We start from the raw sequence: 111,121 nt of genomic DNA, 5'->3' as shown, positions 1-111,121 counted from the left end.
CCCGTCGATGACCGCCACCCTGCCCAGCGCCCCCGGCGCACCCGCAACCGACAACACGACCAAGAGCAAGAGCACGCGCACGACCAAGGCCAAGCGCCTGGACGGCCCGCCTCGTCCCAAGGCCATCGCCGCCACCGCCCTGCTCTGGGTCTTCATCATCGCCTTCGGCTTCCCGGTCCTCTGGTTCGTGCTGAGCGCCTTCAAGCCCGGCGGCGAGCTGTTCTCGTACCCGCTGACCCTGCTGCCGAAGAACTGGTCGGTCAGCGGCTTCACCGAGGCGTGGGCGAGTTACGACTTCGCCCGCTACTTCGGCAACACCGTCATCGTCGCGCTGGTCACCACCGTGCTCACCGTGCTGGCGAGCGCCGCCACCGGCTACGCCCTGGCGAAGTACGACAACAAGTGGCTCAAGGTCTTCTTCGTCTGCATCCTGGCGACGACGATGCTGCCGACCGAGGTCATCCTCGCGCCGACGTTCATCGTGATCCGCGACCTCGGCATGTACGACTCGTTGGCCGGCATCATCGTGCCGTCGGTCATCACCGCGACCGGCATCTTCATGTTCCGGCAGTTCTTCATCACGGTGCCCGACGACCTGGTCGAGGCCGCGCGCATCGACGGTGCGAGCGAGTTCGGGATCTTCTGGCGGATCATGCTGCCGATCTCCCGGCCGATCATGCTGACGCTCGCGATCTTCTCGTTCCAGTGGCGGTGGAACGACTACATCTGGCCGCTGCTGGTGCTCAACGACCCGCACCAGTTCACGATCCAGATCGCGCTGCAGAGCATCGTCGGGGCCGAGAACGTCAACTGGACCGTCCTGCTCGGCGCCTCGGTGATCTCGATCATCCCGCTCGTGCTCATCTACCTGGTGTTCCAGAAGTACGTGAACGGCGCGGACCTCAACGCGGGACTGAAGGACTGATGGGCTTCCTCGACGCGGTCGGCCCGGCCGCGGACGCCGCCGTCGCGCGCCTCCGGCTCACCGACGACGATCCGGCTGCGCTGCAGCACCGGGAACTGATGGCGCGTGCCCTCACCCTGGTCGGGGCGTGGGTCCGGAACGAGCGGACGGGAGGCCCCGATCGCCTTCCCGACGACGACCTCGCCACCGCGCACGGCTGGGTCCGGCACCTCGCGGCCCGGCAGTCCCCCGGCGGCACGTTCGTCGGCGGCGACAACGTGCTCTCCCCGCCGGACTCGGCGTTCACCGTGAACGACGTCTGCGACGCCCTCGAGCTGCTCGCGCCGTACCGGGCGTCGGTCCCGGCGGCCGCGGTGCTCGCCGACGACCTCGACCGGATCGTGCACCGTGCGACGCCGGCGCTGCTCACCGGTGGCGTGCACACGCCGAACCACCGGTGGGAGGTCTCGGCCGCGCTCGCCCGGATCCACCGACTGCACCCGGCACCAGCGCTGGTCGCGCGGATCGAGGAGTGGCTCGCCGAGGGCGCGGACATCGACGCCGACGGGCTGTGGTCCGAGCGCAGCCCGAACTACGCGGCGGCCGTCTCGTGCCCGTCGTTCCTCGTCCTCGCCTCGGTGCTCGACCGCCCGGAGCTGCTCGACCCCGTCCGCCGGTCCCTCGACGCCACCCTCGCGCTCCTGCTGCCCGACGACACCGTCGAGACCGTCCAGTCCCGCCGCCAGGACCAGTCGCAGGCGTTCGGCATCGGCGCGTTCGCTCCCCTGCTCTGGCACCTGGCCGTGCTCGACGACCGCGCAGACCTCGCCGCCGTCGCTGCTCGGGCCGCCGTCGCGGACATGTGGCAGCCTGGTGCGGTCGCCGCCCGCGCGATGACGGATCCGCTGCTCGCCCGGCCGCTGCCCGTCGGTGCGCCGCTCGAACCGGCCGTGCACTCCTTCGCCGACGCCCGGCTCGTGCACGTCCGAGAACAGGACCGCAGCGTCGTCCTGTTCGCCGGCTCGGACGTGCCGTCGCAGGGCCACGTCCGATCGGGCCTGGCGAACAGCCCCACGTGCCTGCGCGTGTTCGCCGGTGCCGGCGCGGTCGTGCTGTCCGACGTCCGGCTGTCGCGGGAGTTCTTCGGGCTGGGGCCGTTCCGTCCGACCTCGCTGGAGTCCCTCGGCGACGGGCGGTACCGACTCGTCGAGACCATGTCCGCCGGCTACCACCAGCCCCTGCCCGCCGCGGCTCGACGCACCGACGGCGCGTACGCGCTCGGTGACGAGGGCCGGTTCTCGGCGTCGATGTCCTTCGGCTCGCGAGCGGCGGACACCGTCTCCCTCACCACGACGGTCGACGTCACCACCACGCCGGACGCCGTCTCGATCGACGTGACGACCGAGGGCGCCGACGTGCCGTGGTCGCTCCAGCTGACGTTCCGCGGCGGGGGTACGTTCACGGGTGTGAGCACCGACGCCGCGACCGGGGAGACCGTCCTCGCCGACGGGACCGGCACCTACCGTGTCGGCGACGACGCCGTGTCCTTCGGGGCCGGCAACGGCAGCGGCCCGACCCAGCCAGCGTTCTACGCGCCCGGACAGGACTACGCGTTCCTCGGCGGCACCGACCGACCGGACGGCGAGCACGTCCACGTCACCGGGCGCTCCCCCGGCACGACGCGCATCGTGATCGGCACCGCTCGATGACCCTCCCCGGCGTGGTGCTCGTCGGTGCGCGTGGGTACGGCCTGCACCACCGGGCGAACATCGACCGGCTCGTCGCCGCGGGGGTCTGCACGCTGACCGCCGTCGTCGACCCCACGCTGGGCACCAGCACCGACGACGGGGCGGTCGTCGTGGCCGACGTCGTGGCAGCGCGCGACCACGGCCCGGTCGACGTCGTCGTCATCGCTGCCCCGATCGCCGCGCACCTGCCGCTGGCGCTCGCTGCCCTCGAGGCCGGTGCCGACGTCCTGCTCGAGAAGCCCCCGGTGACCACCCGCGACGCGCTCGACACCCTGGTCGACGCCGAGCAGCGCACCGGCCGCGTCGTGCAGGTCGGGTTCCAGAGCCTCGGGTCCGAGGCGCTGCCGGCGTTCCGTGACGGGTCGCTCGTCGGTCCGGTCCGCTCCGCCGCGGCCGTCGGCACGTGGACCCGGAACCAGGCGTACTGGGACCGCTCCGCCTGGGCCGGACGGCGTCGGGTCCAGGGCGTCGACGTCCTCGACGGCGTGGTCACGAACCCGCTCGCCCACGCGGTCGCGACGGCCCTGGCGCTCGTCGGCTGCCGTCGGGCGTCCGACGTCAGGCGCGTCGAGGTCGAGCTGTTCCGGGCGAACGACATCGAGGGCGACGACACCTCGGCCGTCCGGGTCACGACCAGCGCCGGGCTCGAAGCCACCGCGGCTCTGACCCTGTGCGCTCCGTCCGAGGTCCTGCCGACCGTTCGGGTCCGCGGCACCGCCGGGAGCGCCGTGCTGCACTACACGGCCGACGAGGTCACCGTCGGCGACACCACCCAGACGCTCGGCCGGACGGACCTGCTCGAGAACCTGCTCGCCCACCGGTCCCGCGGCGACGATCTGCTCGTCCCCCTGGTCTCCACGGGTGCGTTCGTCGAGGTGCTCGAGGCCGTCCGTGCCGCCGAGCCCGTCCGCATCGACCACCCCTGGGTGACGTGGGAGGGCGAGGGGCCTGCCCGTCGTCCGCTCGTCGCCGACGTCGAGGCGATCGTCGACCGCGCCGCCGACGCACGAGCGTTGTTCTCCGAGGTCGGCGCGCCCTGGGCCCACACCGCCCGCGACGAGGTGCTGCAGGTCCTGCGCGTCAGCGGGGCCGCGGTGGCCACGGAACTCGACGGCTCCGGGACCATCGCGACGTCGTCCCCGCGTCCGTACCTGCACCCCGTGCGGACCCTCGGCGGCACCGTCCTGAGCGCCCACCACCCGGCCGACCACGACTGGCACTGCGGTGTCGGGGTCGCGATCCCCGACGTCGACAGCGTGAACTGCTGGGGCGGCCGCACCTACGTGCACGGTCCGGGCTACGTGTGGCGCGACGACCACGGCCGCGTCGACGTCGTGCGTGCCGAGCAGCACCCAGCCCCGCACGGCGGCGGCACGGTCCAGGAACTCGTCTGGCGCGGCCCCGACCACACGGTCGTCCTGCACGAGGACCGCACCCTCGCCTGGCGCGCCGTCGACTCCGGGTGGGAGCTGACCTGGTCGTCCTCGTTCCGAACCCCCGGCGACGCCGTCGTGCACCTCGGCGGTCCGGGCAGCAACGGCCGGGTCGGCGCCGGGTACGGCGGGTTCTTCTGGCGCTTCGCCGACTGCACCGACGTGGCCGTCCGGACCGCTGACGCGCAGGGCGAGGCGGCGGTGCACGGCTCGGTCTCGCCCTGGGTGGAGTGGTCGGCGGTGTTCGAGGGAGCGCCTGCGACGATCCGGCTCGAAGCGCTCGACCACCGCGATCCCTGGTTCGTCCGGGTCGCCGAGTACCCGGCGATCGGTTCGGCCCTCGCCTGGCGTGCGCCGGCGCTCGTGCACCCCGGTGTCCCGCTCGTCCGGTCCTACCGCGCCACGATCACCGACGGCGCGACGTTCGCCGACGGTGCGACGCCGGGCGGCAATACGCTGGACCGATGAGCACCGCAGACTGGGAGGCCCGCGTCGCCGCACTCTGGGCCGATGACACGATCGACGACCAGCAGCGCATCGACCGCATGCGCGAACTCGCCGACGCTGCGCCGCACCCGGCCCTCGGCGCGTTCGAGCTCGGCGGCGCGAACGACTCCGGCGGCCACGAGGCCGAGGCCGACGTCCACTACGCAGCCGCCACCGCCGCGGGACTCGCGCACGTCGATCCTGCCCGGGCTGCGCAGATGGTCGTGCAGCACGCCTCGACCCTGCGGAACCTCGACCGTGTCGACGAGGCCATCGCGATGCTCCGCGACGCCCCGGAACACCCGTCCACCGGTGCCGCGCCGAAGGTGTTCCTCGCGCTCGCCCTGCACAGTGCGGGCCGTCACGACGAGGCGCTCCGTGTCGCGATCGAGGCCGTCGAACCGACACTCCCCCGCTACCACCGCTCGGTCCGCGCCTACGCGGCGGCCCTCACCGAATGAATTGCACGAGCCGGGCGGCGGTGACGACCCGGCTCGCGGGGACGAGGACGTCCCTCCCGTCCGGTCGCGACACCCGAATCGCGGCGGGACGAGCTGCGGGGCAGGACAGGAAGGAAGCGTCGACGCTCGACTGAGGCCCAGAGAGGCGCTCCCTCCCCACGGGTCGATCGTGCTTCGACCACTTGCGGATTCGGGTTCCGTTACCTCGCACAGCATGCGCCTGCGCGGTCTGAACCGATAGGGGCAGTGCCCGATCAGCCGGGATCGGCGGTCAGGCGTTCCGTCGCTGCAGCGCTTCTGCAGCCTTGCCGAGCAGCCAGTTGACGGCCCAGCCCAGCACGCCGATGACCGGCAGTGCGAGGATCACGAGCGTCCAGAGGACCTTGACCACGAGCGTGCGCCGACGGTCACGCCAGACCTGCACGATCGCGAGGACCTCGAGGGCCAGCATCAGCAGGAGCACGAACACGTGCGACTCGGACAGGTCCATGAACACAGTGCGATCCCTCCGTGGCGGCCGCTGCCGCGCAACGAACCGACAGTAGGGCCGACGCCGCCGCCCACGCCACCTCCCGTCCAGGTGTCACCGCGCCACCGTTCCCGCACCCGCAATGCCCCCCCCGCTCCCGCGAACGGGCGAAATACCCCGGCCGGCCGGCTCCTCACCCCGGCATTTCGCCCGCTCGCGCGAACGGGCACTCGTATTCCACCGGATGCATGCGAGTTGCGGCATGCGACCGCGAGCGGGCGAAATGCCCGGGTCGCGGGGCGCGCAACCCCGGTATTTCGCCCGCTCGGCGTCCAGCGCGCGCCGATCGGGCGAGCGGGCAGCCCGGCGGGAGGCGCGCGCCGAACGGGCAGGCCGCCCGCGGGCGGGACCGACGCACGAGGCGCGACCGTAGGGCGGACGGGAGGCGCGGGGCGGGCCCGCACCGGGCCTCCCGTCCGTCAGCGGCGACCGCCTAGGGCCGCGCGCCCTCCTGCGGGACCGCCTGCGCGACCGGCAGGGAGTCGCTCGTCGTGCGGAGCGACTCCTGCCGGATCTCGAGCTGCGTGACGGCGAGGGCGGCCAGGTCGTGCAGGTTGGCGAGGTCGGCCTCGGTCGCCTGCCGCGGCTTCGTGTCGAGCACCGCGAGGGTGCCGATCGGAACACCGTCGTGCCGCACGAGCGGCACGCTCACGTAGAACCGGATGCCGAGCGCGCCGGTGACGAGCGGGCTGTGCTGCATGTCCGGGTGGATCGACCCGTCCGGGATGACGACGGGGACCGCGACGGGCGCGAAGCCGTTGCCGAAGTTGATGTTGCGCGCTGCTTCGTCGACGCCCTCGGCGATGTACGACTGCGACCAGGCGCGGTCCTCGTCGAGCACCTCGACCAGGGCGATGGGCGCGTCGAACAGGCGGGCGGCCATCGCGGTGGTGCGGTGCAGGGCCTCGTCGGGCAGGGTGTCGAGCGTCGCCGGGCGGGCCGAGTCGGCGTCGGCTCGCGGCGCACCGGCAGCGGCGGTCGGAGCCGCGGCCGTGGTGTCCACGACGTGGTCGGTGCCGGCGGTCTCGGTCATGACGACGTCGCGCAGCATCGTGACCAGCTCGGCGCCGGCGGGGCGCGCGGCCGGGTCCTGCGCGGTCATCGCACGCAGCAGCTGCTTCCAGTGCTCGGGCAGTGGCTCGGGCACGACCGGGTCGCGGGACAGGCGGGCGACCGCGGACTCGACGAGCGAGCCGGGGAACTCGCGGCGGCGGGTGAAGCACTGCAGCAGCACGAGGCCGAGCGAGTAGACGTCGCTCGGGCTTCCGACGTCGCCGCCGCGGGCCTGCTCGGGGCTGAGGTAGGCGGCGGTGCCGGTGGTGACGCCGTCGGCGGTCATGCGTTCGACGCCCGCGGCGAGCGCGATGCCGAAGTCGGTGAGCCGCGCGCGGGCACGGTCGGAGTCGTGGCCGTAGTCGACGAGCAGGATGTTCGACGGCTTGATGTCGCGGTGCACGACGCCGTGGCTGTGGATGTAGTGCAGCGCCTCGGCCATGTCGTAGCCGATCTCGGCGATGTGCCGGGAGGCGAGGGGGCCGACGGCGAGGCGTTCCTCGAGGTCCTGACCGACGACCAGCGCCATCACGAGGTACCGCTGGTGGGTGCCGTCGTGGCCGGTGACGACGCCGGTGTCGAGCAGGCTGACGAGGTTGTGGTGCTCGAGCGAGGCGAGCACGCCGAGTTCGGCCTCTTGCCGGGCGATGTCGACCGTGCCGGCGTGGAACACCTTGACGGCGACGGGGCGGTGCAGGCTCTCGTCGATGCCGCGGTACACGACGGACATGCCGCCCTGGCCGATGGCGTGTTCGAGTCGGTAGCGCCCGTCGAGCAGTGGGGCCGCGGACTGGGTGTCCTCGGTCGGACTCATCGAACCTCGTTCTCGGTGCGGGCAGGCGTCGGTGCATCCTCCCATCCCGACGGGGATCGTGGGGGCCCGCGGCGTTCTCCGGCTGAACGGCGCCGACGCGTCAGCCCGTCGGCCCGCTCTCGAACAGCACCCGCATCGCGTCGGCCCGGATCCAGCGCTCGCTCACCAGGAGCGGCCGCCCGGTGCCGGCGTCGACGGTGCAGCTCTCGATGAACCACCCGAGGGTGACCTCGTCGAGGTCCAGGTGCCGGGCGACCTCGTCGGTGACCACGTCTGCACCGGCGCGCACCCACCGGCGGACGGGCTCGGCGCCGGCGGCCTCGCGCAGCACGTCGTAGAGCGAGTTCCGCACCCGCAGCGCCTGCCCGAGTTCGGGGACGACCGTGCGGGGCACCCACTCGACGCCCCACGCGGCGGGCAGTCCGTCGACGAGTGAGCGCCGGGTCAGCCGGTGGCACGGCGCTCCGGGTTCGAGCCCGAGGTGCGGGGCGACGGATGCGGGTACCGGTGCGAGGGCGCAGGACAGCGTGACGCTCGAGGGTTCTCCCCCGGCGTCGCGCACGGTGCGGCTCCACGACGGCGCGGCGTCGGAGCCGATCCGGTAGTCGATGCGCCGTGCGACGAAGCTGCCGACGCCCTTGACCCGGCGGATCCGGTTGCGGCGCTGCAGGTGCTGCAGGGCAGCGCGGGCGGCCGACCGGCCGACGCCGAAGCGTGCGGCGAGTTCGGCCTCGCTGGCGACCCGGGTGCCGACGACGGTGTCGGCGAGCTCGGCTTCGAGCTCCGCCGCGATCTCGAGGTAACGCGTTTCCGGCACGCTGCGGACTGTAACCGAGGTGGCGGGCCCGTCGCACACCTGTCCGGACAGGAGCGTTGCAGGCTCCCGGCGCTGTTCACCTGCCGGACACCTGCGGACCGGATGGTGGTCATCGGTTCCTCGGACGCTGTGGGCAGCCCCGCTCTCGCGGGAGACAGCCCGCACCCGCGGGTGACCGGACCACAGGAGCCCCATGATCTCGCTCGTCTGCCTCGACATGGCAGGGACCACCGTGCACGACGGCGGTGTCGTCGTCGATGCCTTCCGCACCGCCCTCACCGACGTCGGCCTCGAGCCCGGCACGGCCGCGCACGACCACGCCGTGCAGTACGCGCTCGACACCATGGGGCAGTCGAAGATCGCCGTGTTCACGGCCCTGTTCGACGGTGACACGGTGCGTGCCGAGGCGGCGAACGCCGCTTTCGAGCGCGCCTACGCGGCGACGGTGGGGCGCGGCGTCCGGCCCGTCGACGGTGCGGTGGACGTCCTGGAGGCCCTGCGCGCGTCCGGCACGAAGGTCGCGTTGACGACGGGGTTCAGCCCAGTGACCCGCGACGCCGTCCTCGACGCGCTCGGCTGGCAGGACCGGGTCGACCTCGCGCTGTCGCCGGCCGACGCCGGTCGTGGCCGTCCGTTCCCGGACATGGTCCTGACCGCCGTGCTGCGCACGCAGACCGACGACGTGCGCCAGGTCGCCGTCGTCGGTGACACCGTGGCCGATCTGCTGACGGGCACCCGTGCCGGGGCGTCGGTCGTCGCCGGTGTCCGGACCGGGACCCACCAGGACGCCGACTTCGCCACCGCGCCGCACACGCACGTGCTCGACTCCGTCGCCGACCTGCCCGCACTGCTCGCCGGACTCGACGCGGCCGCGCTCGGGACCGACGTCCCGCACGCCGACGAGCCGCGCGCCGACGAGTTCAGCGCCGTGGCGCGGTGACCGACGTCGACGCCCGGTACGCGCTCTGGCACGGCATCGGGCACCCGGTCACGGTCGAGGAGCACGCCGGTGCGCTTCCGATGCCCGACGGGTCCGTCCTGGTCGCGATCGAGGCGGCGACGGTGTGCGGCAGCGATCTGCACACGGCCCTCGGGCACCGCGCCGGACCAGCGCCGAGCGTCCTCGGGCACGAGCAGGTCGGCCACGTCGTCGCGATCGCCCCGGGGTCGGTGCCGACCACCGTCGCCGGCGTCCCCGTCGCCCTCGGTGACCGGATCGTCTGGTCGGTCGCGGCGTCGTGCGGCACGTGCGACCGGTGCCGTGCCGGGCTGCCGCAGAAGTGCCGGTCCCTGCGGAAGTACGGTCACGAGGCGTCGACCGCCGACTGGCTCCTCAACGGCGGGTTCGCGACGCACTGCGTCCTGTTGCCCGGCACCGCGATCGCCGTCGTGCCCGAGCACCTGCCGGCCGTGGTCGCCGCCCCGGCCGCGTGCGCCACGGCCACCGTCGCCGCTGCACTGGACGCGGTGGACCGGCCGCTCGCCGGGGCTCGGGTCCTCGTGACGGGTGCGGGCATGCTCGGGGTCACGGCGGTCGCGATGGCCGTCGCCGCCGGGGCCACCGTCGTCGTCTCGGACCCCAATGCCCGGCGACGTGCCCTGGCCGTGTGCTTCGGCGCGGATGCTGCGGTGTCGCCGGGCGAGCCGGTGGGTGCCGTCGACGTCGCGATCGAGCTGTCCGGCTACCCGGACGCCGTCGAGACCGCGGTGGACGCCCTGGACGTCGGCGGCACGGCCGTCCTCGTCGGCGCGGTGTCGTCGAGTCGCCCGGTGTCGCTCGACCCCGAGCGCATCGTGCGGGGGCTGCTCCGGATCGTCGGCGTGCACAACTACGCACCCCGGCACCTCGCCACCGCGGTGGACTTCCTGGCGTCGACCGACCTCCCGTTCGCCGACCTCGTCGAACCCGCCGTCGGACTCGAAGGTGTCGACCACGCCGTCGTGACCCCGCCGTCGGCCGGGTACCTGCGCCGCGCGGTCGTGCCGTCCAGCATGCTGGTCGGATGACGACGTACCGCGCCGCCCGAGTCCATCTCGGCGCGGGCACCGACGACACCGTCCTGCACGTACGGGACGGTGTCGTCGTCGCATCGCAGTCCGACGACGACGTGGTCGACCTCGGCGACGTCGGACTGCTGCCCGGGTTCGTCGACGTGCACGCCGACTCCCTCGCCCGGTTCGAGCAGCCGCGCCCCGGCGTCGGCGTCCCGCTGCCGCACGCCCTCGACGCCTTCGCGGCGGACGCGCTGCTCGCCGGCGTGACCACGGCGTTCCTGTGCTGCTCGATCGAGCCCGACACCGTGCCGACCCGGAGCGCGGAGCACGCGGCCGCCGTGCTCGACGCCCTCGCGACCACGCCGCTGCCGATCGACGTCCGCGTGCACCTGCGCGTCGACGTGACGGACGACGGCACCGTGGACGCGCTCGAGCGGCTCGTCGCCGGTGCCCCGGCGCGCGTCGGACTCGTCTCGTACATGGACCACACGCCGGGCCGCGGGCAGTACCCGGACGAGGCAGGGTGGCGTCGCGCCTACCGGGCGCTGGACCGACTCGGCGACGACGAACTCGACGCACGCCTCGACCGGTTCCGCCGCGGAGCCGCCGGGGTCCCGGGCCGCCGCGAGCGCATCGCCGCGGTCGCTCGCGCAGCCGGTGTCGTGCTCGCCGCGCACGACGACGACTCGGTCGAGGCCGTGCAGACCGCGGCGCGCCTGGGCGCCGGCATCTCGGAGTTCCCGGTGACGACGGACGCGGCGCAGACGGCCACCACGGCAGGGCTCGGCGTCGTGGTCGGTGCGCCGAACCTGTGGCGCGGTGGCTCGCACGGGTCCGGACCCTCGGCCCGGTCGGCACTCGTCGCCGGGCACGCCGACGTCGTCACGTCCGACTACCACCTCGGCTCGCTGCTCCCCGGGCTGCGTGCCGCTGCGGCCGCCGGGGTCGCGCCCTTCGACGACCTCGTCCGCACCGTCACCGCGGCACCGGCGCGGCACACCGGTCTCGACGACCGCGGCTCCCTGACACCCGGACACCGTGCGGACCTCGTCGCGGTCCGTGGCGAGCGTGTCGTCGGGGTGTGGGTCGCCGGTCAGCGGGTGCTGGCGCGCACCTGATCCTGGTGCTGCCCGGGCACGGCGTCGAGGACCGACGGTGCCAGGCCGAGTCCGGTGGTCATGCCGATCCCCGTGGTGACGGTCACGACGTCGACGCCCGGCAGCGGGTGCTCGACGAGGAACTCCTGCCGGGGTGAGGACGCGTAGACGCCCTGCCACCGGTCGAGCACCCGGAGCGGCGCACCGAACAGCCGCTCGGTCTCGGCGACGAGCAGCCGGAAGCCGTCCTCGTCCTGGAACGGTGGAGCGTCGACCTCACGCTCGTGGGTGTCCCCGACGATGACGCTGCCGTCCGGCGGCGACGTGTACATCTGGTTGAGGTCCCAGCGGATGCCGTCGGGCAGCGACGCCGCCAGGGCGGACCGGAGTGCCTCGGCACTCGGCATCGCCGCGAACCCGGAGTACCGGAGCAGCGACCACCCGGTGAGCAGCGGCGTCGCGAGCGGGAAGGCCAGCGGGATCGCAGCGCGGAGCATGTGGAGCCGACACCGGACGACCCCGGCCGCCTCGGCGAGGGCCGGGAACAGCTGGTCGACGTCGTGGTTCGTGCAGACGACGATGCGGTCGGCCTCGATGGTGCCGCGCGCCGTGCGGACCGCACCGGTCTCGATCCCGAGCGCAGCGGTGCGCCAGTGGAACCGGACCCCCTGGGTGGCGAGCCAGGCGGCGATGGCGGGTGCGGCCTCCCGGGGGTCGACCTGCAGGTCCTGCGCGAGGTGCGCTCCCCCGCTGGCCGTGGCGTGGTCGACCGGCACGGCGGCCGCGATCGCGGACCCGTCGAGCAGGCGGACGTCCGCGCCCGTGGCGCGGTACTCCTCGAGCACCGCGAGCTCTTCCGGACGGCGCGCGACGACGTGCGCCCCGCGCTCTCGAGCCGTGAACCCGGCGAGCGGAGCCAGCGTGAGCCACCGGTGGCGGGCCTCCTGGGCGTACCCGGCGGCCTCGCCCGTCTGCGGGGTGATGCAGGCGTGCCCGAAGTTGCGGACGCTCGCACCGACGACGCCGGCGGCGCGGTCGACGACGGCGACCCGTGCGCCGCGGAGCGTCGCCTCGTAGGCGACGCCGAGGCCGACGATGCCGGCGCCGACGACGAGGACGTCGACCCGCTCGGTGCCGGCCGTCGTGACCGTCGTTGTCGTCGTACTCACCGGAAGACCCTCCGCATCCACATGGCGATGCCCTCGACCACGAGCACCGTGACCAGGATCATCAGCACGATCCCGGTGACCGAGGCGTAGTTCGAGCCCTGCGCGGCGTTGAGCAGGTAGTACCCGATCCCACCACCACCGACGATGCCGAGGATGGTCGCCGCGCGGATGTTGGTGTCGACGAGGTAGAACGTGTGACCGATCATCGCCCGGATGCCCTGGGGCACCGTCGCGCCGGCGTACCGCTGGAACCGGGTCGCGCCGGTGGCGGTGAGGGCGCGCTCCGGGCCGGGCTGGACCTCTTCCAGCGAGTCGGCGACGAGCTTGCCGAGCAGGCCGACGCCGCCGAACGCGAGTGCGAGGGTGCCGGCCTGGGCGCCGAGGCCGGTGATGACGATGAGCACCACCGCCAGGATCGTCTCCGGGATGCCGCGCACGACGACGAGCAGGAACCGGGCGCCGGTCCGGACGCCGCGGGTCGGTGCGACGTTGCGGGCCGCGAACGAGCCGATCACCATCGAGAACACGAGCGCGAGCAGGGTGGCCGCGAGTGCGATGGCGACGGTGTCGAACATCGCGGAGAACATCACGCCGGCGCCGTAGCTGCCGAAGGACGGCGGCCAGAACTGGGCGGCGACCGGCGGGATCTTCCCCCACACGGTGGCGAGGTCGCCCCAGGCGATGTCGCACACCACGACGCTGCCGATGACGACCAGGACCGCGGCCCAGGACCACACGGTGGTGCGGACGCGCGCGGCGGTCCACGGGCGGCGGAGGGCGTCGTCGGGGGTGGCGAAGCGTGCGGCGGCGGCGGCGCGGGGCTCGGCCGTGGCGCTGTTGCGCTGGCGCCGCTCGCCGCTGGCCTGCCGGCGGCGCATGCCCGCACGGATGGCGCTCGCGCCGATCCCCCGGCCGGCCGGAGCGACGCCGAGCATGGCGGCCCGGACCGAGCTCGACACGATCTCCATGAGCACGCAGAGCGCGAAGATGACGATCGCGTACCCGATGCCGAGCGAGTAGTCGAGGGACTTGAACGCGAACGACATCTCGCGGCCCAGGCCGACGATGCCGACGTACCCGAGGATCACCGAGCCCCGCAGGTTGATGTCGTTGCGGTGCAGGATCGTCGCGACCCACGACGGCAGCACCTGCGGCAGCACGCCGGCCGTGAACTGCTGCAGGCGGTTGCCCCCGGTGGCGCGGATCGCGGTGCGGGGCCCTTCGTCGATCTGCTCGATGGTGTCGGCGAAGAGCTTCGAGATCATGCCGATCGAGTGGATGCCGATGGCGAGGATGCCGGGCAGCGGGCCGATCGTGAACATCAGCACGAACACCATCGCGAGGACGACGTCCGGGATCGCGCGGGTCAGGACGCTCACGAACCGCGCGGCGGCGATCCACCCGCGGCCCGGGCTGGTGTTGCCCGCCGCGAGGTAGGCGACGGGGACGCTCAGCACCGCGGCGAGCAGGGTGCCGAGCAGCACGAGCCCCACGGTGAGCGCGGTCTGCTGCAACAGCGTCGCGGCTTCCGGGAACCGGACCGTGCCGACGCGCTGGAAGAAGTGCTCCGCGTTCGACCACGACGCGATCATGTTCGGCACCGAGATGTCGATCCGGGCCAGGGCGACGCACGCCAGCACGGCCAGGGCGACGAGTGTCAGGCCGGCGGCGACGCGCTCGGGCGAGACGCGTCGGCGCGGTGCTGCGGCGACGGCCTGCTCGGGCGAACGGTGGGTGCGGACGACGGGCCGCTCGGTGACGGCGGTCACGCCGGTAGCCCGCTCGTGGCGTCCAGGGTGTCGTGCAGCGCCTCGACGGCCGCGAACTCGTCGGTCGACGTCGCGACCTGGCCGTAGATCTCCATGACCTGCGCCTTGCCGAGCCCCTCGGTGCGGGTGTCGAGGACGACCTCGCCGTGCCGGAGTCCGATGATCCGGTCGGCCCAGGACAGTGCGAGGTCGACCTGGTGCAGGCTGCACAGGACCGTCAGGCCCCGCTCGGCGGCGATCTCGCGGATGAGCCCCATCACCTGGCCGCTCGACTCCGGGTCGAGCGACGCGACGGGCTCGTCGGCGAGCAGGACCGACGGGTCCTGCATGAGCGCCCGGGCGATCGCGACGCGCTGCTGCTGCCCGCCCGACAGGGTGTCAGCCCGCTGGTAGGCACGATCGAGCAGCCCGACGCGGTCCAGGTGCACGAGCGCTCGGTGCCGCAGCCGACGGGGGTAGGACCACAGCCCGAGCCGCGGGCCGCGCAGGGTGGCGAGCGCCCCGGTCAGGACGTTCTCGAGCACGGTCAGCGCGGGCACGAGCTCGAACTGCTGGAACACGAACCCGACCTGTCGGCGCAGCTCGCGGAGTCTCCGGCCGGACAGGTCGTGCACGGCCGTCCCACCGACCCGGACGGTGCCGGAGGTGGGCAGTTCGAGGGCGTCCACGTGCCGGAGCAGCGTGGACTTGCCGGACCCGGACAGCCCGAGGAGGACGACGACCTCGCCCGGTCGGACGGTCAGGGACACGTCCCGGAGCGCGGTCGTGTCACCGAAGCGCTTCGTGAGGGCGGTGATCTCCACCGCGGGGTCGTCGTGCGTCATGCGTGCTTCTCCTCGCGCTGTCCGGGCTCCGGGGGTGCCGGGGTCAGGCCTGGCAGGTGGTCGACTTCGTGGTCTTGCAGATGTCGCGGATCAGGTCGTAGTACCCGTCGTCGACCGGCTTCGTGCCGTAGAACACGCTGCGGAAGCCGGGGCTGTCGGCACTCGTCACGCCGGCGGCGATGATGTCGTCGATCGTGACGTCGGCGAGCGCCTTCGTCAGGGTGTCCTTCTCGGCCTGCGGCAGGGTGTCGGAGACGACGATCGGGGCGCCGGGCACCATGGTCTTCGCGATGACCGTGACGTCCTTGTTCTTCTCGACCTCGCTGTCCTCGGCGAAGCCGGCCTCGCACTCGGTGCCGGCCGCGACCTTCTGGACGCTGACGTCGTGCTTGCCGGCGAAGACCGGGGTGACGTCCTTGGTGGGGTCGATGTCGGCCTTCAGCAGGTTGTAGCTCGGGAACAGGTAGCCGGAGGTCGAGGACGGGTCGACGAAGCAGACCTTCTTGCCCTTGAACCCGTCGAGCGAGGTGATGTCACTGCCCTTCGGCACGATCGCCTCGGAGTAGTAGCCGGGCTTCTGCCCCTCGGCCGTGATGATCGACGACACGGGCGTGATCTTCGCGCCGTTGTTCTTCGCCGTCACGTAGGTGAAGCCGGAGAACGACGCGACGTCGATCTTGCCGGCGACCGACGCCTCGATGAGCGCGGCGTAGTCGGTCGACTCGTGGTACTCGACCTTCTTGCCGGACTCCTTCGCGATGTAGTCCATCAGCGGCTGGTAGTTGGTCTCGGTGTCCACCGAGTCGGGCACGACGCCGAACACGATCGTGTTCTCGTCCGCGGCGTACTTCGTCGCGGTCGACGTCTCGTCGCTGCCGGCGGCGGCCGTGGAACCCGCCGAGCAGGAGCTGAGCGTCGCGGCGAGCACGAGGGCGCCGGCCAGGGCGGCCAGCGGCTTGAGGGCGGTGATGGGCATGATGACCTTTCGGGCGGCGGGGCGAGGATCCGCAGCGGGGCGGGGTCCGCCGTCCGCTCGGGACGCCGCAACTGTGGCATCCGACAGGTTGCGCGCCGTGCCCAACCGGTGCACCGAGGGTGACCGGCAGGTGAACACGACAGGCACCTGTCCGGACAGGTCTCCCCTGCCGGCGCGGGACGGTCCGCCCTCAGACCGCCAGCAGGGCGATCCCGGCGAGCACGACGACCGACGCCGCGATCCGTGTCCCGGCCCGCCCCTCGCGCAGCACCACGACGCCGAACACGCTCACGAGCACCACGCTGACCTCGCGCATCGGGGCCACGAGCGCGACCGGTGCGATCGTGATCGCGACGAGCACCAGGATGTACGACAGCGGCGAGAGCACCCCGAACGCCAGCACCCGGCCCCAGTGCGCACGGAGGACCGGCAGGACCTCGCGCCGACGCGGGCCGAGGGCTGCGCCGAACAGCACGATCTCGACCGCCGTGCAGCCCACCATGAAGGCGACCGGTGCGACACCGCCGCGCACCAGGTGCGCGTCCCAGATCGTGTACGCAGCGATGGCCACACCGGTGAGCAGCCCGGCGACGATGCCGGGGTCGAGCCGACGGCGCGGCAGGGCGCGGGGTGCGGTCGCCGTCCCGCGGTCCGCGAGCCCGACCGCCACGACCCCGACGAGCACCAGCAGGCCGCCCGCCAACGCCCACCACGACGGTCGCTCCCCGAGGAGGGTGATCGCGAGGACGACGCTGATCGTCGGACCGGTCCCCCGTGCGGTCGCGTACACCGTGGACAGCTGCCCGACCCGGTACCCGCGCTGCAGCACGAGCATGTACGCCACGTGCAGCAGCCCGGACACGACGATGCCGACCAGGAAGCCGGACAGGCTCCCCGTGCCGAGTCCGCCGGTGAACGGCACCACCCCGATCCACACGACGACGCTCGACACGGCGCCGAGCCACAGGAACGGCAGCCCGATCCGGCTCACGCCGTGGGCGATGACGTTCCAGGCGGCGTGCGCGACGGCGGCGGAGAGGACGAGGAGGACGGCGAACGGAGTCACGGGCAGGACCTTCCGCTCGACGCGCGGCGCGACGAGCGAGGTCCTCCAGGCTTTTGTCCGTTCAGATGACGGTCCGCGTTCGGTGGCGAGCCGTGGCGCCGCTCGGACCAGTCGGACGGGAGTCCCGGAACCCTAGGCGCTGTCGACAGGACCGTAGCACGGGCGGCGAACGACGTTCCAGCCTGTCCGGACAGGTGCGTCTGCGGTTCACCACGCGTTCGTCCCCACGCTCCCGGGTCGCACGCCCAAGGCCACGCTGCGCCGATGGGCTGGCCACTCCACCGACCTCGAGAAGGGCCTCGACCGTGCGCATCCCCAGGACCATCCCCATCGCCGCGACCGCGATCGCACTGGCGGCGAGCGGCCTCGCCACCGGCATCGCCGCAGCACCCGCCGCCACCGCAGCGACCTCGGCCGCCGCTGCCGCGGCCAACAGCAACCACGTCGTCGTCATCGGCATCGACGGCGCGTTGTTCGACCGCATCGCCGCGGCGGACGCCCCCAACCTCGACGCGATGATCGCGTCCGGGTACTCGTCGAAGACCTGGCTGTACGCCGCCCCGATGGCGCAGACACTGTCCGGCCCCGGCTGGGCGACGAACCTGACCGGCGTCTGGCCGGACAAGCACAAGGTGCTCAGCAACACGTGGGGCACCACGAGCGACATCACGGAGTACCCCGACTTCCTGACCCGGCTCGAACGTGCGAACAGCGCCCTCACCACGTACGCCGATGCCAGCTGGAACCCGATCGTCGACGGTTCGGTCGGCACGCCGCTCATCGGTACGGTGGACAAGCGGTACGCCGCCACGAGCGACGCCGACGCGGCCGCCGACGCCGTGTCGACCCTCCGGTCGACCGGCCCGAACGCCTCGTTCGTGCACTTCGACGACGTCGACCACGCCGGCCACTCGTACGGTGCCGCGTCGCAGCAGTACCTCGACGCCATCAGCGAGGTCGACGGGTACGTCGGGCGGCTGCAGGCAGCGGTGCAGGCCCGCTCGACGTACTGGTCGGAGCAGTGGTCGTTCATCGTGACCGCCGACCACGGGCACACCGACGCCGGCGGCCACAGCGGCAGCACCCCGGCCGAGCGCTCGGCGTTCATCATCAAGACCGGCCCCGGCATCACGAAGCAGACCCCGGCGATCCGCCCGAAGAACGTCGACATCGCCGCCGACGTCCTCGCCACCTTCGGCGTCGCCCGCCCCGCCGAGCTCGACGGCCGCCCCCTCGCGACCGCGTCGACCGACCCGTTCGACACGATGGTCGGCGCGCTGAAGCCCCGCGTCGACGAGTCCGGGATCCCGGCCTCGACGCTCGGCTGGACGAAGAGCATGCCGACCGGCTGGAGCGTCGACAACACGGGCATGGGCACCGGTGGCGTCACCGAGTGGGCCGGCTGGACCCTGACCGACGACGACTTCTGGACGCAGTCACAGCGCGACCAGACCCGCGAGGCCAACGTCCGCGAACGCGGTGTCTTCGCCGTCGCCGACTCCGACGAGTGGGCCGACAAGACCCACACCGGCACGTTCTCGAGCCGCATCACCTCGCAGCCGTACTCGGTCGCCGGCAAGGCCAGCGCGACCGTGTCGTTCGGCAACCACTACCGCCAGGAGGGCACGCAGCAGGCCACCGTCCTCGTCTCCTTCGACGGCGGCGCGTTCCGGCAGGTCGCGTCGTACACGACCGACCAGATCGCGCAGGTCGCGTCGGTCCCCGTCACGGTGCCGTCCGGTGCGAAGCAGGTCCGCGTCCAGTGGGCGCTCACGAACGCCGACAACGACTGGTACTGGGCGATCGACGAGCCGCAGGTGCGCTGAGCAGGACTGTCGCTGAACAAGACTGTCGCCTGAGCGGCGAGGACGGAACGACGGGAGGCACGGTGCCAGCTGGCACCGTGCCTCCCGTGCTTCTCCGGTCACCCACTCGAGCCGCACCCGCGTTGCGCACGCGACCACGCGTCCGTCACTGCCGGTGCGTCGCCACCGTGCTCACCCGCAGGTCCTCGAACGTGCTCGTGAACCCGGCACCGCCGAGCGAGATGAGCCCGATCCTCGGGGCGCTCCCGAGGTCCGCCGTCCAGGTCCCGCCCCGGACGAAGTGCCGCCCGTCGACGCTCGTCGACGCCGTGTACCGGTGCTCCCCGCCGACGACCCGGTGCACGATCCGGAGCGTGGTGGTGTCCCCGACCGGTCCGACGACCGTGTTGCCGTAGCTCGGCGCCCCAGCCGGTTGCCCGGACACCTGCTTGCCGAACTCCGTCTGCCGGGTGTTGAAGATCGAGTTCGACGTCAGCCGGACGTAGTTCCCGTCGTCGCCCCACACGATCAGTCCGCCCTGCACGTAGTTCACGCCGTCGCCGGTGGCGGGGGTGTCCACCGCGACGGTGGTCTGCAGCACGTAGTCGCCTCGCGGCGCCGGTTCGGACAGGACCGAGGCGAGTGGCGTCGCCGGCGGGTGGATGTCGGCGTCCTGTGTCTGCCAGCGGAACGCGCCGCCGCCGACGGTCCAGGTCGAGCGGTCGGGTTCGCGGGTCCAGCGGAGCGACGTGGGGAGCGTGGTCCCGTCGAACGAGGTCGACAACGCGCGGATGGTCCGTCCGGGAACGTCGACCGGAGCGGTGGTCGCCCGGTAGGTCGCACGTTGCCCCGGCTGTGCGACCGGCCCCGGCTGCACCGTGTCGGACGGCCCCGCTCCGCCCCGCACGACGGGCCAGCCGTTCCGCCAGTCGAGCGGGTCGATGAGCGCCGGCCGCTTCGTGTACGTCGGCTGCCCGGCGTAGTACGGGTCGCCACGGTCGACCGCGTGGTAGATGATCCAGTCCTGGCCGGCGAGGTCGGTGACCACCGTGTTGTGCCCGGTGCCGACCCAGCGGTTGCCGTTCTGCGCGAGGAGGGGTGTCCCGCCGACCCGGGTGCTCGTGATCGCCACCCCGTCCTGGTCGGTGAAGGGTCCGAGGGGGCTGCGCGACCGGGCGACGAAGACGCCGTACCCGGTCAGGGCGCCGTTGCAGCAGTTCGTGGCGGAGCCCGTGAAGTACCACCAGCCGTCGTGGCGCATCAAGTACGCGCCCTCGTACCGGTTGTCGATCGCGATCTGCCGTTCGCTCGCGGGGTCGGAGCGGAGACCGTCGGCGCTGAGCGTGCGGACGTTGACGCCGCCGAAGTAGCTGCCGAAGTACAGGTACGTGGTGCCCTTGTCGGTGATGACCTCGGGGTCGAACGCCCAGCGCGCCCCGGCGCCGTTCGCGGCGGTCTGCGGTGCCACGGCCGGGCCGCCGGAGTCCGTCCACGGACCGGTCGGACTCGAGCTCGTCGCGACGCCGACCGCGGATCCCCCGCCGGTCGGTGCCGATGCCGAGGGCGTGTCGGACGCGGCGTAGTACAGGTACCAGGTGCCCGCGCGACCGCGGTCGCCCGCGCGGTACACGACGTCCGGCGCCCAGATCCCGTTGGCGGACCCCACCCACGCCGGTCGCGTCGGGAACGCGTCGTTCACGTACGTCCAGTGCGTCAGGTCGGTCGACCGGTAGGTCGGCACACCGTGCTGCACGAGCGACCCGTCGGCGTTCTGCTCCGTCGCCGTCAACGCGTCGGTCGTGCAGTACAGGTACCAGTTGCGGTCGCGCCCGACGCCGCGGATCGCGGTCGGGTCGGCGCAGCTCGCCGCCGTCTCGCCGTCGGGCAGGCTGAGCGCGACCGGGTTCCGGTGGGTCGGCGCAGCCGCGCCGTGTCCCGAACCGCTGTGTCCGGTGGTCCGGTCCGCGACGGGCGTGGACGCTGCGGCGGGGCCGACCGGGAGGCCCGTGGCCGCGACCGCCGTGAGCGTCGCGACGGCGAGGATGGTTGCGACTGTTCGGCGCACGGGGTCCTGCTCTCATCGTCGAGGAAGGGCTGCGTGCGCGAGCGTACGCTCGCGGGCAGCGGACCGGGCCGGTTCCGCCCGGTTCCGCGCGACGAAGGAGTCAGCGATGCCCGCGAGGTTCGTGTACTGGATGAACGTGTCGATCGACGGCTTCGTCGAGCGCGACGAGGGCGAACTCGGCGACGTCGAGGGACCCGAGTGGATGCGGATCGACGAGCCGCTGCACCGCGAGTTCAACGCCCGCGCCGCGGCGATGACCCTGTCCGTCGAGGGGCGGGTCGTCCGTGACATGATGGACCCGTTCTGGCCGGACGCCCGCACCGACGAGTCGATGCGGGCGTTCATGCGCGAGTACGGCGAGGTCTGGACCGACCAGCCGAAGGTCCTGGTCTCGCGCACCCGGACCAGCGCCGACCACAACACCCGGATCATCGGGGGCGACGACGCGATCGCGCAGCTCGCCGTCCTGCGCGAGGAGTCCGAGGGTGACATCGGGGTCGGCGGCCCGAACCTCGCGACGCAGTTGCTCGACGCGGGGCTGCTCGACGAGCTGTTGCTCTACACGCACCCCGCGGTGCTCGGCGCCGGTCGGCCGCTGTTCGACCCGCCGGCGACGGGCGTGCGACCGCCGGTGCTGCTGGACCTGCTCGAGCAGCGGGAGTACCACAACGGGGTCACGCTGCACCGCTACCAGGTGCTGCGGTAGTCACTCCCCCGAGGGCCCTGGACCGAAGATGACGAGTCGCCAGGCGCTCGGCCGGTCGCTGTCGAAGTCGTTGAACGCGACGCTGTCGACGTCCTTGCTCGATGACAGTTCGATCTGGTGCGGGCTGTCGCGGCAGTCCATCGGATCGAGTTCGATGCTCTGCGATCCGCCCGGCAGCACCGTCCGCACGATGCCACGCATGTGCCCGTTGCCGTAGCAGGAGAACTCGAGGTGGTCGATCGTCCGGGAGTCCGGGAACTGCACGCGGACGCCGGGCTCGAGATGGGCGGGGTCCTCGTCGCCGGGGGTCGTGTCGGCGCTCAGCACGCCGAGGACCGCGTCCTCGGTCTCGGTCCTCGCCTCCTGCTGCGTCTTCCACTTGGCGAGCGCTTGCTCGTCGACGGGCGGCGCCGAGGTGCAGCCGGCGAGCAGGGCCACGACGGCGAGCGCCGGCAGGACCAGGGCGGGGAGGTGTCGCACGCCGTGAGCCTAGCGACGCCGCGGGGCCATTCGTCGCACGGGCAGTCGATGCGTGTGCAACGTGCGACGTCCCACCTGTCGATCGACAGGTGGGACGTCGCAGAACGCGTGCGCAGTCGGTCGGGTCAGACGTCGCGTCGACGTGCGACCGTCAGCGCGAGTGCACCCACGACGAGCACCTCGGCCGCCAGGACACCGAAGCCGCCCCAGCCGTTCAGGACCACGCCGCTCGTCGGTCCCGCGTCCGCACCGGTGTACGGGTACGCGAACAGCTGGCTGCCGGCCTGGTCGGGCAGGAACTTGAACACGTCGCCGATCCACTCGGCGTTCAGCAGCCCGGACACGAGCGACAGGATCACCGGCAACACGAGCAGGATGCCGAGCGTGATCGCGATGCCACCGGCGCTGGACCGGACGAACAGCCCGATGCCGTAGGCGAGCAGCGCGAGGAGCGTCACGTACACCGACGAGCCGAGGATCGGCATGAACACCGACGGGTCGCCGATCTGCGGGCTCGTGCCGTCGGAGGCCAGGAGCAGCGCCGACAGCACCACGCCGATCCAGGTCGACACCACGCTCACGACGAAGGTCGTCAGCGCGAGGACGGTCGCCTTCGCGAGGATCACGCCCGTGCGACGGGGGTCAGCGGTGAAGGTCGAGCGGACCTGACCGGTGCCGTACTCGCCGGTGATGATGAGCACGCCGAGCACACCGACGACGAGCGCACTGAGCGAGACGCCCGTGGTGTTGATGCTCACGAAGCTGCCGTTCGCGACGTCCTGCGGGGAGTTCGCGGGCAGGTCGACGAAGGCGCCGAGCAGCCCGGCCATGCCGATCGTCAACACGGCCAGGATCGCGAAGCACCAGATCGTCGACCGGATGCTGCGGAGCTTGATCCACTCGCTGCGGACCAGGTGCGGGAACGACAGGCGGAGCGAGTCCGGCACGGAAGCCGAGTGTGTCCGGGTGACGGGCGGGGTGGTGGCGCTCATCGGGTGCCCTCCGATCGGTACTCGACGTCGTCGCGGGTGAGGGCCATGTAGGCCTCCTCAAGGCTCGCGCCGGTCGGGGTGAGTTCGTGCAGTGCGACGCCGGCCTGGGCGGCGATGTTGCCGACCGTCGGTGCGTCGGGACCGACGACCAGGAAGGTGCCGTCCTCGCGCGGGGTGACGGTCGCGTTCGGGCCGATGGCTTGGAACAGCTGCTCGGGCGACGGCGTCCGGACGATGACCCGGCTGCCACCGCCCGCGGCGCCGGGAGCGACTCCCCCGCCGGCGACGAACTCGGCGATCGGGGCGTCGGCGAGGACCTTGCCGCGGCCGAGCACGACCACGCGGTCGGCGGTCTGCGCCATCTCGCTCATCAGGTGGCTGGACAGGAACACGGTGCGACCGTCGGCGGCCATGCGTCGGGCGAGCTGCCTGACCCACAGCACGCCGTCGGGGTCGAGACCGTTGACGGGCTCGTCGAGGATCAGGGTCTTCGGGTCGCCGAGCAGTGCGGCAGCGATTCCCAGGCGCTGCCCCATGCCGAGCGAGAACCCACCGACGCGCTTCTTCGCGACCGACTCGAGGCCGGTCATGTCGATGACCTCGTGCACGCGGGCCTTCGGGATGCCGTGGGTCGCCGCGAGCGAGAGGAGGTGGTTGTAGGCGCTGCGGCCCGAGTGGACCGCCTTCGCCTCGAGCAACGCACCGACCTGCCGGAGCGGGTCGCGGAACGTCGTGTACGGCTGGCCGTTCACCGTCGCGCTCCCCGCGGTGGGCCGGTCGAGGCCCATGATCATGCGCATCGTGGTGGACTTCCCGGCGCCGTTCGGCCCCAGGAAGCCGGTCACACTGCCGGGTCGGACGACGAACGAGACGTCGTCCACGGCGGTCTTCGGACCGTACTGTTTGGTGAGGTGGCTGACTTCGATCACGGCGGCCACGCTATTGCAGCGGTGTCCGGCGGCGCGTCCGTCGGAAGGGGGATATGTCAGGTGCGCGGGGTGCTCGGCGTAGCCTGTCGCCGTGAAGCAGGCACAGGACGACGGACCGTTCTTCCACGGCACCAAGGCCGACCTCGAGCCGGGCGACGTGCTCACCGCGGGCTTCCGGTCGAACTACCGCCCCGAGGTGGTCATGAACCACGTCTACTTCACGGCGGTCTCCGACGGCGCCGGGCTCGCGGCCGAGCTCGCCGCCGGTGACGCCGAACCGCGGGTCTACGAGGTCGCGCCGACCGGTCCGTACGAGGACGACCCCAACGTCACCGACAAGAAGTTCCCCGGCAACCCGACCCGGTCCTACCGCAGCACTGAACCGGTGCGGATCGTCCGCGAGGTCACCGACTGGCCCCGACTCACGCCCGACGCGCTGCGCCTCTGGCACGAGCGCGTGGCCGCACTGCGCGCGGACGAGCGCGGCGAGATCATCAACTGAGCCGGCTGGCGGACGGGAGGCGCGGGGCGGGGCCGCCACGGGCCTCCCGTCCGCTTCGCCCTGGTCTCAGTGCCCCGAACGCGCCCTGCGGACGTCAGCGGCTCAGCGCGTCGCTCGTCGTGACGGTCGCGAAGCTGCCGTCGAGCGCCGCCATGAAGGCGGCGTGGACGCTCGCGCCCGGGACGGTGACGCCCCCGGAGGTCAGGTCCGGCGCGGCGCACGCGTCGGCGACGACCGTCGCGGTGAAGCCGAGTTCGTGCGCGGCCCGGGTCGTCGAGTCGATGCACATGCTGCTCATCATCCCGACGATCGTGACCTCGTCGACTCCGGCGTCGGTCAGCAGTTCCTGCAGGCCGGTGCCGATGAAGCTGTTCGGCTCGTGCTTCTCGAGGACCGGCTCGCCGTCGACGGGCGCGACCGACGGGTGGAAGTCGAGGCCCGGCGTGCCCGGCACGAAGAACGTGGCGTCGGGGTCGGTGGACACGTGGAAGACGTGCACCACGAGGTCGCCGGCGGCGCGGAAGGAGTCGAGCACGGTGCGGGCCGCGGCGGCAGCGGCCTCGGGTTCGACGAGGGGGAAGGCCCCGCCCGGGAAGTAGTCCAGCTGGATGTCGACGAGGAGCAGCGCGCGGGTCATCGGTTCAGTATGGCGGGCGGCGGGTCATGGTTTCGCGCCGTTGCCGAACGAACCGTGCAGGGTCGCGTCCGCAAAGGCCGTCGTGTCGACCACGGCGCGGACGCGGTCGAGGACGCCCTGGTCCTCCGAGTCCACGCCGATGACGAGCGAGCCGTAGTCGACGCGCATCGTGTACGGGATCGAGGCCTCGAGCCCGGTCACGTGCGGGGTCGTGGCGAGGGTCGCCAGTCCCTGCGCCACCGCAGTGGACGTCGAGAGCGGGATCTGCTGGTCGAACGTGCCGTCGTAGTGGACGGTGCTGGCGATGTGCCCCTCGTCCGCCGGCACGGTCAGCGTCAGGGAGACGCCGGTCCACGCCAGTTCGGTGGCCATCGTCGTCGGGACGGCTCCGGCCTGAGCCGGGGTCGCGTCGGGGTCCATCGTGACCGTGAACCGCGACGCGAAGTGGTTCGACGTGACCCACCGGGTCGAGCAGGTCGGGTCCGGGGCGGAACTGGGGGTGTTCGTGGTCGTCTGCGTCGCCTCGGCGACGGCCGGGAGCGCACGGACCTGTCGGAGGGCGGTGCGCACCTGGCTCGCGACGGCGGGGTCGAGCGTCGGCGCCGGGGTCGGGTCCGGTGTCGCATTCGCTGCGTCCGGCGCCGGCGCCTCCGAGCTCGGGCAAACCGCCGTCTCGGTGCCGCTCCATCCGCCAGACGACCCCAGTGCGTTCCGAGCCAGGCCCTCCGCGGCCGAGCACGCCGTGAGCGGCACGGTGCAGGCGAGGACGACGAGGAGTCCGATGACGAGACGAGAGCGCACCGACCCAGTCTCGCTGCCGCGTGCTGCACGCTGGAGCCGAATCCGTGCGCTGTGTCCCGGGTGCTACCCGGTCGCCCTCCTCAGTTCGACTGGTCGTCCAGGTCGAGCGACGTGGTCAGTTCCGGGAACGCCCGCGCCTGCTCGATGAGCTGCTGCGCCTTCCGCACGACCCCTTCGACGCTGTCCGCACCGGCGACGAGGCGCAGCGGCGGTTCGGACATCTCGGTCAGGGCCAGGAGCGTGCGGGCGAGCTTCGCCGGATCGCCGCTCTGCTTGCCCTCCATGCCGCGGAAGAACTCCTTGGTCTGGTCCGACGAGGACCGGTAGTCGTCGAGGTGGACGTCGCCCCAGAAGGTGGAGCTGCCCTCCGCGAGCAGGTCGGTCCGGAAGAAGCCGGGCTCGACGACCGTGGTGTGGATGCCGAACGGCAGGACCTCGTCGTGCAACGCTTCCATCCACCCCTCGAGCGCGAACTTCGACGCGGCGTACGCGCTCCCACCGGCACCCGCGACGATGCCGGCGGTCGAGCTGATGCTGATGACCCGGCCGGAGCCCTGTGCCCGCATGACGGGGAGCACCGCGCGGGTGACGTTCATCGCTCCGAAGAAGTTCGTCTCCATCTGCCCGCGGAACTGCTCCGCGGAGACCTCTTCGAAGAACCCGCCCTGGAAGCTCCCGGCGTTGTTCACCAGGACGTCGATGCGGCCGAACCGTTCGATCGCTGCGTCGACCGCGCTCCGGACGGTGCGCTCGTCCGTGACGTCCAGCGCGACGGCGAGCATCTCGTCGTGCTGGCCGACCGCTGCGGCGACGCGTTCCGGGTCCCGCCCGGTCGCGACGACGTGGTGTCCGGCATCCAGGGCGGCGCGCGCGAACTCGGTGCCCATGCCGCGGCTGGTCCCGGTGATGAAGAAGGTCTGGGGTTCGGTCATGCCCCCAGCGAAGACCACTTCCGCGCAACGAGTGAGGCTCTGCCGAAACGGGGTCGAGCAGAACCTCCCTCCCGACGCTCGAGCCGCCCTACCGTCAGGGACATGGACCCCCTCGTGACCACGACCCCGTCGACTCCGTCGACCACTCCGGTTGCCGACGACCGGCTGCCGTGGTTCCCGCTCGCACTGCTCGCGGCGATCGGGTTCGTGCTCGTCGCCATGGAGACCATGCCCGCGGGCCTCCTGCCGGTCATCGCGGACGGCATGGGGACGTCCGAGGGCACGGTCGGACTGTTCGTCAGCGCCTACGCGATCGGCACGGTCATCGCCACGGTGCCGGCGATCGCACTCACGCGGAGCCTGCGCCGCAAGCCGTTGCTCATGACGGCCATCGCCGTGCTGATCATCGCGAACACCCTCACCGCGTTCGCCCCGAACGTGACGGTCGCGCTCGTCACGCGGTTCGTCGCCGGCGCGGCGTCCGGGATCATCTGGGGCATGTTCGCCACCTACGCGCGGCGCATCAGTCCCGCGCGGTTCGCGGGCGTCTCCCTCGCTATCGTCTCCACGGGCGCGCCCGTCGGCTTCGCGCTCGGCACGCCGCTCGGGTCGTTCACCGGCACCGCCCTGGACTGGCGCTGGTCGCTCATCGGCCTCAGCCTCGTCGGGGTCGTCATCCTCGGGTTGATCGCCGTGTTCGTGCCGGACGCACCCGGCCAGACCGGCACTGCGAAGGTCTCCGTGGTCAAGGTGTTCCGCATCCGCGGCATCGCGATCATCCTCGCCGTCATCGCCACGTGGATGGTCGCGCACAACACGATCTACACCTACATCTCCCCGTACCTGCGGGTGACCGGCACCGACCTCAGCGCCGGTCTCGTCCTCCTCGTCTACGGCATCGCGGCGATCCTCGGCGTCGTGATCACGGGCGCGCTCCTCGACCGGCATCCCCGGCCCCTGCTGCACCTGAGCGTCGGACTGTTCGTCGTCACCGGGGTCGTCCTGCTCGTCGGCCACTCGTCGCCGGTCGCCGTCCTCGTCGCCGCCGTCCTGTGGGGTGTCAGCTTCGGAGGCGCCTCGACGCAGCTGCAGGCGGCGCTCACCACGGCAGGTGGGGAGAACGCCGACGTCGCCAGCGCGTTCCTGCCCGTCGCGTTCAACATCGCGATCTTCGTCGCCGGGATCTTCGGAGCCGCGCTGTTGACCGTGTTCGACGGACTGGTCCTGGCCGTGGTGATGATCGTGTTCGGGGCGATCGCGGCGGTGCTCACGCTGGTCGGTCGGCGCTCGGCGTTCCCCGCTCGGCTCTAGCGGACGGCCGACGGACGAGACGGCCGCCACGGTTCAACCGTTGACGAGGTCCCCGCCCCACGTCAGGTCGCTGTCCTCGTCGACCGCGAACGCCTCGAACCGGTCGTCGGCCAAGACCGCGTCGACCAGGGCAAGTGACCCGGCGACGATCGTCGAGTCCCAGTCGATCTCCGACGCGAGCACCCAGGAGTGGTCTTCCGGCCAGAGCATCTGCGGGGTGTGGGCGAGGTCGACGACCGTCCCGATCCGAGCGCGGTCGAGCCACGTCGGGTCGGCGAGCTGCGGCAGGGTCACCGAGAGGAGGAAGCACTCGCGGTGCGGCCACGGGAAGAGCTCGACGGCGAGGGCGGCGCGGATCGCCGCCTGATCTCCGTCGTGCACTGCTTGCTGCTCGACGACGTACCGCTGCATCGACTCGATCTCCTCCGCAGTCGGCTCGTCCGGACCCTGCCAACCGACGGCGAGCGTCGAACCGCCGCTCAGTTCGCCCCACCCGTCCCAGACCGCTGCGACCAGGTCGTCCGGCGTCGACGTGGCCTCGGCCAGGTGCTCGGTGAGCGCAGCGAGCAGGCTCGGCTCGAACCAGCCTTCCTCGGGCGGGTGGACGCGCCATCCGTCCTCGAACACCAGGTCGGACTCGTCGGTCCGGCCGGTCAGGCTCCGCCACTGGACGAGTGGGTGCGCGATGCCGCCCGTTCGCGACGCGACGTCGGACCACCGCCACCGGGCGGACTCGAGGACGGAGTGGTCGTCCCATTCGTCCACGATCGAACGGTCCCCTCGGTCCGCCGACACCGGGTGGAGGATGCGCGCGTAGGCGTCGAAGCCGGTTCCGACTGTCCCGCCCACGGTGGCGAATACACCCGCCCGGGCGAGTAGCCAGGTGCCGCGGGAGACGTCGGTGATCAGTTCCACGTGCAGAGCCTAGACACCCACGCGATCGTGGGTCGACTGACGACTCGAGTTGCGGGACAAGGGTGAAGCACGCCAAACTCGTACGCAGTATTTGATAGTTGAAACTTCAGGAGATCAATGTCTGTTCGGCTGAAAACGAAGTCTGCCCTCGGGGTAGTGATCGGCGTCGCGCTCACAGTGTCAGGGCTGGGCGCCACTGGTCCGGCGACCGCGGCGGAGAAACCGGGCGCACAGGACGCTCGAGCAGCGTGGGGCAGCTACCACAAGATCATCAGCAAGACGTCGACTGGAAGCCACGTAGGCTCCCAGAAACTCGCATCGTGTGGATCACGAACCGCCGCGATGGACTGCTCACTCACTCGCGGAAGGACGGCCAACCGCACGATCGGACTCGACTTGGGCGCCTCTCGCGGCTGGGCTGCTGGCCAGTTGAAGATCAGCGCCTCGACCACCCAGAGCGTCTCGGTGACCTGCAGCAAGCGGAAGGTCCCCAAGGGCAAGCAACTCGTCGCGTACCCGGTCGGCGTTCGCTACAAGTACAAGATCCAGAAGCACATCACCGGCGCTGGCAAGGACTACGTGTCGGGCACGTCGAAGTGGCTGTACGCGTTCAATCCTGGCAGCGCACGCGTCTCCTGCGACATCAGGAGCTTCTAGCTAAAGGAGGACGCATGCGCATCACTCTCGTTTCCGTTGCGATCGTGACCACACTGCTCGGGTTGTCAGGGTGCACTTCCGCTCCTGACGTCGCGACCACCGATCTCATCGGCAAGAGCGTCGCGCTGGCCACCGAGCAGGTCCCCTCGGGTCGGTCGTACGCATGGTACGACCTCACAGAGCAGATCCTCCACCGGGAAGGCGACTTGATCGGAGGGGCCGAACCGGATGGCGAAGGCGGCGTGATCGTCGCCGTGTGCGCGGACGCTGAGGCCATCGGACGCACCTCGAGCATCACCACTGGCGCCATCCCTGCCGGCGATTACCACGGACGGATCAAGCGCGAAGCCGAGGCGGGAGCCTTTGACGCACTCCTTCCGGAGTGTCAGCGTCAAGGCTGATCCCGTGCGACTCCGGCCGTCAGGGCCAACCCGGCAGTCAGGCCTCCATCGACGGCCTGGCTGGACGGCCAACGCGCAGCTCGGGAAACTGCTCGTCGCGCCACTCACCGTCGATCGGCGTGCCACTTGCGGCCGCACGCTCCTCGCGCTCCCGCAGCTCCACGCGCCGGATCTTGCCCGAGATGGTCTTCGGCAGCTCCGCGAACTCGACCCGACGCACGCGTGCGTACGCCGGGAGTGCGGTCCGCGCGTACGCGAGCACCTGTTCGGCGGTTTCCGCCGTCGCGTCGAACCCGGCGGCGAGCGTCACGTACGCCTTGACGACGTTGAGCCGGGCGTCGTCCGGCGCGGGTACGACGGCGCTCTCGGCCACGGCGGGGTGCTGCAGCAGGGCACTCTCGACCTCGAACGGTGACACCTTGTAGTCGGACGACTTGAACACGTCGTCGGTCCGGCCGATGAAGGTCAGTTCCCCCTCGGCGTCCCGGACCGCGATGTCGCCGGTGTGGAAGAAGCCGTCGCGCATCGATGCCGCGGTGCGGTCGGGGTCGCCGAGGTACTCGGCCATCAGGTTGACCGGTCGCTCGTCGAGGTCGAGGCAGACCTCGCCCTCGTCGCCGGGCTGCCCGGTGACGGGGTCCAGCAGCGTCACGGTGACACCGGGCAACGCACGGCCCATCGCCCCCGGGGTGACGGTGGTGCCGGGGGCGTTGCCGATGATCGCGGTGGTCTCGGTCTGCCCGTAGCCGTCGCGGATGGTCAGACCCCACGCGCGTTCGACCCGGTCGATGACCTCGGGGTTCAGCGGTTCTCCGGCCGACACGACCTCGCGCAGTGCCCGAGGGCGCGCACCGAGATCGGACTGGAGCATCATCCGCCAGGCGGTGGGCGGTGCGCAGAACGTGCTCACCTCGGCGGACTCCAGCTGGGCGAGGAGCGCGGCCGGATCGAACCGCGGGGTGTCGTGGACGAAGACGGTCGCCTCGGCGATCCACGGCGCGAAGAAGCAGCTCCATGCGTGCTTCCCCCAGCCGGGCGAGCTGATCGCCAGGTGCACGTCCCCGGGCCGCAGGCCGAGCCAGTGCATCGTGCTGAGGTGCCCGACCGGGTACGACGTCTGGGTGTGCACGACCATCTTCGGCTTCGAGGTCGTGCCCGACGTGAAGTAGACGAGGCAGGGATCGGAGGTCTTGGTGACCACGATCGGTCGCGACTCCCCCGCGGGCACTGGTTCTCCGAGGTCCGACGGGTAGTCCGTCCAGCCGTCCGCCGTGCCGCCGATGACCACACGCGAGAAGTCCCCGCGGACGTCGTCGTACTTCGCGGTCTCGCTGCGGTTCGTGACGACGTGCGCCACGCCTCCGCGGTCGACGCGGTCCTGCAGGTCGGCGGTGTCGAGCATCGTCGACGTCGGCAGGATCACCGCCCCGAGCTTGATCACCGCGAGCATCGTCTCCCACAGCTCGAGCTGGTTGCCGAGCATGACGAGCACGTGGTCGCCCTTCCGGACGCCGTGCTCGTGCAGGCGAACGGCCAAACGGTCGGACCGGGCGGCCATCTCCGCGTAGCTGAGCCGCTGTTCCGAGCCATCCGCGTCGACGATCCAGAGCGCGATGCGGTCGTTGCCAGCAGCGATGACGTCGAACCAGTCGTCCGCCCAGTTGAAGGTGTCGCCGAGGTCCGGCCACCGGAAGGCGGCGCGGGCGGCATCGGCGGACTCTGCGGAGAGCAACTGGTCACGGGCAGCGCGGTACGCGGCGGTCACGTTCGGGTTGGGCACGGACCGATCATGCCGCATCCGTCTGGTCGCCGATCCCGAACAGCCGACGTGCGTTCCCCGACGTGAACGCCTCGCGGGCCGCGTCCGAGGGGAACTCCTGCAGGAACGTGTCGATCTCGGCGGCGGAGGGTCGCTGGAACGGGTGGTCGGTGGAGAACAGCAGCCGATCGGGCGTCGTGACGTCCAGCGCGTGCCGGAGCAGCGTGGGGCTGAGCATCCCCGAGCTGGTGATGTGGAGGTTCGAGCGGACGGTGTCGGACACCGTCCGCTCGAGTCCGGCGACCCGCGACAGGCTGTCCGCACGGTCGAGCCAGAACAGCAGCAGCTCGCCCCAGTGGCCGAGCACGACCTGCAGGTCCGGGTGCCGGTCGAAGGTGCCGCCGACGATCAGGCGCAGTGCCGCACGTGCCGCCTCGAGGTGCCACCCCCACCCGAAGGTCGCCAATCCGAGCTCGACCATCGGGTCGAACCCCTCGTACGCCGCCTCGCGCAGGCGCTTCGACGGGATCTGCGGGTGGATGAAGACCGGCTGCCCGAGCGACGCCGCGACGGCGAAGAGGCCGTCGTACCGGCGGTCGTCGAGCGGCACCTCGCCCGTCCGCCCGTAGACCATCGCCCCCACGCAACCAAGGCCGGCAGTGCGCTCCAGTTCGGCGACGGCAGCGTCCGGGTCGGCCATCGGCAGGGTCGCGAACGCGCGGAACCGGTCCGGGTGGTCCGCGACCGCGGCGATCGCGATGTCGTTCGCCTGCTGACTCAGCGGGATCGCGTCCGCGGCATCGAGCGGCTGCGCTCCGGGCGGCGCGAGGGACAGCACCTGGACGTCGATCCCCTGCTCGTCCATCGCTGCGAGCCGGGCGTCACCGAGGTCACGGAGCAGCGCGCCGTTGTCGCCGAGTTCGTCCAGCGCCGTGCTCGGGTCGCGGCGGTCCTCGGGCAGGGCGTTGACGGCGTCCGTCAGGGCGGGGTGGCTCCAGTGCTCTTCGATCGCGATCAGGGTCATCGGGGTTCCTCCGTCAGGTCTCGCACCGGTGCGTTCGCTCATCGGCGTTGAGTGAACCGTACTCCTCGCTCAACGCCGTAGAGTCAGACGCATGGCCGAGACCTCACGCGACGCGAAACGCGCACAGACCGCCGAGCGCATCCGCGCAGCCGCTCGGCAGCAGTTCGGTGCGAACGGGTACGAGGGCACGACGATCCGGAGCATCGCCGCATCAGCGGGGATCGATCCGTCGCTCGTCATGCAGCACTTCGGGTCGAAGGCAGCGCTGTTCGCGACCGCCGTGCAGCTGCCGGCCACGTCGGACGGTGGGAGCGAGCGTGCGGCGGCCGACCACCTGCTCGACGTCCTGGGGATCCGGTTCGACGCGCTCCCCGCCGAGACGGCCGCGCTCGTCCGGTCGATGCTGACGGTGCCCGAGGCGGCGGACACCATGCGTGGCTACCTCGACGAGCGGGTCGAGAACCTGGCGCGCTCACTCGACGGCGACGACGCCCGGCTGCGGGCGTTGATGACCGTGAGCGGCATCCTCGGCATCACGATCACGCAGCACTTCCTGCGCCTCAGCGCGTTCGAAGGCGCGTCACGTGACGACCTGCTCCGCGCGGCGCAGGGGTGGGTCGAGTCGCTCACCACGGAGGCCGGGTCACCCACTCGCTGAGCCGGGTCCGCCCAGACTGTTCAGCCACCCCTCGAGCCACGGCACGACGTCCGACAGGTCCGCCGTGTCGATCGCGGTCGATGCTGCCGCCCTGGCCGCTCCGGTCGCATTGAGAGCCAGCGCCGCGGGGACCACCTCGAAGAGTGGGATGTCCGACCGACTGTCCCCGATCGCACAGCACCGCTCGATCGGCACGCCACGGGCCAGCGCGTACCGGAGCGCACGGTCTCGCTTGTCGAACTCGTCGAAGTGCTCCGCCACCGCCCCGTCGTAGGTGCCACCCGTGACCCCGACCCGCGGTCCGCCGTGCGCGACGAACCCGAACCGCCGCGCGAGCGACCGAGTGACCGGCTGCCACGCGAGCGACGCCAACACGGGGACGACCTGGTGCGTGCGGCACCACGCCACCACGAGCTCCACACCGGGGAGCACCGGTAGGTCGTCGAGCCAGCGGTCCACGGTCGTCGTCGATGCGCCGCGCCAGCCCGCGGCATCGATCTCGCTCACCTGTCGATTCGTGAGCGAGCCGTCGGCGTACCGACGCTCAGCCTCGTCCAGCGCGTCCCGGTGCCCGAATCGCTCCGCGAGATGACTGCTGCTCGAACCGGTCGACATGAGCGTCCCGTCGACGTCGAAGAAGACGATGCCGCGCACCGGCTCCGTCACTGCCCCCGATCCTCCGGCATCGCGGCGCGGATCGCTGCGATCGTGTCCGCAGTCTCGACGTGCAGGTGCGCCCGGATCCCCATCGCCCGCGCAGCCTCGATGTTCTCCGGTACGTCGTCGATGAACAGGACATCCGCGGGTGCGGCGTCGAGCCGGTCGAGTGCGATCCGGAACGCCTCGGGTTCCGGCTTCGTGACGCCGATCTCGTGGCTGTAGCAGATCGGGTCGAACACGGCCGCGAACCCGAACCGTCGCTCCTCTTCCTGACGGGCGCCGTCACCAGAATTGGACAGGATTGCGAGCCCGACCGTCCCGCGCAGACCGGCGACGAAGTCGAAGAGCGGCTCGTTCAAGGAGCCGCAGTACGCGTCCCAGAAGTCGGCTCGCATCGACGCGAGCACCTCGGCCGAGGCGCCGAGTGCGGCGCCGATCTTCCCCCAGTACTCGTCGTCGACCCCGGTCCTCCGCGCGGCATCGGGCAGGTCGGCGTCCGACAACCGCGTCGAGAACTCCTCGTCCGTCAGTCCGAACGCAGCCGCCCACCGCGTGCGGAACTGCCCGGGCCATGCCGCGTCGTCGACCATCTCGAGCACTCCACCGACGTCGAGCAGCAGCCACCGCACCCCACCGCCGGTCATGCCGAGGCCCCGTCGAGTCGACGGATCATCTCGAGCTCCCGCTCGTCGGGCGCGAGGACGTACGGCTCGCTCGCCCCGGTCGGCTCGTACCCGCGTCGCGCGTAGAAGGCCTGAGCCCGGAGGTTGCGCTCGTGCACGTGGAGACGGAGCGTGGAACCGTGGCCGGCTGCCCACGCCTCGATCGCGTCGAGCAGTGCATCGGTCACGCCGGCCGCACGGCCGCGGTGTGACGGCGCGACGTACACCCCGACCAGCAACGGTCCGGTCGCGGCGTCGGGTATGAACACCCCCATCGCACCGACCCAGCGGCCGTCGGTGTCGATCGCCACGAGCGAGGTGCCCCCGGTGTCCTGACCTCGGCGGCCCCGCGCACGCCACTCGGTCTCGTCGAGCTGCTCGGCGTCCGCCAGGTGCTCCGCGTAGGCCATCGGGGTGTCCCGGAGCATCTCCAGGCGGAGCGCTCGGACGGCCTCCCAATCGGCTTCGGTCGTCGGTCGGATGGTGATCCCCTGCATGGACCGAGCCTAGGACAGCGGGCGGTCGGCGAAACTCGTCCGAACTGGTTCCAATCGACTTCGGGCAGGGCACCGAATCACCTGCACAGACCGGGAACCACCCGGAGCGCTCACCAGCCGCACATTGCTGGTTCTCCACCCTGCACCAGGGTGTGTTCGGCGCGCACACAGCAGCCGCGCCGAGCGCGACACCTCAGCAAAGGAAACGATCACCATGCGCAAGAGCCTGAAGACCTCCATCACCCTCGCCACGACCGGCGCCCTCGTGCTCGGCGGTGCCGCGTTCGGCATCTCCTCCGCCCAGGCCTCGACCCCGGCGATCCACACGGTCTCGTCGTCGTCGTCGAAGATCCCCGCACCGGTCGCCTCGGTCCCCGAGGTCCTCGGCGGTTCCACCGCCGTGAAGCTCGACTCCGGCTTCACCGACGCCCTCACCGCCCTCAAGCTCACCCCCGGCGTCTCGGGAGATGCGACCCTGGCTGACGGGTCGGTGTCGTTCCCGATCACCGCCGGTTCGGTCACGTACTGGTCGCCGGACGGCAACTACAAGCCCTACGTGCAGGGCCTGCTCAACCACGACGACTCCGGCCTGACGCTGAAGGCCGGCGACACCACCGTCACGCTCGAGAACTTCGTCGTGAACCCGGGCTCCTCGAAGCTCTACGGTGACGTCCTGGTCAACGGCAAGGTCGCCGCGTCCAACGCGTTCCTGTTCGAGCTCTGGGGCGGTTCCCTCAAGCCCCTCCAGCTCGAGGGCGACAACGCCATCCTGACCGGCACCACCGTCCACGTCTCCGAAGACGCCGCCGGCCTGCTGAACAAGACCTTCGGCACCGACGCCGTCAAGCGCGGCCTCCTCGTCGGCACCGCCACCATCACCGCACAGATCAAGTAACACCCCACGTACTCCGGCTGTGCATGGCAGACCGGAACGGCCAACGCCCCGTCGCTCGCGACGGGGCGTTGCTCGTGCGTGGAGACACCGGGTCAGCGAGCCCGTGCCCGGTACGCTCCCGGCGCAGTCCCGCAGGCACGGGTGAAGTGCGCGTAGAAGCTCGACTGCGACCCGAAGCCCGCGGCGTGCGCGATCTCCGAGGTCGTCATCGACGTCGTCGCGAGCAACCGCTGCGCCTCGGCCACCCGGCACCGTGACAGGTACTCGACGATCGTGGTGCCGACGTCCTGTCGGAACACCGACATCGCGTAGTGCGGGTGCAGGTGTGCGGCCGCTGCGACGTCAGCGACCTCGATCGGTTCGCGGAACCGGTCGACCACGAACCGCACCATGTCGATCACCCGGTGCATGGCATCCGCGGTGCCGTGCCCGCCGCCGGGCCGCAGGTCCACGGCGTCGCGGTGGTGCCGGAGCAGGCGACGCACGAGCGCCTGCGCCTCGAGGTTGGCGATGATCTCCGCACCGTCGTCCGCGAAGTCCCGCTGCCACGATCCGAGCATCGACTCGACGTCACGGCCGGCAGCTGCGGTCGGCACGACGACCGGGCGGTTCAGGAGCATCGCTCCGAGGTCGTGGTCGGGTAGTCCCCACGCCAGCACCTCGGCCAGGGGGATGTGCACCCAGCGGAACTCGCCGGTACCGGTGCCGTCGCCCACGAGCTGGTGCGGGGTCCAGCCCCAGAACAGTGCGATCTCGCCCGCGTGCACACTGACCGGCGCCCCGCCGAACCGGTAGTCCAGGTGCCCGTCGAGCACCAGGTTCATCTCGAGGTCGTCGTGCCGGTGGGAGGACGCCATGAGCGGGGCCGGGCCGCGGTGGCTCCAGTACGCCGCTTCCATCGTCTCCACGTCGAGCACGTTGCTGAGCCTACGTCAGCGAGCAACCTCCCCACACAGGACCTCCGTCAGGGGGTCGCTTCACGAGACCAGTAGTCGGCCCTGATGATCAGCAGTTCTCCGTCCACTTCTGCGCTCAGGTTGACGGTCCGCGGGTCCCACAGTGTCCCGCGCTGACGAGCTTGCGGAGTCATCCCCAAGCTCGTTGCGAGATCCTGCGGACTCACTCCCTCGGGCGGTCGGACCGAGAGCACGGCCCAGCACCCACCTGAAGCGCACTCCTTCTCCTCCGCGATCAGCTCGCTGCCCGCGGGTAGCGAGACCGAGGAAGCGGGTGGCACATCCCCCTCGGTTGCGAACGCGAACAGGGACACGAGGCGAACACCGGCGAGCAACGCGACGACCGCGAGCGTCACCACGACCGTCACCACGACCGATCGCTTCCGTCTCCCTGTGGCCGTCACGAGCGCCACCCTACGGCTTCGGCGCAGCAGCCTGTCCTGGTACTCACTCGACGGTGTGGAGCACTTCGATGCTGACGGGCACGTTCCCAGAGCACGTCGTACTCCTCACGACTTGCCACAGGCTCCGCCGCCTACTTGTCCCACGCCGTCACGGACGCGAGACCTCGGGCGGCACGTTCCTCATCGAGGAGCTGCTGCACCACCCGGCTCTTCGCGGCCGTGTACGCACGACCATCCGACGATCGCGCTGCTCGGGTCTTGACCTCCCGGTACCGCGCAACGGCGGTGGGGTCGCGCAGCAGTTTGTCCCGGAAGAGCCGTTGGTTGCACTCGTCCCACTGGTCCGAGGCGAAGGCGTGGAGGATGTGGGTCCTCGCCCCGTCTCGCTCTCGGGTGTACACCCCGTGGTTCTTCGGACCGGAACGGTGCTGCGTGTAGCCCGTCGCCGCGAGCAACGGGCCGAGCGCCAACGGATCCGTGTCGACTGCGACCCGGACCGCGATGTCGATGACCGGCTTCGCTTCGAGGCCCGGGATGGCCGTGCTGCCGATGTGTTCGACCGCGAGCACGCGGTCTCCGAGCGCGGCGACGAGCCGTGACGCCTCACGCTGGTAGTCCGTCTCCCAGGAGTCGCGGTGTGCTTCCAGCTGCACCGCGGCAGGCGCGCCCCCGGACCGGATCGTGGCCATCGCCGCTGGCCACAGCGCGTCCAACCGCGGTCCCCACGGATCCGCCATCACGCCGCTCTGACGGAGTTCGACCACCTCGGACGCGGGGAGCCACTTCCAGGCCATCACCTCGGCCGGAGCTGGCCGCACGGTCGAGCCGGCAGGTTCCCGGACGATGAAGAGATCCACCAGCGCAGAGTCCTCGGTGAAGCGACCGACCCACTGCAGCGCGTCGGGCGCGACCTCGAGGGCGGTCTCCTCGCGCAGTTCACGGCAGGCCGCCGCTGTCCCCGACTCGCCGGCGAGCGCGCTGCCACCGGGGAACTCCCACCCGTACGCGAACTCCTTCGTCGGAGCTCGCTGCGTGACGAGGACGGTCCCGTCGGCGCGGTGGACGCAGACCGTGACCACGAGGTGGAAGGACCCGACGGGCCAACCGCTGTCGCCTCGCCGGAACGTCGTGCCCGTCGCTCCACCGCCCGCATCGACCACGTCCCACCACTCGTCCACGACCGCCAGCGTACGACGACCGTCGCGACCCGGGTCGTGCCACCGCACGAGTCGTGATCGTCGAGACCCCAGACGGCTAGGGGCGCGCAGCGACGACGGCGACCAGACCGCGCCAGTCGGGGTGGTAGTCCTCGTCGACGGCCGCACGGCTCTCCGAGTAGAAGGAGGCGACGCGCAACGCGAGGGACGGACTCAGCGCTCCGGACAGAGCCGTCAGGCTCTCGGCCGCGGCGAGGTCCGTGGCGGAGCCGAACCGGTGGTGCACCGTCCCCTCCCGCTGGTCGGCGAGGACCATGCTGTGCACGAGCGCCCCGCGGACCACCCCGAGCACGAGGTGCAGCCCGATGACGTCCGCTCCGCGTCCGAGCCGCGTGGCGGCCAACGCGAGGTCGAACCGCTGACTGTTGTCCGGAGGCTCCGGAGGAAGCTCGAGCGTCGCGCCTCGCGTCGCGAGGTCCACGCGGCGGCCGTCCGCGAGCACTGTCCGAACGTGCTGCACACCGTCGTCGAGGGTGCTCTGCCACGCCCACGGCTCACCTCCGAGGAGTGTCCGCGCGTCGACGTCCGCAACGAGATCGAGCTCGACGTCGAGGTCGCTCCACCGGTCCAGCTCGTCGGGCGTGAGGACGGAGCCGTACGGACGGACCGCGCCGACCGCCGGTGCCGTGCGGAGCCGCTCGAGGAGTGACTGCTGCCAGCGCATCACCGAACCCTCCGAGCGTCGGCGACCGCGAGGTGACGGACCAGGTCGGCCGGATCAGTGCACATGGCCTCGAACAGTCGGTAGAGCGTCTCCGAACGGTCAGCCGGCCCCACGGCGTAGCAGGACTTGTCGAGACCGTAGGCGATCCCGGTCTCGATGTGCGCCGCTGCTCCGGCAGGGAGGACGAGCACGAACCGGTCGGCGGAACGGAGCGCTGCGAGGTCCTGTTCGAAGAGACTCCGGATGCCAGGTTCACCGAGCCGTGCTGCGTCAGCGCCACCGGGCACTGCGAAGGCCAACGCCTCGTCGTCGTACTGCGCTCGAACGAAGCTGTAGCACTGCGCGCCTGCACCTTCGAGCGCATCCACGACCTCGGCGACCGCGTCCCGGTTCCGCCAACTCCCTGCGACGAAGAAGTCCATCAGGCGAAAGTACTCGTCGGTAGCGTGGTGGGATGGTGTACACCCCGCACGAGCCGTACCGGACGAGCATGATCGCCGTGGACGGTGGGGCATCCATCTCCTGCGAGGAATCGGGCACCGCGGACGGCGTTCCCGCGCTCTGGCTCCACGGCGGGCCCGGAGGATCACTCGGCAGTGGCTGGTACCGCACGCACTTCGACCCCGCCCGCTACCGACTCGTGGGGATCGATCAGCGCGGAGCCGGGCGCAGCCGCATCCCGGAGGACGACCTCGCCGAGGCGCTGGTCCGGCAGACCACGCAGCAGCTCATCGACGACATCGAGGCGGTCCGCACCGCGCTCGGGATCGACACCTGGGTCGTCGCGGGCATCTCGTGGGGAACCACACTCGCCCTCGCGTACGCGCAACGGCACCCCGAACGTGTTCGCGCGCTCACGCTCGTGGCCGTCACCACGACCAGTCGCAGCGAGGTCGACTGGATCACGGAGGGCATCGGCCGCCTGTTCCCCGCGGAGTGGGACGAGTTCGAACGCGGGAGCAACCGCCTCCCCGGCGAGCGCGTCGTGGACGCGTACGCCCGGCAACTCGCATCGCCGGACGCCCGGGTCCGCGAAGCCGCGGCGGCGGCTTGGGACCGTTGGGAGAACGTGCACGTCTCGATGGACCATCCCGAGCTCCGTGGCCACGGACACGTCGGACCGGCGCGACGCGAGGCGTTCGCACGGCTGGTGACGCACTACTGGAGCAACGATGCCTTCCTGCCCGGCGGCCAAGCGGTCCTGGCACGCCTCGACCGGATCCGTCACATCCCCACCACGCTCGTGCACGGACGGCGCGACGTCAGCGGTCCTGCCGTGACGGCCTGGCGTCTCCACGCTGGCCTCCCGGAGAGCACGCTGACGATCGTGGAAGACGAAGGACACGGCGGTCCGGAGCAGAGCGACGTGCTCAGCCGAGCGCTCGACCAGCACGCCGACAGGACCTGGACCGCTCCGGAGGCGTCCGCCGTGATCTGACGACCGATCCGAGGATCCTGGAACCCCACCGTCCGAAGCCGGAGGACCGCACACCCCCGCGCTTCCTACCGTCGACACATGACCAAGATCACCATCATCGGCGCCGGCGGCTTCGTCTTCCCCTTCCGCCTCATCGGCGACCTCGTCTCCTTCCCCGCCCTGCAGGACGCGACGTTGCACCTCATGGACCTCGACGCGGGCCGGGTCGCCCGCACCGCGACGGCCGCCCGCGAGCTCGTCGCCCACCACGGCCTCGGTGTCGAGGTCCTCGAGACCACGGACCGCCGTGCGGCCCTGGCGGGTGCGGACGTCGTCATCATCACGTTCCAGGTCGGCGGCGTCGAGTCGTACAAGTGGGATGTCGAGATCCCGCGCAAGTACGGCATCGACCAGGCGGTCGGCGACACCGTCGGCCCGGGCGGCGTCTTCCGCTTCCTGCGGTCGGTCCGCGCGTACGAGGACATCGCCCGCGACGCCCTCGAGCTCTGCCCGGACGCCCAGTTCATCAACTACGCGAACCCGATGGCGATGGCCACGGCGTTCCTCAACGCGAAGGGGCTCCGGACGGTGGGGCTCTGCCACAGCGTGCAGGGCACGACCCGCATGCTGGCGCGCACGCTCGGCGTGCCGTACGACGAGGTCGAGTTCGTCAGCGCCGGCATCAACCACCAGGCGTGGATCCTCGAGTTCACGCGTCGCAACGGCGAAGACCTCTACCCGCGTCTGCGCGAGGTGATGACGGCGAAGCACCAGCGGGGCGTCTCGGCGTCCGACCTGCACGACGACGACGGCGACCACAGCGAAGCGGCTGCCGCGGCGAGCAACTACGAGGGCGGCAACGAGCAGGTCCGCACCCAGCTGATGCGCTCGTTCGGGTACTTCGAGACCGAGTCGAGCCACCACGCCAGCGAGTACGTGCCGTACTTCCGCAAGGACCCGGAGACGGTGCTCGAGTACATCCCGGAGCGCTGGGACTACTACGAGATCTGCCTGGCGCACGACGAGCAGGGCGACGTGGACACGCAGCTCGAGAAGCTCAAGGCCGACCTGACGCCGAGCGTCGAGTACGGCGCGAGCATCGTGAACGCGATCGTGACGGGTGTGCCGGCGGTGGTCTACGGCAACGTGCCGAACGCCACGGGCGTCATCCAGAACCTGCCGTCCGACGCCTGCGTCGAGGTCGCGTGCCTGGTCGACGGCAAGGGGGTGCAGCCGACGTCGTTCGGTGAGCTCCCGCCGCAGCTCGCCGCGATCAACCGCACGAACACGAACGTGCAGACCCTGGCGGTGCGCGCTGCACTCACGGGCAACGTCGAGCACGTCCACCACGCGGTGGCTCTGGACCCGCTGACGGCGGCGCACCTGACGCTCGACCGCATCGCCGAGATGACCGACGAGCTCCTGCACGCCCACGCGGCGCTCCTCCCCGAGTCGCTGCGTCCGGCGGACGCGGTCACCGCGGCACCGGTGGCCGACCGGGAGGCCCGCCCCGCGCTCGTCTGAACCGTCGCGCCCGACGTGGGGTCGGGTCCAGGACGCGACCCCACGTCGGACGCGCGGCGCCCCGTGTGCGCACCCCGCGCCTCCCGGCCGACCTGAACGGCACCACGACCTCAAAGGAGAGGACCATGCCGACCCGACCATCCCCCCAGCTCGCCAGACGGGGGTTCCTCGCCCTCGCCGGCATCTCGCTGACCGGCGCGCTGGCAGCGTGCGCCGGCGGCGGCACGACCGGCCGCGGCGGGACGAAGCACATCCGCCTGTCCACCTGGAACATCCCGACGGACATCACGAGCTACCAGGCGATCGCCGACGAGTTCGTCGCGGCGCACCCCGGCACGAGCGTCGCCGTCGAGGTGACCACCGGGCAGTTCCACCAGTGGTTCATCACCCGGCTCGCCGCCGACCTGGCGCCGGACGTCATCCGGATCACCCCGCAGCAGATCGGCCGGTACGCCGCGAACGGCAGCCTGGTCGACATCTCGGGGTCCATCCCGGCGGACTACCGGCAGGACTACAGCGACCCGTTCTGGGCGATCGGCGCGCGGGACGACGGCGTGTACGGCGTCTTCCAGCACACCGACAACTTCATCACCTACTACAACCGCGACGTCATGGAGCAGATCGGCGTCACTCCACCGCAGGCGCTGGCCGACGCGTGGACGTGGGACGAGTTCCTCGACGTCGCGAAGGAGGTCAAGCAGGTCACCGGCAAGTACGCGTTCGGGTACGGGTGGTCGTCGCCCGAGACGGCGTACCGGTGGCTGCCGCTGGTCCACCAGAACGGCGGCGCGTTCCTCGGCGAGGACGGTGCCACCCCGTCGATGGACACCCCGGAGGCGATCGACGCCCTGGCCTTCGGCCGGAAGTGGTACGCCGACGGACTCGCGACCACGGGCAACCTCAGCAAGAGCGGCGGCGGCGACGTCTCGCGGAACCTGTTCCTGACCGGGCAGATCGGCATGATGCTCAACAACCCGGAGTCCATCGCGCAGCTCGACACCGACATGCCGGACAACTGGGGCACGGCCCCGATGATCCGGAACGTCGGCGAGGCGAGCGACCTGGGCGGCAACGCCCTGGCCGTCACGAAGTCGAGCAAGCACCCGGAGCTCGCGGCCGAGCTCGTGGCGATGATCACGTCGCGGTCGAAGATGCAGCAGTTCTGCCACGACGGCAACTGGCTGCCCGCCCGGAAGTCCCTCGACGCGAAGGACATCGGGTACGCCGCGAACACCGACACGATGCAGCGGTTCATCGACCAGGGGACGACGATCCCGCTCTCGATGGTGAAGGCCGAGAGCGGCGAGTACTTCAGCTCGCTCAACGCGGTGTTCGCCGACTACCTCGACCTCTGTCTGCTCGGGCAACTGAGCCCGAAAGAGGCCTCGAATCAGATGATGGAGGCGATGCGCAGTGTCACTGCGAACTGAGACCGCGCCGGTCCGCACGACGGCGTCCACCGCTCCACCGACCGGCGGACCCTCTGCGGGCGGCGGCGCCCGCCGGAGCCGGGGCCGCTTCGTCCCGTACGTGTTCATCGGCCCCGCGGCGCTGCTGTTCCTCGGCTTCTCGCTCATCCCGATCATCACGGCGATCGCGCTGAGCTTCCAGGACTCCAGCACCTCGCTCGGCGACGGCACCTGGGTCGGCGGGAAGAACTTCGTCGACATGGGCTCTGACCCGCTCATCGGCACGGCGCTGCGGAACACGCTCGTGTTCACGCTCGGCACCGTGCCCACCTCGATGGCGATCGGGCTCGCCCTGGCGGTCGCCCTGAACCGGCCGCTGCCCGGGCGCTCGGTGTTCCGCGCCCTGTTCTTCGTGCCGATGGTCGCGGCCGGCGTCGTGGTGGGCGTCATCATGTCGTGGATCTTCAACGGCGACTACGGCGTCGTGAACAACCTGCTCGAAGCGCTCGGCATGGGGCGCGTGCCCTGGCTGACCGCTCCGGGGTGGGCGATGGCGACCCTGGTGGTCGTCGTGGTCTGGACCCGGATCGGCTTCTGCATGGTGATCTACCTCGGCGCGCTGCAGTCCGTACCCGCCGAGCTCAAGGAGGCCGCCGCGATCGACGGCGCGTCGCGCTGGGTGCGGTTCCGGACCATCACCTGGCCGCTGCTCCGCCCGACGACGTCGATCCTGCTCATCCTGAACGTCGTGTTCTCGTTGCAGGCCTTCGACGTCATCTACGTGATGACCGGCGGTGGCCCCGGCTTCTCGACGACCGTGCTGATCCAGTACGTGTTCCGGTCCGCGTTCATCGATGCCCGGATGGGCTACGCCGCGGCGCTCGGACTGGTGCTCGTCGCGATCCTGCTCGTGTTCACGCTGCTCCGGCAGCGCGCCAACCGCAAGGCGGAGGAGATGCTCTGATGGCCGTACTCGATGTCCGCGGTCCCCGCCGCCGTCCCGCTGGAGCCCGCTCCCGGCGCCGGCCTGGTCGCTGGGTGCTCGTCGCCGGGCTCACCGCCCTGGCCATCCTGATGGTGTTCCCGCTGTACTGGATGGTCGTCTCGGCGCTCACCCCCGGCGGGCAGTCGCAGAGCGGCACGTTCTCGCTGTTCCCGACGCGGCCGACGTTCGAGAACTACACGCAGGTGTTCAGCACGCAGCCGGTCTGGCGGTGGCTCGGCAACTCGGCGCTCATCACCAGCGTCGGCACCGCGTTGAGCGTCGTCGTGTCGCTGATGGCCGGGTACGCCCTCGCCAAGTTCCGGTTCATGGGCCGAGGGCTGCTGTACTCGGCGTTCCTCGTCACGATCATGATCCCGATCCAGGTCACCCTGGTGCCGAGTTTCCTGGTCGTCGCGAAGATCGGCCTGGTCGACTCCCCCTGGGCGGTGATCCTGCCGACCGTGTTCGACGTCGTCGGGATCTTCATCGCCCGGCAGTTCATGCTCGGGGTGCCGGACGCCCTGATGGAGGCCGCTCGGCTCGACGGTGCCGGCGAGTTCCAGACGTTCTTCCGGGTGGTGCTGCCCTCGTGCGGTCCCCTGGTCGGGGTGCTCGTGATCCTCGGCTTCATGACCCGGTGGAACGACTTCCTCTGGCCGCTCGTCGTGCTGCAGGGCAACGAGAACCTGACCGTGCCGGTGGCCCTGTCGACGCTGACGAACAACCCGGCGTTCAGTTCGCCGTGGGGTGCCGTGATGGCCATCGCGACCGTGACCGTGCTGCCGCTGCTCGTGGTGTTCCTGGCGTTCCAGCGGCAGTTCGTGCAGGGCATCGCCTCGACCGGCATCAAGTAGCCCGCCGGGCGGCGGGGCGGCGGGCGGGCGGCGTACCGAGCCGAATCGGGCGTACCTGCCCATTTCTTTCGACCAGGTACGCCCGATTCCGCATACCAGCGCAGTGGAGATGGGAAAGAACGACGGGAGGCACGGTGCCAGCTGGCACCGTGCCTCCCGTCCGTCGTCCGCGTCAGCGGATGATCGAGATGTTGTCCGCCTGCGGGCCCTTCTTGCCGGGGCCCACGTCGTACTGCACGTGGTCGTTCTCCTCGAGCGACCGGTAGCCGGTCGTCGCGACGATGCTGGAGAAGTGGGCGAACAGGTCCTCGGACCCGTCGTCGGGGTGGATGAAGCCGTACCCCTTGGCGTGGTCGAACCACTTCACAGTGCCGGTCGGCATGGTCGACAGCACGGCGTCAGTGGATGCGCAGTTGCGCGACCATCGGGCAGGCGAACGGGTCGCGGGCAGCGAGCCCGACCCGGTTCAGGTACCGGACGACGATGCCGTAGGAGCGCAGCAGGGTGGTCTCGGTGTAGGGCACCTCGAGCGTGTCGCAGTGGTCGCGGACGAGCAGGCGGGCCTGCTTCAGCGCCGGACGGGGCATCGACGGGAACAGGTGGTGCTCGACCTGGTAGTTCAGGCCGCCCATCAGGAACGAGACCCACCAGCCGCCACGGATGTTGCGCGACGTGCGGACCTGGCGCGAGAAGAAGTCGACCTTGGCGTCGTGCGCGATGGTCGGCATGCCCTTGTGGTTCGGGGCGAACGAGGCGCCCATCATCACGCCGAAGACGGCGAGCTGCACACCGAGGAACGCGCAGGCCATGCCGAACGGCAGGAACCAGAACACGACCGTCAGGTAGATGCCGAAGCGGGCGACGAGCAGGGCGGCCTCGAGCCAGCGGTGCTTGACGTCGGCCTTGGTGCCGTTGCCGGTGACGATGCTCTGCACGGCGTACCGGTGCAGGTTCAGGCCCTCGAGCGTCAGCAGGGGGAAGAACAGCCAGCCCTGGAACCGCATGAACGTCGTCATGAGCGGACCCTTGACCGCGGCGGCGTCCTCCGGCAGGAACCGGATGCCGTCGGGTGCGATGTCGGGGTCCTTGCCGACGGTGTTCGGGTTGCCGTGGTGGCGGGTGTGCTTGTTCATCCACCACGAGTAGCTGAGGCCGACCAGGAACGTGCCGAGCCAGCGGCCAGCGTGGTCGTTCCACTTCTGCGAGGCGAAGACCTGGCGGTGCGCGGCTTCGTGCGACAGGAACGCGAACTGCGTGAAGATCACGCCGAGCGCGCCGGCGACGATGAGCTGGAACCAGGTGTCGCCGAGGAATGCGAACGCGACCCACGCGAGGGCGAAGGTGACGATGAGTGTGCCGAACAGCGACCAGTAGAACCCGGTGCGGCGGCGGAGGAGTCCGTTCTCCTTGACCTGCGCGAGCAGAGCGGAGTAGGTCGAGGTGCCCTTGGGGCTTCCTGTTCCTGGACGAGTGCGTGTGTAGCCCGGAGCGAGCGGAGTGGTGGTCAAGATGGACCGACCTTCCGGTGCGGACCGGCCCTTCGACCGGTTCGTGGTAGTTCACGCGATTGCGCTTGGTGCGACCCTAGGGCCTGAAGGTGCGATTCCACCTGACAATCCGCCTGCCCCACTACGGTGATCGGATGGGCAAGGTCACGCTGCAGGACGTCGCCGTGCACGCCGGCGTCTCGATGAAGACCGTGTCCAACGTCGTGCGTGGCTACCAGCACGTCAGTCCGCCGATGCGCGACCGGGTGCAGGCCGCGATCGACGAGCTCGGGTACCGCCCGAACGTCTCCGGACGGTCGCTCGCCACCGGCCGGTCGAACATGCTCGCGTTCGCGTTCCCCGACCTCCGGCGGCCGTACTTCGCCGAGCTCGCGCACGTGTTCTCCCGCGTCTGCGCGCAACGCGGATACCAACTGCTGCTCGAGGAGACCCTCGGCGAGGCCGACGGCGAGCGCTCCGCCGTCCGCGGTCGCGAGGCCGGGGTGGTCGACGGCGTCGTCATCCACCCCCAGGTCCTGACCCCCGAGGCGATCGACCGGATCCGCGGGGACACCGCCGTGGTGTTCCTCGGCGAGGACGTCCGCCCCCAGTACTCCGACCAGGTGGTCATCGACAACGCGGCCGCGGCGGCACAGGCCGTCGCGCACCTGGTCGCGCTCGGTCGCCGGCGCATCGGCTTCTTCGGGCACGAGACCGGGCCGGAGTCCAGCACCTCCGGCCTGCGGCTCGACGGCTACCGGGCCGGGCTCGCAGCCGCCGGCCTGCCCGTCGACGACGCGCTCCTGGTCCCCCGCGAGGTCGGTGACGCCGCAGGTGCCGAGACCGCGTTCGGTCGGGCGCTCGACGCCGGGCTCCGGGTCGACGCGCTGCTCTGTCGCGACGACCTCGCCGCCCTCGGGGTCCTGCGCGCGATGCGGTTGCGCGGGCTCGACGCTCCGCGGGACATCGCGGTCGTGGGGTGGGACGCGATGGGACTCGGGTCGAGCCTGGTACCGAGCCTGACGTCGGTCGCGCCGGACACCGTCGCGCTGGCGGACACCGCCCTCGACCTGCTGCTCGAGCGGATGGACGGCTCTGAAGTACCCGGCAGGCTGGTCACGGTCGGGCACCGGCTGCTGGTGGGCGAGAGCGCGCCGTTCCCGGACGGCTCGGTCGACCGCGGGCCGGTGCCGGGCCAGGGCCGAGTCTCGGCCTGAGCGACACTCCTCGTGGCGATCCGCCCGAGGAGTGTCGCCCAGCGCGAGTCTCGACGCAGCATCAGCGCTCGCCCGGGTGCACACTCCCCAGCAGCTCGACGACGACGGCACGCAGCGCCTCGGGCAGGTCGACGGTCCCGAGCTCGACGATCCGGTCGGCACGCGGCAGGTCCTTGGACACGATCTCCCACGCGGCGAGCTTCTCGGCGTTGCCGGCCTGCGCGCGTTCGAGGGCGCGCCGGACGGCCTCACGGGCGTCGACGCCGACCACCGGCGGCCCGGCCAACGTGACCGCTCCGCCCGCAATCGACTCCACGGTCAGGTCGACCGAGAACCGGTCCTCGCCACGGGCGGACACGACCTGCCCGTCGGCGGGGGCGGCGAGGAACGTGACCCGCCAGTCGCGACGGGCCGGGACGACGTCGACCGCGCCCGTGGTGGCGTGCACGCGGAACTCGGCGAGCGCCGCGTCCCACGTCAGGCGGGTCCCGGCACTGCGGCCGGTGTCGCCGGCGGGGTCCTCTTGGTCCTCGACCAGGGTGAACGAGCCGGAGGCACCGGGAGCGACGAGGACCTCGAACGCGGTCGGGTTCGCGGTGGCGTCGAGTTGGTCCTCGGCGGCGAGGGGCAGCAACCCGCCCTCGCGCAGCAGCACGGGCACGGTGTCGAGGGTGCGGTGCAGGTCGGCGAACCGGTCGCCGGCGTACACGGTGCCGGTGAACACGTCGGTCCAGGTCCCCGGCGGCAACCAGGCTCGTGCGGTCCCGTGCAGGGTGACGGGGTCACACGATTGGACGATCGGGGCGACGAGCAGTTCGGACCCGAAGGCGTACGTGTTCGGCACCCGGTACGCCTCGTCGCGCCGTGGCTCCAGGTGGTACAGCGGGCGGACGAGCGCGGTGCCCTCGGCGGTCCGGTGGTTCATGGTGTGCAGGTACGGCACCAGGCGGTGCCGGAAGCGCAAGGCCTCCCCCATCGCGGTGCGCGCCTCGGCGGGGAACACCCACGGTTCCTTGCGGATGAACGGGTTGTTGGCGGAGTGCAGGCGCATGATCGGTGAGAACACCCCGAACTGCACCCAGCGCGTGGCGAGCTCGTCGTCGCGGACCCCGCGGGTGTGGCCACCGATGTCGTGACTCCACCAGGGGTAGCCGATGTTCGCGGCGCTGGCGGTGAACTCGGGTTGGAACGCCAGCGACGCCCAGGACACGACGGCGTCGCCGGAGAAGCCGACGGCGTACCGCTGGCTGCCGGGGCCGGCGTAGCGCGAGAAGGTCATGCCCTGGTCCCCCGAGCGCGCCGAGTCGAGCAGGTGGAAGTGGTTGAGCAGCCAGAGCGGGTCGACGCCGGGCAGCCCGCTCTCGCTGCCCTGCTGCCAGTCGATCCACCAGAAGTCGACGCCCTGCGCTTCGAGCGGTCGGTGCAGCTGGTCGAAGTACGCCTGCAGGAACCGCCGGTCGGTCGGGTCGAACGGGATCGGCTGCTCGGTCGCCGGGTCGATCCCCATCGCCTCGGCCACCGCGGGGTAGGCGTCCTCGAACGCCCGGACGCCGTCGGCGGGGTGCAGGTTGAGCGTCGTGCGCATCCCCCGCCGGTGCAGCTCCGCCAGGAAGGCCTGCGGGTCGGGGAAGAGCGACGGCTCCCACGAGTAGCCGGTCCAGCCGTCACCGAACTGCGGCGGGACGGAGTCGACGCGGTGCCAGTCCATGTCGATGACCGCGACCGAGAACGGCAGGCGTTCCGCGGCGAACCGGTCCACGAGCTCCAGGTACGAGGTGTCGCTGTACGGGTGGTAGCGGCTCCACCAGTTGCCGAGGGCCCACCGGGGCAGGCGCGTGGGGGCGCCGGACACCTGGTGGAAGGCGCGGAGGGCTGCCGTGAAGTCGCGGCCGTGGGCGAACACCGTGACGTCGCGGCGACCGGGCACGCGCGTGCCGATCCAGCCGTCGTCCTCGAACAGGAACGACTCGCTGTCGTCCAGCGCGGTGATCCCGTCGCGGGCCAGGATGCCGGGTTCGAGCGGCATCCGGCCGTCGACGTCGTCGAGGGTGCGGCCGGTGCCGCCGAGGTCACGGGGCTCCTGCCCCCAGCGCCAGCGGTTCGCGTCCGGGCCGATGGTCTCGACGACCAGGCCGCTCGGGCTGAACGGACGGCCGTCGTAGCGGAGCCGGGCGCGTTCGGTGGTGACGACGACGCCACCAGCGACGGCGCCGCCAGCGCCGACCCTGTCGTCACCTTCGCCGACGCGCTCCACGGTGAACGCCGGCACCGGCATCCGCCGCCGGATCGCGAACGTCGAGGCGCGGTCCTCGAACCCGCCGTCGTCGCTCCACTCGATGCGGAACGTGCCGGCGTCCAGCACCGTGATCCGCCAGTGCTCGCCCGTGACGACGGCGGCCGGGTCGGCGACCGGGTCGGATCCGGGGAACGGCCGGATGGTCGGAAGTGCGGTCGTGGTCATGGTCACGTCGTACCCCTCAGCTCTTGACCGCGCCCTGCGTCACGCCGCTGATGACCCAGCGTTGCGCGAACAGGTAGACGATGATCGTCGGCGCCATGGCCATCAGGTACGAGGCGAAGGCGACGTTGTAGTTCGTGCCGAACTGGCTCTGGAAGATGTTCTGCACCACGGGCAGGGTCTGCAGGGTCGGGTCGGCGGTGATGAGCGACGGCATCATGAAGTCGTTCCACGACGCCAGGAACGCGAAGATCCCGACGGTGGCGTTCATCGGTCCGAGCAGCGGCAGGATGATCCGCCAGAAGATCTGCCACGTCGAGGCGCCGTCGATGCGGGCACTCTCCTCGAGCTCGACCGGGATCGACCGCAGGTACGCCGAGTAGAGCAGCACGCTGAACGACAGTTGGAACATGGCGTGCAGGATGCCGACGCCGATCGGGTTGTCGAGGCCCATCTGGGCGGTGAGCTTGATCTGCGGCAGTGCGACGACCGGGAACGGCAGGAACATCGCCGCCAGCAGGTAGACGAACGACCACCGGAAGAACCGCTTGTGCCAGTTCCGGACGATCGCGTACGAGGCGAACGAGCTGAGCAGCAGGGTCGCGACGACGGTGAGCGCTGCGACACCGAGCGACACCGAGAACGAGACGGGGAAGCGCGTGAGCTCCCAGGCCGACGCGAACGAGCCGGGGTTGAACGGGAACGGCAGCGACAGGGCGTTGCCGTCGACGGACTGCTCGCTCGTCTTGAACGCCATGGCGACGGTGACGTACAGCGGGACGAGGACGGTCAGCGCCGCGAGTCCGAGCACGACGGTCAGGGTCCAGTTCGTGCCGCCGAGGCGCCGGCGGTGCCCGCGGCCCGGTCGTCGTGCGTCGCCGGTGGTCACCGCGCGGGTGTCGGTGGGTGGGCGGGTGTCGGTGGCGGTCATGCGAGTCGCAGGTTCCTTCCGCGGGTCGCCGCGAGCTGCAGCACGGAGATGAGGACGGTGATGATGAAGAACACGGTCGCGTTCGCCATCTGGTAGGCGTAGTCGCCGCCGGTGAAGCCGCCGAAGATGGTCATGGCGACGCTGCTCGTCGCGCTGCCCGGGCCGCCGTTCGTCAGGCCGACGATGACGTCGTAGGCGCCGAGGTAGCCCTTCACGCCGAGCACGGTGTTGATGACGATGAAGCCGCCGAGCAGCGGGAGCGTGATCGCGCGCAGCTGCTTCCAGCCGGTGGCGCCGTCGAGCGAGCTCGCTTCGTACAGCTCCTCGGGGATCGAGGTGAGCCCGGCGGTGTAGATGAGGAGGGCGCCGGGCACGGTCTGCCAGGCGGACACGATCACGATCGCGACCCACGCCAGGTTCGGGTCGCCGAGGATGCTCTGCTCCAGCGGTCCGAACCCGACGCTCGTGGCCAGGGCCGGCACGGTGTTCGAGAACAGGAAGTTGAACACGTAGGCGACGATGATCCCGGAGATCACCATCGGGATCACGAAGATCGACCGGAGGCCCGCGGCGAACCGGATCTTCTTCGCCAGTGCGATCGCCAGTGCCAGCGCGATGACCTGCGTGACGATCACGGTGACGACGGCGAACCCGAGGGTGAAGCCGTACGACGCGAGGATCGCCGGGTCGGACACGAGCGCCCGGTAGTTCTCGAGCCCGAGGAAGTCCCACTGCCCGAAGCCGAGGTAGTCGGTGAAGCTGTAGAAGATGCCGACGCAGGCGGGTGCGACGACGAAGGCGGTGAACGCGATGAGGGCGGGCACGAGGAACAGGTAGTACATGCCCTCCGTCCGGCGGAGGGAGCCCGGGCGACGCGAACCGGCGGCGCGGTGCGTGCGGGCGGCCGCGGTGGCCGGCCCGGACGTCGCCGGGTCGGTGTCGTGGGAGAGCGGGGTCTGCATGGTCATGGTGGCTCCTGGAGTCCTGGTCCGGCTCAGACCGTCGCCGAACGGCCGGCGAGACGCCGCCAGTCCGAGTCGAGCCGCTGCAGCATCGAGGTGAAGTCCCCGCTCCGGATCGCCGACTGCAGGTAGTTGCCGAGCGGGATCGAGGTGGGGATGAAGGTGCCGGCGCCCTGGTAGAACGCGGCGTCGTCGACGTACTGCTGCAGGCCGGCGAGCCGCTCGTCCTGCTGCGGCGGCGCGTCCTTCGTCGGCGAGTAGGCCAAGTTGTCGCGGTTGTAGGCGTCGATGACCTCGGGCTGCATGAGGAACTCGACGAGCTCCTTCGCCTCGTCCGGGTGCTGCGACGCGGTCGGGATCCACAGGCCGAGGTCGATGTTCACCCGGGCCCGCCGGTCGCCGGGGTCGTTCGACACGGGCAGCGCGAACGTGCCGACCTCGAGGTCCTTGTCGACCAGCGCGATCTGTCCGAGCGCCCACGGCCCCTGCAGGTACATCGCGGCCTCGCCTTTGCCGAACGCCAGGTTGCCGTCGGCGTAGGCACGCGTGGCGTGGTCGGGGTTGAAGAACGTCGAGATGGTCTTCGCACGCTCCATCGGCACCGCGAAGTCCTTCTCGAACGACACCGCGGAGTCCGGGCCGACGTCGGTGCCGAGTGCCTTCATCTTCGTGAAGAACGACCCGGTGTCGACCAGGCTGCCCACCGAGTAGTCGAACAGCCCCTGCCACAGTGTCCAGGTGTCGCGGTCCGTCGCGTAGATCGGGGTGATGTCGGCCTTCTGGAGCGTCCGGCACACCTCGACGAACTCGTCCCACGTCGTCGGCACGGGCAGGCCGTGGTCGGCGAAGATCCGCTTGTTGTAGATGACCCCGGCGGCGGCGAGCGAGTACGGCAGCACGCTCGTGCGGTCCTCGAACGTCGCGTACTGGTTCGTCAGGGTGTCGATGTCCGGTCGGACCCGTGCCGCCGACGGCAGGTCTCCGAGGTCGCTCAGCACGCCGCGGGAGATGTAGCGCGCGAGTTCGAGGTTGTCGTTGAAGCAGCCGACGTCGGCCGGCTCACCGCGGACGAACTGTGGCGCGATCGCCGCCGTGCTGTCGTGCACCACGGACAGCCCGGGGTGCCCCTTCTCGAAGCGCCGCAGGAGCGCGTCGAAGTAGGCGATGACCTCCTGCTTCTGCTCGTAGAAGCGCAGCGTGGTCGCACCCCCTGCCGCTGCGCGCGGTGCCGCGCACCCCGCGAGCGCCATCGTGCCGAGCGCGATCCCGCCGGCTGCTCCGGCGAGGAACCCCCGCCGGCTCACGGCCGCGCTGATCGTTCCGGTCCTGCTTCCCACCATCGGGCAACTCCCTCGTGCGCGTCGTCGCGCACGTCTTGTTTACAGCGCTGTAAACGGGAAGTCAACGTTGTAATCGCACCTGACGGGGTAGGCGCGCCCACAAGCGGACGGGAGGCGCGGGTCGCCCCCGCCCCGCGCCTCCCGGCCGCCGCGCAGCGCGTCCACGGCCGCGCGCCGCCGCCCGCCGGACGGACACCGCACGGAGCTGACAGGATCGTCCGATGGCGCAGGACGAACGGGACATCGCACTCCGAGTGGGGCACGAAGAGCTCCGCATCCGCGGGGTCTACGAGACCATCAGCATCATCAACGACGTGATGGTGGCGCTCTGGTTCATCGTCGGCAGCATCCTCTTCTTCTCCGAGAGCACCACGACGGCCGGCACGTGGCTGTTCCTGATCGGGAGCATCCAGCTGCTCATCCGCCCCGTCATCCGGCTGTCGCGGAGACTCCACCTCGGACGGATCGGCCGAGGGAACCCCACGGAGTCCGCGCGCGATTTCTGACGGCGACACGCCTGGGCGAACACACAGGAACGCGAGCAGGCACCATGGAGAGCATGGCAAGCACCACCTCCGCTCCCCCGCCCGGCCCCGTCGAGACGACGTCGAAGGTGCGGCGGTGGGTGTTCTGGCCCGCCGCCGTCCTCGTGCTCGGCTTCGTGGCGTTCACGTTGATCTCGCCGTCGAGCGCCGAGGCGATGTTCGTCGGACTGCAGGACGGCATCGTCAAGAACTTCAGCTGGTACTACGTCCTCGTCGCCGCGTTCTTCGTCGGCTTCTCGCTGTTCGTCGGCTTCAGCAAGTTCGGCGACATCAAGCTCGGGAAGGACCAGGACGAGCCCGAGTTCTCGACCGGGTCGTGGTTCGCGCTGCTCTTCGCCGCCGGCATGGGCATCGGCCTCGTGTTCTACGGCGTCTCGGAACCGCTCAGCCACTTCGCCTCACCGCGCCCCGGCGTCACCGGCACCGAGAACGAGCTCGCGCAGCAGGCCCTCACCCAGACGTTCCTGCACTGGGGACTCCACGCGTGGGCGATCTACGTCGTGCTCGGCCTCGCCCTGGCCTACGCCATCCACCGCCGCGGCCGCCCCGTGTCGATCCGGTGGGCGCTCGAGCCGCTGCTCGGCAACCGGGTGCGCGGCGGGTGGGGCAACCTCATCGACGTCATCGCGCTCGTCGGCACCCTGTTCGGTGTCGCGACCTCGCTCGGCCTCGGGGTCATCCAGATCGGCGCCGGGCTCGAGAGCGCTGGCATCGCCGACAGCAGCATCGTCAGCCAGATCGCCATCATCGCCGTGATCACCGCGGTCACCATCGTGTCGCTCGTGACCGGTGTCACCAAGGGCATGAAGATCCTGTCGAACTTCAACCTGCTGCTCGCCGCCGCACTGCTGCTGTTCGTGCTCATCGTCGGGCCGACCCAGTTCCTGCTCCGCGACTTCGTGCAGTCCATCGGCGCGTACCTGCAGAACATCGTCGGTCTGTCGTTCAACGTCACTGCACAGCAGGGCGCCGAGGGCGTCGCCTGGCAGGGCGCGTGGACCACCTTCTACTGGGGCTGGTGGATGTCGTGGGCGCCGTTCGTCGGTGTCTTCATCGCGCGCATCTCCAAGGGCCGCACGGTTCGCCAGTTCGTGTTCGGTGTCCTGCTCGTGCCGACCGTGCTCACGTTCCTGTGGTTCGCGGTCCTCGGCGGTGCGGCGATCCACCGCGAGACCGACGGCGCCGGCGGCCTGGTCGGCTCGGACGGCTCGGTGGACCTCGAAGGCTCGCTCTTCGCCCTGCTCGGCGACCTGCCCGCCGGAGCGGTGCTGACCTTCGGCGCGATCCTGCTCATCGGCGTGTTCTTCGTGACCTCGTCGGACTCCGGGTCGCTCGTGATGGCGATGATCGCGTCCGGCGGCGACATCGAGCCGAAGAACTGGCTACGCGTCTTCTTCGCCACCGTCTCGGCACTGCTCGCCGTTGCCCTGCTGCTGAGTGGCGGGCTGAACGCTCTCAAGACGGCGGCGATCACCACGGCGCTGCCCTTCAGCGTCGTGCTGCTGCTCACCTGTTGGTCGACGATCATCGCCTTCACCCGCGAGCGGCGGGCATACGACAAGGCCGAGCGCGAGGTCCTGCTCGAGCACGTCGGCGCGTACTACGGGCTCGAGGTCGAGGGGCCGTCGGAGCGCGCGCCGCGATCGGCGTTCGGTCGGCCGTGGGCAGCCGTCAAGAGGCGGGTGCGCGGTGGGTCAGTGGCGCACCCGACCGCGACCGCCCTCGACGACTTCCCGATCCGGACGCAGACGGTGTCACCCGACCCGGCGGTCGACGCGAGCCTGGACGTCGGGCCGGCTGCGGAGAGCGCTCCGCGCCCGACGGACGGATGACGGAGAGGCGCGGACCGCTCCGCGGTGACGCGCCAGCGGCACGTGGGCCGCGCCGACCGAGCTTGCGAGGGAGGCGTGGCGGGGCCGCCACGGGCCTCCACTCCGTCAGCGGTCGCGACCAGGGCGTCGCGCCGGCCCGGACACGAAGGGCTCAGAGGCGCTTCTCCATGCAGTAGCTCGTCGGGTCGTCGGTGTACGGCCCGAACCGCGGGACCTGGCGGTAGCCGAGCTTCTCGTACAGGGCGATCGCCGCGACCTGTGGCAAGCCCGTCTCCAGTTGCAGCGTCTCGATGCCCAAGTCGTGCGCGTGCGCCTCGAGTGCCTGGAGCAGGGCTCGGCCGACCCCGAGTCCTCGAGCGTGGTCAGTGACGAACATGCGCTTGACCTCGCCGGATCCGTCGCGCCGATCAACCAGCGCCGCCGTACCGACGGCCACGTCACCCTCGCGAGCGACGAACAGCGAGACCCCGTCGGCTTCCAGGGCGTCGACGTCGAGGCCGTAGTAGTTCTCGGCCGGGTACAGGGCCAGGGCGAAGGCGTCCCCCTGGTGGAGCAGGCTGAGGACGCCGTCGCTGCGAGGGCTCTCGATCTGGATGGAAGGCACGGCCGATTGTACGAGTTCAGTCGACCACTGGGCGTCGTCCCGCCGAGGACTGGAACCGCACCAGGTACCCGTCCGGGTCCTGCACGAGGAACTGGTCCACGCCGGCCTGCTCGTTCCCGACGTCGTACCACTTCGTCTCGGGCTGCATGAAGAGTTCGGTGCCGGCACGGAGCAGGGTCGCGGCCAGTGCGCGGCTGTCGGGCACGGTGATCTGGAAGTTCACGCCTCGGCCGAGCGGGCGATCGAGCGGGCCGGTGATCCAGTTCCGACCGACGCCGGCCTGTTCGAGCATCAGGTGTGCGGTGCCGAGGGCGATGTACGCGAAGCGCTCCTCCGGCCGGGAGTAGCGGCTCTCGAAGCCGCACAGACCGCACCAGAACGCGAGGCTCCGGTCCAGGTCGGCGACGAGGAGCTCGGGGACGAGTGCGGGCTCGGGGGGCATGCTCACCGGAACAGGTCGAGGTGCGGTGTTGCACCGGGATCGGCCATCTGCGCTTCGGTCTCGCGTACCAGCTCGTCCACGCGAGCTCCCCACTTGCGCATGAAGACCACGCGGACGATGCCGATGACGGCCCACAACGCTGCGACGACCCCGCGCCCGAAGCCCGCCGGGTCTCCCTGCAGAACGTCCGGCACGGCGAGCGCGGCCCACAGGATGCCCAGGCTGATCCAGACCCACCCGGTGACCGCGCCCTGCGACGTCTGGCGGCGCAGGAAGCGCCTCCGGATCACGACCGGGACACCGGTCGGGTCGGCTCCACCGCGCAGCCACCGGTTCATCGCTCGGTACGAGGCGTAGCCGCCGAAGCGCGACCAGCTGCCCAGGATGAGCGCGAAGCCACCTGCGGCGAGGACGGCCACGACGACGAGGACGACCGTCTGGGACATCTCCGGGAAGTGGAGGCCGACCAGCATGAGCCAAAGCCCCACGAAGAGGGCGGGGACGCCGAGGAGCTGTGCCCACCCGATGGCGTCGAGTTGTCTGATGCTCACCATTGCACTCTACGCACGCCCACCGCCGCCGTCAGATGCCGGAACAGGAATACGACGATGCGGCGTCGAGGATTCGTCGACCACATCGACGAAGGGCTCGATCATGACCACCGCGCGCACGTTCCACCTGATCAGCACGCTGCTGCTGGCCGTCGGGTTCCTCGGGGTCGGCGCGCTGATGGCCGACGTCTACTACGGACCGGAGGGTGGGGGTGCCAACATCGGCCTCGGGCTCGTGATGCCACTGTGCCTCGGCTCCGGCGTCGTCGGCATCGCGATGGGCGTCGCAGCCCTCGTGACGACGTGGCGGACCACCCGCGCCGCTCGCTCGCGACAGCCCGTCCGGTAACGGAGGGTCGTGAGCCGTCCGCTCACTTCGACGCCCCGGTACCGGGCAGGCTGAGGATGTTGTCGGTGCCCTGCGGCACGACGATGAGCGAGCCGTTGTCGCCGGCGCTCTTGAGGGCCTCGATCTCACGCTGCTTGAGCGCCGCCGCCGAGAGCGGGTGCTCGTTGAGGACCTCGTTCGCGTCCGCCTGCCCCTGCGCCTCGGCGACCTGCTGCTGCGCCTGCACCTTCTTCGCGTCGAGCAGCGCGCGCTCCTTCGTGACCTGGATCTGTGCCTGCTGGGCCGTGGCGTAGGCCTCGGTGACGGACTTCGGCGGGGTGATCTCCTGCAGTGCGAAGTTGTCGACGTGCACGCCGGAGCCCTTCCACCGGGTCTCGAGGGCCTGGATCATCGACTTCTCCACTGTGCCGCGCTTGGTGATCAGCTCGATGGTGGTGAAGTCGTTCGGGACCTGCCGGACGACGCTGCGCACCGAGTTGCCGATGAACTGCGTCTTGAAGTTCTCCTCGGTCTTGTAGGACCGGTAGATGTCGGTGACCGACTTGGCGTCGATGCTGTACTGCAGGTTCAGGCTGACGTTCGACGAGACGCCGTCCTGGTCCTGGACGGTGACGTAGGGGCCGGATCGCACGTTCCCGTTGTTGTCGGAGTCGGAGCCGTTCACCGCGTTGATGTAGGTGACGGTCTGGTTCCGGATGTTGAACGTGTGGAGCGTGGCCCACGGCGCTTTGAAGTGGAACCCGGAGTCCGTGGTCTGCCCGACGATGTTGCCGGAGATGTCCACCTGCACTTTCGACTCGCCCGTGTCCTGCGCGTACAGGGTGCTCCCGAGTGCCAAGCCGACGAAGACCAGGCCGGCTCCGGCTGCTGTCCACATGGCGATGCGGTTCGGGCGGCGGGTGGGAACGGCTGGCCGGGCCTCGCGACCGGGGGTGGCCGGTCGCTCCGCGGTGGTGTAGGTCCGTTTCCGGAACGGGAGCGCGACGAGCGCGATGACGAGGAAGACGATGGCGGCAACGAACATGACGAACACTCCTGGATGGTTGTCCGTGCAGTCTGCCGTATTCGGAGGCCCGAACAGCCTGGTGCGAGGTTGCACGCATGGTGCGGCCCTGATGCCTCGCACCATGCGGTCAACCTCGCACCGAGCGGGCTCCCACCGCGGTGCGAGGTTGCACGCATGGTGCGGCCCTGATGCCTCGCACCATGCGGTCAACCTCGCACCGAGCGGGCTCCCACCGCGATCAGCGGGCAGCCAGGCCTCCGCTCACCACCCCGGCACGGCCACCCGCACCGCGCTGATCCGCCCCGCACGGGTCTGCGCCGTCGTCGCCGGGTCGTAGCTGTCCGCCGTCGCCAGGTACAGCGTGCGGCCGTCCTCGCCCCCGAGCGCGCAGTCGATCGCGCACAGCCCCGGCGCGTCGATCCGGTCCGTGACCTCGCCGCCCTCGAGGACCCGGAGGAACTCCCCCGTGTCGACGGAGCAGACCCAGACGGCGCCGTCGCGGTCGACCGTGCTGCCGTCCGGCGTGACGCCACCGGGAAGCGCTGCCCACTCGCGTCGGCCGGTCAGCGACCCGTCGGGCTCGATGTCGAACGCGGTGAGCCGGCCGCCCCACGTCTCGCTCACCACGAGGGTGCGGGTGCCGGGCAGGACGTTCGCGCTGTTCGGGAACACCAGCCCCTCGGCGGCGAGGCGGAACGAGCCGTCCTGCTCGATCACGTACAGCGGGCCGGGGCGGAGCTCCTCGCCGCCGTACAGGTCGTAGCCGAAGGCCCCGATGTAGGTCCGGCCGGTCGCCTCGTCGACGACCAGGTCGTTCAGGAGCGACGACTCCTCGCCGGACAGGTCGGCGAACACCGACGCCTCGCCACGGTCGTCGACGGCGACGACCGTGCGGGACTCCATCGAGCTGACGACGAGTCGCCCGTCGGCGAGCCATCCAAGTCCGGACGACTGGCCCTCCACCGTGGCCTCCAGGCGCGGAGCCGCGGTCGAGGTCGGGTCCATCGAGAAGACCTCGCCGGTGTGCATGTCCGAGTACCAGAGCCGCCCGTCGTGCCAGCGGTTGCCCTCGGGGAAGCGGATTTCGGTGACGACGTCGGTCGCGGAGTCCAGAGTGATGTGCACCGATCCACCCTGCCAGCCGGACCCCCGCGCCACCCGGTGGTCTGGCACGATCGAGGCATGCCCCTCGACGGAACTCCCCTGGAACGGCTCGGCTTCCTGACGATCGGGTCGTTCGACCCCGCCCGACCGTCCGAGGGCCACGAGGACACGCTCCGGGTCATCGAGCGCGCGGAGGCGCTCGGCTTCGACAGCGCGTGGCTGCGCCACCGGCACCTGCAGCACGGCATATCCTCCCCCGTCGCGGTGCTGGCCGCGGCGTCGCAGCGGACCTCGCGGATCGAGCTCGGCACCGCCGTCACGCCGATCGGCGCCGAGAACCCGTTCCGGCTCGCCGAGGACCTCGGCACCGTCGACGTGCTGCTGGGCGGGCGGCTGAACCCCGGCTTCTCGGTCGGCACCCCGATGAACTTCGACCTGTACCGCGACGCGATCTACCCCGACACCGCCGAGCACGAGAACCTCGGCAACGACCGGCTCCTGCGCTTCCGTGCCCTCGTGCGCGGAGAAGCGGTGACCGGAACCGGAACCGCGACCGGCACCGTCGAACGCCGAGGGATCGAGGAGTTCGCGAGCACCGTCCAGCCCCACAGCGACGGCCTCGCCGACCGCATCTGGTACGGCACCGGCAGCACGAAGTCGGCGGTCTGGGCCGGCGAGAACGGCTTCCACCTGCTCACCTCGAGCGTCACGCGCAGCGAGGTCGGCACGGACTTCGCCACCAACCAGCGCGCGCAGATCGAGGCCTACCTCGACGTCCACCCCGATCCCAGCACCGCTCGGGTCTCCCAGGGCCTGGTCGTCATCCCGACCGACACGGCGAGCCGCGAGCAGGAGGCCCGCTACCGCGCCTACGTCGAGAGCCGCTCGGGCCGCGTCGGCGTGCCGATGGGGCCGGCGGGGATGCTCTTCGCCGCCGACCTCGTCGGGACCTCGGCCGAGATCGCGGACCGGCTGCGCGCCGACGCCGGCTACCAGGCGGTCACCGAGGTCGCCTTCGCGCTGCCGTTCTCGTTCGAGCCGGACGACTACGCGCAGATCACCACGGACATCGCCGAGCACCTGGGCCCGCAACTCGGCTGGGCGCCGCGACCGGCGGCCTGAGAACGGCGCCAGACCGCCGGACGGGAGGCACGTGGCCAGCTCGCGCCGTGCCTCCCGTCCGCTTTCGGGTTGCGCCCAGGGCGCGTGATCAGTCCTGCTGGTCCGCCTCCACCGCATCCTGCAACCGCTCGAGCACGTCCGGCACCGCCGAGCGCACCCGGCTCCAGCTCGGGATGAACGGCTTGTCGTCCGGGCGCGCGCTGAAGGCGCCGCCGGCGTCGAGGATCGCCTTGGTGAAGAGCTCGACCGCGGCTTCCTCGGCGTGCTGGTCGAAGCCGAGGCCGCTCATCTCCGCTTCGTGCCGGTAGACCTCGACGATGTCGAGGGCGTTCCGGTAGTACGTCGCCTTGAGCACCCGGAACGAGTCCGAGGTGAGCGGGACGCCCATCGTCGCGAGCTTCCGCAGCAGCGACTGCACGATGTCGTTCCCCATGCGGGCGAGTCCGCCGGTGCCGTCGGCCTCGGCGAGGGGCTGGTGCTTGTGGTCGTAGGCATCGGCGATCTCCACCTGGCACACCTGCCGGGTCGCGTAGTCGCGGTACACCTCGGACAGCATGCCGATCTCGAGGCCCCAGTCCCCCGGGATCTTCAACCCGTTCAGCACGTGCGCGCGCATCGCGAACTCGCCGGACAGCGGGTAGCGGAAGCTGCTGAGGTACTCCAGGTACTCGGACTCCCCGTAGACCTGGCGGAGCGACCGGAGCAGCGGGCCGACGAGCAGCCGCCCCACGCGACCGTTGATCCGGCCGTCGGCGACGCGGGCGTAGTAGCCCTTCGAGAACTCGTAGTCGAACGCCGGGTTCGCCACCGGGTAGAACAGCCGCGCGAGCATGCCCCGCTCGTACGTGGTGATGTCGCAGTCGTGCAGCGCGATGCACTCCGCCCGCTCCGACGCGAGCGCGTAACCCGTGCAGTACCAGACGTTCCGGCCCTTGCCCGGCTCCCCCGGTGCCAGCCCCTCGCGCTCCAGCTCGGCGTCGAGTTCCCGCAGGCGCGGCCCGTCGTTCCACAGGATGCGGTGCCGCTGCGGCAGCCGAGCGAAGAACTCCCGCGCGTGTTCGAACTGCGAGCGGTCGGCACGGTCCAGCCCGATCACGATCTCGCTGAGCCAGTCGGCCTCGGCCAGCTCGTCGACGATCCGCGAGAGCGCCGGGCGTTCGAGCTCCGAGTACAGCGCCGGCAGGATCAGGCTCATCGGCCGCTTCTCGGCGAATCCCCGCAGGTCGTCCTCGATGCTCGCGGTGCTGCGGCGGCCGAGGTCGTGGAACGTCGTGATGACGCCGTTCTGGTGGAAGTCGCTCATCGGTGGCTCCTGACGGACGGGGTGGTGAATCGGGAGACGCCCTCGGCCCAGCCCTGCGGGCCGGGGGCGGTTGTGCGGTGGACGCGCTCGGGTCGGTCGTCGGCGAGGGGACCGGGTTCCGGGCCGTGGCCGCGGACGACGACCGCCAGGTCGACGGCGTCGAGCAGCGCGGTGTCGTTCGGCCCGTCGCCGAGCCCGATCGTGCGCGGAGCGGTGCCGGTGCGGCGTGCGTGGTCGGCGACGAGCAGGCGGACCGCGGTGCCCTTGTCGCGCCCGGTGGGCAGGACGTGCCAGAAGCGGCCGCCGCGAACGAGGTCGAGGCCGGCCGCGGCGAGCGACTCGCGGAACGCGCCCGCGCGGTCGTCGTCCTCGGCGTGCCAGAGCAGGACCTCGGAGGCCTCGCGTCGGCGTGCATCACCGGCCGTTTCGAGGTCGAGTCCGGTCCAGGTGGCGACGACCTCGTCGGTCACGCCGCCGAAGGTCGCGAAGTGCAGGTCCAGGTCCGCTCGGGTGTGGTCGAGGGCTGCGCGGAGACGCGCGAGACCGGCGTTCGCGGGGCCCGCGCCAGCTCCGGTGATCGCCTTGCCGTCGGGTCCGACGACGATCGCGCCGTTCTCCGCGACGAACGCCTGCCCGTCGAGACCGGTCCGCTGCTGCAGGGCGGTGATCTCGGCCCGGGTCTTGCTGCTGCAGAACACCACCGGCACGTCGTCCGCGCGAAGCTGCTCGAGCATCGGCAGGGCAGCGTCGAACGAGTAGTCGTGGTGGTCGAGGAACGTCCCGTCGAGGTCCGTGACGACCATCAGGTCCTGTGGTGGCATCGTGCTCCGCTCGCGGCTTGGTGGGCTGCGGGCGACGGTGCCCCGGACCACCCTGCCATGCGTGGGAGTCCGGTTGGTGAACAGGGGCGACTTGCCGTCAGCGCAGTACGGCTGCGACCGCCAACCGCAGCGATGCCCGCTCGAAGGCGGTCCGCGCAGGCGCCCCGGGAAGGGCACGCTCGAGTGCGAGGCCGTTCACGACCGTGAGCAGGAACCGCGCGTGTTCCTCGGGACTGCCGTCCTGCAGGACCCCCTCCTGCCGCAGCACCGACAGCCACCGCTCGACCCGATCGACGGCGAGCCGTTCCATCGCGAGGAACGTGTGCTCGGCATCACCGGCGACCGGCACGGCGACGTAGGCATCGTGCAGCGCCGCCCAGTTCTGCCGAGCGGACGCACCGCTCCCGATGCTCGCGAGGAGCAGGTGCAGGCACCCCTCGAGTCGCTCGGCGGGCTCCTTGGAGTGGTCCGCGATCGGGTCTTCCGGGAGGTCGAGGGTCTGGAGACCTTCGACGACCGTGTCGATGAGCTCCCGCTGCGTCGGGAAGAAGTGCCGGAGCGACCCCGTGCTGACGCCGGCGCGGGCAGCCACCCCACGCACGCTCAGGCGAGCCGTCGGGTCCTCTCCGATCATCGTCGCCGCAGCGATCAGGATCTTCGACCGGGTGTCCGGAGCGGTTGAGTCGACCACGCTGCACCATCCTCTCCACAGGACTAGCACGGTGTGCTAGCTTCTCGATGTGTTGTCACACTGTACTAGAGAGGACGAGTCGATGGATGCGAACCGGAGAGCGCGACGGTGGACCAGCCGGGCGAAACCCGGCGACGGAACGAGCCTGAAGCCCTTCCGCTGGTGGCAGACGACGCGGCGCTCACTGATGTCGATCACCCTGACGCGCAACGGCGTCCCGGTCCACCACACGATCGACGTCCGCCACGGCGGGGACGCGACCGACGGGGTCGTACGTGCTCGCCTCTACGTCGACGGCACCTTGACCCTCGTCTCGCGGGTCCCTGCACGATTCCCGGTCACCGGCGGGCACATCGAGGTCCGTGTCAGCGAGTCGGGCCTGCGCCGCTGCCACTTCGTCGCCGAGGACGGCACCCAGCGGCAGCTCGTTCCCGACCCTCGCTCGGCCGAAGGGCGCCGCCTGCGGTTCGCGCAGCGCCACCCTGCTGCGAGCAGGATCGTCGGAGCCGTGTCGGTCGTCGTGCTGCTCGTCGGTGTCGGTCTCAACGTCCTGCAGGTGCTCGAGCCGATCTCGGAGATCCCGCCGATCGCGGACACGGTCGGCACGTTCGAGTCGCCTGTGCACCTGACCCCGTGGGCCAACGTCGCGCTCGGCTTCGCGGCAGCCCTGGGAGCGGTCGAGCGAGCGACGCGGCTGCGCTACCACTGGCTGCTCGACGGCGGAGCAGCCTCGTGACGCCGCCGGTCGGCCGCAGCGTGGTGCGAGGCTCGGGCCAGATCGTCCGACGGGAGTCCCGCGCGTACCTCGTCCTGAACCTCTCGGCGTACGGGCTGGTCGTGCTGGGCTTCGCGATCGGCCTCGTGTTCCCCGGACTCACCGACGCCCGGATGTCCGCGATGGAAGCCGACGGCACCGCCGGACTCGTCACCCGACTCGTGAGCTCGCCGGCGCTCTTCGCACTGACGATCCTCGCCGTCAACGTCCTCCGGCTGAGCCTGCTCACGCTCGTCCTGCCGTCACTGGTCGTCCCGTTCGCTGGGCTCGCGATCTTCGGCGCTTGGGCGGTGCAGACCGGGATCACCCTCGTGCCGTCGACCGGAGAAGGCTGGGTGGCGTTGATCCCGCACTCCGTCACGCTCCTCATCGAGCTGCAGGCCTACGTCCTCCTGCTGCTGGGCTCGTTCCTGGTGGGCAAGTACTGGCTCCGCCCCGGGGCCGCCGGGGTGGAGCGTCATCGGGACGGGTACCGACGTGGACTCCAGCAGCTCGGCACCCTCGCCGTCCCCGCCCTCGCCCTCCTCGTGATCGGTGCCGCGTGGGAGGCGGCCTCGCTGCGGTACCTGGTCCACCCGCTGAGCCAGTGGCTCCTCGCGCCGTGACGCAGCTCGCTACGAGGTGAGGTCGGGGGTCTCGACCCGGCCAGGCACTGCGGCATGTGCACGCGCGGTCCGCACCGTCAACGTCAGGACACCGCCGAGCACCATGAACCCCGCGGTGATCCACAGCGCGATCGTCGCCGAGTCCGTGGCGTCCTTCGCCGCGCCGATGGCGTACGGCGCCGCGAACCCCGCCAGGTTCCCCGTGGAGTTGATGAGCGCGATGCCACCGGCGAGCGCGGTGCCACTGAGCATCGACGTCTGGAAGCTCCAGAAGACGGCTGGGATCGAGAGGGCGCCGGCGTTGGCGAGCATCAGTCCGATGATCCCGAGCACCGCCTGGTCGCCGGCGAGGATGCAGATGACGAACCCGACGGCGCTGAGCGCGAAGGCCGCTGCGATGTGCTTCTTCCGTTCGCCGTGTCGGTCGGAGCTGCGGCCGAAGATCACCATGGACACGATCGCGGCGAGGCTCGGGAGTGCCGACACGAGACCGACCGTGACGTCGCCGTCGATCCCGAGGTCACGGATGAGGTTCGGCAGCCAGAAGCTGATGCCGTAGAGCGCGAAGTTGTACGAGAAGTAGATGCCGGTGAGCATCCAGATCATCGGGCTCCGGAAGACCTCCCGGAGCTTCGTGTGTCCGGCGGGTGGGGCTTCGGCGTCGAGGAGCGCGCCCAGCCGGCTGCGTTCGGGTTCGGTCAACCAGCGCACGGTGCGGTGGTCCTCCTGCAGGTACCGGAGGACGACGAAGCCCAACACGATCGTCGGGATCGCCTCGATGATGAAGAGCCACTGCCATCCGTCGAGCCCCGCGACGTCGCGCATGCCGTCGAGGATGAAGCCGGACACCGGCCCGCCGACGACCCCCGAGGCGGCGAGGGCGATGTAGAAGATGCCCCATGCTCGGCCGCGACGGCTGGCGGGGAACCACTGGGACATGTAGAAGAGCACGCCGGGGATGAAGCCGGCCTCGGCGACACCGAGCAGGAACCGCAGCACGTAGAACGTGGTCTCGGAGTCGACGAGGAACATGCACCCGGAGATGAGGCCCCACGTGATCATGATCCGGGCGATCCACTTCCGCGCACCGACCTTGGCGAGGATCAGGTTGGACGGGATCTCGAAGATGAAGTACCCGACGAAGAACAGGCCGGCGCCGAGTCCGTAGACGGCGTAGGAGAAGCCGAGGTCGGTGCTCAGTTGTTCCTGCGCGAATCCGATGTTCACGCGGTCGAGGTAGGACAGGAAGAAGCCGATCATCGCGAGCGGGAGCACGCGGGTCGACACCTTCCGGAAGAGTGCGTCGTCGTTGACGGTGGTCATCGGGTTCCTTCGTTCGGTGTCGGGTCAGCCGACGGTGTCGGCGAGCGGGATGCGGTAGACGCGAGCGGCGGTGCCGTGGAAGAGGGCGTCGAGCTGGTCCGGGGTGGACCCGGCGGCCCCGGTGAGGATCGTGTCCATCACCTCGTCGAAGTCGGGTGCCGTGAGCGTCGCGACGGGCAGGTTCGAGGCGAACATCGACCGGTCGTGACCGAAGACCGCGAGGGTCTCGCGGACCACCGCTTCGTTGCTCGGACGGTCCCAGCGGTTCCCGGGCAGGCCGAGCTCGGAGACCTTGACGACCGTGTTCGGCAGGGCGGCGAGTCGTTCCATGCCGTGGCGCCAGATCGCGAGTCCGTCGTCGCTGCGGTCCAGGGGCAGGCCGCAGTGGTTGATCACGACGGTGGTGTCCGGGATGTCCTGGACGACGTCGGCCGCTTCCGCGAGGTGGTGGTACGGCACGCGGAGGTCCCAGCTGAAGTCGTACGCCGCCAGTCGGTGCAGACCGGCGATCCAGGCTGGGTCCTGCATGGACCCGGGGACCCCGCGTACGGTCGGCCCCGGGTGCGCGGAGGTCATGGGCTTCGACCGGATGCCGCGGACGAGGGGGTGTTCCGCGTGCCCGGCGAGCACGTCGTCGAGGTCGGGCTGAGTGAAGAACACGTGTCCGACGGCCGCCATCGGGAACCGTGGGTCCGCATCGTGGAGCCCGCTGAGCCATGCCGATTCCTCGACCTGCTCGGTACGCGACCGTTCGGCCTCGCAGTGCACCGTGCCGATGACGTCCCATCCCGCGGTCGCGCGGAGGTAGTCCTCGGGCATGAAGGTGTGGCGCATCGCGGCGTAGTCGCCGAGGAAGAAGTCGGGGTTGACATCCGTCTGGATCCAGGGCCAGTGCCCCTCGCTCTGCAGGTCCCAGAAGTGGTGGTGGGCGTCGAGGATCCTCGGACGGTGGCCGTTCGCGATGGTCATGGTCGGTGCTCCCTACGAAGCGCTGGCGGGCTGGTGGATGCGGGCAGGTCGGTAGACACGGGCAGCGGTGTCGTGGAACACGGCGCGCTGCTCGGCCGCCGGGAGGTCGGCGAGGATGTCCCGGAAGCCGTCGAGCATCGCCGCGTAGGTGGTGAACATGCCGTCCACGGGGAAGTTGCTGCCGAACATCACCCGGTCGGCGCCGTAGAGGCCGACGAGTGTCAGGACGACTTCGCGGTTCACGAACTGGTCCCAGCCGTCGGCCTCGGTGCACAGCCCGGATGCCTTCACGACGACGTTCGGCAGGTCCGCGAGCTCGGCGAGTGCTGCACGCCACCCGCGCATGGTCCGTGCGCCGTGGTCGAGGAGCACGCCGGCGTGGTTCACGACGATCAGCGTCTCGGGGTGGTCGACGGCCAGCTCAGCCGCTTCGTGGAGGTTCCACCACGGGGTCTGCAGTTCGAAGTGGAGTCCGTGGTCGGCGAGCAGCGCGTAGCCGGCGCGCCAGGTCTGGTCGCTCATGCGCGTCCGACCGGACCCGACCTGCTCGAGCCGAGCCGGGCCTCCAGGCTTGTGCCGGATGCTGCGGACGGACGGGTGCGACGCCTGTGCGGCGAGCACCTCGGCGACGTCGTCGGCGTCCAGCCGCGCCTGCGCGGCCATCGCGCCGGGCACGCCGGTGGTCGCGGCGACCCGCGCCAGGGACCGGGTCTCACCGACGGGGTCGGCCGGGTCCCACTCGGCTTCCATCGAGACGGTCGCGACGACCCCCTGACCAGCGGTGTCGCGGAGCAGGTCGGCGGCGGTGTAGTCGTGCTTGATCGCCGAGTAGTCGCCGTAGCGGTGCGGGACGAGGACGCCGGGCCGCAGCCACGGGTACCGGTCATCGGCGAGCTGCCACAGGTGGTGGTGCGCGTCGATGACCGGGCCGCGGTAGCCGGCCTCAGGCACGAGCGGGCTCCGTCCGCGTGGTGCCGGCGAAGTTGATCGAGAGCGAACCGACCAGGTAGACGGCTGCCGCGATCGCGAGGAACACGAGGACCGCCGTGTACCCGCCGGTGAGGTCGAGGAGCACCCCGGCCGCGATCGGGACGACGATGCCGGCGGCGGTGCCGGCGAAGTTCATCACGCCGCCGACGATGCCGACGTTGCTCGGCTTCGCGAGCATCGACGGGATGGTCCAGTAGAGCCCGCCGAACAGGTTGAAGAACACCCCGATGCACAGCAGCGCGACGGCGACGGCGGTGTCGGTGACGAACGGCAGGGCGACGAGCGCCACCAGGCTGAGTGCGCCCGAGCCGCCGAACAGCATCTTGAACGCCACGTTCCGGCGGAACCGGCGCTGGAGACGGTCAGCGAGGAAGCCGCTCAGGATCTCGCCCACCGCGCCGCAGGAGAAGATCAGGAACGTCGCGAACCCGAGCGCGGAGAGGTCGAGTCCACGGGCGGCGGAGAGGTAGCTCGGCCCCCACGTGACCAGGCCCCAGAACACCATCGCCCACGCCAGACGTCCGACCACCATCGCGATGACGTTCGCGCGGCTGACCCCGGGGCGGTCGGACTGCTCGTCTTCGGCCTGTTCGATGAGGGCGACCTCGGCGGCGTTCACCGACCGGTGCTCGGAGGGACGGTTCCGCAGGTACAACCACGCGCCGATGCCGAACAGCACCGTGCACACGCCGATGATGACGAACGAGACGCGCCACGAACCGGTCGTACCGATCAGCCATGCCACGACCAACCCGCCGACCGCGGCGCCGAGCGGAGCACCGGAATCGATCAACGTGACGCCGCTTGCTCGCTTGCGCGGCGGCATCCACTTCGACACGAGCGACGACGCCGCCGGCATGAACGGCGCCTCGAACGCGCCGAGGCCGATGCGGGAGAGCACGAGCATCACGGCGTTCGCGGCAAATCCGGCGAGGGCCATGAACGAACCCCAGATGACGGACGCGATGCCGATGACGGTGCGCGGCCCGAACTTGTCGACCGTCAGACCGCCGGGGATCTGGAGCAGGCAGTACGACCAGAAGAACGCGCTGAGGATGATCCCCTGCACGGTGCCGGAGATGTGGAAGTCGTCCCCGATGAAGGGCAGGGCCACGCTGAGCGCGCTGCGGTCGACGCTGTTGATCGTGTAGAAGACGAACAGCAGGATGACGATCGCCCAGCGGATCCTGGTCGGGCGGGCGACACTGGGGTCGCTGTCCGGCTCGAGGCGGGTGGAGGCGGTCATGATGCTCCTTTGCACGGGGTGGGTGCGGCGAGCGCCGCGTCGGGGGCGGCGAGCGCCGCGTCGGGTGCAGCGCAGGCTGCGTCGGGTCAGACGACGAGGGAGAGCAGCAGCACGCCGACCAGGCCGATCACCGACTGGAGGGAGAGCATGAGCGTCCAAGTGCGGAACGTCTGCTTGACGGACAGCTGGAAGTACTCCTTGAACAGCCAGAACCCGGAGTCGTTGACGTGCGAGAGCATCACCGAGCCCGACGCCGTGGCGAGCACGAGCAGCTCAGGCGAGATCGACGGGGCGGCCGCAGCGAGCGGAGCGATGATCCCGGCTGCCGTCACGGTGGCCACGGTCGCCGACCCGAGTGCGATGCGCAGCAGGGCAGCGATCACCCAGGCCAGGATGAGTGCCGGCACGTGCCATCCCTGCGCGTACTCGACGATGACCTTGCTCACGCCCGTCTCGGCGAGCATCGCTGCGAGTCCACCGCCGGCTCCGATGATGAGCAGCACCGGTCCGACTGTCTTGAGTCCCGAACCGGCGACGCTCCCCATCGTCGCGATCGACGATCCGGAGGTCCGGCCGAGGCCGATCAGCGCGACGACCACGGCCAGGAGCAGCGCGACGACCGGGTCGTCGCAGAACGTCAACACGGTGTGCAGGACGGTGCCGTCGGCCGTGGCGTCGACGCCGAACGCGCCGATCACGAGCAGCAGCGGCGGGAGGAGCACGACGCCGAGGGCGAGCCACAGCGGCGGGCGCAGTTCCGTCAGCTCACGGGACCCGGCAGCGGGACCGGCATCGAGGTCGGGTGCCGGTCCGAACCAGCGCGAGGCGACCCGGGTGAGCACTGGCCCGCAGAGGATGACCGTCGGGATCGCGACGACCAAGCCGAGTGCCAGGGTCAGTCCGAAGCTCGCGTCGTAGGCAGCGACCGCGGCGGTGGGTGAGGGGTGCGGTGGGAGCAGGCCGTGTGCGGTGTACAGGCCGGCGGCGAGGGGCATCCCGACGAACAACAGGTGTGTGCCGGAACGGCGTGCGAGGGCGTAGGCAAGCGGCACGAGCATGACGAAGCTGACGTCGAAGATGTTCGGCAGGCCGATGACGAGCGCAGCGACGGCGATCGAGATCGGGATGAGCGCGACCTTGCGGTTGCCGATGAAGGCGTCCGCGATCCGGTTCGCCCCACCCGTGCTGGTGAGGATCGCGCCGAGGAGCGACCCGAGTCCGATCACCGGAGCGGTGTCGGAGAGCGTGTCGCCGAATCCCTGCTCGAACGTGCCGACGGTGTTCTCGACGCCGAGTCCGCTCGCGAACCCGAGCAGCAGCGCACCGATGAGGAGCGCGAGGAACGGGTTGAGCTTGAACTTCGCGATGCCGATGACGAGCAGGACGATCGCGACGGCGGCGAAGACGAGGTGGAGTTCCGGTGCGCTCACAGCGCAGCTCGCGAACCTGCCGCACGGGCTTCCTCGAACATGCGCTGCCCGATCTCGTCGACCCCGGTGAGGTCGTCGAACGTCAGCAGGTGACCGGCGGGCACGTCGCGGACGAGCCGTGCACCGCCGAGCAGGTAGAACGGCGCGGTCCCCGCGGGCGCGTCGTCATCGGACAGCAGGACGGGGTCGATGCCCGCGACCTCGTGGTGGTGCCCAGCCACCTGGAAGGCCGCGCCGGCCGTCAGTGGCTCGGCGGTCCGGCCGGCCAGCACGGAGCTCTGGCGCGGCACCGGGATGGTCGCGGTGCCCGAGGCTGCGGCTGCGATGGTGAGCGGCGTCTCGACGCCCATCAGGTGGTACGGCCAGAACACGCAGGCGTAGCGGCCGTCCCGGCTCACGACGTGCCCCTTGCCGGCGAGCAGGCTCCAGGTCTCCGGGTCGCCGGTGCGGACGACGACGAAGACACCTCCGCCGAAGCTCGCCTCGTCGGGCAGGCGGAGCATCGAGAAGACGTCGAGGCTGCCCGGACGGTCGAGGATCCCGCCGTCGGCACGGGCCGCGTACACGTCGGCGAGCTCGGTGGTGCGGACGACCGGGTAGTGCAGGTCCTCGCGGTCGGCGGTGTACCCGGTGTACTGGGCGACGACGGTCATCTCGCAGTGGTCGGCCGCGGCACGGCGCTTGAGCGGAGCGACCAGGTCGGCGCGCGCGGCGAGTGTGGCGTGCAGGTCGTCCCCGAGGGCGAGCAGGTCGGCCATGCCCGGCGCGGGGATGGTCTCGTCGACCTGGGTCACGGTGCCGGCGGTCGGGTCGAACACGAGGTCGTACTCCCCCGACTTGCCGAGCGCGACGATGTCGAGCCCGACACGTTCGATCCAGGTGACGAGGCGGATGAGGTTGGCCGGCTGGTCCCCGTCGCCGGGCAGGTAGCGGACGCCGGCCGCGGCGGCCGTGGCGGCGAGCGTGACGCCGGCGACGGTCTCGACCTCCTTGCTCACCATGACGACGTGCACACCCTGCGCGATGGCGGCTTCGGCGTACGCGACGCCGGCGGCGACCCGGCCGGTGGCCTCGACGAGCACGTCGATCGCGCTCCAGTCGATCCCCGCCAGGTCCGGTACGACGGTGGCGTCGCTGATGCCGAGGTCGGCGAGCATCGACTCGACCCCTGCCCCGTCCGGGTCGACGAGGACCGTCGGCGTCATGTCGGCCACGTTCCGCAGCTGTGCCAGGAGGGTCCGTCCGTAGCCTCCGCGCGCGCCGGTCAGCGCGACTCGGGTCTGCGTGCCACTGGGCTGCTGGATCGCCATCGTTCCTCGTCTCCTCGTTGATCAGGTGCCCGATGACCGGTTCAGGTGACCACCGGGCGATCGCCACCGTAACACCGCTTGTCACAGTTGTTCAACTTCTTTCACACGGATTCACGTGTATTCTCATTGGAGGACGCGCGCCGGAGAGCGGCGGGCATCGTCAGGAGGGAACGACATGGCCACGATGGGCGTCATCGCCGACGACTTCACCGGAGCGACCGACATCGCGACCGCGTACGCCGCCCGGGGCTACCGGACCGAGGTCCTCACGGCACCCGACGCGCGCGCAGACCCCGGAACGGACGTCTCCGTCGTGGCGCTGAAGACCCGGACGGCGCCGATCGACGTCGCCGTCGCCCAATCGCTCGCCGCGCACGACCGTCTCGCGGCAGCCGGCCACACGAGGTTCTTCCTCAAGTACTGTTCCACGTTCGACTCGACCGATCGCGGCAACATCGGACCGGTCCTCGACGCACTCGTCGAACGCACCGGTGCTGCACGCTGCGTCGTCGTCCCCGCGTTCCCCGACAACGGCCGCACCACCTTCCAAGGACACCTCTTCGTCTGGTCCGACCTGCTCGAGCACTCCTCGATGCGGCACCACCCGCTCACCCCGATGACGAAGTCACGCGTGGCCGACATCCTCCGCCCGCAGACCCGGCACACCGTCGGCGAGGTCCGTCTCACGACGGTGCAGGCCGGGCCGGAGGCAGTCCGGACAGCACTCGACGCGTCCGCAGATCCGTACGTCGTCGTCGACGCGGTCGACGACGACGACCTCGTCACGATCGCCGCGGCCACCGAGGGAGACGTCCTCCGGTCCGGCGGCTCCGGGCTCGCCCTCGGCGTCGCACCGGGCAGTGCGGACGCCACCGCCGCCTTCACCGCGCCCGTCGGCCGCCGCCTCGTCGTCTGCGGCAGCGCGTCTGCGCGCACCCGCGAGCAGATCGCATCCGCCGTCGCGGCCGGCTCCCCCACGCACCAGCTCGACGTCGCCCGGCTCGCCGTCGATGCACCAGCGGTCGTCCAGGAGGCCGTGGCCTGGCTCCGAGCGCAACCCGCGGACAGCGCACCCGTCGTCTACAGCGTCGGCGTTCCGTCCGACGTCTCCGCGGACGCCGACAGCTCGACCCGGATCGAGCACGCACTCTCCGAGATCGTCGACCGTGCGATCGCCGACGGCTTCGCACAGTGCATCGTCGCCGGCGGGGAGACGTCCGGCGCGGTGGTCTCGCGGCTCGGGATCCAGCGGCTCGTCATCGGTGCACCGATCGCCCCCGGTGTGTGCTGGGCAGAAGGGGTGACCGCATCGGGACGCCGCATCGCCATCGCACTGAAGTCCGGGAACTTCGGGTCGCCGGACATGTTCGTCACCGCATGGGAGGCCCTCGCGTGAACACCACCGACCCCTGGCTCGCCGACGTCACCGTTGCCCTGGCCGACACCGGCAAGCGCCTCGCGGCGGCCGGCCTGAGCCCCGGCAGCACCGGCAACATCAGCGTCCTCCGCGACGGACGGGTCGCGATGACCGGTACCGGCACCGACCTGAGCGACCTCCGCCCCGACGGCATCGCCGAGCTCACCCTCGACGGCACCCACGTGCACGGGCCGCGGCCGTCGAAGGAGGTCGCCATGCACCTCGCCATGTACGCCCGGAACCCGACGCACGGCGCATGCGTGCACGTGCACTCGCCGTTCTCCGTCGCTGCGTCCTGCCTCGCGCCGTGGTCCGCGACGAGCGCGATCCCACCGATCACCCCGTACTTCGTCATGCGTGTGGGGCAGACGCCACTCATCCCCTACCGGGCTCCCGGCCACCCGGAGATCGGCGCGCTCATCCGCGACGAGCCGACACCCTCCAGGGCCGTCCTGCTCGCCAACCACGGCCAGGTCGTCAGCGGGACGGACACGGCCGACGCCCTCGAAGCAGCCATCGAGCTCGAAGAGGCGTGCCGCATCAGTGTCCTGACCGCGGGACACGACCGACGACTGTTGTCCGAGGACGACGCGATCGAGCTCGCCGACCGGTACGGCACGCCGTGGACCCGACGATCGCTACAGTGACCGTGTGAGCGAGCCGCAGACGTCCGAACCGCCGCTCATCCCCGAGCAACGGCGCGACCTGATCGTGCGCCACCTCCGGCAGGACTCCGTCCTGAGCTACCGCCAGCTCGCCGGTCTCCTCGGGGTCAGCCACATGACCATCCGGCGGGACATCGCCGAACTCGAGGAACAGGGCCGGGTGATCGCGACCCAGGGCGGCGCGAAGAGCGTCGCACGGGTCGCGAGCGAGCCGCCACGGATCGAGAAGTCCACGACCGAGGTCCGCGAGAAGGACGCGATCGCTGCCAGGGCCGCGCAGCTCGTCCACGAGTCCATGACGGTCTACCTCGACGCCGGGACGACCATCCAGGCGATGCGGCCCTACCTCGACCACCTGCACGACCTGACCGTCGTGACGAACGACCTCGTCATCGCGTCGTCGTACCTCGACCACCCCACGATCGAGGTCATCGTCGTCGGCGGACGCCTCGACAAGCAGAACCAGTCCACCGTCGGACGGCTCCCCTCGATCGTGCTCGCAGAGCTCTCGATCGACGTCGCGTTCCTGAGCACCAGCTCGTGGGACCTCCGTCGCGGGATCACCATCCCGTCCGAGTCGAAGGTCGAGCCGAAGAAGGCGGCGGCGCGCGCGGCCGGTTCCACCGTGCTCGTCGCGACGAGCTCGAAGTACGGCACGTTCGGCCGGTACCGGGTCCTCGGACTCGACGAGTTGTCGACGATCATCACCGACGACGGCCTCCCGCTCCGCGATGCCGCGTCCATCGAGGCCGACGGTGGTGGCGGAACCTCCGTCGAACGCGTCACCGTCAGCCGCTGACACGGTCGAGGCACATCCGGAGGTGTCGGCCTCTGTCGTCCCGGGAAGGATCGCCGAGCAGCCGTCGGGTCCAGTCCGCCAGGGCCGCGGTCGCGGTCCTCGAGATCGCGGCGTCGGGCACCATGCTCGTGAACCCGTGGAAGGCACCGGGCCAGACGTGGAGCTCCGCGTCGACCCCCGCTGCCCAGAGGCGGCTCGCGAAGGCGACGTCCTCGTCGCGGAAGACCTCAGCACTGCCGCAGTCGATGTAGGTGCGCGGCAGCGCCGACAGGTCTGCGGCACGAGCCGGAGCGGCGTACTCGGAGACGTCAGGGGTGGCACGGCGTGGGCCGAGGTACGCGTCCCACGCGAAGCGGTTCATCTGGCGGTCGGCGACCCCGACGCCGTCGATCTGCTGGGTCGAGACCGTCTCGTCACGGTCGTCGAGCATGGGTGACACGAGGATCTGCGCCATCAGGTCGGGACCCTGCCGGTCACGGGCGAGCAGGGCCGTCCCCACCGCGAGTCCGCCGCCGGCGCTCTGCCCCGCGATGACGATCCGCGCCGGGTCGATGCCGAGCTCGTCCGCGTGCGCCGCCACCCAGACGAGACCGGCGTAGCAGTCCTCCACCGGGTACGGATCGGGGTACTCGGGTGCGAGGCGGTAGTCGACGCTGACGAGGACCACGTCGTGGTCGAGCAGCCAGTCGTCGAACGAGTCGAGGTTCCCGAGGTGGTGGCCGAACACCATGCCCCCGCCGTGGATCGAGTAGACGGCCGCGGTCGCACCGGTCGCACCGGTCGCACCGGTGCGCTCGACGCGGTCGATGATCGCGAGGTCGATGGGCTCACCGAGGTACCCCGGAACCGTGACGTTCCGCCGCTGGTACCCGCGGGACCGCAGGCGCTCGTCGAGGACGTCCTCGGGCACGTCGAGCTGTCGCATACGGGGCAGCATCTCTGCGGTGATGGTGAACGGACCACGGGCCTCGAGCGCCGTCAGGAAGGTCGCGAGTTCGGGGTCAAACGGCGGGCGGGCGATGGGGTCGGACACGGGCACACTCCTTCGATGAAGAAGTGGCGACTCCCGTGAGACGCGTGTGCGGTCCCGCCTGCCGGAGCAGCGCGGGCTTTTTCCCTCTGCCGACGACAGTAGTGCACACGACACCACGGGTCGCACACCGCTGTACACGGAAGCGGGCGTCAGCTGTAGGACGCGCGGTTGATCGCCACGAGGAATCGCCCCTCCGTGGCGTCACCGCCGCCTCGGACGTAGTCGCCGATGACCTCCATCGCCAGGTCGCGGCGCTTCGGCACGCGCTCCTTCTCGGCGGCGGCGAGCCAGTCCGGCATCTCGGCGCGCGTGCGGTCGGTGCAGTAGACGGGGGAACCAGGCTGCTGACGCCACGACTCGGCGAGGACGCCGGCGTCGACGGCGTCGAAGCCGGTCTGCTCCACCAGCTGCATCGCGAGGGCACGATCGGCGTCGCGGTCGGCCGCCACGGGGATCGCCACGCGAAGCGGGTCGCCGGGCTCGGAGGCCTTCGCATCGAAGGACTGCGAGGTGATCGCGTTCCACGCCTTCACGACGGGGCGTCCGAACAGTTCCGACAGCCACACGCTCTCGGGAACGCCCTCCTCGAAGGCGCGCACCGAACCGTCGCGCATCGGGTAGTAGTTCGAGGTGTCGATGACGACTGCGCCTTCCGGAGCGGATCGGACGTACTCGGCGATGTCGGCGTTGCGGTTCATCGGGACCGAGACGATCAGGACGTCGACTCCATGCGCGACTTCGGCCGCGGCGACTGCCCTGGCTCCGGTACGCAGCGCTGCCTCGTCGATCGTCTCGGGGCCGCGCGAGTTGGCGATCATCACGTCGTGACCCTGCCGGCTCAGGCGTCGGGCGATGGTGGAGCCGATCGACCCTGCACCGATGATCCCGATCGTCAGGTGGTCTTCTTCTGCAACAGACATCCCACTAGGATCAACCTTCTCATTAGTGTGAAGGTCAAATCGCCCGAGGAGGACGCGTGCGCATCGGAGAGCTGTCGAAGCGAACGGGCGTGCCGTCTCGCATGCTCCGCTACTACGAGGAGCAGGGACTGATCACTCCGAGGCGTCTGGACAACGGGTACCGGGAGTACGACGAGTACTTGATCGATCGCGTGGGCAAGATCAAGGGCCTGATCGACGCGGGCATCCCCACACGCATCGTTTCGGACATCCTCCCCTGCCTCGGGCAACCCCAGACGATCGTCGTCGAGAACGCCGAGCCCGGGTTGTTCGCCCTGCTCGAGACCGAACGCGACCGGATGACCGAGAAGATCGACTTCCTGGTGCACAACCGGGACGCCATCACCAGCTACCTCCGGGCCCTCGAACTCGCCGGCATCCAGTCACCGGAGACCCGGGCGAGCTAGTCCGGTTCGCCGTTCCGGGCCGGACTGACGGTCCGTCGTCAGGACTTCGCCAGGCAGTTCGGCCAGTACGATCGCACGATGTCGAGCATCGCCGGAAGCCGTTGGGTCATCACCGGTGCTGCCGGGAACATCGGGTCTGCACTCCGGTCGGCACTGTTGGAGCGTCACGCGGTCCTCGTCTCCACCGACATTCGTCCGATCACCTCCAGCGCCCCACACGAGTCCGTCGCAGAGGTCGACCTCGCCGACCTGGAGAACCTGGTGGAGCTCTTCGCCGGAGCAGACGGAGTGGTCCATCTCGGTGGCATCGCCGACGAGGCCGACTTCCACGACCTGGCCGAGGCCAACATCCTCGGGACCTACCACGTGCTCGAAGCCGCCCGGCGGGCCGGGGTACGCCGGGTCGTGTACGCGAGCAGCAATCGCTTGACGGGCTCGTACACCGCGGGTGACCACGTGACGCCCGACATGCCGCCGCGACCTGACGGTTTCTACGGGGTGTCGAAGGCGGCGGGGGAAGCGCTCTGTCGGCTGTACGCGGACAAGTTCGGGATGAGCACCATCACGTTGCGCATCGGCAGTTACGAGGAGCAGCCGTCGTCCGCTCGAGAGCAGCGGACGTGGCTCAGCCCCTCGGACGCGATCCGCGCCTTCGTCGCAGCGATGACGACGACCGAACACACCGCAGTGTTCTACGCCGTCTCCGCGAACACCGATGGCTGGTGGGACCTCCAGTCCGGGGAAGCCGTCGGTTTCTTCCCGCAGGACGACGCGGCCGCATGGAGCACGCGGGAGCTCATCGACCCGGACGTGCCGCAAGGTGGGAGGTACGCCACCCCCGAGTACTCGACAGACCGGATGCGCCGGTAGGCGATCGTCGCCCGGGCTTGCTCCCGAGGCCACGCCCGGGCGCGGCGACCACCGGACGAGCCCTCCCCACCGCCCGCCCGACGCGTACAGTCCCCCGCAAGGTACGACTGGTGAGCGGGGAACGCGATGCGACTGATCACGGGGACGGCACTGGTCGTGGTGCTTGCCGCAGCCGCGATGGTCGGCCTGGCGCCGCCAGCGGCCGCGGCCGGGTCGGGAACGATCACCGTGCAGCTCGCAGCGCCGGACGGCACCGCGATCCGGCTGGCGGACGTCGAGCTCGCGGCGATCGGCATCGACGCCGTCGTCGGGAACGCCACCACCGATGCCGACGGCACCGCGACGTTCACCGGCATCCCCGCGCCGGACACGGTCACGGTGACGACGCGGCAGCTCCCGCCGCACGGAGCGGCGACCTACGCACCCGGACTCCGCTCGGACATCGCCGTCCGCGGCGGTGCGACGGTCGCCGTCACCGTGCCGCTCGTGATCGGTGCCACCGTGCAGGGCGGTGTGGTCGGCCCCACGGGGCCCGCCGCTGGGCGCCTGATGTACGCCTGGAACGAGGACACCTCGCAGGTGTTCCGGACGACTTCGGACGACACGGGCCAGTACCGGTTCGTCGGGTTGAGCACCGGGAAGTACCGCATCGAGGCGTACGCCAGCGGAACGGCGTCGCCCGCAGTCTGGAAGACCCGGGTGTACCAGCAGCGTGGGCCCGTCCCTGCTTCGCAGGTGACGTTGTCGAGGCACTACGCGCACAGCGACTACGACCTGGTCGTCTACGCGGCGACTTCGTCCCGCGCCCCCTCGGCGCAGCTCAGTGGCGCGAGCGTCACGGTGACGGACACGACGACCGGGGCGTCGTTCTCGACCCGGTTCTCGACGCTGCTCGACAGCGAGCAGACGGCGCAGTTCCAGATCCCCTCCGGGCAGTACGTGGTCGAGCTCCGGACAGTGGCGACGACCGCGACGCCGGCGCGTGTGCTGTGGCTCGGACGCCCCGGCGGCGTGTACCGGTACGTGGCCGGCCGGGCGCAGGCCGTCCCGGTGAAGGTCGTGTTCGGAGGGTTCAACGGCTGGGGTGGGGCGGTGCCCGAAACGTCCGTGGCCGTGGCAGCTTCGACCGCAGCCACGTCTTGATCCGCATGGCGACGCTCCGGGGTGACCGAAGCGGAAACGAGCGGAGCCGGCGACGCCGGGCGCGTGGCCGAGTACGACTAGCCGAGGGTGGTCCGTCCGGCGAGGACGGCGAGGGCGACCTCGGCGAGCGGGAGCTGGTTCCGCCGCGCGTGGTCGCGCAGCAGGGAGAACGCGGTCGCGAGGTCCACCCCGTTGCGGTTCGCGATCCACCCCTTCGCCTGCTCGATCACCGTGCGGCTGTCGAGCGCTGCTTGCAGCTGCCCCTGCGTCGTCACCGCGTCGTCGATGGAGCGCTGCTGCAGGAGCGAGATCGCTGCGATGTCGGCGAGCGCTCGGGCGGCGACGAGGTCGTCCTCGTCGAACGCGCCGGCGGACTCGCCGAACAGGTTGAGCGATCCGATGACGGTCGTCCGGAGCCGCAGCGGGATCGAGTGGACAGCCGTGTACCCGGCGTCAGCCGCGGCCCGGCAGAAGTGCGGCCATCGCGGCTCGGCCACTCGGACGTCGGGGATCGAGACCACGCTCCCCGTCCGCGCTGCCTCGAGACAGGGCCCGTCGCCGACTTCGAGCTGCAGGAGCTCGAGCAGTCCGCTGTGGTGCCCCACCGAGGCGGTGATCTGCAACCGGTGATCCGAGCCGAACAGCATCAGCCCGGCAGCGTGGACGTCGAACAACGCCGCCGACTCGTCCACCAGGTGCTGCAGGCGCCCGGTGAGGTCCTCTGAGCTGGTGGCGCTGCCGACCAGCGCGATGATCGTCTGCAACAGTCGTCGTTCGCGGTCGGCGCCCACGGGGTCACTCCAGATGCTGTGATCAGAAGTGGCCGGTCGTGCCCTGCTCCAGCAGTCGAAGACCGCGTGCCGCCACACTACGGCCCGGGGATGCGAACACGCCTGGCGCAACGACTCCCCGCTGGGGACTCGTCCAGATCACCGACCCGGGTGCGAACGGCCGACTGGGCGTCAGATCGTGCTGGCGTCGAGGACGAACCGGTACCGGACGTCGCTCGCGAGCATCCGTGTGTACGAGTCGTTGAGATCATCGACGACGGCACGAACCGCAGGACGAACGTCGACGCCGTGTCACCGGTCCTGGTCGCGCTCGGCGCGCTCGTCATCATGCTCATCGCCGTGGTCGCAGGTCTTCAGGCTGGACGATGGGAACTCCGCACCGCCGCCGTCCGCTTCACCACCGGGTTCCGACCGCTGAACACCCTTCGCAGCGCGGCCGCCAGAGTCGCTCTGATCGGCACCGCCCGCTGTACGACCGCCCTCGCGGGCGCGGCGGTCGTCAGGCAAACCACCACCCTCGACCTCGACGTCACCACCGCAGTCATCGCGGTCGGAAGCGTCGTGTTTGCCGTGTCCGTCGCTTCGTTCTGGCAGGGAAGCCGTCGATGGAACTGCTGAACGACCTTCGGTCCAACTGGACGATCATCGTCGCCAAGATCGTCCTGATCGTGCTGCTCGCACTCTGCTGGTACAACGTGGCGTCGTTCACCCAGTCCACGTCGCAGGCCGTGACCCAGGGCCTGTCCACTGTTGCCGATGCCGACCTCTACACGGTGATCGACGATCTCGACCCGGAGGCTTTCGAAGCGATTCGGCGAGACGAGCGCGCACTCGACGCAGTCGCCTCGTTCGTCGACCGCATCGATGACGAGCCCGGATTCAGGTTCATCTCCTCGTACGACCAACCCGTCACCGTCCAGGACTTCCGCGGCGACGATCGCTTCGACGTCGGCTACGGGACCGAGTACACGCTCAACGGGAAGTACCAGGACGAATCGGGGCGGAGTGTTCAGGACATCAAGTCCATCCAGCTCAACGAGACCGCGTTCGAGTTCGCGGGGCTCTCCGTGCAGGACGGCAAGCCGATCGATTGGGACGCCGTCGACTGGGCTTCCGGCCGGATCCCCGTGCTGCTCGGCAACGAGTACCGCGGCGTGTACGAGCTCGGACAGCGACTCACCGGCTCGGTCATCCTGCAGGAGCAGGAGCTCGAGGTCGTCGGTTTCCTCGAACCGGACAGCGCCATGTACTTCCGCGGTGAGGCCAACCACTACCTCGATGACACCGTGATCGTGCCCTACCCGCCGACACTCGCCGGACTCGACCGAGCAGCACTCGACCGGTTGGATCCCGAGCTGTTCGGACGCCTGGTGTTCCAGGTACTGAACGCCGACCTCGCCGTCGATCGCAGCCTCGATTTCGGTGGCGTCGTCGCGCGACTCGACGAGATCGGAGACGACACCGGCTTCGGGTCGTGCACGTTGCTCGGAGTGCCGACCTACCTCGTGCAGCTCTCCCTCGTCCGCCAGCTCATCCAGGACAACATGGTGCTCGTCACCGCGCTGCTCGTCGTGCTCACCGCGGGCGTGGGCATCATCACGGCGTTCCTCGACCGACTTCTCCATCACCGTCGAGCGCCAGTCGCGCGGGTGCACCATCTCCTCGGGAAGAGCCCGAACCGCACGAACCGGCTGTTCCGCGCAAGCCGCCTCACCGAGTACGCCGCCGCGTTCGGGCTGTTCCTCGCGACCAGCGCGGTGCTCCCCAACGACAGCGCGACGGCTCGATTCGGCGCCGGCACCATCCTCCTGCTCTGGTGCGTGGTGGACGGCGCGGTCAGCCGAGGAGCCGTCCGCATCGAACTGACCACCCAACGCCGAAGAGGTACCCCACGATGATCGCGCTGCGCGACGTCTCGAAGACGATCACCGAGCCCGACGGATCGACCCGAACACTGTTCGACCGACTCGATTTCGACCTTCGCGACGACGATCGGTCAGTAGCCATCACCGGGCGGAGCGGATCCGGCAAGGGCACGCTGCTCCGGATCCTCGCCGGCCTCGACACCGACTTCGGCGGGACCTACGAGCACGACGGGCACGTGCTCGAGCGGACCGCACGCAGGATGGCGGCGCACCGACTCCGACACATCGGCATCGTCACCCAGGATCACAACCTGCTCGGCGACCGCAGCGTGCTCGACAACGTCCGGCTCGGCGTTCCTGCTCGTGCCGGCTCGGCCGCCCGAGCACATGACGCCCTCGAGGCGGTCGGCATCAGTCACCTTGCCGTCAAGCGCCAACGGCGACTCTCGGGAGGAGAAGCGCAGCGCGTCGCGATCGCTCGAGCCATCGCAAAGCGCCCAGCCGTCGTCCTCGCCGACGAGCCCACCGGCGCACTGGACGAGACGACCGAAGACGACGTGCTCGCCCTCTTCGACCGGCTGCAGCAAGCGGGAACCAAGTTCGTGATCGTCACCCACAGTGAGCGCGTCGCACAGCGATGCGGACGGCAACTCCAGCTCCAACACGAGCAGCTCCTCGCGCGCGGCACGTGACGGACGGGAGGTGGGCCCCACCAGCCGGTACCGGCGCACCGCGCCAGCGGGGCGACGGCCGTGCCTGGAGGGACGGTGCCAGCTGGCATCGGGCCTCCCGTCCGTCAGTGGTTGCGCTCCAGATCCCCGATCACGCGTGCGCAGTACGGTCGCGGCTGAAGAACTCGGCGAACATCTCCCGTTTCGCCGCGTGCGAATCGAGGTCGAGCTCGAGGCCCTCCATGTTGAGGTCGGTCCCGAACAGTCGCAGGATTCCCGGGCCATTCGGCTCCGCGGTCTCGAGGGACACCGAGAACAGCGTCGGCGACGTCTCGCCAGCAGCAATCCGCCGAGCTTCTGCGAACGCCGCGCGGTACGTCGCGTCGGTGACGCGGATCACACTGACCGACCAACTCGTGGCGTCCCAGTCGGGCGCGACCATCTCACCGCTCGGCGCATGGAAGAAGTGCACGACGAAGGTGTCGCGCTCGCCTTCGGCGCCGTAGTGCCGCTCGTCCACTTCTTCGATCTGCACGAACTCATTCTGGCTACGAACCGAGCATGCGCAAGAGGACCAGCTCACGGGAGCCGACCAGGGCGCTACGCTCGGCTCGGCTTCGGTTCGCGGAATTCGCTCGCGGAGAAGCGTCGATCGAGAGAATCGAATGAAGGCACGCCTCGCAAGAACACCCTGGAGAGAGCACGCTGGTCGAGCCGACCTGGTCATCATCTGGGCTCTCATCGTTGTCGGGATCATCGCCGTGGTCATCTCAGCCGGCTACGTGTTCAACGAGAACCTGTACGCCTACGGGCTCTGCTCAACACCTCCACGCACGGGGTGCTCGGACGCACCCTGGTTCAGCAGCACGAGCCTTTCGTTCTTCGGAGGCATTGCCGCGGTGGGCGTCGGCGCTTTCCTGGGCCTCCGCCGGTACGGCAATGGCCGTCTCGGCATGTGGTTCCCGCTCGCTGCACTCGGAGTGGTGGCTGCGTTGACGGGATTGTCGATTGCCATCCTCGAGATCGCGACCCCGTTGTAGTCCTGCTCGCACCGAGTCGGATCGGCGTCCTGGCGAATGGCGAAACGGAGCAATCACGGCGGTCGACGCTCGTTGGTCCTCCGCAGCAGCTCAGCGTCACTAGGCTTCTCCGAATGTCTTCCAACCCGTTCGGCGAAGTCCCCGTCCTGCCGGTTGCCGTTCCCTTCGGTGTCGTCGTGTTCGTCGTCCAGCTGGCGCTCCTGCTCAGGGGACGGCGCTTCACGTGGCCGCGTGTTGCCGTCGCCGCCGCGATCGCCGTCTATGCCGCGGGGATCCTCGCGAACACGGTCTTCCCGATCTTCCTTCACCCGACCTCGCGCGACGAGCCGTGGGCACCGGCGCTAGCGCTGATCCCGTTCCACGACTACGAGCTCGCGGACGCGCTCACCAACGTGGCGGTGTTCGTGCCTCTGGGCGTCCTCCTGCAGCTCCTCATGCGGCGTCCGCGGTGGTGGAAGGCGCTGCTCACCTCCGCGGCCGTCAGCCTGACGATCGAGCTCCTGCAACTCGCCGCGCAGAAGCTGTTCTCCGGTGGTCACGTCGCTGACGTCAACGACTTCATCTGGAACACCCTCGGTGGAGTCATCGGCTACGCGATCATCGTGTTGCTGACACGTGTCCCGATCGTCGCCGCGCTCGTGAACCGGTTCCGCTGACGCTCGACCGCCGGGGCAGCACGCACCGCTTGAGCTGCGGAGCGCCGTGCACTTGCGGATCCCTGTCGGACAAGGTCGTGCCCCACGTCATCCTTCGCGATGATCTTCGTGGGCATCCCAGCGAGCACTGCGAGCGATGGCTTCGTCCGCCCGGCGATTGGCCCCTGCCCGTTGCGCAAGGCCCATCACCGTGGCGCACACTGCAGCACCAGCAGCGAAGAGGCATCCCTCGAGAATGCGGCCCACGTCTCCGTGGGCAGAAGCGATGAGGGCGATCGCGACCCCGGCGAGTCCGAGGAACGGAAGCCCCAGGATCGCGGAGAGTCCTACCAACCACTTCACGCCTCGATGGTACGTCCGCGAGCGGGAGCCGGGCGGCCCACGGTTGGTCGAAGGACGTGGGTCTCGGGAGCCGATCCCGTTGCGAGACGAGTCGGATTCGGGAAGTCGGCGGATCCTCGCGCCATGAACGCTCTACTCATCGGGTACGCCCGCGTCTCAACCTACGAACAGGACCTCACCGCCCAGCGCGTCGCGCTGGAACGGCTTGGAGTCCTCCCGCCCAACATCCACACCGATCATGGCCTGACTGGCACGAACAGATCACGACCAGGGCTGCGCGAAGCGCTTGCCTCCTGTCGTGACGGGGACACACTCGTCATCGCCAAGCTCGACCGGCTCGCACGAAGCCTCCGCGACGCGAAGGACATCGTCGACGAACTCACCGCCAAGAACGTCAAGCTCAACATCGGCGGCTCCGTCCACGACCCGAACGACCCCGTCGGCCGGCTGCTGTTCAACGTCCTCGCGATGGTGGCCGAGTTCGAGTCCGACCTCATCCGCGCCCGAACGCGCGAAGGAATGCAGATCGCGAAAGCGAAAGGCCACCTCCGCGGCCGGCAACCCAAACTCAGCCCCGCGCAACAACGCCACCTCCTCGAGGTCCACGAAGCTGGCACGCACTCGGTCGCCGAACTCGCCGAGCTGTTCGGCATCGGACGCGCAACCGTCTACCGCTGCGTCAACCGACAAGCACACCCCACCCGCTAAATCCTCAGCTCCGCTCTCAGACGTAGGCGTCCGAGAGCGGAGCCTCACCCGGGACCAGAACCATCGAGGGTCCCGGCCTGGCGGCTTCGAGCAAGCACGTCCGTGGAACGACCGGCTACCGGACCAGCTCGTGTTCGTAGAGGCTGGACGCGAGCTGCCGCCCGCCCTCGAGGGCTGTCACCGTCACGTCGCGAACGTGCCGGAACCCTTGCTGTTCGTAGAAGCGCCGCAAGCCCGGGTTGTCCGTCGCACAGTCGAGCCGTACGAGGGCCGCCCCGCGCTCGGTAGCTCTGTGTTCTGCCCACACCAGCAGTCGTTGTCCGAGCCGGCTGCCACGATGAGTCTGCGCAACGGCCAGTCGGTGCACGTACACAGCGGAGCTGCTCTCCATGCCCCACGTCTCGAAGTCCGAGTCGGACACGGTGACCATGGCCACGATCACCTGGTGCTGACGCACGACGAAGAGATTCCCCTGCTCGGCGTCGCGGAGTAGAACAGCATCCGGCACGGGGTCTTGCCACTGGTCTATCCCACGCGAGCGCAGCCACTGCCTCGCACCGTCGATGAGCGCTTGAGCTGCAGGAATGTCCGCGGCGCTGGCCGCTTCGACCACCAGCACGTCTTGATCCATAGGACGACGCTACGGGGTGATTCAAGCGGATACCAACGGAAGCGCCGTCGCCGACCGCCCGACAGCCGATCCTTTGTCGGAACGCCGAGCACTCAGCTTTGGCGGTCATTCGGTACGGTCAGGGACGTGGGTGTCCTCTTCCTTGCGGTTGGTGCGGTGATCTGCATCGCCTGGGGCTGTGCCCTCATGCTTTTCCCGGGCCCGATCACACGCTCTGCGCGGAAGGTCGAAGGAGAGTTCTGGGGACGCCAGATCACTCCGGAGCTGACGCGGTTCATCGGATGCGGATTCTTCCTCGGAAGCCTCATCGCAGCAGTGACGCTGGTCGTCGGACTCCTCAGACACTGACTCGTCAGGTGCCCGCTCGAGGATCGGTCACCGAACAAGCAAACCTGGTGCTCAGGGAGCTTGGAAGCCGGCCGCCTGGAGCACCTTCTGTCCAGCGTCGGAGCGGACGTAGTCGCTGAACTCCGCGGCGAGGTCGGGGTTCTTGCTCTCCTTCAGCACTGCGATCGGGTACGTGTTGACGGCGGACGAGGCGTCCTTGAACGTCACACCGTCGACCTTGCCGGCAGCGCCCTTGACGTCGGTGACGTAGACCAGGCCCGCGTCGGCCTGCCCGGAGCTGACCTTCCCGAGCACGTCGGTGACGGACTGTTCCTCGCTGACAGGCTTCAACGTGATGCCGGTGGCCTGCTCTACCTTCTCCGTCGCTGCGCCACAGGGGACGGGGCTGGCGCACGTGACGACCTGCACGCCGGCGTTGGTGAGGTCCTTGAAGTCGGTGATCTTCTTCGGGTTGCCAGGTGCGACCGCGATTTCGAGCGTGTTCTTGGCGAAGTCCTCCGGTGTGCCCTGGAGGTCGCTGGTGGCGAGCTTGTCCATGTTCTTCGTGTCCGCGGACGCGAAGACGTCGGCCGGTGCGCCGTTCTGGATCTGCGTCACGAGGTCGCTGGAGCCGGCGAAGGAGAACTCGATCGTTGCGCCCGGGTGCGCGGCCTCGTACTGCTTCCCCAGCGCGGTGAACGTCTGCTGCAACGACGCGGCCGCGAACACCGTGATCGAGCCCGTCGCGGGCGTCGACGACGCAGAGGGCGATGACGAGCTGGCCGTCGTGCTGCCGGTGGAGCACGAGGTGAGCAGCAGCGACGCCGCGGCAACCGCGGTCAGGAGGGTCGGCAGGCGGGTGGCGCGGTGCGGCATGACGGGGTTCCGTTCGACAGGTTGCGCCGCAAATGCGGCGATGTTTTGCCATTCAACACGAAGATGCGGTTGCCGCGGTGGTCATGGGTTGGCGTGATCTGTACGGCCGTCGTCCTGATTACCGCTGGCGGCGTCCTTGGGCTCGGCGGTTGGCTGATGTCATGACAGATGAGCGTTCAGTGACGAGCGGGTCCGATGGCAGTGCCGGCGATGCGAACTACGGCGTGATCGGGGCCGGGTACGGGCAGTACCGGCGTCCGGAGCCCGCGTTCACCGCGGCGATCCGGGCTGCGCTCGGCAATGCTCGAACGCTCGTGAACGTCGGTGCTGGTGCGGGCTCCTACGAACCGACCGACCTCGACGTGACCGCTGTAGAGCCGAGCGCCACGATGCGTGCGCAACGCCCCGCAGGGTCGGTGCCCGCGGTCGATGCGACCGCGGAGGACCTTCCGTTCGGTGATGACAGCTTCGACGCGGCCCTGGCGTCGTTCACCGTCCATCAGTGGCGGGACCTGCCGGCTGGGCTCCACGAGGTTCGCCGGGTGACCCGCGGGCCTGTCGTGATCCTCACCTGCGACCCGTCCGCGCTCACCCGGTCGTGGATCAACGACTACGCACTCGAGGTCATCGCCACGGAAGCCAGCCGATACCCGTCGATCGACAACCTCCGAGCAGGACTCGGCGGAACCGTTACCGTGGCGTCCGTACCGATCCCACTCGAATGCGTCGACGGATTCAGTGAGGCGTACTACGGCCGTCCCGAAGCGCTCCTCGACCCCGGCGCCAGGCGCGCGAACTCCGCCTGGAGCTTCGTCGGTCCGGACGTCGAGGCACGCTTCGAGCGCGCGCTGCGGGCCGACCTCGACACGGTCGCGTGGGACGCCCAGCACGGACACCTGCGCGCCCAGCCGACGTTCGACGGGTCGCTGCGCCTCGTGGTGGGCCACCCGTGAAGACAGAAACGGTACAGCGGCAGGGGAAGGCGCTGTGGCTGGTCGCTGCGTGGTTCTGGGCGTTGCAGTTCGCGGTGCTGAACCCGCTGCTCGCAGTGCTCCTCGTGACGCTCTACGCCGCGACGCCGGCCGAGGTCGGTTGGGTCCTGGGGCTCTACAACGTCGGCGGGTTCGTCGCATCCCTGGTCATCCCGACTCTCGCGGACCGGAGCCGGAACTACCTTCGGCCGCTGGTGTTCTGCGCGCTCGGCGGGGTCGCTCTCGTCACGGTCCTCGCCGTCACAACGTCGCTCCCGGTCGTCGTACTCGCGCTGGTCATCCTCGGAGGGCCGCCCGGCGTCGGCTCCACGCTGCTGTTCGCGCAGCTCCGCCATGAAGGCGCACCACCGGCGCAGGTCATCCGGACCCGTGCGATCGTGTCTTTCGCCTGGGTCATCGGCCCTCTCGTGGCCACCCTCGTCACCGGGGCAGCCGGCTCCCCGGCAGCGCTGGCACTCCTCGCAGTCATCGGCCTGGTCAACGTCGTCACCGCGCTCCTGCTCCTCCGCCGACGCGGGACAACTCGCACCGATGACACCACACCTCGGCCACGGCTGCTGGTGCAGCTCCGCGGGTGGAACCGGTGGGGTGTCGTCGGCGCGTTCACGCTCCTGCAGGCGACGAACATCGCCACCGTCACTATCTCGACCCTGTTCGTCACCCGCGACCTCCAGGCTCCGATCATCTGGGCTGGCATCACGCTCGGCGCTGCCGCCCTCCTCGAGATCCCCGCACTGCTGCTCATCGGCCGACTCCAGGAACACCGCTCCGTCCGGCTCCTCCTCGCTGGCGGGTGGGTATGCGGTGTCGCGTACTACGGCCTCGTCGCGCTGGCCCATGAGCCGTGGCAGCTCCTCGTCCTGCAACCGCTGAACGCCTGGTTCTTCGCGACCGTCGCCGGCCTCGGTCTGACCGTGTTCCAGGACGTGTTCCCGAGCCCCGGACTCGCATCGGGGCTCTTCACCAACACCCGCCGCGCCGGAGCCGTCCTCGCCGGCCTGCTCATCGCCGCCCTCGGCGCGTTTCCCGACCCGTACCGGGCCGTGTACATCGCCGCGGCAATCATCGCGCTCACCGTGCTTGCCACCGCCGCTGCGGTCACCACCCGTGCACGCGCCGCAGCGCGCTAGGTTCGGGGGCGTGAGCACCGACCGCGACCACCGAGTGGCGGTCCTAGTCCTCGACGGAGCGAAAGCGCTCGACGTCGGCATCGCCGCACACGTGTTCGCGAAGCGGCCGAGCATGCCCTACGAGGTCCGCGTCTGCGCCGAACAGGTCGGCACCGTGGACGGGTGGAACGGCCTCGCCTACGCCGTCAGCCACGACCTCGACACCCTCACCTGGGCCGACACCATCCTCGTCCCCGGCTACCGGAATCCCGCCGAGGTCACCACACCGCCAGCTGTCATCGCAGCGCTCCGCGCAGCGCACGAACGCGGTGCCCGGATCGCAGCGATCTCGACAGGCGCGTTCACCCTCGCCGCCGCCGGCCTCCTCGACGGGCAAGCCGCGACGACGCATTGGCACTACACGGACGTGCTCCGCGACCAATACCCGGACGTCGACGTCGACGAGCACGTGCTGTTCGTCGACGCCGGCAACGTTCTCACCAGCGCCGGCGCCGCCAGCGGCATCGACCTCTGCCTCCACCTCATCCGCCGTGACCACGGCGTCGCCCTCGCCAACCACGTCGCCAGGCGTCTCGTCAGCGCGCCCTACCGAAGCGGTGGTCAGGCCCAGTACGTGCCGCGCACCATCCCCGAGCCGCACGGCGACGCCTTCGCCGCCACCCGAGCCTGGACGCTCGACCACCTCGACAATGACCTGTCCCTCGCGGTGCTTGCTCGCCAAGCGACCGTGTCCGCGCGAACGTTCTCCCGGCGATTCACGGCCGACACCGGCCTTACCCCGATGCAGTGGGTTCTTCGCGCCAGGATCGACCGGGCCCGGGAACTCCTCGAACGCACCGACTTGTCGATGACCCAGATCGCCGAAGCGACCGGGCTCCGCTCCGACGCGAACCTCCGACGCCACTTCGGCAGCATCATCGGCACCTCCCCCACCGCCTATCGAACCGCGTTCCAGGAGTGACAAGCCCATCTCGATAGGCGATCCGCTACCGGACGTTGCTACCGCAGCTCGCTTCCAAGGTCGCCGAGGCTGACCGTGAGGACGTCCGTCAAGAGGCGGGCGTGGGTGCCCTTCGGGTCGAGGTCCGGGTCGTAGACCGTGATCGACGCACCGACAGCGCGAGGTGCGAGCCCGCGAAGCAGCTCGATCAGTTCGTCCGGCGTGCAGCCGCCCGGGTCAGGACTGTCCACGGCGGGCATCACGGTTGCGTCGAGCACGTCGACGTCGACCTGCAACCAGTAGCCAGCAGCACCCGCTGTCGCCCGCAGGACGCCGACGACGGCAGCGGTGCCGCGACCGCGCCATTCAGAGGTCGGGACGACCGCACCGACCACGGTGCGAACCTCCGCCAATTCGGCGTCGTCGTCGCGGCAGCCGACATGGGCGGTCCGTGCGGGGTCGAAGTACGGGCCGGCACCGTCGATGTCAGACACGGCGGGCCAGTGGGCCCCAACTGCGGCGGCCAGGTCCTCCCCCGCGACGCTCGCGCACTCGTCGCTGTTTCCAGGGTGCCGGAAGTCGGTGTGCCCGTCCACGTGCACCAGCCCGACACCGCCTCGTCGCTTCATCGAGAGGCCGGCGCCGAGGAGCACGCTGCAATCTCCGCCGATGACCAGCGGCGCCGCACCGGTTGCCAGCACCGCGTCGATGCGGTCCGCGAGCCGCCGCGCATGATCGATCATCGCGCCCTCGTTTCGCACAACACCTGGGGTGCGGGTCGCGTCGTCGTCGACGTACCGACCAGGAAGGACCACGCCGGCGTCGGTCGCTCCCTGCTCTACAAACCGGCGGTAGAGACCGGCTTCGCGGAGCGCTTCGGGCGCTTTCGCCGCTCCGGGGACTGCGCCCGGCTCTGGTGGCCGCAGGCCGAGGTTGGTCGGGGCCGAGACAAGCGCGATCATCCAACCGAGTCTGACAGAACGGCTCCGCTTCTCCTCGCGGAGCTAAGTGGATACGACGACACACCGCGGCGAGAGGTGTCCGATTGGCGATCCTCAACCGGTACGCGCTGCAACAACACCCACGACCCTCGAACAGGTTACATTTCCCACAACAAATATTACGATGCGGTAACGGGGTACGGGGTTCCAATCTCCTCGTCGGAGGGCGCCGAATAACTTGCACAGACCGGGAACCACCCGGAGCGCTCACCAGCCGCACATTGCTGGTTCTCCACCCTGCACCAGGGTGTGTTCGGCGCGCACACAGCAGCCGCGCCGAGCGCGACACCTCAGCAAAGGAAACGATCACCATGCGCAAGAGCCTGAAGACCTCCATCACCCTCGCCACGACCGGCGCCCTCGTGCTCGGCGGTGCCGCGTTCGGCATCTCCTCCGCCCAGGCCTCGACCCCGGCGATCCACACGGTCTCGTCGTCGTCGTCGAAGATCCCCGCACCGGTCGCCTCGGTCCCCGAGGTCCTCGGCGGTTCCACCGCCGTGAAGCTCGACTCCGGCTTCACCGACGCCCTCACCGCCCTCAAGCTCACCCCCGGCGTCTCGGGAGATGCGACCCTGGCTGACGGGTCGGTGTCGTTCCCGATCACCGCCGGTTCGGTCACGTACTGGTCGCCGGACGGCAACTACAAGCCCTACGTGCAGGGCCTGCTCAACCACGACGACTCCGGCCTGACGCTGAAGGCCGGCGACACCACCGTCACGCTCGAGAACTTCGTCGTGAACCCGGGCTCCTCGAAGCTCTACGGTGACGTCCTGGTCAACGGCAAGGTCGCCGCGTCCAACGCGTTCCTGTTCGAGCTCTGGGGCGGCTCCCTCAAGCCCCTCCAGCTCGAGGGCGACAACGCCATCCTGACCGGCACCACCGTCCACGTCTCCGAAGACGCCGCCGGCCTGCTGAACAAGACCTTCGGCACCGACGCCGTCAAGCGCGGCCTCCTCGTCGGCACCGCCACCATCACCGCACAGATCAAGTAACACCCCACGTACTCCGGCTGTGCATGGCAGACCGGAACGGCCAACGCCCCGTCGCTCGCGACGGGGCGTTGCTCATGCGTCGAGACCCCACGCAACATCCGAAGCCCAAACGTCACTTTCGCGGTGACCAGCTGCGCCCGAACGCGCGCCGCTGGGCAGCCCCCCAGTCCGCGCCTCCTTTCGCCGTGACTGGCCTCTGCGACACGTGGGTAGGTGCGGCAGCGAGGATCAGCAGCGCCAGCGCGAGCGCCCCGAGCCGACGGTGGAGGGCGAAGCGCACTCGGTGCTGAGCTGCTCCGCGGGTTAGCATCGCCCTGGGGCGGATGGTCTGCCATCAAGGGGGACACAGTGTCGGACATCATCGCGGTCGGGGAACACAAGAAACGGGTGCAGTTCAAGCTCCGCATCCAGATGGTCGCGTTCATCGCAGCGGTCGTCGGCGGAGCAGCGTTCGCCATCAACGGCGCCGCTCACCTGAACAGTGCCGCGCTCGGGGCCATCGGCCTCGTGGGACTGGGCGTGGCGATCATCGCGTACGTGTGGTCACGCATCTACGGGCTCGTCATCATCGCGAAGCACCAGGGACCGCCGAACCTGCGCTGACCGCGGTCCGGGTGCCGCACTGCAACACGCTCAGTGACAGGCCGTGTCAAGGGCAACGATCCGGCTGGTCGAGCCGATACCGTCCCCCCACGTGAAGATTCCGTGCAAGTCCGGAGACCCGGACACGTCGTCCGTGAACTCCAGCCGGCTCGAGCTGGCATCGACCTTCTGCTGCTGCAGATCAGCACCCGGCACGGTCGCCTCGACCGCTGCCCGGACCGCCGCGGCGGCGCGGACCGGGTCGACGGAATCATCGAGGAACAGGTCCCACCGGTAGAACACGCCCGCCTTCGGACCGTATCCCGCATCGCAGTGCCCCGTGGACGGGGTGACGCGGACAGACCGCGCCGCAGCCGAACCCGTCGGCAATGACTGCCCAGCGGGGACGATGTCGTCCGGTGTGATCGCCAGCGCATCCAGTACGGCTTGGCTCACCGCGTCGAGTCGCTGCTTCGTCGCGGCCCGGCGCGCGGGAGCGTTGCGTTCCGCAGCCCGACCCGCCGGCGAGGCCGCGGTCTCCGATGCTCGGGCCTCGGCTCTCGCCGTCGCCAGCACCTCTGACCGCGGGTTCTCCCGCTCGTACGCCGCCTGCAGCCGCACCGAGGTCCGGATGATCGTCACCGACCCGGGGACGATCGTGCAGAGAGCGATACCCAGCGCCACAGCTCCGACCAGGAGCGCTGCACCCGGTGTCCCACGAGTGCGCCGGACGTCGACGATGCCCCAAACGAGCGCCCACCCGGGGATCCCGACACCGAGCACGATCGCGACGATTCCGTAGCCAGCGAACCCACCGGGACCGCCGCCGTCACCACCGTCGCCGCCGTCCTGCCCGTAGCCGGCCAGGAGACCGCCGAGGAAGTACGACACGAACGCCACCAACAAGGCCACCAGCGCCGCGATCGCGAGACCAACGGACACCCCGCTCACCCGTCGTCTTCCTCCCGGCCCACCACCCGACACTTCGGTCACACCACTCCCAACGCCCGGGTGTCGTTTGAGAGCACGCTCTCCCGAACGACAGGGGCAGGCTACCGCCAGATGATTACCTGGCCCCGCACGAACAGTCACCCACGCACCCGACGAAGAAGTCTCGGTACCGGACGGGTCCGCCGATGAAGTACCCGCGGCCGGGAACGGAGCGCAGAAGGTCGTCGCGGATGAGCGCCCGGTAGGCGTTCAGGATCGTGTTGATGCTCAGCCCGGAGGTTGCTGCCGCAACCCGGTACGGCGGCAACTGATCCCCGATCCGAAGCGTGCCGTCGGCGATCGCGTCGCGGACGAGCTGCTCGACCCGATGCTGCAGAAGCCCGCTCGACCGGTGCCGCGATGGCAACACGACGCGGAACGCACCCGGCAGTGCCGACGTCTCGTCCTCGTCCCTCATACGCCGGCGCCCCTCGTTCGGTTGTGGCGCGGGGCGGGGCGGGACACCGGATCAGTAGCAGCCCACCCCGCTAACAGCGGGTACCACCCAACTGCTGCCCACAGTCTGCCCCAACCAGCCCCTCGTACCGAGCAGTCGATGACGAAGCCCGCACCGCGACGCCGGAAGCCCGCCCCAGTTCGCCGGACCCCCGGGAGCCTGCGTATGCGTTGGTGCCAGTGGCGCTCATCGGTGCCCTCACTGTCGGCACGATCTCGCTCGTCGTCGCCGCACTGCTGAAGTGACCCCGCTCAGCGCGGTCCGCGGGACGGTGTTGGTTCCCGGGGGCGACGGAACGTTCGGGTCATCCCGCCACCCCGGGATAGCGCACTCCCCCACCAGCCTCAAGGCAGGAACGGCAAGTCTCTCGAACGGGAAACGAGTGTCACGCAGCATCACCGCCGCGGAGCGCTCCAGTCAGGATAGAACCGACTGTTCACCGGTGGAACCCTCTATCCGGTTCCCCGGAACGAGGTTCGGGATGTCGGCCACGCACCACACGCCACCGACATCCCGCACGCGCCACATCCTGACCCGAACAGGGGGCGCACCCCCAAGCGTGCGCGCACACGTATGTGCTGACAAGTCGGCACTACAGAGGACTGAGCATCGATGACGGGCCGGACGGGGCATGTCTGGCTGCCACCCGAAGACAGCCAGACTTCCCCCTGCGCGACGATGTCGCGGTGTCGGATCCGGCCGCGGTTTCCCTGTCCGCGACCGTGAGACCGACTCAAACACGTACGGGGTCGACCGGTGAGCCCCACAATGGGGGGAAACGCTCGGCTTCCCAGTGTTGGCGGGGTTTCACGGCCGCCGGGATATCCGCCAGACGCAGCTACCGAGCAGTCGCCGGAGCCGTCAGGCTGGCAACCGAGCACGTGCAGCGTGGGCGGTGTCGGACGGTGTCTCCCCGTACTGGGCCCGGTAGTAGCCGGAGAACCGGCCGAAGTGCGGGATCCCACTCGCCGCTGCTGCCGTTCCGACCGGCTGGTAGGGGTTCGCGAGGATCATCGTTCGTGCCCGGTGCAACCGCAGCAGCCGGACCACGGCCGATGGCGGTATGCCCAGGTCCCGCTGGAACGCTTCCTGCAAGCCACGCTTGCTGTACCCGCTCGCCGCCGCGATCTCCGGCTCCGTCAACCGGCCCCGATACCGCGCTTCGATACAGACCAGCGCTCGAGCCACCGCGGGTTTCTGCGCGCCAACATCAATCCCCACCGCTGCGAGCTCGCCCGTCGACGCCGACATGGGTTGACCGTAGACCCAACCTCCGAACCACGGTCACGAATTGAGGAGGCCACCCCCGAGGACGGCTGCCGCCGCCGGCACGGTCTGCTCGAGACGGTAGAACGCGCCGACCTCGGCGGCACCGTCGACGTCGGTGAGAAAAAACGCTCCGCTCTCGAGCATCACCCGGCCAACGAGCCGGTCCGTCTGACCCTCGATGATGTCCCACTCGGTCTCCGACCGACTCCGTAACCGCAACGCGTTCACACCAACACCCCATCCCTGCCCGGCCGCGCGCTCGGGAACCGGAACAGCATGATGCTCGCACACCGTCAGCGCCCACCCCGCAGGCCCCACCGCATGCGGACGGAACGACACCGCCACCACCCCCGGCAACCGGCACTCATACCGGGCGCACTGCACCTCCCACGCGACCGCCGTCAACATCTCCCACTCCCCCACCGACCAACACCGGGAACCTCCCAGTCGCAACGGGAACGTAGCCCGCAACCAGACCCACAGACGAACCGGGCATCGCCCGAGCGGGCTAACCGGATACGCGACGCCGCCCTCACCCACCAGCCGCCGGCATGGCCCGGTAGCCGATCGGCCTCCGGCACACCTACCAGTGGCAAGCTGACTTGAACTGCTTGGAGGCCTACGTCGTGAACTCAATCCTGCTTCTGCTCGCCGGCCCTGCCGGCGGCGCTGGTTCTCAGCACGGCATGTCCGTGCCGGTATGGCTCATCGTTGCGGCCGTTGTTGTCATCATCATCGTCGGAACGGTTGGCATCCTCCGGCGTCGTCGCTGACGTGTCCGATAGCCGATCCTTTACCGGCCAGCCTTCAGCACGCCAAACCACGTCCGTTAGCCGATCGCTAAACGAACCTTCGCGTGCACCAGGGCATAGGCCAGTAACCCATCACCATGAACTGTCGTCGGACCCGAACGCTCCACCCGCGAGCAGTGAGCTGCGTCGGTCATCGCCCAGACCGGGATCTCGCGACGCCGCCAACGGAACGCCTTCCGTCTCGGCGTGTAGACCGTCTTGTCTTCGAGGCTGAGAAACTGCCATGCTGAGACTTCGACGTCCCTGAGGGAATGAGACGCGATGGTCGGCAGGTCCGGATTCACCGCAGACGAGTGGCAGGACGTGGGTGGGGCACCCTTTACCGCGCCGGCGTTCATCGTGGCGTCGGGACCGCACCGCGCGGTGGCAACGGTGCGGAACATGCTCTCCGCGGCGAAGGCGTTCATGCTCCAGTCCGACACGTCGAACATGTTGATCACTGACGCTCGAGCGGATGGCACCGGACCGAACGGGGACCCAGGTTCAACGGCGCACACCCCGGAGAACATCGCCCGTCTTCGCGCAACGCTCACCCGGGTCGCGGACCTGCTCGATGCGAAGGGCGGCGCCGACGCTGACGGGTACAAGCGTGAGTTGCTGCGCATCGGCACTGCAGCAGCACTGGCCTCCCGAGACGGCGTACTGGGCATCAGCGGGAATGCGTTGAACGAGTACGAGGACGCTGCGTTGACGGAGCTGGCGAAGATCTTGGGCATCCCACGGTGAGCGGGTCCTCCGTAGGCACCGACGGCGTTTCCGCCCCGATCGGGACACCCCGAGTCGTGCCCCGCGTCCGTTGGGGCGTGCTCGCGTACGTTGCCTACCTCGTGGTGTTCCTCGGGGTGTGGATCAGCACCGGCATCCAGTACGACCGCATCGCCGATGACGCCGGGACCCTGACCCGCTGGTACGTGGCCCCACTCGCCGCGGGAACGGTGACCATCGCCGTGATCATCACTATCTCCCGGTGGGGGCGCCCGGTCCTGTTCGACGCCAAACGCCTCCTCCGGTGGACTGCGGTCCTCCCCGCGGTGCTGCTCGCGGTCGTCGCGGTCATCGCGGTCGCGACGTCGGCGCGGTCGGATGTGACACCGCTGATGTGGCTGCTGCTGATCGCGGGCAGTGTCCTGGTCGGGTTCAACGAGGAGATCGTGACTCGCGGAGTTCTCGTCGTTGCCCTTCGGCGCCGGTTCGGGGAACGCGGCGTGTGGCTGCTGAGCTCGGCGCTGTTCGCCGCGCTGCACCTCCCAAACGGGTTCTTCGGCGTCGGCCCCGGAGCCGTCGTGCAGGCGTTGTTCGCGTTCGGGTTCGGCAGCGCCGCGTACCTGCTCCGCCGCTACACCGGGTCGCTGCTGTGGGCGATGATGCTGCACAGGCTGTGGGACTTCGCCACGTTCTCCAGCACCTCCGCGCTCGTCGGACTGCAACCGTTCATCGGCGCACTCGCCGTCGTCACCGCGGCCGTCGTCCTCACTCGCGGACCCGCCAGCACACGAGATGCCAACCGGAAGGCCATCAGATGACCGTCGATACTCGCACCGAGACTCGAGTGCCCCGGACCATCTGGGTGGGCCTCGCCGCGGTTGTGGTGTACCTGTTCTTCGCTGCGGTGCTCGGGAACGTGTTCGGCGACCTCGCCGGCGACGATGACACTGCTGAGTTCGTCCTCTCGCACTACGTCCCGCTGCCGATCGCGATCATCATCGCGGTGCTGTTCCTCCGCTGGGCCGGATGGGGACGATCCGTCTGGACGGAACGGCCGACACCGACACTGCAGCCACGCCGATGGTGGCTGGTCAGCATCCCCGTGCTGATGATCCTGCTGCCGTTGGTGCAGCTGGTCGACGTGCCGTGGGGCGCCCGGCCCCTCGGGACGGTGCTGCTGGTGATCCTCGGCACCGCGATGGTCGGGTTCGGTGAGGAACTGGTGCTCCGCGGGATCCTCCTCGACGCCGTCCGCGCCCGCCACGGGGAACTAGTCACCATGCTGGTCACGGCCGCGGTGTTCGCGTTGGCGCACATCGTCGGCAGCGTCTGGGCGGGTGTGCCGTTCGCGGCGATCCTGTTCCAGGTGGCGGTGCTGTTCATGAACGGGACCTTGTACTACTGGGTCCGACGAGTCAGCGGACGACTCTGGGTGGCGATGGCCGTTCATGCCCTCACGGACTGCGTCCTCTACCTCGCTGCCGGTCCGTCCCGGCCGACGGATGCGTTGACGCAATCCGCGGACGCCGCCCCGAACCCGATCCTCGCGGTCGGGCAGACCCTCCTCATCGTCGCCGCGGTCCTCGGTGTGATCAGCGCCGCACGCGAAGACCACCGCAACCGCACCCACGTCCGACACAACGCCACTGCAACGCCCTGACCCCGCGCAGCACCCCCGCGAACCGGGAACGAGAGGACACCCTCATGGCCACCGCCCACGAACACCTCGACACCACTGACCACGCCGGCAACGGGTGGCAACGGTTCTGGAACCGCGGCGGCTGGTGGCGTGCGGTCCTCGCGGTCGTCATCTACCTCGCCATCTACGAAGGCATCGGCTGGGTCAACGCCCGGACCCTCGGCCGCGGCATCGACACCAGCAACCTGTTCTCCTCAGCCGGCTCCGTGTTCGCGGGCCTGACCGTGCCGATCCTCGTCATCGGTGTACTAACACTCGTGTTCGTGTTCACGTTGGGGTGGCGCCGAGAGGTCTTCGGCCGGCAACCAGTGCCTGGTCGGAAGTGGATGTGGATCGCCGTCGCCTTGCTCCTCGTCCCGATCGGAATGCGGATGGTCGCGACGAACTGGTCGGCGTACTCCGTCACTGTGATCCTCGCGGTGCTCTTCCTCGGCTTGTGCATCGGGTTCACCGAGGAACTCATCGCTCGAGGCATCGCCGTGAACCTTCTCCGTCGCGGCCACTACTCAGAACGGGTCGTGGCGTTGCTGTCGGCGCTGCTGTTCGGGTTGATGCACGCATCGAACGCCATCTCCGGCGCGAACCCGGTCACCGTCGGGCTCACCGTCGTCTACACCTTCGGGATCGGCATCATGCTGTACCTGTCGATGCGGGTCACCGGCAGCATCATCCCGGCGATGCTCCTGCACGCGGCGACGGACCCGACCACGATCCTCGCCACCGGCGGCATCGACGGGGAGAGCGCAACATCGGGCAGCGCGGGCCTGCTCGGCGTGGCCGGGATCTTCAACTTCGCGTACCCGGTCCTGGGCCTGCTGGCACTGTTCCTCATCAAGGGCCGAGTCAGCGCCCGCGCCGAGGGCGCCCGCACGCAAGAAACCACGGCGACGTCATGACCAGCGAAACCACGAAGATGCATCGTCGCCACCGGTGGGTGCCAGCCGACCGTCGGTGGTGGGGGCTGGACCGGCGGACGATCGTGCCCGCAGCAATCGTGCTCGTCACCGCAGCGATCATGCACTGGGCGGTGCCGTGGGTGAACGAGCGGGTCCCGTTCCGCGAGACCGTCACCGCTGGAGAGACGATGACGCTCGACGATGATGTCGTGTTCACACCACCTGCCGGGTGGGGCATCAGCGACGGTGTCCGCACCGGCGACCCCGAAGCCGGTGGCAGCTACCCGAAGTCCGCGACCGTGTTCGACGGAGCGAGCTCCATCACCGTCCGCAGCGGCACCTTCGAGGGCACTTCGGCCGCGCTGCTGCGGAAACTCAAGACGACCGACGCGACCGCCAGAGTCCGGACGCTGACGTCGACATCGACCCCGATCACCACCGCATCGGGTGTTCGGGGCGTGATCAGCGAGTTCCGTGACGCCCGCAACGACGGCGCGATCGCCGCGTTCGTCTCGGACGGTGTCGGCGTGGAGGTCATCATCAACACCCCGAACACCACACCGACCGACCGAGCCACGGCCATCGGACAGGTCCTCTCGTCACTGCGCATCGAAGGAGCCGGAGCATGATCTGGAACCGGCTCCGCCGAGCCCGCAACCGCGCGACGGGAACACACACGCAGCTGTCCGACTACTCGAACCTCGAACAGGCCCGCGCAGCGGTCTTCGAACGCTCCGGCTGGGGACTGCGGATGGAGTGGTTCCAGCCGCGGAACGCCGCGTTCTGGGTGTTCTGGGGCCTGGTGATCGCCGGAGGGTGGAACGCTGTCGGCATCATCCGTTCGACGGCGGCGCCGTTCGCGTCCGCGGTCGAGATCAACAGCTTCGTCCTGGTGCTGTACGCAGCGCTGTTCTGGTGGATCACCAGAACGATGGACCGGTACTCGACCCTCCCGGTGAGCCTGGTCGTGCACGCGTTCATCTGGGGCGCCACCGCCGCGACGTTCTTCATGGCGATCTACGCCAACGACGCGGTACTCAGCCTCTACGGCAAGACGTTCGGGCAGTCCTGGGCTGCGGATTGGGGTGCCGGTCTCACCGCCCCCATCACCGAAGAAGTGTCCAAGGGCATCGGTCTGGTGCTGCTGATCACCCTGGCACCTCGGATCGTGCGGACCACGTTCGACGCCTTCATCCTCGGTGCGTTCCTCGGTCTTGGCTTCCAGATCGTCGAGGACGTCCTCTACGTCGCGCAGACCGCTGGGGCGAACTTCGGCACGCAGCCGTTCCTCGCCGGATTCGAGACCCTGATCCTGCGGGTGACCACCGGCGTCGCGGGCCATATCGCCTACTCCGCGATCTTCGCGACCGGGCTGTTCCTCCTCGCGGGCAGCCCCGCCCAGCGGCGACGAGTGGGCCCGGGGATACTCCTCATGCTCACCGCGGTCGTGCTCCACGGCGTGTGGGACGACCTCAGCGCGCTCACCGGTCCGCTGCAGAACTGGAACCTCGTCTTCATCGCGGTTCTGACAGTGGTTGTCCTGGTCGTGGTCTTCCGCGTCTTCCGGTTCGCCGTCCGTCCGGAACGGGATGACCTTCGCATAGTCCTCGCACCCGAGCTCGCTGCAGGGCTCCTCACCTCCGACGAGGTCAACGCGGTCGTCGGAACCCGGAGAGCACGCCGCCGGTACATCGCATCGGCCGGCGCCCGTCCTGCACGCCGCCGCTGCCGTGTCCTGCTGACGGCGATCCACGACCTTGCAGAAGCGCTCCCGCTAACCGAGGACCCGGACCACATCGCCTTCACCCGCCAGGAGATCACCCGCATCAGGACCGCAGCGTAGACCGATGTCCGTCGGACGCTGACCGGGCCGCAGCCGCGCACCGGTGGAGAGTGCGCTTCTGGAACATCCGGAAGCGCACTCTCGACAAGGAAACGGCGGGTGTGCCATCGTCACCTGTGAGCGCACGCTCAGCAACGCCACCACCACGCCGTTCATCAGGGGGACGCATGGGTCCGCAGGCGCAACACGGTCAACCACCACGTCACCTCAGCGTGTTCGCCCGCCTACTGGTGCCGGTCATCGCGTTGACCGCCAGCGTCGGCGTCTCAGTTGCCGCGGTGCCGGCGACCGCAGCGACGGTCGGTGCGGATGAGGACACGTACTCGATCACGTTCGCCGCACGTGTGTGCGACTCCTACACGGACGTGCTCGCGAACAAAGCGCGGAACAACCTGATGGAGTCCCTGAAGGACCTCGGCGCGGACACGAACTACGACGCGTGGGGCATCGTCTCGGCCGAGAAGGAAGAGACCGGCAATGCGAACTGCCGGCCCCTGCCGAACTGGCAGATGACCACGGGCACCTGGTTCAACGGGAAGACCCCAGCAACCCAGAACCTCAGCACCGTCACCAGTCCGTTCGACACCACGATCCGCACCGGCGCCTCGACCCCGCTGCTGGACACCAACGGGGACCCGACCGGCGGCACCCTCCCCGGCGCCGTGACAATGAACCTCACCGCCGCGCAACTCGCGGCCGCGAACTCCGGCTCACGGCTCTGGATCCAAGGCGGCACCCCCACTGCGCCGTTGAACGGGCAGCAAGACCAATACGGGTTCGCGGCGCTGCGCTGCGGGCAGGACGCCGTCAACGGCGACAACGTCGAAGCGGTGTACTTCCCGTCTGGGCAGCGACACGTGTTCTGCTTCTACTACGCCGTCACTCCGCCGCCACAGTCCGGCACCATCGTGGTCCGCAAACAGCTCGCCTCGGACAGCAACGGCACCGGCACGTTCCGCTTCGACGGCAACCTCTCCTACGCCGACGAGAACAACGACGGCACAAACGACTTCTCCGCCACCGCCAGCCCCGGTAACCCAGCAACGACCACCTTCATCCGCGGCGAGGTGCGCGGCAGCGACCCGGCGTGGAGCTTCCAAGAAGCATCGACACCCGGTTGGGACCCACCCGCCGACCCCGTGTGCACCAGCCAGACCGAAGACAGCACCATCACGATCGACCCGGCAACGCACCGGGCGAGTATCCGACTCGCGGGCGGTGACACGGTCACCTGCGTCGTGACGAACAACCGCACCACCATCGGCGACACGTCCCTCGCCGTCGAATCCCTCGGCGGCACCGCCTCCTTCCCCGTCACGGTCACCGGTCCGACCGCAGCTCCTGCGGAGAACTTCACCGGCACCGCAACGACGACCGCGGTCGGAGCACCGGTTACCCCATGGTCCGGGTCGTCCCTCAGCCTCGGCTCGTACGTCATGTCGGAAGTCCTCCCAGCCCCGACCGCAGCGGGACGCTGGGAAGCGGAAAGCGCAACCTGCGTCGACCGGTTCGGCACCGTCGACACGTACGACACCACCGCCACGGGGCAGACCCGCACCTTCACGTTGACGACGATCACACCATCGTCGAACCACTGCATCTTCACCAACCGGTTCACCCCAGCAGGGTCCATCACCCTGCAGAAGACCACTCTCGGCGCCGCAGGCACGTTCAACTACGACATCACCGCCCTCGACGCAGCCGACAACCCAGACCCCGACCAGGACTACCGCGCGACCGCGACCACCACCACACCGGGGATCCCCACGGCCGCGACACCGGTCGGCCCAGCAGCAGACGCACTCGTCGTCGCCCCGACGACCCGGTACCTCGTCCGCGAGCAAGCACCCACCGGTGACCTCCTCGGCTTCTGGCGATTCACGAACCTCAACTGCGGCGCCAACACTGTCGAACGCGCCGGAGCGAACGCGTTCATCGTCACCTTGAACACCGCGAACCCCGACGCGACCTGCGCGCTCGAGAACACCTACGAACGCACCGGACGCTTCCAAGTGAACGTGCACACCACCGCCGACCAGACGCTCCGCCCCGACAGCGACGTCATCGAGGTGACCTGCAACGAGGGCACCGACATCCCCGTCACCACGGACGCCGGCAACGCCAACGGCACGTCCGGTCCGTACGTCGTCTTCGGCGGCGCGGAATGCTCGCTGACGCATGCCGAGACCGGAGCCGCCGGCGGTACGACGGTTGCGGAACGCGCGACAGTCACCGTCGACGGCGGAACAGTGACGCCACTCGAGCTCACACGCGACGTCGTCGCGCTCGGCGCCGGACGTGCCGTCGTCGTGGACGTGTACACGACCATCACCGCCGCGGCGCAACCCGAACCCACATTGACACCCACACCGACGCCGTCTCCGTCGGACACCGGATCACCGGTACCGACGCCGACGGGCGACCCGTCCGACGGGACCGTCGTCCCGATCGCCAATCCGGGTGACGGCGACGAGGGCCCCCTCGCGTTCACCGGAACGAACATCAGCGGGGCAATCTTCGCCGCCGGATTCCTGCTGCTCCTCGGAGGCGGCCTCGTGCTCCTGCAACTCAAGCGCCGCAGCTCCGCACGCTGACGCCCTGGTGAGAAAATGTTCCATGACCAATCGGCGCCGCGGACGTTGTCCCGCAACGAGCTCGCCCTCGTACCGGGGCGCCCGATAGCCGGTCCCTCAGCAGACCGCCGGACCGGACTCGAACCGGACGCAGCTTCGAGCAGGGTCGTGTCTCACATGGGTGGTCCGCTGATCGTCGCAGTGAGGGAGCCCCATGCGTACGACCCCACGACAGCCACCGAAACGATGAAGCCCACCGAGATCCTCGGTGGGCTTCTTCGTCGTGGCGACTCAGGACGATGTCCGAGCCGGCCGTTCGGTCGGGCTGACAGGATTTGAACCTGCGACCCCTTGACCCCCAGTCAAGTGCGCTACCAAGCTGCGCCACAGCCCGCGAGTTCCGGAGAACTCAGGATCCCGGAGGATCCTCGCCCGCGTCCGACCGGAGCGCGAGCGACCGGTCCAGCATAGCGGACGTCAGACCCCCTCCGTGCCACGGCGAGTCGGAGCGAGCAAGCAACCAGAGCCGCCCGAACAACCCAAACGACACGATCGCCCCGGACGAGACCGTCACCCCGCCCGCACCACCTCACGCCGCGCCGCCAACCACGGCAACCCGAGCCCGACGAGCAACCCGCCGGCCCCGTCCGCCGCCAGGTCCCCGATGGTGTCGTCGTACCCGACGTAGATCGCCGAGTCGACGAAGTTGTGCCCGAGCCACTCCCCCATCTCCCACGCCGCCCCGATCGCGAGCCCAGCGCACAGCCCGAGGACCGCGACGACCACCCGGCGCTCCCCGTCCGGCGCCGGCACCGCGCGCAGGTCAGCGCCGATGACGTAGAGCACGGCGGCGAGCAGCCCGGTGAGCACGACGTGCATGAACTTGTCCCACAGGAACACGCTCGTGTACCACTCGAGCACACTCGACCACCCGGCGAGCAGCACGAGCACGCACACCGCCAGGTCGAACGCGGGCCGCAGTCCGAGCATCCGCGGCACCACGACCCCGAGCAGCGACAGCGCCATCACCGGCAGCGCGGTCCCGCCCCACCCGATGCTCGCGACGACCAGACTGACGAGCGTCAGGGCACGCACGACGTCGGCCACCAGGAACCTCGGCCGCAGGAACGTCGGCCCGAGCGCCCGGATCACGACGCCCACCGCACGACCGCGTGCACGGCAGCGTGGTCGGACGGCCACACGCCGCCCGGCCGCCGGTTCGACACGGCGACCCGCTCGACGGTCGCGTCCGGCGTCACGAGGACGCCGTCGATGCGCCGGCCTCCGACGCGTGGACTCCCGTAGTGCGGGTACGTCCCGTACGGCTCACCCATCTGCCGGGAGGCCCGCCCCCAGCTGTCGACGACACCAGCGTCCGCCAGTGCTCGCCAGGGTGCGGACCCTGCCGGACTGTTCCAGTCGGCCATCACGACAGCGGGCAGGCCGCGCTGCCGGACGATCCGCCCGAGCAGTTCGGCGGACCGCAGCCGAGCCCACGGCGAGGCGACGTCGAGGTGGGTGGCGACGGCCAGGAACCGGACGCCGGTGGCGCGGTCGTCGACGACGGCTCCGACGGCGTGCCGGGGGAAGGACGTGGCCCACGAGCGGGATCCCGGACGGCTCGGCGTGCGAGACAGCGCCCAGGTGCGCTGCTCGACGACGTCGAGGCGCGAGCGGTCGAGGAAGAGCCCGACCTGTTCGCCACCGCCGCGCGCGCCGCGCCCGGCCAGGACGGGCTCCCAACCGGATCCGAGGCCGGCCGTGAGGTCGTCTGCCTGCGTGGGGAGGGCCTCCTGGACGGCGAGGACGGTGGGCGCTTCGGAGGTGACGAGCGCGGTGATGGCGTCGCGTCGACGCTCCCAGGCATCGGGGTGCGCGGACGGTCGCGGCACGCGGCGCCGCACGTTGAGGGTCATGCAGTGGACCTCGGGCGACCGGACGGCTCCGATGAGCGGGTGGTCGTCGGGGTGGTGGGGCATGCCTCCCTTCTACGAGACGACACCCGTCGGATTCCCAGGGACCTCTCCGCGTGGCTCGTAGGGTGGCCCGATGCGTTCTCGTCCCACCCCTCGTGTCCTCGTCGCGATCGCGGTCTCCGGACTGCTGCTCGGAGCCGCCGGGTGTACCTCGAGTGGCCCGGACACGAGCCGCCCGACGCTCGTGAAGGCCACGGCGCAGACGGTCACGGTCGCCGATGCCTCCGACGCTGCGGCACGGTCGGTGCGGGTGAGCACGGCCCTGTTCGCGAGTGCTCCCGGCGCGATCGTGGCGACGGCCGGCGATGCCGACGCGATCTCCGATGCCGCGAAGGCCGCGGCGAGCGCCCACGTTCCGGTGCTGCTGACCGCGAAGGACGAGCAGGACACGAAGGGCGGCGCTGCCGTCGCCCGCGAGCTCGATCGGCTCGGGGCTGATTGGTACCAGGCCGAGGGCGACGTGTCGGTCGACACGGACGTCGAACAGCGGAAGGCGCCTGAGGGCGGCGACGCGCCGGAGTCGACCCGGGCCTCCCGGCAGGCCACCGTGGTGGTGGCGGACGCGAGCGCGGACGCTGCGGCCGTGGCGACCGCGAAGGCCGCCGGTGCGGAGGTGGTGACCATGCCGGAGGGCGTGACCGACCCGGCTGCCGCACCCGACGTGGTGACGGCGCTGCACGAGCGGAGGCAGCACCAGACGGTCCTGGTCGGTGCGGCGTTCGACGCGCTGCAGGACCCGGAGTGGACGGTACGGGCGGCCGAGGGCGGCTTCCAGCTGCGGAACGGCGGCCAGCGACCGTTCGACGGGCACCGCTACGTGGCGCTGTACGGGGCTCCCGGCGCGCCGGCGCTCGGTGTGCTCGGCGAGCAGGGGCCGGAGGCCACCGTTCAGCGTGCCGAGCAGGTCGCGAAGCCGTACCGGGCCGAGTCCGACGAGCTGGTGACGCCTGCGATGGAGGTCATCGCGACCGTCGCCGCGGGGGACGCCGGGGCGGACGGCGACTACTCGACCGAGCTGCCGGTGTCGACGCTCGAGCCCTACGTCGACGCCGCGCACGACGCCGACATGCCCGTGATCATCGACCTGCAGCCGGGCCGCTCGGACTTCCTGTCGCAGGCGAAGAAGTACGAGTCGCTGCTGAAGAAGCCCGGGGTGTGGCTCGCGCTCGACCCGGAGTGGCGGCTGACGAAGGACCAGGTGCCGCTCGAGCAGATCGGCAGCGTGTCGGCGTCCGAGGTGAACGAGGTGTCCTCGTGGCTGGCCTCGCTCGTGCGCGAGGAAGGGTTGCCGCCGAAGGCCCTCGTGCTGCACCAGTTCCGGCTCTCGATGATCCAGGACCGGTCGGCGCTGAAGACCCATCCGGAGCTCGACATGCTCGTGCACGTCGACGGGCAGGGATCGCAGCCGGACAAGCAGGCGACGTGGAAGGCGTTGCACCAGGGCGCGCCGGAGGGCCTGCACTGGGGCTGGAAGAACTTCTACGACGAGGACACGCCCATGCTGACGCCGTCGCAGACGATGGCGGACGTGCAACCGACGCCGTCACTGGTCACGTACCAGTAGCGTTGTTCTCCACAGACTGGAGGCGCGACCCGCGTTTCGTCGGTTGCTCCTGACAGCATGGGGGCATGGACACCCCCACCGCTGCTCCGTCTGTCGTCTCGCCGTCTGCAGACATCGCCGCCGAGGCACAGCAGGCGCTCGCTGCGCTCACCGGGCGCCCCGACGCGGTCTTCCACCCCGGCCAGCTCGAGGCGATCTCCGCCCTGGTCGAGCACCGGCAGCGCGCCCTCGTCGTGCAGCGCACCGGGTGGGGCAAGTCCGCGGTGTACTTCCTCGCGACCCTGCTGCTCCGGCGTCGTGGTGGTGGCCCGACCGTCCTGGTGTCGCCGCTGCTCGCCCTGATGCGCGACCAGGTGGCTGCGGCTGCCCGGGCCGGGGTCCGTGCGGTGTCGATCAACTCGGCGAACGCGCACGAGTGGGGCGAGACCCAGGCCGCGCTCGCTCGTGACGAGGTCGACGTGCTCCTCGTCTCCCCCGAGCGCCTGAACAACCCGAAGTTCCGCGACGAGCAGATGCCGACCCTGATCGCCCGGATGGGCATGCTCGTGGTCGACGAGGCGCACTGCATCTCGGACTGGGGCCACGACTTCCGACCGGACTACCGCCGCTTGGCCGAGCTCATCCGCTCGCTCCCCCACGGCGTCCCCGTCCTGGCGACCACCGCGACGGCGAACGAGCGCGTGGTCGAGGACGTCGCCGAGCAGCTCACCGCCGGCCCGGCCGACCCGGTGTTCACGATCCGTGGGTCGCTCGCCCGGGCATCGCTGCGCTTGGGCGTGCTCACGCTGCCCGACGCCCGGCAGCGGCTCGGCTGGCTGCTCGCGCACCTCGGCGACCTGCCCGGCAGCGGCATCATCTACACGCTCACGGTCTCGGCGGCCGAGGACATCGCCCGACTGCTGCGCGACAACGGGTACGCCGTCCGGGCCTACACGGGGCGCACCGACACCGACGAGCGGGAGCAGCTCGAGCAGCAGCTCAAGGGCAACGAACTGAAGGCCCTGGTCGCCACGAGCGCGCTCGGCATGGGGTTCGACAAGCCGGACCTCGGGTTCGTCGTGCACGTCGGCGCTCCGTCGTCCCCCGTCGCGTACTACCAGCAGATCGGTCGTGCGGGTCGTGCCACCGACAACGCCGACGTGCTGCTGCTGCCTGGTCGTGAGGACCGTGAGATCTGGCAGTACTTCGCGAGCGCGTCGATGCCGACTTCTGCGCGGGCGACCGCCGTACTGGATGCTTTGTCCACCGACACCGCGATGTCGACGGTCGCGCTCGAGGGCCTGGTCGACATCAAGCGTTCCACCCTCGAACTCCTGCTCAAGGTGCTCGACGTCGACGGGGCGGTCCGACGCGTCACCGGCGGCTGGGTCTCCACCGGGCAGCCGTGGCAGTACGACGCCCCGCGGTACGAGCGGGTCGCGGCTGCACGTTCCGCCGAGGCCGCCTCGATGCTCGACTACGAGTCCACCTCGGCGTGCCGCATGCAGCTGTTGCAGCAGGACCTCGACGACCCGTCGGCGGAGCCCTGCGGTCGGTGCGACAACTGCGCCGGGGCGTGGTTCCCGACCGCGGTCTCCGACTCGGACTCGTCCGGTGCGGCTGCCGCGCTCGACAAGGTCGGTGTCGAGATCGCCCCGCGTGCCCAGTGGCCGTCGGGCATGTCGTCGCTCGGAGTCTCGGTACGGGGCAAGATCGGCGCCGACGAGCTCGTGCAGCCCGGCCGTGCAGTGGCTCGTCTGACCGACCTCGGCTGGGGCGGGCCGCTCCGTGCACTGTTCTCGCCGTCCACACCCGACGCCCCGATCTCCCGCGAGCTCGTCGACGGCTGTGTCCGTGCGCTCAAGGACTGGCCGTGGGAGACCCGGCCGACCGGGGTCGTCGCGATGTCCTCGCGGTCGCGGCCGCAGCTCGTGGGGTCACTCGCCCAGGCGCTGTCCACGATCGGACGGCTGCAGTTCCTCGGCACGCTCGACCGGAACGGCGGCACGCCCCGCGGCGACGGTGCGACGAACAGCGCGTACCGGTTGTCCGGCGTGTGGGAGACGTTCCAGGTCGGGCCGGAACTCGCTGCGGCGCTGCAGTCGCACCAGGGCCCGGTGCTGCTCGTCGACGACCTGGTCGACAGCCGGTGGACGATGACCGTCGCGGGCCGCGAGCTCCGGCGTGCCGGGGCCGCCGCCGTGCTGCCCTTCGCGCTGGCCACCGTCGCGTAGCGCTGCCCGCCGCCC

At 70.2% G+C, this 111,121-nt stretch carries 117 protein-coding genes and 1 tRNA gene (1 of these 118 cut by a window edge); 56 read left to right on the top strand and 62 right to left on the bottom strand.

The window, feature by feature from the left end:
* The 5 genes in view from GVL05_RS06020 to GVL05_RS06000 are tightly spaced (each overlapping or abutting the next) and all read left to right on the top strand, a layout consistent with a single transcriptional unit that may run on beyond the window.
* Nucleotides 1-11, top strand: partial view of a carbohydrate ABC transporter permease gene (locus GVL05_RS06020; RefSeq protein WP_200849164.1) — the 3' portion only. The gene continues 964 nt to the left of window position 1, outside the view; only the last 11 of its 975 coding nucleotides appear in the window; the start codon falls outside the window, past its left edge; the stop codon is at nt 9-11.
* Entirely contained in the window at nt 8-925 is a 918-nt protein-coding gene (locus tag GVL05_RS06015; protein ID WP_235035874.1) for a carbohydrate ABC transporter permease, read from the top strand. The genes GVL05_RS06020 and GVL05_RS06015 overlap by 4 nt, the downstream gene beginning before the upstream one ends.
* Nucleotides 925-2,613 (top strand): hypothetical protein, encoded by a 1,689-nt coding sequence (locus GVL05_RS06010; protein WP_159572174.1) that lies wholly within the window; start codon nt 925-927, stop codon nt 2,611-2,613. The genes GVL05_RS06015 and GVL05_RS06010 overlap by 1 nt, the downstream gene beginning before the upstream one ends.
* Nucleotides 2,610-4,553 carry a DUF6807 family protein gene (locus GVL05_RS06005; RefSeq protein ID WP_159572171.1) on the top strand — a complete coding sequence of 648 codons (1,944 nt, stop codon included), beginning with the start codon at nt 2,610-2,612 and terminating at the stop codon, nt 4,551-4,553. Before GVL05_RS06010 ends, GVL05_RS06005 begins: the two co-directional genes overlap by 4 nt.
* The gene (locus tag GVL05_RS06000; protein ID WP_131881652.1) at nt 4,550-5,032 is read left to right on the top strand and encodes a tetratricopeptide repeat protein; all 483 of its coding nucleotides are present in this window, start codon (nt 4,550-4,552) and stop codon (nt 5,030-5,032) included. The genes GVL05_RS06005 and GVL05_RS06000 overlap by 4 nt, the downstream gene beginning before the upstream one ends.
* A gap of 271 nt (nt 5,033-5,303) precedes the next feature.
* Here the strand turns inward: GVL05_RS06000 and GVL05_RS05995 are convergent, their stop codons facing one another.
* The 3 genes from GVL05_RS05995 to GVL05_RS05985 all read right to left on the bottom strand — a co-directional run bounded on the left by GVL05_RS05995 (nt 5,304) and on the right by GVL05_RS05985 (nt 8,245).
* Nucleotides 5,304-5,522, bottom strand: coding sequence for a PLDc N-terminal domain-containing protein (locus tag GVL05_RS05995; protein WP_159572168.1), 219 nt, complete (start codon nt 5,520-5,522; stop codon nt 5,304-5,306).
* A 472-nt stretch (nt 5,523-5,994) separates the two neighbouring features.
* A complete protein-coding gene (locus GVL05_RS05990) occupies nt 5,995-7,428 on the bottom strand; it encodes a GAF domain-containing serine/threonine-protein kinase (RefSeq protein ID WP_159572165.1) in 1,434 nt (477 codons plus the stop codon).
* A 100-nt stretch (nt 7,429-7,528) separates the two neighbouring features.
* Entirely contained in the window at nt 7,529-8,245 is a 717-nt protein-coding gene (locus tag GVL05_RS05985; protein ID WP_159572162.1) for a GntR family transcriptional regulator, read from the bottom strand.
* A 193-nt stretch (nt 8,246-8,438) separates the two neighbouring features.
* Between GVL05_RS05985 and GVL05_RS05980 the strand changes: the two genes are divergently transcribed.
* Genes GVL05_RS05980 through GVL05_RS05970 form a run of 3 tightly spaced genes read left to right on the top strand, consistent with a single transcriptional unit; the run spans nt 8,439 to nt 11,358 of the window.
* Complete coding sequence (locus GVL05_RS05980; RefSeq protein WP_159572159.1) at nt 8,439-9,185, top strand: phosphonatase-like hydrolase; 747 nt, start codon at nt 8,439-8,441, stop codon at nt 9,183-9,185.
* Nucleotides 9,182-10,252 carry an alcohol dehydrogenase catalytic domain-containing protein gene (locus GVL05_RS05975; RefSeq protein WP_200849163.1) on the top strand — a complete coding sequence of 357 codons (1,071 nt, stop codon included), beginning with the start codon at nt 9,182-9,184 and terminating at the stop codon, nt 10,250-10,252. Before GVL05_RS05980 ends, GVL05_RS05975 begins: the two co-directional genes overlap by 4 nt.
* Nucleotides 10,249-11,358: an alpha-D-ribose 1-methylphosphonate 5-triphosphate diphosphatase gene (locus tag GVL05_RS05970; protein ID WP_159572156.1), complete on the top strand. Its 1,110-nt coding sequence runs from the start codon at nt 10,249-10,251 to the stop codon at nt 11,356-11,358. The genes GVL05_RS05975 and GVL05_RS05970 overlap by 4 nt, the downstream gene beginning before the upstream one ends.
* Here GVL05_RS05970 and GVL05_RS05965 read toward each other — a convergent pair.
* From GVL05_RS05965 to GVL05_RS05945, 5 genes are all read right to left on the bottom strand, one after another.
* The gene (locus GVL05_RS05965; RefSeq protein ID WP_159572153.1) at nt 11,334-12,506 is read right to left on the bottom strand and encodes a TIGR03364 family FAD-dependent oxidoreductase; all 1,173 of its coding nucleotides are present in this window, start codon (nt 12,504-12,506) and stop codon (nt 11,334-11,336) included. The genes GVL05_RS05970 and GVL05_RS05965 overlap by 25 nt on opposite strands.
* On the bottom strand, nt 12,503-14,275 hold the full coding sequence (locus GVL05_RS05960) for an ABC transporter permease (RefSeq protein WP_159572150.1): 1,773 nt from the start codon (nt 14,273-14,275) through the stop codon (nt 12,503-12,505). The genes GVL05_RS05965 and GVL05_RS05960 overlap by 4 nt, the downstream gene beginning before the upstream one ends.
* The gene (gene phnC / locus GVL05_RS05955) at nt 14,272-15,099 is read right to left on the bottom strand and encodes a phosphonate ABC transporter ATP-binding protein (RefSeq protein ID WP_159572147.1); all 828 of its coding nucleotides are present in this window, start codon (nt 15,097-15,099) and stop codon (nt 14,272-14,274) included. Before phnC ends, GVL05_RS05960 begins: the two co-directional genes overlap by 4 nt.
* 43 nt (nt 15,100-15,142) lie before the next feature.
* On the bottom strand, nt 15,143-16,075 hold the full coding sequence (locus tag GVL05_RS05950; protein WP_159572144.1) for a phosphate/phosphite/phosphonate ABC transporter substrate-binding protein: 933 nt from the start codon (nt 16,073-16,075) through the stop codon (nt 15,143-15,145).
* Between the two features lie 190 nt (nt 16,076-16,265).
* Nucleotides 16,266-17,141 (bottom strand): EamA family transporter, encoded by an 876-nt coding sequence (locus GVL05_RS05945; protein ID WP_159572141.1) that lies wholly within the window; start codon nt 17,139-17,141, stop codon nt 16,266-16,268.
* 305 nt (nt 17,142-17,446) lie between these two features.
* On the opposite strand from GVL05_RS05945, the gene GVL05_RS05940 reads away from it, so the two are divergent.
* Entirely contained in the window at nt 17,447-18,967 is a 1,521-nt protein-coding gene (locus GVL05_RS05940; protein WP_200849162.1) for an alkaline phosphatase family protein, read from the top strand.
* A gap of 145 nt (nt 18,968-19,112) precedes the next feature.
* Here the strand turns inward: GVL05_RS05940 and GVL05_RS05935 are convergent, their stop codons facing one another.
* Complete coding sequence (locus GVL05_RS05935; protein WP_159572135.1) at nt 19,113-21,011, bottom strand: family 43 glycosylhydrolase; 1,899 nt, start codon at nt 21,009-21,011, stop codon at nt 19,113-19,115.
* A 106-nt stretch (nt 21,012-21,117) separates the two neighbouring features.
* Here GVL05_RS05935 and GVL05_RS05930 point away from each other — a divergent pair, with 106 nt between their 5' ends.
* A complete protein-coding gene (locus GVL05_RS05930; protein ID WP_159572132.1) occupies nt 21,118-21,717 on the top strand; it encodes a dihydrofolate reductase family protein in 600 nt (199 codons plus the stop codon).
* On the opposite strand, the gene GVL05_RS05925 is transcribed toward GVL05_RS05930, so the two are convergent.
* From GVL05_RS05925 to GVL05_RS05915, 3 genes are all read right to left on the bottom strand, one after another.
* Nucleotides 21,718-22,197: a hypothetical protein gene (locus GVL05_RS05925; RefSeq protein WP_132100824.1), complete on the bottom strand. Its 480-nt coding sequence runs from the start codon at nt 22,195-22,197 to the stop codon at nt 21,718-21,720.
* Between the two features lie 125 nt (nt 22,198-22,322).
* The gene (locus GVL05_RS05920) at nt 22,323-23,189 is read right to left on the bottom strand and encodes an ABC transporter permease (RefSeq protein ID WP_159572129.1); all 867 of its coding nucleotides are present in this window, start codon (nt 23,187-23,189) and stop codon (nt 22,323-22,325) included.
* Nucleotides 23,186-24,118: an ABC transporter ATP-binding protein gene (locus GVL05_RS05915; protein WP_123338426.1), complete on the bottom strand. Its 933-nt coding sequence runs from the start codon at nt 24,116-24,118 to the stop codon at nt 23,186-23,188. The genes GVL05_RS05920 and GVL05_RS05915 overlap by 4 nt, the downstream gene beginning before the upstream one ends.
* Before the next feature lie 91 nt (nt 24,119-24,209).
* On the opposite strand from GVL05_RS05915, the gene arr reads away from it, so the two are divergent.
* Entirely contained in the window at nt 24,210-24,620 is a 411-nt protein-coding gene (arr, locus tag GVL05_RS05910) for an NAD(+)--rifampin ADP-ribosyltransferase (protein WP_159572126.1), read from the top strand.
* 94 nt (nt 24,621-24,714) lie between these two features.
* Here the strand turns inward: arr and GVL05_RS05905 are convergent, their stop codons facing one another.
* The 3 genes from GVL05_RS05905 to GVL05_RS05895 form a co-directional block, all read right to left on the bottom strand.
* Nucleotides 24,715-25,257, bottom strand: a complete 543-nt coding sequence (locus tag GVL05_RS05905) for a cysteine hydrolase family protein (RefSeq protein ID WP_159572123.1) — start codon at nt 25,255-25,257, stop codon at nt 24,715-24,717.
* 24 nt (nt 25,258-25,281) lie between these two features.
* Complete coding sequence (locus tag GVL05_RS05900; RefSeq protein ID WP_235035873.1) at nt 25,282-26,058, bottom strand: hypothetical protein; 777 nt, start codon at nt 26,056-26,058, stop codon at nt 25,282-25,284.
* An 80-nt stretch (nt 26,059-26,138) separates the two neighbouring features.
* Nucleotides 26,139-26,990: an SDR family NAD(P)-dependent oxidoreductase gene (locus GVL05_RS05895; RefSeq protein WP_159572120.1), complete on the bottom strand. Its 852-nt coding sequence runs from the start codon at nt 26,988-26,990 to the stop codon at nt 26,139-26,141.
* A gap of 102 nt (nt 26,991-27,092) precedes the next feature.
* Here GVL05_RS05895 and GVL05_RS05890 point away from each other — a divergent pair, with 102 nt between their 5' ends.
* Nucleotides 27,093-28,301 carry an MFS transporter gene (locus GVL05_RS05890; RefSeq protein WP_159572117.1) on the top strand — a complete coding sequence of 403 codons (1,209 nt, stop codon included), beginning with the start codon at nt 27,093-27,095 and terminating at the stop codon, nt 28,299-28,301.
* Nucleotides 28,302-28,334: 33 nt separating this feature from the next.
* Here the strand turns inward: GVL05_RS05890 and GVL05_RS05885 are convergent, their stop codons facing one another.
* On the bottom strand, nt 28,335-29,216 hold the full coding sequence (locus tag GVL05_RS05885; protein ID WP_159572113.1) for a hypothetical protein: 882 nt from the start codon (nt 29,214-29,216) through the stop codon (nt 28,335-28,337).
* 396 nt (nt 29,217-29,612) lie between these two features.
* Here GVL05_RS05885 and GVL05_RS05880 point away from each other — a divergent pair, with 396 nt between their 5' ends.
* Together GVL05_RS05880 and GVL05_RS05875 are read left to right on the top strand one after the other, a co-directional pair.
* Nucleotides 29,613-29,873, top strand: a complete 261-nt coding sequence (locus GVL05_RS05880; RefSeq protein ID WP_123936758.1) for a hypothetical protein — start codon at nt 29,613-29,615, stop codon at nt 29,871-29,873.
* A gap of 14 nt (nt 29,874-29,887) precedes the next feature.
* Nucleotides 29,888-30,274 carry a hypothetical protein gene (locus tag GVL05_RS05875; RefSeq protein ID WP_123936757.1) on the top strand — a complete coding sequence of 129 codons (387 nt, stop codon included), beginning with the start codon at nt 29,888-29,890 and terminating at the stop codon, nt 30,272-30,274.
* A gap of 37 nt (nt 30,275-30,311) precedes the next feature.
* Here GVL05_RS05875 and GVL05_RS05870 read toward each other — a convergent pair whose 3' ends face one another.
* Both GVL05_RS05870 and GVL05_RS05865 read right to left on the bottom strand, forming a co-directional pair.
* On the bottom strand, nt 30,312-32,054 hold the full coding sequence (locus GVL05_RS05870) for an AMP-binding protein (RefSeq protein ID WP_235035872.1): 1,743 nt from the start codon (nt 32,052-32,054) through the stop codon (nt 30,312-30,314).
* A 7-nt stretch (nt 32,055-32,061) separates the two neighbouring features.
* Nucleotides 32,062-33,099 carry an amidohydrolase family protein gene (locus GVL05_RS05865; protein WP_235035871.1) on the bottom strand — a complete coding sequence of 346 codons (1,038 nt, stop codon included), beginning with the start codon at nt 33,097-33,099 and terminating at the stop codon, nt 32,062-32,064.
* 49 nt (nt 33,100-33,148) lie between these two features.
* Here GVL05_RS05865 and GVL05_RS05860 point away from each other — a divergent pair, with 49 nt between their 5' ends.
* The gene (locus tag GVL05_RS05860) at nt 33,149-33,715 is read left to right on the top strand and encodes a TetR/AcrR family transcriptional regulator (RefSeq protein WP_159572104.1); all 567 of its coding nucleotides are present in this window, start codon (nt 33,149-33,151) and stop codon (nt 33,713-33,715) included.
* On the opposite strand, the gene GVL05_RS05855 is transcribed toward GVL05_RS05860, so the two are convergent.
* From GVL05_RS05855 to GVL05_RS05845, 3 genes are read right to left on the bottom strand one after another with little or no spacing between them, the layout of a single operon-like run.
* The gene (locus tag GVL05_RS05855) at nt 33,701-34,381 is read right to left on the bottom strand and encodes an HAD family phosphatase (protein ID WP_159572101.1); all 681 of its coding nucleotides are present in this window, start codon (nt 34,379-34,381) and stop codon (nt 33,701-33,703) included. The genes GVL05_RS05860 and GVL05_RS05855 overlap by 15 nt on opposite strands.
* Nucleotides 34,378-35,019, bottom strand: a complete 642-nt coding sequence (locus tag GVL05_RS05850; protein ID WP_159572098.1) for an HAD-IA family hydrolase — start codon at nt 35,017-35,019, stop codon at nt 34,378-34,380. The genes GVL05_RS05855 and GVL05_RS05850 overlap by 4 nt, the downstream gene beginning before the upstream one ends.
* Complete coding sequence (locus tag GVL05_RS05845; protein WP_159572096.1) at nt 35,016-35,534, bottom strand: GNAT family N-acetyltransferase; 519 nt, start codon at nt 35,532-35,534, stop codon at nt 35,016-35,018. Before GVL05_RS05845 ends, GVL05_RS05850 begins: the two co-directional genes overlap by 4 nt.
* 214 nt (nt 35,535-35,748) lie before the next feature.
* Here GVL05_RS05845 and GVL05_RS05840 point away from each other — a divergent pair, with 214 nt between their 5' ends.
* Nucleotides 35,749-36,429: a hypothetical protein gene (locus tag GVL05_RS05840; protein ID WP_131922103.1), complete on the top strand. Its 681-nt coding sequence runs from the start codon at nt 35,749-35,751 to the stop codon at nt 36,427-36,429.
* A 92-nt stretch (nt 36,430-36,521) separates the two neighbouring features.
* Here GVL05_RS05840 and GVL05_RS05835 read toward each other — a convergent pair whose 3' ends face one another.
* The 5 genes from GVL05_RS05835 to GVL05_RS05815 form a co-directional block, all read right to left on the bottom strand.
* Nucleotides 36,522-37,346 carry a helix-turn-helix domain-containing protein gene (locus tag GVL05_RS05835; RefSeq protein ID WP_159572093.1) on the bottom strand — a complete coding sequence of 275 codons (825 nt, stop codon included), beginning with the start codon at nt 37,344-37,346 and terminating at the stop codon, nt 36,522-36,524.
* A gap of 47 nt (nt 37,347-37,393) precedes the next feature.
* Complete coding sequence (locus GVL05_RS05830; protein WP_111086696.1) at nt 37,394-37,756, bottom strand: hypothetical protein; 363 nt, start codon at nt 37,754-37,756, stop codon at nt 37,394-37,396.
* 164 nt (nt 37,757-37,920) lie between these two features.
* Nucleotides 37,921-38,967, bottom strand: a complete 1,047-nt coding sequence (locus tag GVL05_RS05825; protein WP_159572090.1) for a GrpB family protein — start codon at nt 38,965-38,967, stop codon at nt 37,921-37,923.
* A 76-nt stretch (nt 38,968-39,043) separates the two neighbouring features.
* Nucleotides 39,044-39,670: a hypothetical protein gene (locus GVL05_RS05820; RefSeq protein WP_111086698.1), complete on the bottom strand. Its 627-nt coding sequence runs from the start codon at nt 39,668-39,670 to the stop codon at nt 39,044-39,046.
* On the bottom strand, nt 39,670-40,092 hold the full coding sequence (locus GVL05_RS05815) for a hypothetical protein (RefSeq protein ID WP_134194278.1): 423 nt from the start codon (nt 40,090-40,092) through the stop codon (nt 39,670-39,672). The genes GVL05_RS05820 and GVL05_RS05815 overlap by 1 nt, the downstream gene beginning before the upstream one ends.
* A 32-nt stretch (nt 40,093-40,124) precedes the next feature.
* On the opposite strand from GVL05_RS05815, the gene GVL05_RS05810 reads away from it, so the two are divergent.
* The 5 genes from GVL05_RS05810 to GVL05_RS05790 all read left to right on the top strand — a co-directional run bounded on the left by GVL05_RS05810 (nt 40,125) and on the right by GVL05_RS05790 (nt 45,859).
* Nucleotides 40,125-41,108 (top strand): alpha/beta fold hydrolase, encoded by a 984-nt coding sequence (locus tag GVL05_RS05810; RefSeq protein ID WP_159572087.1) that lies wholly within the window; start codon nt 40,125-40,127, stop codon nt 41,106-41,108.
* 78 nt (nt 41,109-41,186) lie between these two features.
* Entirely contained in the window at nt 41,187-42,611 is a 1,425-nt protein-coding gene (gene melA, locus GVL05_RS05805; protein WP_159572084.1) for an alpha-galactosidase, read from the top strand.
* A gap of 125 nt (nt 42,612-42,736) precedes the next feature.
* Entirely contained in the window at nt 42,737-44,041 is a 1,305-nt protein-coding gene (locus GVL05_RS05800) for a sugar ABC transporter substrate-binding protein (RefSeq protein WP_235035870.1), read from the top strand.
* Entirely contained in the window at nt 44,025-44,984 is a 960-nt protein-coding gene (locus GVL05_RS05795) for a carbohydrate ABC transporter permease (protein WP_134194274.1), read from the top strand. Before GVL05_RS05800 ends, GVL05_RS05795 begins: the two co-directional genes overlap by 17 nt.
* Nucleotides 44,984-45,859: a carbohydrate ABC transporter permease gene (locus GVL05_RS05790; protein ID WP_071252441.1), complete on the top strand. Its 876-nt coding sequence runs from the start codon at nt 44,984-44,986 to the stop codon at nt 45,857-45,859. The genes GVL05_RS05795 and GVL05_RS05790 overlap by 1 nt, the downstream gene beginning before the upstream one ends.
* A gap of 172 nt (nt 45,860-46,031) precedes the next feature.
* On the opposite strand, the gene GVL05_RS05785 is transcribed toward GVL05_RS05790, so the two are convergent.
* Nucleotides 46,032-46,241, bottom strand: a complete 210-nt coding sequence (locus GVL05_RS05785) for a cold-shock protein (protein ID WP_123294168.1) — start codon at nt 46,239-46,241, stop codon at nt 46,032-46,034.
* A gap of 16 nt (nt 46,242-46,257) precedes the next feature.
* A complete protein-coding gene (locus GVL05_RS05780; protein WP_123293869.1) occupies nt 46,258-47,367 on the bottom strand; it encodes an acyl-CoA desaturase in 1,110 nt (369 codons plus the stop codon).
* A 134-nt stretch (nt 47,368-47,501) separates the two neighbouring features.
* Here GVL05_RS05780 and GVL05_RS05775 point away from each other — a divergent pair, with 134 nt between their 5' ends.
* Nucleotides 47,502-48,563, top strand: coding sequence for a LacI family DNA-binding transcriptional regulator (locus tag GVL05_RS05775; RefSeq protein ID WP_131922609.1), 1,062 nt, complete (start codon nt 47,502-47,504; stop codon nt 48,561-48,563).
* A gap of 61 nt (nt 48,564-48,624) precedes the next feature.
* Here GVL05_RS05775 and GVL05_RS05770 read toward each other — a convergent pair whose 3' ends face one another.
* From GVL05_RS05770 to GVL05_RS05755, 4 genes are read right to left on the bottom strand one after another with little or no spacing between them, the layout of a single operon-like run.
* Nucleotides 48,625-51,024 carry a TIM-barrel domain-containing protein gene (locus GVL05_RS05770; RefSeq protein ID WP_159572081.1) on the bottom strand — a complete coding sequence of 800 codons (2,400 nt, stop codon included), beginning with the start codon at nt 51,022-51,024 and terminating at the stop codon, nt 48,625-48,627.
* Nucleotides 51,025-51,040: 16 nt separating this feature from the next.
* Nucleotides 51,041-51,952: a carbohydrate ABC transporter permease gene (locus GVL05_RS05765; RefSeq protein ID WP_131847664.1), complete on the bottom strand. Its 912-nt coding sequence runs from the start codon at nt 51,950-51,952 to the stop codon at nt 51,041-51,043.
* Nucleotides 51,949-52,920: a carbohydrate ABC transporter permease gene (locus GVL05_RS05760; RefSeq protein WP_131922612.1), complete on the bottom strand. Its 972-nt coding sequence runs from the start codon at nt 52,918-52,920 to the stop codon at nt 51,949-51,951. The genes GVL05_RS05765 and GVL05_RS05760 overlap by 4 nt, the downstream gene beginning before the upstream one ends.
* A 26-nt stretch (nt 52,921-52,946) precedes the next feature.
* On the bottom strand, nt 52,947-54,254 hold the full coding sequence (locus GVL05_RS05755; RefSeq protein ID WP_235035869.1) for an ABC transporter substrate-binding protein: 1,308 nt from the start codon (nt 54,252-54,254) through the stop codon (nt 52,947-52,949).
* Between the two features lie 221 nt (nt 54,255-54,475).
* On the opposite strand from GVL05_RS05755, the gene GVL05_RS05750 reads away from it, so the two are divergent.
* Nucleotides 54,476-54,760 (top strand): YrhK family protein, encoded by a 285-nt coding sequence (locus GVL05_RS05750; protein ID WP_131922614.1) that lies wholly within the window; start codon nt 54,476-54,478, stop codon nt 54,758-54,760.
* Between the two features lie 53 nt (nt 54,761-54,813).
* Complete coding sequence (locus GVL05_RS05745) at nt 54,814-56,631, top strand: BCCT family transporter (protein WP_228504998.1); 1,818 nt, start codon at nt 54,814-54,816, stop codon at nt 56,629-56,631.
* A gap of 151 nt (nt 56,632-56,782) precedes the next feature.
* Here the strand turns inward: GVL05_RS05745 and GVL05_RS05740 are convergent, their stop codons facing one another.
* From GVL05_RS05740 to GVL05_RS05730, 3 genes are read right to left on the bottom strand one after another with little or no spacing between them, the layout of a single operon-like run.
* On the bottom strand, nt 56,783-57,235 hold the full coding sequence (locus tag GVL05_RS05740) for a GNAT family N-acetyltransferase (RefSeq protein ID WP_159572078.1): 453 nt from the start codon (nt 57,233-57,235) through the stop codon (nt 56,783-56,785).
* A gap of 16 nt (nt 57,236-57,251) precedes the next feature.
* On the bottom strand, nt 57,252-57,677 hold the full coding sequence (locus GVL05_RS05735) for a VOC family protein (protein WP_159572248.1): 426 nt from the start codon (nt 57,675-57,677) through the stop codon (nt 57,252-57,254).
* 2 nt (nt 57,678-57,679) lie between these two features.
* Nucleotides 57,680-58,228 carry a hypothetical protein gene (locus GVL05_RS05730; protein WP_159572075.1) on the bottom strand — a complete coding sequence of 183 codons (549 nt, stop codon included), beginning with the start codon at nt 58,226-58,228 and terminating at the stop codon, nt 57,680-57,682.
* 103 nt (nt 58,229-58,331) lie between these two features.
* Between GVL05_RS05730 and GVL05_RS05725 the strand changes: the two genes are divergently transcribed.
* Nucleotides 58,332-58,577, top strand: a complete 246-nt coding sequence (locus tag GVL05_RS05725) for a hypothetical protein (protein WP_131847656.1) — start codon at nt 58,332-58,334, stop codon at nt 58,575-58,577.
* 22 nt (nt 58,578-58,599) lie between these two features.
* Here the strand turns inward: GVL05_RS05725 and GVL05_RS05720 are convergent, their stop codons facing one another.
* Nucleotides 58,600-59,601: an SPFH domain-containing protein gene (locus GVL05_RS05720; protein ID WP_159572072.1), complete on the bottom strand. Its 1,002-nt coding sequence runs from the start codon at nt 59,599-59,601 to the stop codon at nt 58,600-58,602.
* Nucleotides 59,602-59,844: 243 nt separating this feature from the next.
* A complete protein-coding gene (locus GVL05_RS05715; protein WP_159572069.1) occupies nt 59,845-60,708 on the bottom strand; it encodes an SMP-30/gluconolactonase/LRE family protein in 864 nt (287 codons plus the stop codon).
* Nucleotides 60,709-60,765: 57 nt separating this feature from the next.
* Between GVL05_RS05715 and GVL05_RS05710 the strand changes: the two genes are divergently transcribed.
* The gene (locus GVL05_RS05710; RefSeq protein ID WP_159572066.1) at nt 60,766-61,809 is read left to right on the top strand and encodes an LLM class flavin-dependent oxidoreductase; all 1,044 of its coding nucleotides are present in this window, start codon (nt 60,766-60,768) and stop codon (nt 61,807-61,809) included.
* An 88-nt stretch (nt 61,810-61,897) separates the two neighbouring features.
* Here the strand turns inward: GVL05_RS05710 and GVL05_RS05705 are convergent, their stop codons facing one another.
* The 3 genes from GVL05_RS05705 to GVL05_RS05695 all read right to left on the bottom strand — a co-directional run bounded on the left by GVL05_RS05705 (nt 61,898) and on the right by GVL05_RS05695 (nt 64,624).
* Complete coding sequence (locus tag GVL05_RS05705) at nt 61,898-63,112, bottom strand: glycosyl transferase (RefSeq protein WP_123939447.1); 1,215 nt, start codon at nt 63,110-63,112, stop codon at nt 61,898-61,900.
* A complete protein-coding gene (locus GVL05_RS05700) occupies nt 63,109-63,933 on the bottom strand; it encodes a mannosyl-3-phosphoglycerate phosphatase (protein ID WP_159572063.1) in 825 nt (274 codons plus the stop codon). The genes GVL05_RS05705 and GVL05_RS05700 overlap by 4 nt, the downstream gene beginning before the upstream one ends.
* A 97-nt stretch (nt 63,934-64,030) precedes the next feature.
* A complete protein-coding gene (locus tag GVL05_RS05695) occupies nt 64,031-64,624 on the bottom strand; it encodes a TetR/AcrR family transcriptional regulator (RefSeq protein ID WP_235035868.1) in 594 nt (197 codons plus the stop codon).
* A 187-nt stretch (nt 64,625-64,811) separates the two neighbouring features.
* Between GVL05_RS05695 and GVL05_RS05690 the strand changes: the two genes are divergently transcribed.
* Together GVL05_RS05690 and GVL05_RS05685 are read left to right on the top strand one after the other, a co-directional pair.
* Nucleotides 64,812-65,360: a hypothetical protein gene (locus GVL05_RS05690; protein ID WP_235035867.1), complete on the top strand. Its 549-nt coding sequence runs from the start codon at nt 64,812-64,814 to the stop codon at nt 65,358-65,360.
* Nucleotides 65,357-66,004 carry a stage II sporulation protein M gene (locus tag GVL05_RS05685; RefSeq protein ID WP_200849160.1) on the top strand — a complete coding sequence of 216 codons (648 nt, stop codon included), beginning with the start codon at nt 65,357-65,359 and terminating at the stop codon, nt 66,002-66,004. The genes GVL05_RS05690 and GVL05_RS05685 overlap by 4 nt, the downstream gene beginning before the upstream one ends.
* A 9-nt stretch (nt 66,005-66,013) precedes the next feature.
* On the opposite strand, the gene GVL05_RS05680 is transcribed toward GVL05_RS05685, so the two are convergent.
* From GVL05_RS05680 to GVL05_RS05655, 6 genes are all read right to left on the bottom strand, one after another.
* Nucleotides 66,014-67,327 carry an MFS transporter gene (locus tag GVL05_RS05680; RefSeq protein WP_132100909.1) on the bottom strand — a complete coding sequence of 438 codons (1,314 nt, stop codon included), beginning with the start codon at nt 67,325-67,327 and terminating at the stop codon, nt 66,014-66,016.
* A gap of 24 nt (nt 67,328-67,351) precedes the next feature.
* Complete coding sequence (locus tag GVL05_RS05675; protein ID WP_159572057.1) at nt 67,352-68,296, bottom strand: amidohydrolase; 945 nt, start codon at nt 68,294-68,296, stop codon at nt 67,352-67,354.
* Between the two features lie 12 nt (nt 68,297-68,308).
* A complete protein-coding gene (locus GVL05_RS05670) occupies nt 68,309-69,247 on the bottom strand; it encodes an amidohydrolase (RefSeq protein WP_159572054.1) in 939 nt (312 codons plus the stop codon).
* Nucleotides 69,240-70,532 (bottom strand): MFS transporter, encoded by a 1,293-nt coding sequence (locus tag GVL05_RS05665; RefSeq protein ID WP_159572051.1) that lies wholly within the window; start codon nt 70,530-70,532, stop codon nt 69,240-69,242. The genes GVL05_RS05670 and GVL05_RS05665 overlap by 8 nt, the downstream gene beginning before the upstream one ends.
* 86 nt (nt 70,533-70,618) lie before the next feature.
* A complete protein-coding gene (locus GVL05_RS05660; RefSeq protein ID WP_159572048.1) occupies nt 70,619-71,962 on the bottom strand; it encodes a gluconate:H+ symporter in 1,344 nt (447 codons plus the stop codon).
* Complete coding sequence (locus tag GVL05_RS05655) at nt 71,959-73,272, bottom strand: homoserine dehydrogenase (RefSeq protein WP_159572045.1); 1,314 nt, start codon at nt 73,270-73,272, stop codon at nt 71,959-71,961. Before GVL05_RS05655 ends, GVL05_RS05660 begins: the two co-directional genes overlap by 4 nt.
* Nucleotides 73,273-73,447: 175 nt before the next feature.
* Here GVL05_RS05655 and otnK point away from each other — a divergent pair, with 175 nt between their 5' ends.
* From otnK to GVL05_RS05640, 3 genes are read left to right on the top strand one after another with little or no spacing between them, the layout of a single operon-like run.
* Nucleotides 73,448-74,668 (top strand): 3-oxo-tetronate kinase, encoded by a 1,221-nt coding sequence (otnK, locus tag GVL05_RS05650; protein WP_159572042.1) that lies wholly within the window; start codon nt 73,448-73,450, stop codon nt 74,666-74,668.
* The gene (locus GVL05_RS05645) at nt 74,665-75,336 is read left to right on the top strand and encodes a class II aldolase/adducin family protein (protein WP_235035866.1); all 672 of its coding nucleotides are present in this window, start codon (nt 74,665-74,667) and stop codon (nt 75,334-75,336) included. The genes otnK and GVL05_RS05645 overlap by 4 nt, the downstream gene beginning before the upstream one ends.
* A 4-nt stretch (nt 75,337-75,340) precedes the next feature.
* Complete coding sequence (locus GVL05_RS05640) at nt 75,341-76,153, top strand: DeoR/GlpR family DNA-binding transcription regulator (RefSeq protein ID WP_132100917.1); 813 nt, start codon at nt 75,341-75,343, stop codon at nt 76,151-76,153.
* On the opposite strand, the gene GVL05_RS05635 is transcribed toward GVL05_RS05640, so the two are convergent.
* Together GVL05_RS05635 and GVL05_RS05630 are read right to left on the bottom strand one after the other, a co-directional pair.
* Complete coding sequence (locus tag GVL05_RS05635; RefSeq protein ID WP_159572039.1) at nt 76,143-77,186, bottom strand: alpha/beta hydrolase; 1,044 nt, start codon at nt 77,184-77,186, stop codon at nt 76,143-76,145. The genes GVL05_RS05640 and GVL05_RS05635 overlap by 11 nt on opposite strands.
* A 149-nt stretch (nt 77,187-77,335) precedes the next feature.
* Complete coding sequence (locus GVL05_RS05630) at nt 77,336-78,106, bottom strand: NADPH-dependent F420 reductase (protein WP_159572036.1); 771 nt, start codon at nt 78,104-78,106, stop codon at nt 77,336-77,338.
* Between the two features lie 56 nt (nt 78,107-78,162).
* Here GVL05_RS05630 and GVL05_RS05625 point away from each other — a divergent pair, with 56 nt between their 5' ends.
* The 3 genes from GVL05_RS05625 (at nt 78,163) to GVL05_RS05615 (ending at nt 80,565) form a co-directional block, all read left to right on the top strand.
* Nucleotides 78,163-78,552: a MerR family transcriptional regulator gene (locus GVL05_RS05625; protein ID WP_123313571.1), complete on the top strand. Its 390-nt coding sequence runs from the start codon at nt 78,163-78,165 to the stop codon at nt 78,550-78,552.
* A gap of 78 nt (nt 78,553-78,630) precedes the next feature.
* A complete protein-coding gene (locus GVL05_RS05620) occupies nt 78,631-79,422 on the top strand; it encodes an NAD(P)-dependent oxidoreductase (RefSeq protein ID WP_159572033.1) in 792 nt (263 codons plus the stop codon).
* 126 nt (nt 79,423-79,548) lie between these two features.
* A complete protein-coding gene (locus GVL05_RS05615; RefSeq protein WP_159572030.1) occupies nt 79,549-80,565 on the top strand; it encodes a carboxypeptidase-like regulatory domain-containing protein in 1,017 nt (338 codons plus the stop codon).
* Nucleotides 80,566-80,642: 77 nt separating this feature from the next.
* Here the strand turns inward: GVL05_RS05615 and GVL05_RS05610 are convergent, their stop codons facing one another.
* Nucleotides 80,643-81,356: a GAF and ANTAR domain-containing protein gene (locus tag GVL05_RS05610; RefSeq protein WP_159572027.1), complete on the bottom strand. Its 714-nt coding sequence runs from the start codon at nt 81,354-81,356 to the stop codon at nt 80,643-80,645.
* A 327-nt stretch (nt 81,357-81,683) separates the two neighbouring features.
* Between GVL05_RS05610 and GVL05_RS05605 the strand changes: the two genes are divergently transcribed.
* From GVL05_RS05605 to GVL05_RS05595, 3 genes are read left to right on the top strand one after another with little or no spacing between them, the layout of a single operon-like run.
* Nucleotides 81,684-81,974 (top strand): hypothetical protein, encoded by a 291-nt coding sequence (locus GVL05_RS05605; protein ID WP_159572024.1) that lies wholly within the window; start codon nt 81,684-81,686, stop codon nt 81,972-81,974.
* Entirely contained in the window at nt 81,962-83,254 is a 1,293-nt protein-coding gene (locus tag GVL05_RS05600; protein ID WP_159572021.1) for a hypothetical protein, read from the top strand. The genes GVL05_RS05605 and GVL05_RS05600 overlap by 13 nt, the downstream gene beginning before the upstream one ends.
* On the top strand, nt 83,251-83,913 hold the full coding sequence (locus tag GVL05_RS05595; protein ID WP_159572018.1) for an ABC transporter ATP-binding protein: 663 nt from the start codon (nt 83,251-83,253) through the stop codon (nt 83,911-83,913). Before GVL05_RS05600 ends, GVL05_RS05595 begins: the two co-directional genes overlap by 4 nt.
* 130 nt (nt 83,914-84,043) lie before the next feature.
* Here the strand turns inward: GVL05_RS05595 and GVL05_RS05590 are convergent, their stop codons facing one another.
* Entirely contained in the window at nt 84,044-84,475 is a 432-nt protein-coding gene (locus tag GVL05_RS05590; protein ID WP_159572015.1) for a hypothetical protein, read from the bottom strand.
* An 82-nt stretch (nt 84,476-84,557) separates the two neighbouring features.
* Here GVL05_RS05590 and GVL05_RS05585 point away from each other — a divergent pair, with 82 nt between their 5' ends.
* Entirely contained in the window at nt 84,558-84,932 is a 375-nt protein-coding gene (locus tag GVL05_RS05585; RefSeq protein ID WP_159572012.1) for a hypothetical protein, read from the top strand.
* 113 nt (nt 84,933-85,045) lie between these two features.
* Nucleotides 85,046-85,588, top strand: coding sequence for a VanZ family protein (locus tag GVL05_RS05580; protein WP_159572007.1), 543 nt, complete (start codon nt 85,046-85,048; stop codon nt 85,586-85,588).
* Between the two features lie 87 nt (nt 85,589-85,675).
* Here GVL05_RS05580 and GVL05_RS05575 read toward each other — a convergent pair whose 3' ends face one another.
* A complete protein-coding gene (locus GVL05_RS05575; protein WP_148053760.1) occupies nt 85,676-85,930 on the bottom strand; it encodes a hypothetical protein in 255 nt (84 codons plus the stop codon).
* Nucleotides 85,931-86,053: 123 nt separating this feature from the next.
* Here GVL05_RS05575 and GVL05_RS05570 point away from each other — a divergent pair, with 123 nt between their 5' ends.
* Entirely contained in the window at nt 86,054-86,638 is a 585-nt protein-coding gene (locus GVL05_RS05570) for a recombinase family protein (protein ID WP_123338453.1), read from the top strand.
* Nucleotides 86,639-86,753: 115 nt separating this feature from the next.
* Here the strand turns inward: GVL05_RS05570 and GVL05_RS05565 are convergent, their stop codons facing one another.
* Nucleotides 86,754-87,269, bottom strand: a complete 516-nt coding sequence (locus tag GVL05_RS05565; RefSeq protein ID WP_235035865.1) for a GNAT family N-acetyltransferase — start codon at nt 87,267-87,269, stop codon at nt 86,754-86,756.
* 126 nt (nt 87,270-87,395) lie between these two features.
* On the opposite strand from GVL05_RS05565, the gene GVL05_RS05560 reads away from it, so the two are divergent.
* The gene (locus GVL05_RS05560) at nt 87,396-87,617 is read left to right on the top strand and encodes a hypothetical protein (RefSeq protein ID WP_123338455.1); all 222 of its coding nucleotides are present in this window, start codon (nt 87,396-87,398) and stop codon (nt 87,615-87,617) included.
* A 51-nt stretch (nt 87,618-87,668) separates the two neighbouring features.
* On the opposite strand, the gene modA is transcribed toward GVL05_RS05560, so the two are convergent.
* On the bottom strand, nt 87,669-88,472 hold the full coding sequence (gene modA, locus GVL05_RS05555) for a molybdate ABC transporter substrate-binding protein (protein ID WP_123338456.1): 804 nt from the start codon (nt 88,470-88,472) through the stop codon (nt 87,669-87,671).
* 161 nt (nt 88,473-88,633) lie between these two features.
* Between modA and GVL05_RS05550 the strand changes: the two genes are divergently transcribed.
* From GVL05_RS05550 to GVL05_RS05540, 3 genes are read left to right on the top strand one after another with little or no spacing between them, the layout of a single operon-like run.
* Nucleotides 88,634-89,425, top strand: coding sequence for a class I SAM-dependent methyltransferase (locus GVL05_RS05550; RefSeq protein ID WP_123338457.1), 792 nt, complete (start codon nt 88,634-88,636; stop codon nt 89,423-89,425).
* Nucleotides 89,422-90,594, top strand: a complete 1,173-nt coding sequence (locus GVL05_RS05545) for an MFS transporter (protein WP_159572001.1) — start codon at nt 89,422-89,424, stop codon at nt 90,592-90,594. Before GVL05_RS05550 ends, GVL05_RS05545 begins: the two co-directional genes overlap by 4 nt.
* Nucleotides 90,595-90,604: 10 nt before the next feature.
* Nucleotides 90,605-91,555 carry a GlxA family transcriptional regulator gene (locus tag GVL05_RS05540; RefSeq protein WP_123338459.1) on the top strand — a complete coding sequence of 317 codons (951 nt, stop codon included), beginning with the start codon at nt 90,605-90,607 and terminating at the stop codon, nt 91,553-91,555.
* Nucleotides 91,556-91,593: 38 nt separating this feature from the next.
* Here GVL05_RS05540 and GVL05_RS05535 read toward each other — a convergent pair whose 3' ends face one another.
* Complete coding sequence (locus tag GVL05_RS05535) at nt 91,594-92,496, bottom strand: arginase family protein (RefSeq protein ID WP_159571998.1); 903 nt, start codon at nt 92,494-92,496, stop codon at nt 91,594-91,596.
* Nucleotides 92,497-92,846: 350 nt separating this feature from the next.
* Here GVL05_RS05535 and GVL05_RS05530 point away from each other — a divergent pair, with 350 nt between their 5' ends.
* Together GVL05_RS05530 and GVL05_RS05525 are read left to right on the top strand one after the other, a co-directional pair.
* The gene (locus tag GVL05_RS05530; RefSeq protein ID WP_131922103.1) at nt 92,847-93,527 is read left to right on the top strand and encodes a hypothetical protein; all 681 of its coding nucleotides are present in this window, start codon (nt 92,847-92,849) and stop codon (nt 93,525-93,527) included.
* A 348-nt stretch (nt 93,528-93,875) separates the two neighbouring features.
* Nucleotides 93,876-94,130, top strand: a complete 255-nt coding sequence (locus GVL05_RS05525; RefSeq protein ID WP_131845521.1) for a hypothetical protein — start codon at nt 93,876-93,878, stop codon at nt 94,128-94,130.
* Nucleotides 94,131-94,160: 30 nt separating this feature from the next.
* Here GVL05_RS05525 and GVL05_RS05520 read toward each other — a convergent pair whose 3' ends face one another.
* From GVL05_RS05520 to GVL05_RS05505, 4 genes are all read right to left on the bottom strand, one after another.
* A complete protein-coding gene (locus GVL05_RS05520; protein ID WP_235035864.1) occupies nt 94,161-95,051 on the bottom strand; it encodes a hypothetical protein in 891 nt (296 codons plus the stop codon).
* Between the two features lie 124 nt (nt 95,052-95,175).
* Complete coding sequence (locus GVL05_RS05515) at nt 95,176-95,517, bottom strand: GntR family transcriptional regulator (protein WP_131845519.1); 342 nt, start codon at nt 95,515-95,517, stop codon at nt 95,176-95,178.
* Between the two features lie 900 nt (nt 95,518-96,417).
* Nucleotides 96,418-96,807: a helix-turn-helix domain-containing protein gene (locus GVL05_RS05510; RefSeq protein ID WP_159571992.1), complete on the bottom strand. Its 390-nt coding sequence runs from the start codon at nt 96,805-96,807 to the stop codon at nt 96,418-96,420.
* A gap of 33 nt (nt 96,808-96,840) precedes the next feature.
* A complete protein-coding gene (locus tag GVL05_RS05505; RefSeq protein ID WP_131845517.1) occupies nt 96,841-97,233 on the bottom strand; it encodes a hypothetical protein in 393 nt (130 codons plus the stop codon).
* A gap of 218 nt (nt 97,234-97,451) precedes the next feature.
* On the opposite strand from GVL05_RS05505, the gene GVL05_RS05500 reads away from it, so the two are divergent.
* Nucleotides 97,452-97,598 (top strand): hypothetical protein, encoded by a 147-nt coding sequence (locus GVL05_RS05500; RefSeq protein WP_159571989.1) that lies wholly within the window; start codon nt 97,452-97,454, stop codon nt 97,596-97,598.
* 56 nt (nt 97,599-97,654) lie between these two features.
* On the opposite strand, the gene GVL05_RS05495 is transcribed toward GVL05_RS05500, so the two are convergent.
* Nucleotides 97,655-98,044 (bottom strand): hypothetical protein, encoded by a 390-nt coding sequence (locus GVL05_RS05495; RefSeq protein WP_235035863.1) that lies wholly within the window; start codon nt 98,042-98,044, stop codon nt 97,655-97,657.
* On the opposite strand from GVL05_RS05495, the gene GVL05_RS05490 reads away from it, so the two are divergent.
* The 7 genes from GVL05_RS05490 to GVL05_RS05460 all read left to right on the top strand — a co-directional run bounded on the left by GVL05_RS05490 (nt 98,019) and on the right by GVL05_RS05460 (nt 105,374).
* Nucleotides 98,019-98,363, top strand: coding sequence for a hypothetical protein (locus GVL05_RS05490; RefSeq protein ID WP_235035862.1), 345 nt, complete (start codon nt 98,019-98,021; stop codon nt 98,361-98,363). The genes GVL05_RS05495 and GVL05_RS05490 overlap by 26 nt on opposite strands.
* A gap of 56 nt (nt 98,364-98,419) precedes the next feature.
* On the top strand, nt 98,420-99,160 hold the full coding sequence (locus GVL05_RS05485; protein WP_159571980.1) for a CPBP family intramembrane glutamic endopeptidase: 741 nt from the start codon (nt 98,420-98,422) through the stop codon (nt 99,158-99,160).
* On the top strand, nt 99,157-100,002 hold the full coding sequence (locus GVL05_RS05480) for a CPBP family intramembrane glutamic endopeptidase (RefSeq protein WP_159571977.1): 846 nt from the start codon (nt 99,157-99,159) through the stop codon (nt 100,000-100,002). The genes GVL05_RS05485 and GVL05_RS05480 overlap by 4 nt, the downstream gene beginning before the upstream one ends.
* A 44-nt stretch (nt 100,003-100,046) precedes the next feature.
* Complete coding sequence (locus GVL05_RS05475) at nt 100,047-100,937, top strand: CPBP family intramembrane glutamic endopeptidase (protein ID WP_159571974.1); 891 nt, start codon at nt 100,047-100,049, stop codon at nt 100,935-100,937.
* A complete protein-coding gene (locus GVL05_RS05470; RefSeq protein WP_159571971.1) occupies nt 100,934-101,566 on the top strand; it encodes a hypothetical protein in 633 nt (210 codons plus the stop codon). The genes GVL05_RS05475 and GVL05_RS05470 overlap by 4 nt, the downstream gene beginning before the upstream one ends.
* Nucleotides 101,563-102,780: a PrsW family intramembrane metalloprotease gene (locus tag GVL05_RS05465; RefSeq protein WP_159571968.1), complete on the top strand. Its 1,218-nt coding sequence runs from the start codon at nt 101,563-101,565 to the stop codon at nt 102,778-102,780. The genes GVL05_RS05470 and GVL05_RS05465 overlap by 4 nt, the downstream gene beginning before the upstream one ends.
* Nucleotides 102,781-102,992: 212 nt before the next feature.
* Nucleotides 102,993-105,374, top strand: coding sequence for a hypothetical protein (locus tag GVL05_RS05460; protein ID WP_159571965.1), 2,382 nt, complete (start codon nt 102,993-102,995; stop codon nt 105,372-105,374).
* A 299-nt stretch (nt 105,375-105,673) separates the two neighbouring features.
* Here the strand turns inward: GVL05_RS05460 and GVL05_RS05455 are convergent.
* From GVL05_RS05455 to GVL05_RS05445, 3 genes are all read right to left on the bottom strand, one after another.
* Nucleotides 105,674-105,747, bottom strand: a tRNA-Pro gene (locus GVL05_RS05455).
* 176 nt (nt 105,748-105,923) lie between these two features.
* A complete protein-coding gene (locus GVL05_RS05450; protein ID WP_159571962.1) occupies nt 105,924-106,505 on the bottom strand; it encodes a hypothetical protein in 582 nt (193 codons plus the stop codon).
* Nucleotides 106,502-107,332, bottom strand: a complete 831-nt coding sequence (locus GVL05_RS05445; RefSeq protein ID WP_159571959.1) for an endonuclease/exonuclease/phosphatase family protein — start codon at nt 107,330-107,332, stop codon at nt 106,502-106,504. The genes GVL05_RS05450 and GVL05_RS05445 overlap by 4 nt, the downstream gene beginning before the upstream one ends.
* Before the next feature lie 70 nt (nt 107,333-107,402).
* Here GVL05_RS05445 and GVL05_RS05440 point away from each other — a divergent pair, with 70 nt between their 5' ends.
* Together GVL05_RS05440 and GVL05_RS05435 are read left to right on the top strand one after the other, a co-directional pair.
* The gene (locus tag GVL05_RS05440; RefSeq protein WP_159571956.1) at nt 107,403-108,893 is read left to right on the top strand and encodes a hypothetical protein; all 1,491 of its coding nucleotides are present in this window, start codon (nt 107,403-107,405) and stop codon (nt 108,891-108,893) included.
* 65 nt (nt 108,894-108,958) lie between these two features.
* On the top strand, nt 108,959-111,106 hold the full coding sequence (locus tag GVL05_RS05435; RefSeq protein WP_159571954.1) for an ATP-dependent DNA helicase RecQ: 2,148 nt from the start codon (nt 108,959-108,961) through the stop codon (nt 111,104-111,106).
* Nucleotides 111,107-111,121 lie beyond the last annotated feature (15 nt).

It is taken from the genome of Curtobacterium sp. 18060 (assembly GCF_902706105.1).
In the GTDB taxonomy this organism is placed as follows: domain Bacteria; phylum Actinomycetota; class Actinomycetes; order Actinomycetales; family Microbacteriaceae; genus Curtobacterium.
This window is presented reverse-complemented; position numbering and strand designations above follow the sequence as displayed.

What these genes read in the sequence shown, in the direction of transcription:
- GVL05_RS06015 (WP_235035874.1), top strand. Translation starts at nt 8, where the DNA reads ATGACCGCCACCCTGCCCAGCGCCCCCGGCGCACCCGCAACCGACAAC.
- GVL05_RS06010 (WP_159572174.1), top strand. Translation starts at nt 925, where the DNA reads ATGGGCTTCCTCGACGCGGTCGGCCCGGCCGCGGACGCCGCCGTCGCG.
- GVL05_RS06005 (WP_159572171.1), top strand. Translation starts at nt 2,610, where the DNA reads ATGACCCTCCCCGGCGTGGTGCTCGTCGGTGCGCGTGGGTACGGCCTG.
- GVL05_RS06000 (WP_131881652.1), top strand. Translation starts at nt 4,550, where the DNA reads ATGAGCACCGCAGACTGGGAGGCCCGCGTCGCCGCACTCTGGGCCGAT.
- GVL05_RS05995 (WP_159572168.1), bottom strand. Translation starts at nt 5,522, where the DNA reads ATGGACCTGTCCGAGTCGCACGTGTTCGTGCTCCTGCTGATGCTGGCC.
- GVL05_RS05990 (WP_159572165.1), bottom strand. Translation starts at nt 7,428, where the DNA reads ATGAGTCCGACCGAGGACACCCAGTCCGCGGCCCCACTGCTCGACGGG.
- GVL05_RS05980 (WP_159572159.1), top strand. Translation starts at nt 8,439, where the DNA reads ATGATCTCGCTCGTCTGCCTCGACATGGCAGGGACCACCGTGCACGAC.
- GVL05_RS05970 (WP_159572156.1), top strand. Translation starts at nt 10,249, where the DNA reads ATGACGACGTACCGCGCCGCCCGAGTCCATCTCGGCGCGGGCACCGAC.
- phnC (WP_159572147.1), bottom strand. Translation starts at nt 15,099, where the DNA reads ATGACGCACGACGACCCCGCGGTGGAGATCACCGCCCTCACGAAGCGC.
- GVL05_RS05950 (WP_159572144.1), bottom strand. Translation starts at nt 16,075, where the DNA reads ATGCCCATCACCGCCCTCAAGCCGCTGGCCGCCCTGGCCGGCGCCCTC.
- GVL05_RS05930 (WP_159572132.1), top strand. Translation starts at nt 21,118, where the DNA reads ATGCCCGCGAGGTTCGTGTACTGGATGAACGTGTCGATCGACGGCTTC.
- GVL05_RS05920 (WP_159572129.1), bottom strand. Translation starts at nt 23,189, where the DNA reads ATGAGCGCCACCACCCCGCCCGTCACCCGGACACACTCGGCTTCCGTG.
- GVL05_RS05905 (WP_159572123.1), bottom strand. Translation starts at nt 25,257, where the DNA reads ATGACCCGCGCGCTGCTCCTCGTCGACATCCAGCTGGACTACTTCCCG.
- GVL05_RS05895 (WP_159572120.1), bottom strand. Translation starts at nt 26,990, where the DNA reads ATGACCGAACCCCAGACCTTCTTCATCACCGGGACCAGCCGCGGCATG.
- GVL05_RS05890 (WP_159572117.1), top strand. Translation starts at nt 27,093, where the DNA reads ATGGACCCCCTCGTGACCACGACCCCGTCGACTCCGTCGACCACTCCG.
- GVL05_RS05875 (WP_123936757.1), top strand. Translation starts at nt 29,888, where the DNA reads ATGCGCATCACTCTCGTTTCCGTTGCGATCGTGACCACACTGCTCGGG.
- GVL05_RS05865 (WP_235035871.1), bottom strand. Translation starts at nt 33,099, where the DNA reads ATGAGCGAACGCACCGGTGCGAGACCTGACGGAGGAACCCCGATGACC.
- GVL05_RS05860 (WP_159572104.1), top strand. Translation starts at nt 33,149, where the DNA reads ATGGCCGAGACCTCACGCGACGCGAAACGCGCACAGACCGCCGAGCGC.
- GVL05_RS05850 (WP_159572098.1), bottom strand. Translation starts at nt 35,019, where the DNA reads ATGACCGGCGGTGGGGTGCGGTGGCTGCTGCTCGACGTCGGTGGAGTG.
- GVL05_RS05845 (WP_159572096.1), bottom strand. Translation starts at nt 35,534, where the DNA reads ATGCAGGGGATCACCATCCGACCGACGACCGAAGCCGATTGGGAGGCC.
- GVL05_RS05840 (WP_131922103.1), top strand. Translation starts at nt 35,749, where the DNA reads ATGCGCAAGAGCCTGAAGACCTCCATCACCCTCGCCACGACCGGCGCC.
- GVL05_RS05820 (WP_111086698.1), bottom strand. Translation starts at nt 39,670, where the DNA reads ATGCGCTGGCAGCAGTCACTCCTCGAGCGGCTCCGCACGGCACCGGCG.
- GVL05_RS05815 (WP_134194278.1), bottom strand. Translation starts at nt 40,092, where the DNA reads ATGGACTTCTTCGTCGCAGGGAGTTGGCGGAACCGGGACGCGGTCGCC.
- GVL05_RS05810 (WP_159572087.1), top strand. Translation starts at nt 40,125, where the DNA reads ATGGTGTACACCCCGCACGAGCCGTACCGGACGAGCATGATCGCCGTG.
- melA (WP_159572084.1), top strand. Translation starts at nt 41,187, where the DNA reads ATGACCAAGATCACCATCATCGGCGCCGGCGGCTTCGTCTTCCCCTTC.
- GVL05_RS05800 (WP_235035870.1), top strand. Translation starts at nt 42,737, where the DNA reads ATGCCGACCCGACCATCCCCCCAGCTCGCCAGACGGGGGTTCCTCGCC.
- GVL05_RS05790 (WP_071252441.1), top strand. Translation starts at nt 44,984, where the DNA reads ATGGCCGTACTCGATGTCCGCGGTCCCCGCCGCCGTCCCGCTGGAGCC.
- GVL05_RS05785 (WP_123294168.1), bottom strand. Translation starts at nt 46,241, where the DNA reads ATGCCGACCGGCACTGTGAAGTGGTTCGACCACGCCAAGGGGTACGGC.
- GVL05_RS05775 (WP_131922609.1), top strand. Translation starts at nt 47,502, where the DNA reads ATGGGCAAGGTCACGCTGCAGGACGTCGCCGTGCACGCCGGCGTCTCG.
- GVL05_RS05770 (WP_159572081.1), bottom strand. Translation starts at nt 51,024, where the DNA reads ATGACCACGACCGCACTTCCGACCATCCGGCCGTTCCCCGGATCCGAC.
- GVL05_RS05765 (WP_131847664.1), bottom strand. Translation starts at nt 51,952, where the DNA reads ATGACCGCCACCGACACCCGCCCACCCACCGACACCCGCGCGGTGACC.
- GVL05_RS05760 (WP_131922612.1), bottom strand. Translation starts at nt 52,920, where the DNA reads ATGACCATGCAGACCCCGCTCTCCCACGACACCGACCCGGCGACGTCC.
- GVL05_RS05755 (WP_235035869.1), bottom strand. Translation starts at nt 54,254, where the DNA reads ATGGTGGGAAGCAGGACCGGAACGATCAGCGCGGCCGTGAGCCGGCGG.
- GVL05_RS05750 (WP_131922614.1), top strand. Translation starts at nt 54,476, where the DNA reads ATGGCGCAGGACGAACGGGACATCGCACTCCGAGTGGGGCACGAAGAG.
- GVL05_RS05745 (WP_228504998.1), top strand. Translation starts at nt 54,814, where the DNA reads ATGGCAAGCACCACCTCCGCTCCCCCGCCCGGCCCCGTCGAGACGACG.
- GVL05_RS05735 (WP_159572248.1), bottom strand. Translation starts at nt 57,677, where the DNA reads ATGCCCCCCGAGCCCGCACTCGTCCCCGAGCTCCTCGTCGCCGACCTG.
- GVL05_RS05725 (WP_131847656.1), top strand. Translation starts at nt 58,332, where the DNA reads ATGACCACCGCGCGCACGTTCCACCTGATCAGCACGCTGCTGCTGGCC.
- GVL05_RS05720 (WP_159572072.1), bottom strand. Translation starts at nt 59,601, where the DNA reads ATGTTCGTTGCCGCCATCGTCTTCCTCGTCATCGCGCTCGTCGCGCTC.
- GVL05_RS05710 (WP_159572066.1), top strand. Translation starts at nt 60,766, where the DNA reads ATGCCCCTCGACGGAACTCCCCTGGAACGGCTCGGCTTCCTGACGATC.
- GVL05_RS05705 (WP_123939447.1), bottom strand. Translation starts at nt 63,112, where the DNA reads ATGAGCGACTTCCACCAGAACGGCGTCATCACGACGTTCCACGACCTC.
- GVL05_RS05700 (WP_159572063.1), bottom strand. Translation starts at nt 63,933, where the DNA reads ATGCCACCACAGGACCTGATGGTCGTCACGGACCTCGACGGGACGTTC.
- GVL05_RS05690 (WP_235035867.1), top strand. Translation starts at nt 64,812, where the DNA reads ATGTCGATCACCCTGACGCGCAACGGCGTCCCGGTCCACCACACGATC.
- GVL05_RS05680 (WP_132100909.1), bottom strand. Translation starts at nt 67,327, where the DNA reads ATGACCACCGTCAACGACGACGCACTCTTCCGGAAGGTGTCGACCCGC.
- GVL05_RS05675 (WP_159572057.1), bottom strand. Translation starts at nt 68,296, where the DNA reads ATGACCATCGCGAACGGCCACCGTCCGAGGATCCTCGACGCCCACCAC.
- GVL05_RS05665 (WP_159572051.1), bottom strand. Translation starts at nt 70,532, where the DNA reads ATGACCGCCTCCACCCGCCTCGAGCCGGACAGCGACCCCAGTGTCGCC.
- GVL05_RS05655 (WP_159572045.1), bottom strand. Translation starts at nt 73,272, where the DNA reads ATGGCGATCCAGCAGCCCAGTGGCACGCAGACCCGAGTCGCGCTGACC.
- otnK (WP_159572042.1), top strand. Translation starts at nt 73,448, where the DNA reads ATGGCCACGATGGGCGTCATCGCCGACGACTTCACCGGAGCGACCGAC.
- GVL05_RS05630 (WP_159572036.1), bottom strand. Translation starts at nt 78,106, where the DNA reads ATGTCTGTTGCAGAAGAAGACCACCTGACGATCGGGATCATCGGTGCA.
- GVL05_RS05620 (WP_159572033.1), top strand. Translation starts at nt 78,631, where the DNA reads ATGTCGAGCATCGCCGGAAGCCGTTGGGTCATCACCGGTGCTGCCGGG.
- GVL05_RS05615 (WP_159572030.1), top strand. Translation starts at nt 79,549, where the DNA reads ATGCGACTGATCACGGGGACGGCACTGGTCGTGGTGCTTGCCGCAGCC.
- GVL05_RS05605 (WP_159572024.1), top strand. Translation starts at nt 81,684, where the DNA reads ATGCTCATCGCCGTGGTCGCAGGTCTTCAGGCTGGACGATGGGAACTC.
- GVL05_RS05600 (WP_159572021.1), top strand. Translation starts at nt 81,962, where the DNA reads ATGGAACTGCTGAACGACCTTCGGTCCAACTGGACGATCATCGTCGCC.
- GVL05_RS05595 (WP_159572018.1), top strand. Translation starts at nt 83,251, where the DNA reads ATGATCGCGCTGCGCGACGTCTCGAAGACGATCACCGAGCCCGACGGA.
- GVL05_RS05585 (WP_159572012.1), top strand. Translation starts at nt 84,558, where the DNA reads ATGAAGGCACGCCTCGCAAGAACACCCTGGAGAGAGCACGCTGGTCGA.
- GVL05_RS05580 (WP_159572007.1), top strand. Translation starts at nt 85,046, where the DNA reads ATGTCTTCCAACCCGTTCGGCGAAGTCCCCGTCCTGCCGGTTGCCGTT.
- GVL05_RS05570 (WP_123338453.1), top strand. Translation starts at nt 86,054, where the DNA reads ATGAACGCTCTACTCATCGGGTACGCCCGCGTCTCAACCTACGAACAG.
- GVL05_RS05565 (WP_235035865.1), bottom strand. Translation starts at nt 87,269, where the DNA reads ATGGATCAAGACGTGCTGGTGGTCGAAGCGGCCAGCGCCGCGGACATT.
- modA (WP_123338456.1), bottom strand. Translation starts at nt 88,472, where the DNA reads ATGCCGCACCGCGCCACCCGCCTGCCGACCCTCCTGACCGCGGTTGCC.
- GVL05_RS05550 (WP_123338457.1), top strand. Translation starts at nt 88,634, where the DNA reads ATGACAGATGAGCGTTCAGTGACGAGCGGGTCCGATGGCAGTGCCGGC.
- GVL05_RS05535 (WP_159571998.1), bottom strand. Translation starts at nt 92,496, where the DNA reads ATGATCGCGCTTGTCTCGGCCCCGACCAACCTCGGCCTGCGGCCACCA.
- GVL05_RS05530 (WP_131922103.1), top strand. Translation starts at nt 92,847, where the DNA reads ATGCGCAAGAGCCTGAAGACCTCCATCACCCTCGCCACGACCGGCGCC.
- GVL05_RS05515 (WP_131845519.1), bottom strand. Translation starts at nt 95,517, where the DNA reads ATGAGGGACGAGGACGAGACGTCGGCACTGCCGGGTGCGTTCCGCGTC.
- GVL05_RS05510 (WP_159571992.1), bottom strand. Translation starts at nt 96,807, where the DNA reads ATGTCGGCGTCGACGGGCGAGCTCGCAGCGGTGGGGATTGATGTTGGC.
- GVL05_RS05505 (WP_131845517.1), bottom strand. Translation starts at nt 97,233, where the DNA reads ATGTTGACGGCGGTCGCGTGGGAGGTGCAGTGCGCCCGGTATGAGTGC.
- GVL05_RS05490 (WP_235035862.1), top strand. Translation starts at nt 98,019, where the DNA reads ATGCTCTCCGCGGCGAAGGCGTTCATGCTCCAGTCCGACACGTCGAAC.
- GVL05_RS05495 (WP_235035863.1), bottom strand. Translation starts at nt 98,044, where the DNA reads ATGAACGCCTTCGCCGCGGAGAGCATGTTCCGCACCGTTGCCACCGCG.
- GVL05_RS05480 (WP_159571977.1), top strand. Translation starts at nt 99,157, where the DNA reads ATGACCGTCGATACTCGCACCGAGACTCGAGTGCCCCGGACCATCTGG.
- GVL05_RS05475 (WP_159571974.1), top strand. Translation starts at nt 100,047, where the DNA reads ATGGCCACCGCCCACGAACACCTCGACACCACTGACCACGCCGGCAAC.
- GVL05_RS05470 (WP_159571971.1), top strand. Translation starts at nt 100,934, where the DNA reads ATGACCAGCGAAACCACGAAGATGCATCGTCGCCACCGGTGGGTGCCA.
- GVL05_RS05465 (WP_159571968.1), top strand. Translation starts at nt 101,563, where the DNA reads ATGATCTGGAACCGGCTCCGCCGAGCCCGCAACCGCGCGACGGGAACA.
- GVL05_RS05445 (WP_159571959.1), bottom strand. Translation starts at nt 107,332, where the DNA reads ATGCCCCACCACCCCGACGACCACCCGCTCATCGGAGCCGTCCGGTCG.
- GVL05_RS05440 (WP_159571956.1), top strand. Translation starts at nt 107,403, where the DNA reads ATGCGTTCTCGTCCCACCCCTCGTGTCCTCGTCGCGATCGCGGTCTCC.
- GVL05_RS05435 (WP_159571954.1), top strand. Translation starts at nt 108,959, where the DNA reads ATGGACACCCCCACCGCTGCTCCGTCTGTCGTCTCGCCGTCTGCAGAC.